At 43.4% G+C, this 113,641-nt stretch carries 114 protein-coding genes, 2 rRNA genes and 1 pseudogene; 69 read left to right on the top strand and 48 right to left on the bottom strand.

The genetic code is table 11. The features are described from left to right. Both FTU42_RS11410 and rrf read left to right on the top strand, forming a co-directional pair. A 23S ribosomal RNA gene (locus FTU42_RS11410) occupies positions 1-242 on the top strand; the annotation flags it as partial. Positions 243-456: 214 nt separating this feature from the next. Continuing rightward, positions 457-571 (top strand): 5S ribosomal RNA (gene rrf / locus FTU42_RS11405). 292 nt (positions 572-863) lie between these two features. Here rrf and FTU42_RS11400 read toward each other — a convergent pair. From FTU42_RS11400 to rplM, 5 genes are all read right to left on the bottom strand, one after another. Beyond that, the gene (locus FTU42_RS11400) at positions 864-1,511 is read right to left on the bottom strand and encodes a hypothetical protein (RefSeq protein WP_005169443.1); all 648 of its coding nucleotides are present in this window, start codon (positions 1,509-1,511) and stop codon (positions 864-866) included. Between the two features lie 19 nt (positions 1,512-1,530). Further along, a complete protein-coding gene (locus FTU42_RS11395) occupies positions 1,531-1,959 on the bottom strand; it encodes a ClpXP protease specificity-enhancing factor (RefSeq protein ID WP_005098047.1) in 429 nt (142 codons plus the stop codon). 9 nt (positions 1,960-1,968) lie between these two features. Then, positions 1,969-2,622: a glutathione S-transferase N-terminal domain-containing protein gene (locus FTU42_RS11390; protein ID WP_005098044.1), complete on the bottom strand. Its 654-nt coding sequence runs from the start codon at positions 2,620-2,622 to the stop codon at positions 1,969-1,971. Positions 2,623-2,959: 337 nt separating this feature from the next. After that, a complete protein-coding gene (gene rpsI, locus FTU42_RS11385; RefSeq protein WP_005007735.1) occupies positions 2,960-3,346 on the bottom strand; it encodes a 30S ribosomal protein S9 in 387 nt (128 codons plus the stop codon). Between the two features lie 13 nt (positions 3,347-3,359). Continuing rightward, positions 3,360-3,788 (bottom strand): 50S ribosomal protein L13, encoded by a 429-nt coding sequence (gene rplM, locus FTU42_RS11380; protein WP_004281682.1) that lies wholly within the window; start codon positions 3,786-3,788, stop codon positions 3,360-3,362. Between the two features lie 305 nt (positions 3,789-4,093). On the opposite strand from rplM, the gene pdxA reads away from it, so the two are divergent. Genes pdxA through FTU42_RS11365 form a run of 3 tightly spaced genes read left to right on the top strand, consistent with a single transcriptional unit; the run spans position 4,094 to position 6,760 of the window. Continuing rightward, positions 4,094-5,062 carry a 4-hydroxythreonine-4-phosphate dehydrogenase PdxA gene (pdxA, locus tag FTU42_RS11375; protein WP_180083418.1) on the top strand — a complete coding sequence of 323 codons (969 nt, stop codon included), beginning with the start codon at positions 4,094-4,096 and terminating at the stop codon, positions 5,060-5,062. A gap of 33 nt (positions 5,063-5,095) precedes the next feature. Continuing rightward, on the top strand, positions 5,096-5,908 hold the full coding sequence (gene rsmA / locus FTU42_RS11370; RefSeq protein ID WP_180083417.1) for a 16S rRNA (adenine(1518)-N(6)/adenine(1519)-N(6))-dimethyltransferase RsmA: 813 nt from the start codon (positions 5,096-5,098) through the stop codon (positions 5,906-5,908). Positions 5,909-5,914: 6 nt separating this feature from the next. Beyond that, positions 5,915-6,760 (top strand): symmetrical bis(5'-nucleosyl)-tetraphosphatase, encoded by an 846-nt coding sequence (locus tag FTU42_RS11365; protein WP_100329185.1) that lies wholly within the window; start codon positions 5,915-5,917, stop codon positions 6,758-6,760. Between the two features lie 52 nt (positions 6,761-6,812). Here the strand turns inward: FTU42_RS11365 and FTU42_RS11360 are convergent, their stop codons facing one another. From FTU42_RS11360 to FTU42_RS14925, 8 genes are all read right to left on the bottom strand, one after another. After that, positions 6,813-7,259 (bottom strand): DUF2147 domain-containing protein, encoded by a 447-nt coding sequence (locus FTU42_RS11360; RefSeq protein ID WP_005098035.1) that lies wholly within the window; start codon positions 7,257-7,259, stop codon positions 6,813-6,815. A 148-nt stretch (positions 7,260-7,407) separates the two neighbouring features. After that, on the bottom strand, positions 7,408-7,857 hold the full coding sequence (locus tag FTU42_RS11355) for a DUF2147 domain-containing protein (RefSeq protein WP_180083416.1): 450 nt from the start codon (positions 7,855-7,857) through the stop codon (positions 7,408-7,410). 61 nt (positions 7,858-7,918) lie between these two features. After that, the gene (locus tag FTU42_RS11350; protein WP_005098031.1) at positions 7,919-8,368 is read right to left on the bottom strand and encodes a DUF2147 domain-containing protein; all 450 of its coding nucleotides are present in this window, start codon (positions 8,366-8,368) and stop codon (positions 7,919-7,921) included. A 183-nt stretch (positions 8,369-8,551) separates the two neighbouring features. Then, the gene (locus FTU42_RS11345) at positions 8,552-8,998 is read right to left on the bottom strand and encodes a DUF2147 domain-containing protein (RefSeq protein WP_005098029.1); all 447 of its coding nucleotides are present in this window, start codon (positions 8,996-8,998) and stop codon (positions 8,552-8,554) included. Between the two features lie 86 nt (positions 8,999-9,084). Next, positions 9,085-9,759, bottom strand: coding sequence for an LrgB family protein (locus FTU42_RS11340; protein WP_005098028.1), 675 nt, complete (start codon positions 9,757-9,759; stop codon positions 9,085-9,087). 9 nt (positions 9,760-9,768) lie between these two features. Next, complete coding sequence (locus FTU42_RS11335; protein WP_005098027.1) at positions 9,769-10,140, bottom strand: hypothetical protein; 372 nt, start codon at positions 10,138-10,140, stop codon at positions 9,769-9,771. A gap of 35 nt (positions 10,141-10,175) precedes the next feature. Next, positions 10,176-11,516 carry a ribosome rescue GTPase HflX gene (gene hflX / locus FTU42_RS11330; protein WP_180083415.1) on the bottom strand — a complete coding sequence of 447 codons (1,341 nt, stop codon included), beginning with the start codon at positions 11,514-11,516 and terminating at the stop codon, positions 10,176-10,178. Between the two features lie 77 nt (positions 11,517-11,593). Then, positions 11,594-11,725: a hypothetical protein gene (locus FTU42_RS14925; protein WP_257225582.1), complete on the bottom strand. Its 132-nt coding sequence runs from the start codon at positions 11,723-11,725 to the stop codon at positions 11,594-11,596. A gap of 189 nt (positions 11,726-11,914) precedes the next feature. On the opposite strand from FTU42_RS14925, the gene FTU42_RS11325 reads away from it, so the two are divergent. Continuing rightward, positions 11,915-12,721 carry a 1-acyl-sn-glycerol-3-phosphate acyltransferase gene (locus tag FTU42_RS11325; RefSeq protein WP_005098020.1) on the top strand — a complete coding sequence of 269 codons (807 nt, stop codon included), beginning with the start codon at positions 11,915-11,917 and terminating at the stop codon, positions 12,719-12,721. A gap of 294 nt (positions 12,722-13,015) precedes the next feature. Here the strand turns inward: FTU42_RS11325 and FTU42_RS11320 are convergent, their stop codons facing one another. Continuing rightward, positions 13,016-14,650 carry a phospholipase D family protein gene (locus FTU42_RS11320; protein ID WP_100535391.1) on the bottom strand — a complete coding sequence of 545 codons (1,635 nt, stop codon included), beginning with the start codon at positions 14,648-14,650 and terminating at the stop codon, positions 13,016-13,018. A 101-nt stretch (positions 14,651-14,751) separates the two neighbouring features. On the opposite strand from FTU42_RS11320, the gene FTU42_RS11315 reads away from it, so the two are divergent. Next, positions 14,752-15,762 (top strand): metallophosphoesterase, encoded by a 1,011-nt coding sequence (locus FTU42_RS11315; RefSeq protein WP_074383501.1) that lies wholly within the window; start codon positions 14,752-14,754, stop codon positions 15,760-15,762. Between the two features lie 24 nt (positions 15,763-15,786). Here FTU42_RS11315 and FTU42_RS11310 read toward each other — a convergent pair whose 3' ends face one another. From FTU42_RS11310 to FTU42_RS11300, 3 genes are all read right to left on the bottom strand, one after another. After that, a complete protein-coding gene (locus FTU42_RS11310; RefSeq protein WP_100357973.1) occupies positions 15,787-16,188 on the bottom strand; it encodes a hypothetical protein in 402 nt (133 codons plus the stop codon). A 130-nt stretch (positions 16,189-16,318) separates the two neighbouring features. Beyond that, positions 16,319-17,626: an MFS transporter gene (locus FTU42_RS11305; protein ID WP_074383499.1), complete on the bottom strand. Its 1,308-nt coding sequence runs from the start codon at positions 17,624-17,626 to the stop codon at positions 16,319-16,321. Between the two features lie 142 nt (positions 17,627-17,768). Next, a complete protein-coding gene (locus tag FTU42_RS11300; protein ID WP_180083414.1) occupies positions 17,769-18,413 on the bottom strand; it encodes a hemolysin III family protein in 645 nt (214 codons plus the stop codon). A 103-nt stretch (positions 18,414-18,516) separates the two neighbouring features. On the opposite strand from FTU42_RS11300, the gene FTU42_RS11295 reads away from it, so the two are divergent. Both FTU42_RS11295 and FTU42_RS11290 read left to right on the top strand, forming a co-directional pair. Further along, complete coding sequence (locus tag FTU42_RS11295) at positions 18,517-19,740, top strand: SAM-dependent methyltransferase (RefSeq protein WP_100357972.1); 1,224 nt, start codon at positions 18,517-18,519, stop codon at positions 19,738-19,740. After that, entirely contained in the window at positions 19,734-20,165 is a 432-nt protein-coding gene (locus FTU42_RS11290; protein WP_100354772.1) for a GNAT family N-acetyltransferase, read from the top strand. Before FTU42_RS11295 ends, FTU42_RS11290 begins: the two co-directional genes overlap by 7 nt. Positions 20,166-20,236: 71 nt before the next feature. Here FTU42_RS11290 and FTU42_RS11285 read toward each other — a convergent pair whose 3' ends face one another. The 4 genes from FTU42_RS11285 to FTU42_RS11270 form a co-directional block, all read right to left on the bottom strand. Beyond that, the gene (locus FTU42_RS11285) at positions 20,237-20,578 is read right to left on the bottom strand and encodes a hypothetical protein (RefSeq protein WP_034608399.1); all 342 of its coding nucleotides are present in this window, start codon (positions 20,576-20,578) and stop codon (positions 20,237-20,239) included. A gap of 160 nt (positions 20,579-20,738) precedes the next feature. Next, positions 20,739-22,874, bottom strand: a complete 2,136-nt coding sequence (locus FTU42_RS11280; protein ID WP_180083413.1) for a 3-hydroxyacyl-CoA dehydrogenase NAD-binding domain-containing protein — start codon at positions 22,872-22,874, stop codon at positions 20,739-20,741. 296 nt (positions 22,875-23,170) lie between these two features. Then, positions 23,171-24,376: an acetyl-CoA C-acetyltransferase gene (locus FTU42_RS11275; RefSeq protein ID WP_100354774.1), complete on the bottom strand. Its 1,206-nt coding sequence runs from the start codon at positions 24,374-24,376 to the stop codon at positions 23,171-23,173. 170 nt (positions 24,377-24,546) lie between these two features. Continuing rightward, on the bottom strand, positions 24,547-25,557 hold the full coding sequence (locus tag FTU42_RS11270) for an AraC family transcriptional regulator (protein WP_005098008.1): 1,011 nt from the start codon (positions 25,555-25,557) through the stop codon (positions 24,547-24,549). A 213-nt stretch (positions 25,558-25,770) separates the two neighbouring features. On the opposite strand from FTU42_RS11270, the gene FTU42_RS11265 reads away from it, so the two are divergent. The 4 genes from FTU42_RS11265 to FTU42_RS11250 all read left to right on the top strand — a co-directional run bounded on the left by FTU42_RS11265 (position 25,771) and on the right by FTU42_RS11250 (position 30,544). Continuing rightward, positions 25,771-26,892, top strand: a complete 1,122-nt coding sequence (locus tag FTU42_RS11265; RefSeq protein ID WP_180078658.1) for a CaiB/BaiF CoA-transferase family protein — start codon at positions 25,771-25,773, stop codon at positions 26,890-26,892. A 256-nt stretch (positions 26,893-27,148) separates the two neighbouring features. Further along, positions 27,149-28,792: a nitrite/sulfite reductase gene (locus tag FTU42_RS11260; RefSeq protein WP_005098006.1), complete on the top strand. Its 1,644-nt coding sequence runs from the start codon at positions 27,149-27,151 to the stop codon at positions 28,790-28,792. Continuing rightward, positions 28,785-29,270, top strand: coding sequence for a DUF934 domain-containing protein (locus FTU42_RS11255; protein ID WP_005098005.1), 486 nt, complete (start codon positions 28,785-28,787; stop codon positions 29,268-29,270). Before FTU42_RS11260 ends, FTU42_RS11255 begins: the two co-directional genes overlap by 8 nt. A 287-nt stretch (positions 29,271-29,557) precedes the next feature. Next, positions 29,558-30,544 carry a diaminopimelate dehydrogenase gene (locus tag FTU42_RS11250; RefSeq protein WP_005098004.1) on the top strand — a complete coding sequence of 329 codons (987 nt, stop codon included), beginning with the start codon at positions 29,558-29,560 and terminating at the stop codon, positions 30,542-30,544. A gap of 174 nt (positions 30,545-30,718) precedes the next feature. On the opposite strand, the gene FTU42_RS11245 is transcribed toward FTU42_RS11250, so the two are convergent. Then, on the bottom strand, positions 30,719-31,894 hold the full coding sequence (locus FTU42_RS11245; RefSeq protein WP_180083412.1) for an acetyl-CoA C-acyltransferase: 1,176 nt from the start codon (positions 31,892-31,894) through the stop codon (positions 30,719-30,721). A gap of 110 nt (positions 31,895-32,004) precedes the next feature. After that, positions 32,005-32,526 carry a GspH/FimT family pseudopilin gene (locus FTU42_RS11240; RefSeq protein ID WP_100535382.1) on the bottom strand — a complete coding sequence of 174 codons (522 nt, stop codon included), beginning with the start codon at positions 32,524-32,526 and terminating at the stop codon, positions 32,005-32,007. A gap of 375 nt (positions 32,527-32,901) precedes the next feature. Between FTU42_RS11240 and omp38 the strand changes: the two genes are divergently transcribed. After that, complete coding sequence (gene omp38 / locus FTU42_RS11235; protein ID WP_180083411.1) at positions 32,902-33,966, top strand: outer membrane protein Omp38; 1,065 nt, start codon at positions 32,902-32,904, stop codon at positions 33,964-33,966. A 100-nt stretch (positions 33,967-34,066) separates the two neighbouring features. Beyond that, entirely contained in the window at positions 34,067-34,600 is a 534-nt protein-coding gene (locus tag FTU42_RS11230) for a peptidase C39 (RefSeq protein WP_180083410.1), read from the top strand. A gap of 52 nt (positions 34,601-34,652) precedes the next feature. Here the strand turns inward: FTU42_RS11230 and FTU42_RS11225 are convergent, their stop codons facing one another. The 3 genes from FTU42_RS11225 to FTU42_RS11215 form a co-directional block, all read right to left on the bottom strand. Next, positions 34,653-36,116, bottom strand: a complete 1,464-nt coding sequence (locus FTU42_RS11225; RefSeq protein WP_180083409.1) for an amino acid permease — start codon at positions 36,114-36,116, stop codon at positions 34,653-34,655. After that, positions 36,116-37,150 (bottom strand): methyltransferase, encoded by a 1,035-nt coding sequence (locus FTU42_RS11220; RefSeq protein ID WP_180083408.1) that lies wholly within the window; start codon positions 37,148-37,150, stop codon positions 36,116-36,118. The genes FTU42_RS11225 and FTU42_RS11220 overlap by 1 nt, the downstream gene beginning before the upstream one ends. A 66-nt stretch (positions 37,151-37,216) precedes the next feature. Beyond that, entirely contained in the window at positions 37,217-38,587 is a 1,371-nt protein-coding gene (locus FTU42_RS11215; RefSeq protein ID WP_005097996.1) for a uracil-xanthine permease family protein, read from the bottom strand. A gap of 174 nt (positions 38,588-38,761) precedes the next feature. On the opposite strand from FTU42_RS11215, the gene typA reads away from it, so the two are divergent. Both typA and mscL read left to right on the top strand, forming a co-directional pair. Next, a complete protein-coding gene (typA, locus tag FTU42_RS11210) occupies positions 38,762-40,600 on the top strand; it encodes a translational GTPase TypA (protein WP_005097994.1) in 1,839 nt (612 codons plus the stop codon). 182 nt (positions 40,601-40,782) lie between these two features. Further along, positions 40,783-41,223: a large conductance mechanosensitive channel protein MscL gene (gene mscL / locus FTU42_RS11205; RefSeq protein WP_005097993.1), complete on the top strand. Its 441-nt coding sequence runs from the start codon at positions 40,783-40,785 to the stop codon at positions 41,221-41,223. Positions 41,224-41,323: 100 nt separating this feature from the next. Here the strand turns inward: mscL and FTU42_RS11200 are convergent, their stop codons facing one another. Both FTU42_RS11200 and mutM read right to left on the bottom strand, forming a co-directional pair. Next, the gene (locus tag FTU42_RS11200; RefSeq protein ID WP_004281718.1) at positions 41,324-41,608 is read right to left on the bottom strand and encodes a peptidylprolyl isomerase; all 285 of its coding nucleotides are present in this window, start codon (positions 41,606-41,608) and stop codon (positions 41,324-41,326) included. Beyond that, positions 41,605-42,465: a bifunctional DNA-formamidopyrimidine glycosylase/DNA-(apurinic or apyrimidinic site) lyase gene (gene mutM, locus FTU42_RS11195; protein ID WP_159516689.1), complete on the bottom strand. Its 861-nt coding sequence runs from the start codon at positions 42,463-42,465 to the stop codon at positions 41,605-41,607. The genes FTU42_RS11200 and mutM overlap by 4 nt, the downstream gene beginning before the upstream one ends. Positions 42,466-42,862: 397 nt before the next feature. Here mutM and FTU42_RS11190 point away from each other — a divergent pair, with 397 nt between their 5' ends. From FTU42_RS11190 to FTU42_RS11180, 3 genes are all read left to right on the top strand, one after another. Beyond that, positions 42,863-44,128 (top strand): carbohydrate porin, encoded by a 1,266-nt coding sequence (locus tag FTU42_RS11190; RefSeq protein ID WP_180083407.1) that lies wholly within the window; start codon positions 42,863-42,865, stop codon positions 44,126-44,128. Positions 44,129-44,221: 93 nt separating this feature from the next. Next, on the top strand, positions 44,222-45,331 hold the full coding sequence (locus FTU42_RS11185; RefSeq protein WP_159516691.1) for an NADH:flavin oxidoreductase/NADH oxidase: 1,110 nt from the start codon (positions 44,222-44,224) through the stop codon (positions 45,329-45,331). A gap of 62 nt (positions 45,332-45,393) precedes the next feature. After that, complete coding sequence (locus FTU42_RS11180) at positions 45,394-46,320, top strand: AEC family transporter (RefSeq protein ID WP_005097988.1); 927 nt, start codon at positions 45,394-45,396, stop codon at positions 46,318-46,320. Position 46,321: 1 nt separating this feature from the next. Here FTU42_RS11180 and FTU42_RS11175 read toward each other — a convergent pair whose 3' ends face one another. Together FTU42_RS11175 and FTU42_RS11170 are read right to left on the bottom strand one after the other, a co-directional pair. Continuing rightward, on the bottom strand, positions 46,322-46,564 hold the full coding sequence (locus FTU42_RS11175) for a hypothetical protein (RefSeq protein WP_100535377.1): 243 nt from the start codon (positions 46,562-46,564) through the stop codon (positions 46,322-46,324). 15 nt (positions 46,565-46,579) lie between these two features. Next, positions 46,580-47,377 carry a tetratricopeptide repeat protein gene (locus FTU42_RS11170; protein ID WP_005097985.1) on the bottom strand — a complete coding sequence of 266 codons (798 nt, stop codon included), beginning with the start codon at positions 47,375-47,377 and terminating at the stop codon, positions 46,580-46,582. Between the two features lie 427 nt (positions 47,378-47,804). Here FTU42_RS11170 and FTU42_RS11165 point away from each other — a divergent pair, with 427 nt between their 5' ends. Then, positions 47,805-48,050 (top strand): hypothetical protein, encoded by a 246-nt coding sequence (locus FTU42_RS11165; protein WP_074383483.1) that lies wholly within the window; start codon positions 47,805-47,807, stop codon positions 48,048-48,050. A 52-nt stretch (positions 48,051-48,102) separates the two neighbouring features. Here the strand turns inward: FTU42_RS11165 and FTU42_RS11160 are convergent, their stop codons facing one another. Further along, the gene (locus FTU42_RS11160) at positions 48,103-48,828 is read right to left on the bottom strand and encodes a folate-binding protein YgfZ (protein WP_100357960.1); all 726 of its coding nucleotides are present in this window, start codon (positions 48,826-48,828) and stop codon (positions 48,103-48,105) included. Positions 48,829-48,944: 116 nt separating this feature from the next. Continuing rightward, entirely contained in the window at positions 48,945-51,062 is a 2,118-nt protein-coding gene (locus FTU42_RS11155; protein WP_180083406.1) for a multicopper oxidase family protein, read from the bottom strand. 785 nt (positions 51,063-51,847) lie between these two features. Here FTU42_RS11155 and acnD point away from each other — a divergent pair. The 17 genes from acnD (at position 51,848) to FTU42_RS11070 (ending at position 66,364) form a co-directional block, all read left to right on the top strand. Next, positions 51,848-54,466: a Fe/S-dependent 2-methylisocitrate dehydratase AcnD gene (acnD, locus tag FTU42_RS11150; RefSeq protein ID WP_180083405.1), complete on the top strand. Its 2,619-nt coding sequence runs from the start codon at positions 51,848-51,850 to the stop codon at positions 54,464-54,466. Positions 54,467-54,604: 138 nt separating this feature from the next. Next, positions 54,605-56,158 (top strand): DUF4365 domain-containing protein, encoded by a 1,554-nt coding sequence (locus tag FTU42_RS11145; RefSeq protein WP_180083404.1) that lies wholly within the window; start codon positions 54,605-54,607, stop codon positions 56,156-56,158. 215 nt (positions 56,159-56,373) lie between these two features. Next, complete coding sequence (locus FTU42_RS11140) at positions 56,374-56,517, top strand: zinc ribbon-containing protein (RefSeq protein WP_004645925.1); 144 nt, start codon at positions 56,374-56,376, stop codon at positions 56,515-56,517. A gap of 308 nt (positions 56,518-56,825) precedes the next feature. Further along, positions 56,826-57,167, top strand: coding sequence for a hypothetical protein (locus FTU42_RS11135; protein WP_034608928.1), 342 nt, complete (start codon positions 56,826-56,828; stop codon positions 57,165-57,167). Positions 57,168-57,317: 150 nt separating this feature from the next. Then, positions 57,318-57,539 carry a hypothetical protein gene (locus FTU42_RS11130; RefSeq protein ID WP_005097977.1) on the top strand — a complete coding sequence of 74 codons (222 nt, stop codon included), beginning with the start codon at positions 57,318-57,320 and terminating at the stop codon, positions 57,537-57,539. A gap of 113 nt (positions 57,540-57,652) precedes the next feature. Then, positions 57,653-57,916, top strand: coding sequence for a hypothetical protein (locus FTU42_RS11125; protein ID WP_180083403.1), 264 nt, complete (start codon positions 57,653-57,655; stop codon positions 57,914-57,916). 532 nt (positions 57,917-58,448) lie between these two features. Beyond that, positions 58,449-58,697, top strand: coding sequence for a DUF6868 family protein (locus FTU42_RS11120; RefSeq protein ID WP_180083402.1), 249 nt, complete (start codon positions 58,449-58,451; stop codon positions 58,695-58,697). A gap of 97 nt (positions 58,698-58,794) precedes the next feature. After that, positions 58,795-59,508 (top strand): SIMPL domain-containing protein, encoded by a 714-nt coding sequence (locus FTU42_RS11115; RefSeq protein WP_005169559.1) that lies wholly within the window; start codon positions 58,795-58,797, stop codon positions 59,506-59,508. Positions 59,509-59,591: 83 nt separating this feature from the next. Continuing rightward, on the top strand, positions 59,592-60,257 hold the full coding sequence (locus FTU42_RS11110) for a pseudouridine synthase (RefSeq protein WP_005169561.1): 666 nt from the start codon (positions 59,592-59,594) through the stop codon (positions 60,255-60,257). A gap of 585 nt (positions 60,258-60,842) precedes the next feature. Next, a complete protein-coding gene (locus FTU42_RS11105) occupies positions 60,843-61,775 on the top strand; it encodes a DUF4041 domain-containing protein (protein ID WP_180083401.1) in 933 nt (310 codons plus the stop codon). Between the two features lie 259 nt (positions 61,776-62,034). Next, positions 62,035-62,424 carry a ribonuclease E inhibitor RraB gene (locus FTU42_RS11100; RefSeq protein ID WP_005097967.1) on the top strand — a complete coding sequence of 130 codons (390 nt, stop codon included), beginning with the start codon at positions 62,035-62,037 and terminating at the stop codon, positions 62,422-62,424. A gap of 235 nt (positions 62,425-62,659) precedes the next feature. Next, entirely contained in the window at positions 62,660-63,106 is a 447-nt protein-coding gene (locus FTU42_RS11095; RefSeq protein WP_005169565.1) for an SRPBCC domain-containing protein, read from the top strand. Between the two features lie 122 nt (positions 63,107-63,228). After that, complete coding sequence (locus FTU42_RS11090; RefSeq protein WP_180083400.1) at positions 63,229-63,567, top strand: zinc ribbon domain-containing protein YjdM; 339 nt, start codon at positions 63,229-63,231, stop codon at positions 63,565-63,567. A gap of 124 nt (positions 63,568-63,691) precedes the next feature. Beyond that, positions 63,692-64,057, top strand: a complete 366-nt coding sequence (locus FTU42_RS11085) for a 5-carboxymethyl-2-hydroxymuconate Delta-isomerase (protein WP_159516157.1) — start codon at positions 63,692-63,694, stop codon at positions 64,055-64,057. A 428-nt stretch (positions 64,058-64,485) separates the two neighbouring features. After that, entirely contained in the window at positions 64,486-64,926 is a 441-nt protein-coding gene (locus FTU42_RS11080) for a nuclear transport factor 2 family protein (RefSeq protein ID WP_180083399.1), read from the top strand. Positions 64,927-64,976: 50 nt separating this feature from the next. Further along, positions 64,977-65,186, top strand: a complete 210-nt coding sequence (locus FTU42_RS11075) for a hypothetical protein (protein WP_227523645.1) — start codon at positions 64,977-64,979, stop codon at positions 65,184-65,186. A gap of 122 nt (positions 65,187-65,308) precedes the next feature. Next, positions 65,309-66,364, top strand: a complete 1,056-nt coding sequence (locus tag FTU42_RS11070) for a DUF1176 domain-containing protein (protein WP_180083398.1) — start codon at positions 65,309-65,311, stop codon at positions 66,362-66,364. Between the two features lie 75 nt (positions 66,365-66,439). Here FTU42_RS11070 and FTU42_RS11065 read toward each other — a convergent pair whose 3' ends face one another. Further along, the gene (locus FTU42_RS11065) at positions 66,440-67,207 is read right to left on the bottom strand and encodes a hydroxymethylpyrimidine/phosphomethylpyrimidine kinase (protein ID WP_074383471.1); all 768 of its coding nucleotides are present in this window, start codon (positions 67,205-67,207) and stop codon (positions 66,440-66,442) included. A 98-nt stretch (positions 67,208-67,305) separates the two neighbouring features. Between FTU42_RS11065 and FTU42_RS11060 the strand changes: the two genes are divergently transcribed. Further along, positions 67,306-67,953, top strand: a complete 648-nt coding sequence (locus FTU42_RS11060; protein WP_100329157.1) for an HAD-IA family hydrolase — start codon at positions 67,306-67,308, stop codon at positions 67,951-67,953. A 193-nt stretch (positions 67,954-68,146) separates the two neighbouring features. On the opposite strand, the gene FTU42_RS11055 is transcribed toward FTU42_RS11060, so the two are convergent. Both FTU42_RS11055 and FTU42_RS11050 read right to left on the bottom strand, forming a co-directional pair. Then, positions 68,147-68,563 (bottom strand): hypothetical protein, encoded by a 417-nt coding sequence (locus tag FTU42_RS11055; protein ID WP_257225579.1) that lies wholly within the window; start codon positions 68,561-68,563, stop codon positions 68,147-68,149. Between the two features lie 51 nt (positions 68,564-68,614). Beyond that, entirely contained in the window at positions 68,615-69,223 is a 609-nt protein-coding gene (locus FTU42_RS11050; RefSeq protein WP_074383468.1) for a DUF805 domain-containing protein, read from the bottom strand. A gap of 451 nt (positions 69,224-69,674) precedes the next feature. Here FTU42_RS11050 and FTU42_RS11045 point away from each other — a divergent pair, with 451 nt between their 5' ends. Next, positions 69,675-71,786, top strand: coding sequence for a TonB-dependent receptor (locus tag FTU42_RS11045; protein WP_180083397.1), 2,112 nt, complete (start codon positions 69,675-69,677; stop codon positions 71,784-71,786). A 114-nt stretch (positions 71,787-71,900) separates the two neighbouring features. Here the strand turns inward: FTU42_RS11045 and FTU42_RS11040 are convergent, their stop codons facing one another. From FTU42_RS11040 to FTU42_RS11030, 3 genes are all read right to left on the bottom strand, one after another. Next, entirely contained in the window at positions 71,901-73,184 is a 1,284-nt protein-coding gene (locus FTU42_RS11040; RefSeq protein ID WP_004645882.1) for a ribonucleotide-diphosphate reductase subunit beta, read from the bottom strand. Positions 73,185-73,861: 677 nt separating this feature from the next. Continuing rightward, positions 73,862-73,990 carry a hypothetical protein gene (locus tag FTU42_RS14920; protein ID WP_257225578.1) on the bottom strand — a complete coding sequence of 43 codons (129 nt, stop codon included), beginning with the start codon at positions 73,988-73,990 and terminating at the stop codon, positions 73,862-73,864. A 144-nt stretch (positions 73,991-74,134) separates the two neighbouring features. Next, positions 74,135-76,972, bottom strand: a complete 2,838-nt coding sequence (locus tag FTU42_RS11030) for a ribonucleoside-diphosphate reductase subunit alpha (RefSeq protein ID WP_180083395.1) — start codon at positions 76,970-76,972, stop codon at positions 74,135-74,137. Between the two features lie 566 nt (positions 76,973-77,538). Here FTU42_RS11030 and bfmR point away from each other — a divergent pair. Both bfmR and bfmS read left to right on the top strand, forming a co-directional pair. Then, complete coding sequence (bfmR, locus tag FTU42_RS11025; RefSeq protein ID WP_005097931.1) at positions 77,539-78,255, top strand: response regulator transcription factor BfmR; 717 nt, start codon at positions 77,539-77,541, stop codon at positions 78,253-78,255. A gap of 42 nt (positions 78,256-78,297) precedes the next feature. Then, the gene (bfmS, locus tag FTU42_RS11020) at positions 78,298-79,965 is read left to right on the top strand and encodes a sensor histidine kinase BfmS (RefSeq protein WP_005097929.1); all 1,668 of its coding nucleotides are present in this window, start codon (positions 78,298-78,300) and stop codon (positions 79,963-79,965) included. Positions 79,966-80,036: 71 nt separating this feature from the next. Here bfmS and FTU42_RS11015 read toward each other — a convergent pair whose 3' ends face one another. Beyond that, entirely contained in the window at positions 80,037-80,393 is a 357-nt protein-coding gene (locus FTU42_RS11015; RefSeq protein WP_180083394.1) for a hypothetical protein, read from the bottom strand. Between the two features lie 572 nt (positions 80,394-80,965). Between FTU42_RS11015 and ndhC the strand changes: the two genes are divergently transcribed. The 17 genes from ndhC to FTU42_RS10930 all read left to right on the top strand — a co-directional run bounded on the left by ndhC (position 80,966) and on the right by FTU42_RS10930 (position 98,663). After that, positions 80,966-81,511 carry an NADH-quinone oxidoreductase subunit A gene (ndhC, locus tag FTU42_RS11010; RefSeq protein ID WP_005097926.1) on the top strand — a complete coding sequence of 182 codons (546 nt, stop codon included), beginning with the start codon at positions 80,966-80,968 and terminating at the stop codon, positions 81,509-81,511. 6 nt (positions 81,512-81,517) lie between these two features. Continuing rightward, positions 81,518-82,198, top strand: a complete 681-nt coding sequence (locus tag FTU42_RS11005; RefSeq protein ID WP_005097925.1) for an NADH-quinone oxidoreductase subunit B family protein — start codon at positions 81,518-81,520, stop codon at positions 82,196-82,198. A gap of 90 nt (positions 82,199-82,288) precedes the next feature. Next, positions 82,289-84,076 carry an NADH-quinone oxidoreductase subunit C/D gene (gene nuoC / locus FTU42_RS11000; protein ID WP_005097924.1) on the top strand — a complete coding sequence of 596 codons (1,788 nt, stop codon included), beginning with the start codon at positions 82,289-82,291 and terminating at the stop codon, positions 84,074-84,076. Positions 84,077-84,090: 14 nt separating this feature from the next. Then, entirely contained in the window at positions 84,091-84,600 is a 510-nt protein-coding gene (nuoE, locus tag FTU42_RS10995) for an NADH-quinone oxidoreductase subunit NuoE (protein ID WP_004280775.1), read from the top strand. After that, a complete protein-coding gene (gene nuoF, locus FTU42_RS10990) occupies positions 84,597-85,928 on the top strand; it encodes an NADH-quinone oxidoreductase subunit NuoF (protein ID WP_074383464.1) in 1,332 nt (443 codons plus the stop codon). Before nuoE ends, nuoF begins: the two co-directional genes overlap by 4 nt. An 11-nt stretch (positions 85,929-85,939) precedes the next feature. Further along, on the top strand, positions 85,940-88,618 hold the full coding sequence (nuoG, locus tag FTU42_RS10985) for an NADH-quinone oxidoreductase subunit NuoG (protein WP_180083393.1): 2,679 nt from the start codon (positions 85,940-85,942) through the stop codon (positions 88,616-88,618). 3 nt (positions 88,619-88,621) lie between these two features. Then, positions 88,622-89,629 carry an NADH-quinone oxidoreductase subunit NuoH gene (gene nuoH / locus FTU42_RS10980; protein ID WP_005097920.1) on the top strand — a complete coding sequence of 336 codons (1,008 nt, stop codon included), beginning with the start codon at positions 88,622-88,624 and terminating at the stop codon, positions 89,627-89,629. Between the two features lie 16 nt (positions 89,630-89,645). Beyond that, positions 89,646-90,188, top strand: coding sequence for an NADH-quinone oxidoreductase subunit NuoI (gene nuoI, locus FTU42_RS10975; RefSeq protein WP_005097919.1), 543 nt, complete (start codon positions 89,646-89,648; stop codon positions 90,186-90,188). Then, positions 90,188-90,706 (top strand): NADH-quinone oxidoreductase subunit J, encoded by a 519-nt coding sequence (gene nuoJ / locus FTU42_RS10970; protein ID WP_171063341.1) that lies wholly within the window; start codon positions 90,188-90,190, stop codon positions 90,704-90,706. The genes nuoI and nuoJ overlap by 1 nt, the downstream gene beginning before the upstream one ends. Continuing rightward, entirely contained in the window at positions 90,706-91,014 is a 309-nt protein-coding gene (gene nuoK / locus FTU42_RS10965) for an NADH-quinone oxidoreductase subunit NuoK (RefSeq protein WP_004280769.1), read from the top strand. Before nuoJ ends, nuoK begins: the two co-directional genes overlap by 1 nt. Further along, positions 91,011-92,906 carry an NADH-quinone oxidoreductase subunit L gene (gene nuoL, locus FTU42_RS10960; protein WP_005097915.1) on the top strand — a complete coding sequence of 632 codons (1,896 nt, stop codon included), beginning with the start codon at positions 91,011-91,013 and terminating at the stop codon, positions 92,904-92,906. Before nuoK ends, nuoL begins: the two co-directional genes overlap by 4 nt. Position 92,907: 1 nt before the next feature. After that, complete coding sequence (gene nuoM / locus FTU42_RS10955) at positions 92,908-94,521, top strand: NADH-quinone oxidoreductase subunit M (protein WP_100329150.1); 1,614 nt, start codon at positions 92,908-92,910, stop codon at positions 94,519-94,521. A gap of 3 nt (positions 94,522-94,524) precedes the next feature. After that, positions 94,525-96,069, top strand: a complete 1,545-nt coding sequence (gene nuoN / locus FTU42_RS10950; protein WP_074383461.1) for an NADH-quinone oxidoreductase subunit NuoN — start codon at positions 94,525-94,527, stop codon at positions 96,067-96,069. Between the two features lie 123 nt (positions 96,070-96,192). After that, positions 96,193-96,828: a uracil phosphoribosyltransferase gene (gene upp, locus FTU42_RS10945; RefSeq protein ID WP_005097912.1), complete on the top strand. Its 636-nt coding sequence runs from the start codon at positions 96,193-96,195 to the stop codon at positions 96,826-96,828. An 84-nt stretch (positions 96,829-96,912) separates the two neighbouring features. Further along, positions 96,913-97,206, top strand: a complete 294-nt coding sequence (locus tag FTU42_RS10940) for a cold shock domain-containing protein (RefSeq protein WP_005097911.1) — start codon at positions 96,913-96,915, stop codon at positions 97,204-97,206. 202 nt (positions 97,207-97,408) lie between these two features. Further along, positions 97,409-97,768: a hypothetical protein gene (locus FTU42_RS10935; RefSeq protein WP_005097909.1), complete on the top strand. Its 360-nt coding sequence runs from the start codon at positions 97,409-97,411 to the stop codon at positions 97,766-97,768. Positions 97,769-97,940: 172 nt separating this feature from the next. Next, the gene (locus FTU42_RS10930; RefSeq protein WP_180049552.1) at positions 97,941-98,663 is read left to right on the top strand and encodes a cold shock domain-containing protein; all 723 of its coding nucleotides are present in this window, start codon (positions 97,941-97,943) and stop codon (positions 98,661-98,663) included. Positions 98,664-98,711: 48 nt separating this feature from the next. On the opposite strand, the gene gigC is transcribed toward FTU42_RS10930, so the two are convergent. Beyond that, the gene (gene gigC / locus FTU42_RS10925) at positions 98,712-99,590 is read right to left on the bottom strand and encodes a LysR family transcriptional regulator GigC (protein ID WP_005169640.1); all 879 of its coding nucleotides are present in this window, start codon (positions 99,588-99,590) and stop codon (positions 98,712-98,714) included. Between the two features lie 85 nt (positions 99,591-99,675). Here gigC and FTU42_RS10920 point away from each other — a divergent pair, with 85 nt between their 5' ends. Further along, a complete protein-coding gene (locus FTU42_RS10920; RefSeq protein ID WP_005169641.1) occupies positions 99,676-100,437 on the top strand; it encodes a ferredoxin--NADP reductase in 762 nt (253 codons plus the stop codon). A 71-nt stretch (positions 100,438-100,508) separates the two neighbouring features. Here FTU42_RS10920 and FTU42_RS10915 read toward each other — a convergent pair whose 3' ends face one another. The 5 genes from FTU42_RS10915 to FTU42_RS10895 form a co-directional block, all read right to left on the bottom strand. Further along, complete coding sequence (locus tag FTU42_RS10915) at positions 100,509-101,234, bottom strand: amino acid ABC transporter ATP-binding protein (protein WP_171063342.1); 726 nt, start codon at positions 101,232-101,234, stop codon at positions 100,509-100,511. 14 nt (positions 101,235-101,248) lie between these two features. Beyond that, entirely contained in the window at positions 101,249-101,932 is a 684-nt protein-coding gene (locus tag FTU42_RS10910) for an ABC transporter permease subunit (RefSeq protein ID WP_179999768.1), read from the bottom strand. After that, positions 101,932-102,675 carry an amino acid ABC transporter permease gene (locus FTU42_RS10905; protein WP_005097896.1) on the bottom strand — a complete coding sequence of 248 codons (744 nt, stop codon included), beginning with the start codon at positions 102,673-102,675 and terminating at the stop codon, positions 101,932-101,934. The genes FTU42_RS10910 and FTU42_RS10905 overlap by 1 nt, the downstream gene beginning before the upstream one ends. Positions 102,676-102,734: 59 nt before the next feature. Continuing rightward, positions 102,735-103,667 carry a transporter substrate-binding domain-containing protein gene (locus FTU42_RS10900; protein WP_005097894.1) on the bottom strand — a complete coding sequence of 311 codons (933 nt, stop codon included), beginning with the start codon at positions 103,665-103,667 and terminating at the stop codon, positions 102,735-102,737. 293 nt (positions 103,668-103,960) lie between these two features. After that, positions 103,961-104,383, bottom strand: coding sequence for a hypothetical protein (locus FTU42_RS10895; RefSeq protein ID WP_005097893.1), 423 nt, complete (start codon positions 104,381-104,383; stop codon positions 103,961-103,963). A gap of 567 nt (positions 104,384-104,950) precedes the next feature. Here FTU42_RS10895 and FTU42_RS10890 point away from each other — a divergent pair. The 4 genes from FTU42_RS10890 (at position 104,951) to FTU42_RS10875 (ending at position 107,923) form a co-directional block, all read left to right on the top strand. After that, the gene (locus tag FTU42_RS10890; RefSeq protein WP_005097890.1) at positions 104,951-105,256 is read left to right on the top strand and encodes a hypothetical protein; all 306 of its coding nucleotides are present in this window, start codon (positions 104,951-104,953) and stop codon (positions 105,254-105,256) included. 203 nt (positions 105,257-105,459) lie between these two features. Next, positions 105,460-107,409 carry a mechanosensitive ion channel gene (locus tag FTU42_RS10885; RefSeq protein ID WP_100358012.1) on the top strand — a complete coding sequence of 650 codons (1,950 nt, stop codon included), beginning with the start codon at positions 105,460-105,462 and terminating at the stop codon, positions 107,407-107,409. A gap of 68 nt (positions 107,410-107,477) precedes the next feature. Next, positions 107,478-107,645 carry a hypothetical protein gene (locus tag FTU42_RS10880; RefSeq protein WP_171294128.1) on the top strand — a complete coding sequence of 56 codons (168 nt, stop codon included), beginning with the start codon at positions 107,478-107,480 and terminating at the stop codon, positions 107,643-107,645. A 125-nt stretch (positions 107,646-107,770) separates the two neighbouring features. After that, on the top strand, positions 107,771-107,923 hold the full coding sequence (locus tag FTU42_RS10875; protein WP_005097881.1) for a hypothetical protein: 153 nt from the start codon (positions 107,771-107,773) through the stop codon (positions 107,921-107,923). 29 nt (positions 107,924-107,952) lie between these two features. Here FTU42_RS10875 and FTU42_RS10870 read toward each other — a convergent pair whose 3' ends face one another. After that, positions 107,953-109,152: an NAD(P)/FAD-dependent oxidoreductase gene (locus FTU42_RS10870; protein WP_180083392.1), complete on the bottom strand. Its 1,200-nt coding sequence runs from the start codon at positions 109,150-109,152 to the stop codon at positions 107,953-107,955. Between the two features lie 191 nt (positions 109,153-109,343). On the opposite strand from FTU42_RS10870, the gene FTU42_RS10865 reads away from it, so the two are divergent. Continuing rightward, on the top strand, positions 109,344-109,667 hold the full coding sequence (locus FTU42_RS10865; protein ID WP_180040237.1) for a hypothetical protein: 324 nt from the start codon (positions 109,344-109,346) through the stop codon (positions 109,665-109,667). Here the strand turns inward: FTU42_RS10865 and FTU42_RS10860 are convergent. Next, positions 109,664-110,545, bottom strand: a complete 882-nt coding sequence (locus FTU42_RS10860) for a 1-aminocyclopropane-1-carboxylate deaminase/D-cysteine desulfhydrase (RefSeq protein ID WP_180083391.1) — start codon at positions 110,543-110,545, stop codon at positions 109,664-109,666. The two genes, FTU42_RS10865 and FTU42_RS10860, sit on opposite strands and share 4 nt — an antisense overlap. 178 nt (positions 110,546-110,723) lie before the next feature. On the opposite strand from FTU42_RS10860, the gene FTU42_RS10855 reads away from it, so the two are divergent. Together FTU42_RS10855 and FTU42_RS10850 are read left to right on the top strand one after the other, a co-directional pair. After that, a complete protein-coding gene (locus tag FTU42_RS10855; protein WP_100329142.1) occupies positions 110,724-110,906 on the top strand; it encodes an NF038215 family lipoprotein in 183 nt (60 codons plus the stop codon). A 103-nt stretch (positions 110,907-111,009) separates the two neighbouring features. Continuing rightward, the gene (locus tag FTU42_RS10850; RefSeq protein ID WP_005097872.1) at positions 111,010-111,633 is read left to right on the top strand and encodes a LysE family translocator; all 624 of its coding nucleotides are present in this window, start codon (positions 111,010-111,012) and stop codon (positions 111,631-111,633) included. A 77-nt stretch (positions 111,634-111,710) separates the two neighbouring features. Here FTU42_RS10850 and FTU42_RS10845 read toward each other — a convergent pair whose 3' ends face one another. Next, complete coding sequence (locus tag FTU42_RS10845) at positions 111,711-112,691, bottom strand: MBL fold metallo-hydrolase (protein WP_180083390.1); 981 nt, start codon at positions 112,689-112,691, stop codon at positions 111,711-111,713. Between the two features lie 266 nt (positions 112,692-112,957). Here FTU42_RS10845 and FTU42_RS15030 point away from each other — a divergent pair, with 266 nt between their 5' ends. Beyond that, the gene (locus tag FTU42_RS15030; protein WP_005169658.1) at positions 112,958-113,074 is read left to right on the top strand and encodes a hypothetical protein; all 117 of its coding nucleotides are present in this window, start codon (positions 112,958-112,960) and stop codon (positions 113,072-113,074) included. A 287-nt stretch (positions 113,075-113,361) separates the two neighbouring features. Beyond that, positions 113,362-113,641: pseudogene (locus FTU42_RS10840) on the top strand (transposase); the annotation flags it as partial.

Below are 113,641 nucleotides of genomic sequence, written 5' to 3'. Positions count from 1 at the left end.
GGACCAGAGTGGACGAACCTCTGGTGTACCGGTTGTGACGCCAGTCGCATCGCCGGGTAGCTATGTTCGGAAGGGATAACCGCTGAAAGCATCTAAGCGGGAAGCCTACCTCAAGATAAGATTTCCCCGAGACTTTATGTCTCCTAAAGAGCCGTTGAAGACTACGACGTTGATAGGTTGGATGTGGAAGTGCAGTGATGCATGAAGCTGACCAATACTAATTGCTCGTGAGGCTTGACTATACAACACCCAAACAGTTGTTGTACGAACTTCGAAAGAAGTGAGGATCAATTGATTCGATATTAAGCAAAATAACTTGATTTAGTGATCAAGCTAGTTAAACTAAACAAACTTAATTCAACACAAATATTCTGTTAATAACTCATTTGGAAAAAGCATTGGCATACACTGAAAAGTGACGAAATAAGACCAAGGCAAGTATCCATAAACAGTTGTGCTGGCGACAATAGCAAGAGTGAACCACCTGATCCCTTCCCGAACTCAGAAGTGAAACCTCTTTGCGCTGATGGTAGTGTGGGGTTACCCATGTGAGAGTAAGTCATCGCCAGCTCATTATTCGAAACACCCCCCTGCATAAGCAGGGGGGTGTTTTTTTGTGTGTGGGATTTTTAAGAACTTTTAATAAGCAATATTGAAACTACTAGAGCTTCTCAAACTTATTGAAGTGCTTAAATATATTTATATTTCAAAGCTGATCAAAACTTTCTTAGGAGGGTTGTTCTTATAGGAGTGATAGGAGATCTTGAATCTTGGGTTTGCTCTAAAATAATTGATAGGCCGATCTTATAAATCTTGGCAAATAAAAAAACCAGCAAAATGCTGGTTTTTGATTGCAGTTCATTTTAACCAAATACGCGCATTACGGCTGCGATTAATACCCAAAGAATTGCAATGGCAATGATGGGTTCAACAATCTTTGCCCATGTTGGGGTTTCTACAAGAACGACGTCTTCAACATCTTGATGCTGATGATTCTGGCTTACCATTTGATTAAACTCCTTCATTGATGCCTCCAATGATAGCTCTTCTTGTACAATTGGTTTAGAGCCTTTGAGTTCTGTTAGGTTGTTTGTTGTCCAAACCCAATCATCTGCTTGACCGGATAAATGTTCAATCTGGCCGGTGAGCAGTTCTTGAATGCTGTTAAGATTATGATTGCCGGTATCATGTAACTGTTTTAATTCAGTGAGCTGTAAATGGAAAATTTCCGAGGTGCTTTGTTCTAGTTGAGTTCGATCCAGAGCTGACTGGTTTTCCGAATGGGTGGCCAGATGACGCACGACTTCCAGTATATATAATTCATCAGGATGATTAATTTCGTTATAAATTTTTTGTGGATTGTTGCGCCACTCGGTAATCAGTTTGCCTAAAGTTAAGGCATTAATTTCAGTTATATATTTTCGTCTTTCTTCTTTCGTATGGTCTTTTAGAAGCTCAGGCTTTTGAGTTTCTATCTGTTCAACAAAATATTGTACTAAATCAAAAGCCATTCACTTGCTCCATTATTTTTTAATCTAATAACCTTAAAGTTGGTTTTTTCTTTGGCTGTTCAGGTTTTTCTTCAGTGCTTGATTTTAAAGCATCTTCATCGGTTTGTGTATGTTCATATTCACTTGGATCAAAGAATAAACCTTGGCCGTTTTCACGTGCGTAAATACCGAGTACGGCTGCCATAGGGACATAGATATCACGAGAGACACCACCAAAGCGAGCAGAGAAGCTAATTGCATCATTGCTCATATGTAGCGCATGTACCGCATGAGGCACAATATTCAGCACAATCTGCCCATCTTTAATAAACTGCTCAGGAACCATGGTATTTGGACGTGTCGCATCGACCAGCAAGTAGGGCGTCATATTGTTATCGCAAACCCACTCATAGATTGCGCGTGCCATATAGGGACGAGTAGGGCTAAGGTTGAATTCTTGTTCGGACATGATGTTTCTCTACAGGTTCTTGATTTGTGCTGAATAACGGTTTTTTTCCTGCAATGTCATAGATTTTACAAAGGCAGGACGACTGAAAATTCGCTGGCAATATAAATAAAATGGACGGCATTGCTGCTGCGGTAATTCTATGCCCATCTGTTTCAGGCGGATAAAAATTGGCGCCAACATGCAATCCAGAATACTGAATTGTTCAGACATAAAATAGGGAAAATGCTGGAATAGTGGCATCAATGAGGTCAGGATATCTTGTAACTGCTTCTGTGCCTGGTTTTTGGCTTTTTTATCTAGGGTGTCTGGATGACGTAACATGATATCGGCCAGTTGTAGCCAGTCATTTTCAAAGCGCCAGATGTATTGACGTTGCTCCGCACGCGGCATCGGCGCATCGGCATACAGTTTATTCTGACGATAGCGATCATCTACATATTCAGAAATAATTGAAGTATTGAATAATTTGAGTTCATTTTCGATCAGCATCGGCAACTGATTATAAGGATTGAGACTGGCCAGATCCTCGTCATCTGTATCTACCAGAATCAGGTTGTATTTAATTTGCTTCTCGGCAAGCACATAGCGAATCCAATGGGAACGGAAGTCATCGGCATGACTATATAAGGTAATTCCTTGAAGAGGCGCGCTTTCGACTGACATAAATCCTGATGAAGTTCTAATGAATAGACTAGGATACTAAAATTCAACCTAAAAAGCACCAAGCATCAAAGATCAATCGGCTTGAGCCAAGGTAGATTATAAGAAAAATATCTGGAGAAAAACAGCATGCTTATTAAACCGCTCATCATCCTGCTATTTATTGTTATTGGTGTGGCAAATTATTATCTGAGTAAATCATTTTGGTGCCATGACGGGGGCTGGGGTAAAGATATACATGAACAATAACCGCAAAAATATCCTTCAATATTGATAATGAATACTTATAAAAAAAGCCTTGGAATAATCCAAGGCTTTTTTGTCCGGTTCGGTAAACGAATTAACGTTTAGAGAACTGAGGACGTTTACGAGCTTTACGTAAACCAAGTTTCTTACGTTCAACTTCACGAGCATCACGAGTAACGAAACCAGCTTGACGAAGAGCAGGTTTTAAAGTCTCGTCAGAAGCGATCAATGCACGAGTAATACCGTGACGGATTGCGCCTGCTTGACCACCGATACCACCACCAGCAACAGTGATGTAAAGGTCATATTTCTCAGTTGCTTCAAGCAGCTCAAGAGGTTGGTTAACCACCATACGAGCAGTTTCACGACCGAAATACTGTTCAAGAGTACGGTTGTTAATTACGAGTTTACCAGTACCAGCTGATAGGAAAACACGTGCAGTTGCGGTCTTACGGCGACCTGTACCATAATTAGTAGCCATGTGCTGTTATCCCTTAGATGTCCAAAACTTGTGGCTGTTGAGCAGCGTGTGGATGCTCAGTACCTGCATACACTTTCATTTTCTTGATCATTGCATAACCAAGAGGACCTTTAGGTAACATACCTTTAACAGCTTTTTCTAGAACTGCTTCTGGTTTGTGAGCGATTAACTTTTCAAAGTTAGTCTCACGGATACCACCAGGGAAACCAGTGTGGCGATAGTATTTCTTATCTTGTGACTTTTTACCAGTCACAGTGATTTCTTCAGCATTGATTACAACGATATAATCGCCAGTGTCAACGTGAGGAGTATAAGAAGTCTTGTGCTTACCGCGTAAACGACGAGCGATTTCAGTCGCAAGGCGACCTAAAGTTTTGCCAGAAGCATCAACAACGTACCAGTCGTGTTGAACCTCAGCTGGCTTAGCGCTGAGAGTTTTCATTAAACCACTACCTATTATAGTTGGTTTGGACTATGGAATCTGTCCAAACTAAAGGAGACGCGATTCTAAACGAATACGTGAAGAATCACAAATGAAAATTGAAATTTCAAGCGCTGTATTTTATCTAATCTCCTGAAATAAGGAAAGGCATAAACCTGAATATCTCGCAAAAACGATGACTATATTTGTAACCATCCTTTCAATCGTATCAAAATATTGATTTATAAGGACACTTTGCAATGATCGCTGCAGCCTGGATATGATCGGGTTATAATATTTCTCAGCTTTGCCAAATTGAGAAGATGATGCTGCCTTTATATGTCACTAGCGGGGAACCTGCTGGAATTGGTCCTGATATTTGCCTGAGTCTGGCAGAACGTGTGGATGAACGTCCGATTGTAGTATTGGCCGATCTGAATATGCTGAAAGCCCGTGCAGATCAATTGAAATTGTCTGTGGCGTTGATTGAATATACCGGACAGGACGCATCTTCAAAAAAAGGTCAGCTGTATGTTGAACATGTGCCACTCAATCGGCCTGTGGTATTAGGTGAATTGAACCCGAACAATGCCGCTTATGTATTAGAACAACTGCGACGATCTGCGGACTATGCCATGTCAGCTAAAAGTGTCGGCGTGGCAACTGCACCGGTGCAAAAGTCTGTGATGAATGAAGCTGGCATCCATTTCAGCGGTCATACCGAATATTATCAAGAATTTGCAGGCGTTGAGCGGGTGGTGATGATGCTGGCGACCAAGACTTTACGTGTGGCTTTAGCAACGACGCATCTTCCTTTACGTGCCGTTGCCGATGCGATTAGCAAAGAGCGTTTGCATCAAGTCATCGATATCCTGATTCACGATCTGAAATCCAAATTTAAGATTGAACATCCGCATATTTTGGTTTGCGGTCTCAATCCGCATGCAGGCGAGGGTGGCTATTTGGGCATGGAAGAAATTGAAGTGATTAATCCGGTACTCGAAAGCTACCGTGCTCAAGGCATCAATATGAGTTTAAGCTTGCCCGCAGATACGTTATTTACCCCGGAAAACTTAAAAGATGCCGATGCGGTTCTGGCGATGTATCACGATCAGGGTTTACCTGTGTTAAAATCACAGGGCTTTGGTGAAGCCATTAATATTACCCTCGGCTTACCCTTTATTCGTACATCTGTAGATCATGGCACAGCACTCTCCCTTGCGGGTACGGGACTTGCGAAAAGTTCCAGCCTGCACGTTGCTGTCGATTTAGCCCTCGATCTGGCGCGCCACTGATTATTGTTCATCACTCACGTTGGAAATGTTTTTATGTATCAAATTAATGCCTTAAACCCAAAAGAAGAAGGGCATCAGGCTCGAAAACGATTTGGTCAAAACTTCTTACATGACCAACGTGTCATTGCCAAAATTGTACGCTCAGTCAATCCACGTCCAGGTCAGAACATTCTGGAAATTGGGCCGGGTCTGGCTGCATTGACCTCACCTTTGATTGGTGAATGTGATGCATTGACTGTGGTCGAACTTGACCGTGATTTGGCTGCGGGCCTGCCGGGTCGTGTACCACATCCAGAACGTTTAACCATTATTGAAGCCGATGCACTGCGCTTTGATTATTCAACATTATTTGAAGAAGGCCGTCCGCTGCGCGTGGTTGGTAACTTGCCCTATAATATTTCTACTCCCCTGCTTTTTCATCTTTTGGAATTTGGTGGCAAAGTGCAGGACATGCACTTCATGCTGCAAAAAGAAGTGGTTGATCGGATTACCGCATTACCAAATACTAAGGAATATGGCCGTTTGTCAGTCATGATCCAGTATTTCTGCAAACCGACTTTCCTGTTTGAAGTACCACCGGGATCTTTCAATCCGCCACCAAAAGTAACCTCGGCAGTATTTCGTTTAGAGCCTTATGCAGACAAGCCGATTATGGCCAAAAATGAAAAAGCGCTGGCACGTCTGGTATCTCATGTCTTTACCCAGCGTCGTAAAACCTTGCGCAATAGCTTAAAAGGCATGCTGGTTGAAGATGGTTTTGAAAAAGCGGGTGTTGACCCGATGGCACGTCCAGAAACTCTGACCCTTGAACAGTTTGTTGCACTTTCAGATCAAATGGTGGCTTAAATAACGATGAACCGCACTGTTCGATATAATTATGTAATTGGCGATGTGCAAGGCTGTTTTGAGGCCTTGAAAGCTCTGCTCAAAGAAATCCGCTTCGATGCAGATCAGGACTTTATCTGGTTTGCTGGAGACTTGGTGGCACGAGGTGAAAACTCAATTGCTGCACTGCGGTTTATCAAGAAGCTGGCCGAACAGGGATCGGCTGCAACAGTCTTGGGTAATCATGATTTGACTTTATTGGCCTATGCCCGCGGCATCAAGCCGATTAAAGAAAAAGACAATGTTCGTGATGTGATTGATGCCATCGACAGCGATGACCTGATTGACTGGCTGCGTAAACAGCCGCTGTGTCTATTTCCAAATGAGCAGACTATTCTGACCCATGCAGGGATTCCGAATATCTGGAATGCAGAAAAAACTGCTCAATTGGCACAAGAAGTTGAAGCCATCATTTCTAATGATGACTTCGATGTGCTGGATGATTTTTTGAAAGAGATGTTTGGGAAAGAACCCGCACTGTGGTCAGACCAGCTAAAGGGCCATGAGCGTATTCGCTGTATCGTGAATTATTTGACCCGGATGCGTCTCACTGATGCAGAGGGGCGTCTGGAATACAGCTTTAAAGATGCGCTAGATGATCCAATGCCGGAAGGCTTTAAACCCTGGTTTGAATTTGAGTCATTAGCAGCGCAAAGCCATCAGATTCTGTTTGGTCACTGGGCTGCCTTAAATGGTAAAACTATTTCGGACCGAATTCAAAATGTCGATGGTGGCTGTGTCTGGGGCAATCAACTCATGGCATTCCGTCTGGAAGATCAGCAGATGTTCGCGGTTAATAATCCGGTGATCTAAGTAAATCCAATAAAAAAAGCCACGTGATCACGTGGCTTTTTTAAACTATCTATTAGTCTGCACGTATCCAGGTCTGGTTACGACCAAGTACTGAAACACCTACACTGGCGCGCAGGGTTAAACGTTTGCCAGTGTTGTTTAAACGCATTTTTGCGTCATAAATTTTACCTGCCAAAGGATCAATCACTTTACCTTTTTCATAGTTATTGGTGCCTTTAACATGTTTTAAGCCCTTGATAATTGTCATACCTAAAATGGGCTGATTGGTATAGGGAGCAGGGCAGGCATTACATTTTTCACGTGGTGTATAGCCCGGACGAGGGGTAACTTTCACAATTTTAGCAGAGTAAGTGTCGTTAGGCTCTTGGCTAATTACGATAATCGCTTTGGCAGCTCCCGTTTTATCATCAATTTGTTGCCAAGTTCCAGTAATATCTTCCGCCCAAAGGGTCATGCTAAACCCTGTGGTCAATGCGGCAAGTAATATTTTTTTTAACATAGAGAGTCATTCCAGAGAGTTTTTTGTCATCGCGCCCTCATGTTAGGAATTATGATTAAATAGTCAATAATTATCTGAATACTATAGAGTTAATGTACTAAAAAAAGCTGCCAAGTTGGCAGCTTTTATTAATATTGAGAATTGGATACTAATCCTGACGAATCCAGGTCTGGCTGCGGCCTAAAGCAGAAACGCCGACATAACCACGCAAGGTTAAACGTTTACCATTGGCATTCAGACGTACTCTGGCATCGTAAATTTTACCCGCCAACGGGTCGATCACACGGCCTTTTTCATAGTTATTGGTGCCTTCCACATGTTTTAAGTCAGTCAGTACATCCATGCCCAGAATAGGTTGATTGGTATAGGGAGCAGGACATTTATTACAGGTTTTCTGTGGGGTATAGCCCGGACGTGGCGTAACTTTGATAATTTTTCCGGCAAACGTACCGTTATCATTTTGGCGAATTTCAATCACTGCTTTTGGTGAACCGGTTTTGTCATCAATTTGTTGCCAGGTGCCTGTTAAGTCCTGTGCATACGCAATGCCAGTCATCATGGCAGCGATGAATATTAATCCTAATTTAGATTGTTTCATTATATTTATCCCTTTTTTTATAGATGAAATAAAATATCTCCAACACAAATGTGCTGCTTTATTAATCCTGGCGAATCCAGGTTTGTGTACGGCCGATGGCAGATATCCCAATGTATCCACGTAGAGTCAGTCGTTTCCCATTGGCAGAAATCCGCCCTTTTAAATCATAAATTTTGCCAGTTAAAGGGTCGAGTATTTGACCATGTCCATAGTTATTCTTGCTGGTTGGTTTCAGCCCTTTAATGATCTCTAGTCCTAAAATCGGTTTGTCTGTATATGGGGGTGGGCACTTTATACATTTTTCCCGTGGCGTATAGCCTGGTCGCGGTGTAACTTTGTGAATGTTCCCAGTATAAGAACCATCTGCCTGAGTTTTCATTTCAATCAGTGCTTTAGGTGAGCCGGTTTTATCGTCAATCTGTTGCCAGAAACCCGATAACTCCTGCGCAAATGCCATGGAGCAGGTGACTATAGAGGCTGTAAATACACCTAAAATTGCAATTTTCTGCATACGATATCCTTATGACAACGCATCAAATTCCATTTGATACATATTATGTAAATTCTACTTATTATACTTTCATAATCCATGAGAAAAGCATATGTTCAATATTCATACAACTTAATGTATGAAAATGCAAGCTTCTCTCTGCTAAATTTTAAACTCATCACATTTTATTCAATAGAGTATGAATTAATCCTGTTTAATCCAGGTCTGGCTGCGACCCAGGGCCGAAACGCCTACATAGCCGCGTAAAGTCAGACGTTTACCATTACTGCTTAATTTTGCCTTGGTGCTATACACATTCCCGGATAATGGATCGAGTAGTTTGCCTTGAGCAAAGTTATTATTGCCGGTGTGCTTCAGGCCTGTCAGTACATCCAGTCCAAGAATCGGTTTATTGGTATAAGGTGCAGGACAAGAGACACAATTTTCTTTTGGGGTATAGCCCGGGCGCGGCGTGATTTTGGTAATTTTGGCCGTATAAGTGCCTGTAGCTGTTTCGCGAATTTCCAGGAATGCTTTAGGTGAACCGGTTTTATCATCGATATTACGCCATGTCCCTGACAGATCCGAAGCTAAGGCCAGATGGCTGAAAGAGGTTAAAAGTAAAGCCGAGAATAATTGAACCTTTTTCATATTTCTGTTCCTTGAATAAAATTGTTTTATGTTTGTATATTAGGAACGATTAAAGCACAAAACAAACAATTAAAATGATTCACTAGTCACATTTTTTGCAAATAAAGTATAAAAGTAGGCAGCCAGATGGCAGTAAACACCGCATTGACTGCCATACCGAAAGCGGCATAACGTCCCGCAACACTGCCACGCTGCCAGGCCTGAGCTGTACCAATCGCATGTGCTGCCAATCCTAAGGCCAGTCCGGAAGCACGTTCATCATTGATATGCCGCAGGATAAACGGTGAAAATGCTGCGCCAATCACTCCGGAAAGAATCACAATCAGAATCACCATACTGATTGGAGCATCCAGCAAGGTGGCGATATTAATCGCAATGGGTGTCGTCACCGCCCGAGTCGCGAAAGCCATAATATCTGCGGAAGACATATGCAGCAGATATGCCAGTCCCATTGGCAGGGCGACAGCACTGATACTGGCAAAAACCAAGATACCGATAATCGCTTTTAGTGGTAAGTCATCATAGCGCATTGCAGCCAGTGGAATGGCCAGGGCGACGGTCACATAGCCAAGTAAATGATTGAAGAGCGGATTCACTTGATCCATGTAATTTTGATAAGGAATCCCGAGCACAAATAAAATTGCAAGCACAAAGAACATGCTAAATACGATGACAGGAATTTGCGGGATGATCCGGTTACAGGGTTTGGCAATCAGATAGGCCATCAGCGTGACCGCAAAGCCATATAAAATAGATAACATGCGGTACTCCTATAACCAGCGCTTGGCCATTTTGGCGTAAATCCATAAAGGAATCAGGGTGCTGAAAAACATGATGAACAAAAATGCCGGAATTTTCTGGCCCATATGGACCAGCATCATCAGTGCACCTGCACTGACAGGCAGGAAAGCAAAGGCGCTTTCCTTCATCAGCTTGTTATTGGTGTCTACGAGACGAGCGGGAAGTTTGCCGAAATAGCGCCAGGTAAAAAGGGCAATCAATAAGCTGAGTAACCCTACCAGATTGCCCAATTCAGGATGATCCAGCTGGGTCATGAGCCAGACGGATGCTTCCCGAAAGACAATAATAAGTAACAGGGTGCCGATCCATGCTGGCCAGTCTATTCGTTTTATCCAGTTCATTCGTATGATCAATTATTAAGTTTACTTATCAAGTTTTACTCGATCTTTGACCGGATTTCAAACGCTTCCAGTGGACGTTGAAACTGCTGCGCCTGTTTTCCCAAAATTTCATCTAAAGGTAAATGCGCCTGTTTAATCAGCTGCTCCAGTTTTTGTGCTGCAATCCGAATATGTAAATGCAGCTGACCTTCATCATCATAATGTTCTGACTGGATTACATTTAAACCATAAAGCTGGTTGCGCAGCTTGCCGTAGGCGGGTTTCAGAATCAGGTCAAAGGATTGCAATTGTCCCATCAGGGCTTCATGTACCGCTTTACGCAGCAGGTCGATCCCTTCGCCACTATGTGCTGAAACATAGACACGTTCTGGCTCACCCGGGCGTCGATAAATAATTTTGGCCTCATCGCCGCTACAGTCAATTTTATTGTAAACCTGCAGGATCGGAACATCGGCACCAATTTCTTTCAGGACTTTTTCAACCGCTTCAATCTGCTCCAGCATTTCTGGACTACTTGAATCGATGACATGCAGCAACAGGGTAGCTTCTACGGTTTCTTCCAGGGTCGCCTTAAAGGATTCAACCAGCGAGTGGGAAAGATTGCGAACAAAACCCACCGTATCTGCCAATACCAGATTACCGATGCCATCCCATTCCAGACGTCTTAAAGTCGGGTCCAAGGTGGCAAAAAGCTGATCGGCTGCATAGACATCACTCTTGGCCAGCAGGTTAAACAGGGTCGATTTGCCGGCATTGGTATAACCGACCAAAGACACAGTGGGGACAGCTGCTTTTTGACGGGCAATACGACCTTGCATTCGGGTCTGGCGGACTTTATCAATTTTGACTTTCAGTTGTCCCATGCGAATACGCAGTAAACGACGGTCAGTTTCAAGCAGGGTTTCACCCGGGCCACGCAAGCCAATGCCGCCTTTTTGGCTGTCGAGATTGCCACGGCTGCGAATTAAGCGGGATGATAAATGTTGCAGTTGTGCCAGTTCGACTTGCAGCTTGCCTTCATAGGTACGGGCACGCTGGGCGAAAATATCTAAAATCAGTTCGGTACGATCGACCACACGGCACTTGATGACCTGTTCCAGATTACGGGCCTGGGCCGGTGTCAGGGCATGATCAACAATGACCAGATTGGCGTCCAGTTCTTCTACGCATTCGGCGATTTCTTCTGCTTTGCCTGAACCGATAAAAAATTTGGCATCCGGTTTGACGCGTTGAGCATGAATATGTTCCAGAATTTCGGCATCTGCAGATTGCGCCAGCAGATTAAACTCTTCAGCATCAAGGTCATCCAGCATTTGTACGCTGACACTCACCAGAATGATGCGTTCTTTCCCCCGATGTTGTTCTAAATATTCCACTCAGGCCAATCTCCACTTGAAAGCTTTAGTGTAGTTGAAAAAGAGCGAGGCAGATACTGAATTAGCGCGGCTTTGGTTTAAAGTGCGGTGACAAACAGTTGTGCAAGTGTTACCAGTACAGCGGCATAGATACAGGTACCACCCAAAATATATCTGAGCACTTGTAAAGGCTGAAGCTTTTCATTCGCAGGCTGGGTTTGATCTGGCATGGCAGCGATCCTTTTTGATCCAATATTCCGATGATTTTATTCTAAATTATTCATTAATCCAATTAAAATTGAAGATATAGATCTTATTGGTCGGTTTTTATTATCAATGCATGTTGCGAATGAACAGTATAGAATGAGTTTAATTCGTGGATATTCCCTGTATCTAGCTTAGGATTTAGTGACGTTTTTATGAACCCAACTGTACAAGATCAAACATCTCACCGACATGGCTTGGCAAAATTCTGGCTTTATACGCGAAAAGTAACAGCTTCACTGGCTGTTATCAGTGAAGGGTTCTATTTGGTTTTCCGTCACGGTTTATACAAAAATCCGAACAATCCAACCAATACCCGTTATGTGCAACATTTTTGTCGACAGTTGTGCAAAGTATTCAACATAGAAGTCCAGGTGCACGGTGAAATTCCGCGCGAACCCGCTTTATGGGTGAGTAACCATGTGTCCTGGCTCGATATTGCAGTTTTAGGTTCAGGGGCACGCGTATTTTTTCTGGCCAAAGCAGAAATTGAAAACTGGCCAATTCTGGGTAAATTGGCCAAAGGTGGCGGCACTTTATTTATCAAACGTGGTTCTGGTGATTCGGTGCGTATCCGCGAACAGATTACCGGATTTTTAAAACAGAATATTCCCGTATTATTTTTTCCTGAAGCCACCACTTCAGATGGGCGAGCCATTAAAAAAGTACACGGCCGGATTTTGGGTGCTGCGATTGAGGCACAGCGTCCTGTGCAAATTTGCCTGATTTGTTATGTGAATCAGCAGGGCGACCTCGATGTGGTTGCGCCGTTTATCAATGACATCAGTTTTGCAGCCCATGTCAAAAAAGTACTGGAAATGCCACAAGTGATTGCACATTTAGTGGCTTTACCTGCAATCGCGACTGAGGGGCACACTGTTGAAAGCCTGACCCGTGTGGTACAGCAAACCATGCAGGCTGGCTTGGTGGAGTTGCAATCGCGTGTACTAGAAAAGACTTAATAAAAAACAACTGGATGAGAAATTTAGGCATTTGATATCTATTCTTGGGAATAGACGTGTATAGCCTTATCTTTGCTTTAAACATTTAAATGGCTTTGTGTTGGCGAAACTCTACTTTTGACAGACCAAAAGTAGGCAAAAGTCTTTATTAGCCATACACGACGTCCTGTCGTGATAGATAATATGTGACATCCTTGCCACACTCATATCTCTGAAACTTGGGCAAATCCATGAGAAGAAGGCAGCGTTAAAGAAGAGGCTATTTTAAATAGTTCAACTCAAGCTGTTTGTCACTTACATAAACCCTTCGATCGGCAACCAGGACACCAGTTTGAGCCCAGCTTTTTGGTACCATCTTATTCCGGGTTCTTTGGTGAAGGTTTTAACCTCTCCATTGGCTTTCTTGATTTTCCAGTTAATATTCTGGTTGGCATCCAGCACCAGTTTATAGGCATATTTACTTAAGTTCTGATCCATGGTTTGGTGCACTGCCTGTGCTAAAGAGGGACTATTCAGTAAGACACCAATTTCAGTGTTGAGATAGGCAGAACGTGGATCAAAGTTAAAAGAACCAATAAACACCTGTTTTTGATCGATTGCCATCAGCTTGGCATGCAGGCTGGAGCGGCTCAGACCTTTCAGGCTGACTTTGGCTTTTTTGGAAATTTCCGCTGTATTGGCATTGAGATGATCGGCATCTGGCGCTGCAAGGAACTCATATAGCTGCACATCATTTTCCAATAAATCCTGACGATATTTGGCATAAAAGGCATGTACAACGGCAACATCATTGGCTTTAAACGAATTGGTCAAGACACGGACCTCGATATTTTCATCCGCCAGTTTCTTTAAACGATCTGCGCCAATTTTTTCCGGAACAAAATAGGCAGAGACAATATCAACACTTTGTTCAGGTTTTTCCAGATGTTGTAATAACTGGAAGTTGAGATGTTCTTCGGCTTTGGCCTTGGCCTTGATTTTGCTTGGAGGATCTTTGACCACTTCGGCTTCGACCCAATCCAGTTGAATGTTTTGTTCCAGCCATTGGTCAAATGCTCTGGAACGATTGGCCAGATCCAGATAATTCTGTGTGGCCTGATCCTGACTGTGCTTTTCCAGTTGTTGTTTCAGGCTTGGAAAGCGTAAGCCATGATGGCGCGGATTGACAATCTGTTGCACCGGATAGGCATAATCATCATTCCAGTATTCATCGAAGGAATGAATGATTTCATCCGATGCTGCACCGACCAGCATCACATCGACATCGGAAAACTGATAAATTTCACTGACATTATAATATTGGTTACTCATATTGCGTCCACCAATCAGGGCAATCTGGTTGTCGGCAATAAAACTTTTATTATGCATGCGGCGATTAATACGCTTTAAATCCAGCACCATGTCCATGGCACGATATTTTCGAAAACGGTAGGGATTATACAGTTTAACATCGATATTCTGATGCTGGTTTAAGGCCAGATAAATACCTTCCATTTTCTTGGCATTATTGTCATCCATTAGCAGACGCACTTTTACGCCACGATCTGCCGCCTGAATAATCGCATGCAGGGCAAGGGTGCCAATCCGGTCGTTGTCCCAAATATAATATTGTAGATCCAGACTACGCTCGGCCTTCTTAATCAGCTGGATACGCGCACCCAGTGCTTCGAGTGGGTCATAGAGCACACGATAACCGGTCAGGCCGATGTTCTGTTCACGTAAAGGTTCAACAATTTGCGCCAAACTGGTTTGTGAGGTATCTGTTTCAAATGCCATTTGGCTAGGCTGCTCAGTTTGCTTGGGCAAAGTACTGCATGCAGGAAGACCCAAGATCATGCTACAGCTCAGTAAAATCCCAGCTTTATAGCGATAAATTGATGAAAAGCTGGGAGATTTTGAATGAGCTTGAACGTGGGGAGCAGTGGCCATATAAGTCGAAGAATGAAAAATTAGAATTGAGTATAATTGCCAGCTATGAAAAGATAAATATAAAGCCAGTAATCAGCTTCTCGACTCGACAAGGCAAATCTATGTGGGATACCAGTTCCGTACTTTTTTATTTTTATTTAGGCATGGCCATTCTGGCCATCTGGGCTGTGTACCAGGCATGGTCGAGTCAATCTCGTACCGAGACCATTCATCCATTTAAAGCATTTTGTCATTTGTTGGCTTTTTACCTGTCCTATTTACTGGTTCCACTGGTGTTCTTCAGTATTTATGCCGGATGGAGCGGTTATTATTCCTTGCATGAAGCTGTTTTTGTATTTTTGATCAGCGCCGTCTTGAGTTATGCACGCTTTATCGAGCCGCATTTAATTCAAGTGAAAACGACACAATATCAGATCAATGCGGATAAACGCTTAAAGCAACCCGTCCGGATTGCCCTGATTGCAGATTTACATATCGGTCTGTTTTCTGGTCATGAACGGCAGTTGCGACAAATTGTGCATAAGTTAAATCATGTTCAACCCGATTTGGTGGTGGTGGCCGGGGACTGGACTTATGAGCCGGAAAATAAACTGGCACAAGAACTGGCAGTTTTAAAAGAAATTCATGCCCCAGTCTATTCCGTCAATGGCAATCATGACGAGCAATATCCGGGACCACCGATTCAGGAACTGTTGCGTTATGCACTGCAAGTCAATCAGGTCATGGATATTGAAGGGCAAATTGTCGAATTTGATGAATTTCGGCTCTTGGGTGTGGGCGATCTCTGGGCGGGTAAAGCCGATATGCGCAGTCTGCCAGATTTACCTCAGGACAAGCCTTGGGTCATTTTGTCGCATAATCCCGATACGGTGGATATGATTCCCAAATTGCCGACACGTCCTCTCATGCTGGCTGGACATACCCACGGCGGACAGGTGGAATTGCCTTGGCTGACCGATTATGTCATGAAAAAAGTATCAATTTTGGGGCACAAGAAGGGCATGTACCGTCATGAACATGCAGATGTGTTTGTCACGGTTGGCACCGGTTTGGTCGGCGTACCTTTTCGTTTTAGAGTACCACCCACCATTGATATTATTGAACTGATCTAAATGGAGATATTGTCCTGTTCAGCTTTAACTGATGATCCAGATCAGGATCAATAACAGCACTGCAATGGCTGCCAGAATCCAGATTTTATTTTCAATTTTTCGGGTTGGGACGTCTTCGCGTAATTGTCGTGCGGTGATTTCAGCTTCTGTGGGGGTATTCAGGCTCGGATGGGTCGGAATTTCAAGGGGAGGCGTTACCAGGTCAATCTCACCCGCATCATCACTAAAGCGCGGTCCTGTGCTTTCAGTTTTCATGACCACATCGTGCTCACGGACAATTTCCTCAATCACTTGCAGCGCCTGGATTTCATCCAAGGTCGTGTGCTCGGTGATATAGCGAACGGCCTCTATTTTTTTATCATCTTCCAGCAAAATAATAATATTGACCAACTGTTCCTGGGTTAGGGATTCAATAAGTTCCTGCATTGCCTTGCCTCATTGTCTGGTTGAGTCCATTTGATTGTTGAGCAAATTTAACGAGATAAGTAGCAGAGTTTTGTTGTGAAATCATAAAAAAGCCAGCATCGAATGCTGGCTTTTAAATCAAACTAAGACTTTAAATTTGATTATTTACATCATCATTCTTGGTTTCACGAATCAACAGAAATGCAATCAGTGACAGGATTGATGCTGCGGTTAGGTAATAACCGACTGCAGACAGACCATAAGTTGTTGCCAGTTTGGTGGCAATCAGCGGAGCAAAGGATGCACCAAAGATGCCTGCCAGGTTAAAGGTCAATGCAGAACCGGTATAACGTACTGAAGTCGGGAATATTTCAGACAATACAGTACCGATTGGCCCATAGGTTAAGCCCATGATCGCCAGACCAATACACAAGAACAGGAATACCACCAGCGTGCTGCCAGATTCCAGCATATCTGCAAAGAAAATCCCGAAGATGGCAGAGATAACACAGACTGCAATCGAGGTGGTTTTACGGCCAAATTTCTCGGCCAATACTGCAGAAAGTGGGATAAAGGCAGCAAAACATAGGGTTGCAACCAACTGCAATTGCAGGAATTCTTCACGAGAATAACCTAGCTGTTTAGTACCCCATTGCAATGCAAATACTGTGGTGAGGTAGAACACCACGAAGGTACAGATTGCAGCGATGGTGCCGAGTACCAGCATGCGAGAATGTTTTTTGAAGACTTGAACAAATGGAATGTTCACTTCTTTTTGTTTATCTAGCACCTTTTGGAATGCCGGGGTTTCATGCAGTTTTAAACGAATCCATAAACCGACAATCACCAGCAAGGCACTTGAGATAAATGGAATACGCCAGCCCCAAGCCATAAAGTCAGCCTCAGACATGAAAGCGCCCAACGTCAGGAAAGAACCTGTTGCCAGAATAAAGCCGATTGGAGCACCCAGTTGCGGGAACATGCCATACCAGGCACGTTTACCTTCAGGTGCATTCTCGGTGGCAAGAAGTACTGCACCTGACCATTCACCACCCAGCCCCAAGCCCTGACCTAAACGACAGAGTGCAAGCAAGAGTGGTGCAGCAATCCCGATTTGCGCATAAGTGGGCAAGAGGCCAATCGCAACGGTGGAAATACCCATGGTCAGCAAGGCAGCGACCAATGTGGCTTTTCGCCCGATCCGGTCACCCAAATGACCAAAGAGTGCCGCACCAATCGGGCGGGCAATAAAGGCAATGGCGAAAGTGGCAAGCGACTGAATGGTGGCAGTCATCGGATCTGTACTTGCAGGGAAGAACAGATATGGAAAAATAATGACAGCAGCAGTGGCATAGATATAAAAATCGAAGAACTCGATTGTAGTACCGACCAAGCTCGCGGTTAAAACGCGAAATTTTGAATTTTGTGCTGGCTGAGCAGCAGAATTAGACGACGCCATGGAGAACCTTACACTTACTAAAAATAAAAAAGCTTAGTTTTAAAAGCGTAATCTTTTTAAAAAAGGCGTAATTTTTTAAAAAAACAACTGCAATCTTCTCGCTTTAACTCGCTCAGGGTCACTGAAATGAAAAAGAAGATGATTAAATCACGTAAAGATAGATAGACAGAAAATGTGATCCTGCGCCTATCAATACAAATATGTGCCAGATAGCGTGGGTATATCTTACTCTTTTTAAAGCGTAAAACAATGCACCTACGGTATAAGCCAATCCGCCAATGACCAGAAAGGTCAAAGATTGAGCACTGAGATATTGTTGCATATCATCCATTACCAGTAGCGCCAGCCAGCCCATGACCAGATAAGCCGCCAAAGAAATTTTCTGGAAACGATGAATGAAAACGAACTTGAACAGTGTACCAATGAGGGCGATCACCCAGAGTGCAATCAATAAATACTGGGCTTTGGCTGTTGGAATGGCAATTGACAGGAAAGGCGTATAGGTTCCGGCGATTAAATAATAAATTGCAGTATGATCAACTTTTTTATAAAAATAACGACGGTCTGCTGCGGTGGCCATGTGATAGAGCATGGACGCAGAGAAGAGCAAGATCATGCTCAGCGCATAGACCCAAAGTCCAATCCATTGTCCAGTACTGAGATAAGACCCTTTAATAATCAAAAGAATACCAGCAATTACCGATAGTCCAGCACCCACAGCATGACTGATATAATTAATTCGTTCCTCAGTGTGATCATAATCTGGAACCAGCGGCGCATTCTGCATGATTGTCATTCTTCTTTAAAATATACATTTGTATAGTAATTCAATTTTGCTTTTAGGTTAAGAAGATTTAAACTTGAGGGGCAATTCATTTCAGGTTTTATCTATGTCAACGTTGGCAACTCTCTCAGACCAAGAACAGCAGTTTTTAGATGTATTTCAGCAAGCTGTTGAAAGTGATCAATTTGATCGTCTGATCTTAAGCCAGTATAAAGGTGAACTACAGGATTTAGAGAAAATGACCTTGCGAGTCATTTCATTAAATGGGCAAAAAGTAATGAGCTGTCTGTATCGCCATAAAACTCAGGATGTCACCAAAAACTATCCTTTAGCGGATGCACTGGCACAGGTGACAGTATTATTAGCATGTTGCAAGCAAGCCAATTTAATGACGCTAGATGAAGAGTTACAGCTGAAAAAAAACAAGAAAAAAGCCATGTTGACCCGTACTAAAAACAAAAACTCGACGCTTCAGGCCAAGTCCGCTGAACAGGGCCATGACCGGATTAAACAACGTTATGTTGATCAGGACAGCATCTTTTTACAGCATCTCGGCATTAGCGATCATAACGCGCAGATCATTCCGAGCATGGCGCGTAAATGGAAACAGATTAATAAATTTGTCGAGATTTTTTCGGGTGCATTGGCGCAGCTCAAGCCACAAGTCGAAGGTCTGCGTGTGGTGGATTTTGGCTCCGGTAAAGGCTATCTGACCTGTGCTTTATATGACTATATGCAAAAACATGGTGAGACGCCGTGGGTTACAGGGGTGGAACTGAATCCGAAAATGGTCGAGTTCTGCCAAAAGGTCGCGCAACAATCTGGCTTTGATCAGCTCGACTTTTTTCAGGGCGATGTGCGTACTTATGAACCGAAACGTCTGGATGTAATGATTGCTTTGCATGCCTGTGATGTGGCAACGGATTTTGCGATTCACAGCGGTATTCGCCTGAATGCACAGATGATCATGTGTGCGCCATGTTGCCATAAGGAATTGCGCCCACAGTTACAGGCGCCAAAAGTGCTGAGTCCGATGCTGCAATTTGGTATTCATGCCGGTCAACAGGCAGAAATGCTGACCGATACCATTCGTGCGTTATTGCTGAAAGCCTATGGTTATGAAACCAAAGTTTTTGAGTTTGTGGCACTGGAACATACCAGTAAAAATAAAATGATTCTGGCGACGAAACGCAAAGATTACCAACAACCGGATCAGGAGGTCTTGAAACAGATTCAGGACTTGAAAGAAATGTACGCTATCCAAAAACATTCACTGGAATTGTTATTGAATAATCAGTGGAATCAGCAGGGGATTGGTTCTAAATGCTAAAGGATTCAGAGCTTAAAATTGTTTCGGGTGGTTGGGAGGATTTAGCGAAGCATGCCAAAACCATTCGCGAAGCCGTGTTTATTCAAGAACAGAATATTGCCGCTGAAGAGGAATGGGATGAGCAAGATGCCATTTCCATCCATTTTGTGGTCTATGAAAAGGGTCATGTGATAGCCACTGCAAGATTGCTGGCGAATAACAGTGTAGGTCGTGTTGCAGTATTAAAGTCACATCGTGGTTTGAAGATTGGGCAGCAATTGATGCAGGCCATTATCGATTATGCCAAAGCAGATCATCGAAAAGATTTAAAACTGTCTTCGCAAGTACATGCCATCGGTTTTTATCAGGCATTGGGTTTTAAGGTTCAGGGCGAAGACTATCTGGATTGCGGCATCCCGCATATTGATATGTATTTAAAGCTTTAATTTTTTAGTTATTGAGATACAAAAAAGCGAGGCATTGACCTCGCTTTTTTTACGCCCTTACTGAATCAAGATCAGTGGCCATGCGCTGAGCTATGCTCGGCACTCTCCATGTTGGCATGTTCTTCAGTTGACATATTATGTTCATTCGCTGTTGTATCGGAATGAGCCGTATTGGCAGTCGCACGTGCCTCACGATCTGCTTGAGCCTTCGCAATTGCTTCAGGAGACATGGTCGGTGCATTTTTAAAAGCATGCTGCTGGGTCGTCTGTTTATTTTGCTGGCTTGGCATGTAATCCGGTTCATTCGTCACCGCAAGCCAAAAAATAAACATGAATAATCCACCTAAAATACAGAAGATAATAAGTGCTTTCCAACCCCAAGGGGATTTTTCAGGTGAACTGTGATCAGTCATAGGTCTTACCCACGTGGATATCAAACTTATGTAACTTTATAACATAAATTGATCAAAAAGCAGATCAAAATCTGTCATTAGACGAGTGTATCCACTGATTCAGCCAGATCCGGAAAATAAAAAGAGCAACTCAGTTCCTCTTTTTATTTAGAGCTCAAAATTATTGAATCGGCTGGCCTTCTGCTGCCCGGTCTTTCAGGAGTTGCGGTGCTTTGAAGCGTTCACCATACTTGTTTTCGAGTACCTTGGCACGGGTCAGCGCCTTGGCCAGACCATACTGATTTAAAAATTGCACCGCGCCACCCGTCCAGGCTGCAAAGCCAATGCCAAAAATGGAACCGACATTGGCATCGACCACAGACTCCAGCACGCCTTCTTCCAGACAGCGCACGGTATCCAGTGCCTGCACAAACAGGAAACGATCCATCATTTCCTGTTCAGAAAGATCAACCTCTTTTTTCCAGTGGTTGAGACCCGTCCAGAGCTGCTTTTTACCATTTTCTGGATAATCATAAAAACCTGCACCGGCAGCCTTACCTTTACGGTTAAACTCATGAATCATACTGTGAATGACTTCATCTGCGGGTGATTTGGTGATGGTCTGACCTTGTGCTTCTAAGACTTTGTATCTTTCATTGGCCACATGTTCGGAGAGGGTCAAGGACACTTCATCCTGAATGACCAATGGCCCGACTGGCATACCGGCTTTGAGTGCAGCCATTTCAATCCGCGCCGGATGCACGCCTTCTGCCAGCAGGCGCAAACCTTCTTGAACGAACGTACCAAAGACACGACTGGTAAAGAAGCCACGGCTGTCATTTACCACAATCGGTAATTTGCCAATCTGCTGGACAAAGTCAAAGGCTTTGGCCAGTGTTTCTGCTGAAGTATTTTGCCCCTTGATGATTTCGACCAGCTGCATTTTATCGACCGGACTAAAGAAATGCAGACCGATAAAGTTTTGATCATTTTTTGAAGCCTGGGCTAACTCTATAATAGGCAGGGTCGAAGTATTCGATGCCATCACGCCATGACTGGCAAGATACTGTTCTGCTTCTTGTGTGACTTGAGCTTTCAGTGCGGGATTTTCAAACACCGCTTCAATGATCAGGTCACAACCGGCCAGATCTTGATTGGATGCAGTCGCTTGAATCAGGCTTAAAACCTGATCTCGTTGATCAGCAGATAAACGTCCTTGAGCTACTTTTTTATCCAGCAGTTTCTGGCTATAAGCTTTACCTTTTTCAGCCGCTTCAATCGAAATGTCTTTTAAAATAACCTGAATGCCTTTGCTGGCAGTCACATAAGCAATGCCTGCACCCATCATGCCTGCGCCCAGAATGCCAACTTTAGTGGCTTTCCATTTCGCAACCTTTTGGGGACGGCTGGCACCGGATTTGATCGCATTCAATCCATGCCAAAAAGTAGCGATCATATTTTTAGAAATCTGACCGGTGGCCAGATAAGTAAAGTAACGCGATTCAATGGTCAGCGCCGTATCGACATCGACCTGAGCACCTTCCACCGCTGCCGACATGATTGCTTCAGGTGCAGGATAGCAACCTTTGGTTTTATCACGCAGCATCGCTGGGGCAATCGCCAGCATCTGTGCAACTGCTGGCGTTGAAGGGCTACCACCCGGAATTTTGTAGCCTTTTACATCAAAAGGCTGTTGTGACTTCGGATTGGCTTTGATCCAGACAATGGCTTTGTCTAAGAGTTCATCGGTATTGTCTGCCACATCGTGAATCAGCCCTAAAGATCGGGCTTTCTCTACACCCAACTGTTTGCCTTCCATCAACAAGGGAAAGGCATTTTGCAGGCCGAGCAGGCGCACGCTACGGACAATACCACCACCACCGGGTAGTAAACCCAGTGTGACTTCAGGCAGGCCAAACTTGCTTTTAGGGTCATTCAAGGCAATACGATGATGGGCACACAGAGTAATCTCCCAGCCACCGCCCAGTGCTGTGCCATTTAGTGCAGCCACAACCGGAATGCCGCGGGTTTCGATATAACGCATCTGCGCTTTCATCTCTTCAATCATGTTGAAGAATTCAGTCGCATGTTCAGGTGTAGCTTGAATCAGTTCATCCAGATCGCCACCGGCAAAGAAGGTTTTTTTCGCAGACCGGAAAATGATGCCAGTAATATTTTCATCAGCTTTGAGTTTTTCTACGGTTTCAGCCAAAGCGCTACGAAAATCTGCATTCATGGTATTGGCAGACTGGTTTGGAGAATCAAAGGTCAGAATGACGATATTATCTTCAGTTTTTTGATATTGAATTGCGCTCATAAATTTTTATCCAGATCATAATGGGATGAATTTGGAATTAATATCCTGATTAGATTTTAGAAATTTTCCTTATTCCGGAGCCTTTCCAAATTCATCTAAATTCTTGGTTTAAGCTTCAGTTCGACCTGCCTTACGAAATGTATTTCTCATTTAGCAAAAGTAGGCAAAACCATTGTCATACGCAAAATCTATTAATTTTGTAAAACAATGATCTTGCGCTAAAACCAAAGCAGTGCTTTGGTTTTGCTCAGGTTGCATATGACTAAAACGTGAATCAAACACTTTAAATATTTGAGTTAAACCAATTCAATAATGGTGGCGATGCCCATACCGCCACCGACACACAGTGTGGCTAGTCCACGTTTTTTGCCTTGGCGTTCTAACTCATCCAGTAAAGTTCCCAGAATCATCGCGCCTGTTGCGCCCAATGGATGACCCATAGCGATTGCACCACCATTCACATTCACTTTCGCTGGATCAACATTGAGTTCGCTAATAAATCGCATCACCACCGCAGCAAAAGCTTCATTGACTTCAAACAGGTCAATATCATCAATCGTCAAGCCAGCTTTAGCCAAAGCTTTACGTGCTGCCGGGGCAGGGCCGGTCAGCATAATGGTAGGATCAGCCCCGACCAGCGCCGTTGCCAGTACTTTGGCACGCGGTTTTAAACCTTGTTCTTTGATCGCTTGTTCCGATGCGATGAGAACCACGGCTGCACCATCGACGATTCCGGAAGAATTCCCGGCATGATGCACATGATTCACCGTGCCAACTTCAGGATATTTTTGTAGGGCGATGGCATCAAAGCCCATCTGTCCCATGGTCGCGAAACTAGGATTGAGTTTGCCTAAGCCTTCAGCAGTTGTGGTCGGTTTGATAAATTCGTCTTTGTCCAGAATCACCACACCGGCCTTGTCTTTGACCGGGATAACAGAAGCGTTGAAATAACCATTGGCTTGTGCGGCAGCGGCTTTCTTCTGGGATTGCTCGGCAAACTGGTCTACGTCGGTGCGGCTATAACCGTCAATCGTGGCAATCAAGTCCGCGCCAATACCTTGCGGAATAAAATCACAGGCCATATTGGTTTCAGGATCTAGTGCCCAAGGACCGCCATCGGAACCCATCGCTACGCGGGACATGGATTCGACGCCGCCTGCAACGACCAGATCTTCCCAGCCAGAACGGACTTTTTGTGCAGCCAGATTGACAGCTTCCAGACCGGAAGCACAGAAACGGTTGATTTGTACACCGGCGACATCATTGTCCCAACCCGCTGCGATCGCCGCGGTTTTGGCAATATCGGCGCCTTGATCACCAATCGGTGTGACACAACCCAGCACAATATCATCGACTTTTGATGTATCAAATTGATGACGTGCCTGAAGTTCGTTAAGTAAGCCAGTCAGTAATGAAATGGGTTTGACTTGATGTAAAGATCCATCTTTTTTACCTTTTCCGCGTGGCGTGCGAATGGCGTCGATAATATATGCCTCGCTCATAGCATGTCCCTTTTATTAATTTGCTGAAAATTATTCTAATGACTCGAGTGTAATACTTAAATTTTGAAGTGCAATGACGAGAACGGACCAGATCATTTGACGATTTTTGCCAATAAAAAAAGCCCAGGTCTGGAAGCCTGGGCTGGAGAAGAGGATATCAAGAATTTTAATTAATGATAACCATGCAACTGGCGATATAGACCTGGGGTTACACCGGTCCATTTCTTGAAGGCACGATGGAAGGTACTGGTTTCACTGAAACCGACCTGCTGCGCGACATCTTCGAGGGTTAGATCTGGATTCAATAACAGATGAATCGCGGCATCACGGCGCAAGGCATCTTTCACACCTTGATAGCTTTTACCTTCGGCTGCTAGACGGCGGCGCAAGGTTTGAGGAGATAAATACAGCATTGACGCGACATCATTCAATGTCGGCATTTCTTCGCCAATCTGGCTCTTCAATACATCACGGATTCTTGAGGTCAGCGAGTTGGTATTTTTAAACTTCACTAGGAGCTGAGCAGGCGCAGCTTTTAAGAATTCCTCTAAGGTTTCTTCATTCTGACGGATCGGCAGGTCCAGATAGTCCGCAGCAAAGGTGATTTCGGTACGTGGCATGTCGAACTGCATTACCGGCGCAAAGAACAGGGCATCATATTCATCGGCATGGACTGGACGTGGATAGCTAAAATGCACACGTTCCAGCGGTAAACGACGTTCAATCAGCCAAGATGCCAGACCATGCCAGATCATCAGCATGCTTTCGGTAATAAAATGATCCGGATCCATCGCATTTGGAATGAGGGGCACCAGACGTGCTTCGTGTTTGTCACGTTCCAGGGTCACCGACCAGTCATCACCGAAGAGTTTATAGAACTGCGAGGAAAGTTCCAGTGCATCACCTAAGGTTTTGGCATGAATGATGAGCTGACACATGATGGCAAAAGTGCCTAACCGGCGTTGCTGTTTGTCAAAGCCGACATGCTCGTCCTGGGTCACCATCCATAACATTTTAATAAAGCGGGTATATTGTTCAGGTGAAATACGGGCTTTGGGTTGATGCAGCAGTTCTGCTTCAATTCCGACGTGAGACAATAAAGTATCGACATCCATGCCTAAGCGCTTGACGCCAGATAAGGCTGCATTGACGAAATGGATACTGATCGTATCACGACTCATGTTTAATCCTTCAGTCTCTTTAATGTTCACTAATATTTGACCTAAATGACGAAAAATAATAAAGCAATGGCAATTTACAAGAACACCTTTGCCATTTTCTTACATATTAGATTGCCGAAACTATCAAGGTAAATGGCTGAACATGACATTGTTTTTATGCATTTATGTTTCTATGATGCTGAAAAAAGCAATATAAGTAGAGTAAATACTCCAATGTCATATACCTTAAAAGGATTGAAAATTCTAGACTTTTCTACATTATTACCAGGCCCATTCGCGACATTATATCTGGCTGATCTCGGCGCCGAGGTTGTGCATATTGAATCACCGACCCGCCCGGACCTGTTGCGATTAATGCCCCCCTTTGCCAATGGACAGGCCACTTCACAGAGTTATCTGAACCGAAACAAGCAATCGGTAGCACTGGATTTGAAAGATCCGACCAATATCGAACTGGTCAAATCCAAGGTTGCAGATTATGACATTGTGATTGAGCAATTCCGTCCCGGCGTGATGCAAAGGCTTGGGCTGGACTACTCAACCTTAAGCGAAATTAACCCCAAATTAATTTACTGTTCCATCACTGGCTATGGCCAAACCGGTACTTACAAAGCGAAAGCAGGACATGATATTAACTATCTGGCCTTGTCCGGTATTGCTGGACACAGTGGCCGGATCGAAAGTGGGCCACCTGCTTTAGGCATTCAGGTTGCCGATGTAGCCGGTGGTTCTATGCATGCCGTGATTGCAATTCTGGCGGCAGTGATCGAACGCCAGCGCAGCGGTAAAGGTCAATATATTGATATTTCCATGACCGATTGTGTGGTCACCATGAATAATCTGGCCGCATCCGCCAGTCTGGCTGGCAATCAGCATCAACGACCTGAGTCTGGCTATCTGAATGGCGGGACTTTCTATGACTATTATGCAACACAGGATGGACGTTATCTGTCGATTGGCAGTCTGGAACCTCAATTTATGCAGGGATTGGCACAGGCTTTAGAACTGCCGATTATTCTAGAAAAAGGCAATTCTTTTGCTCCAGAAGATCGTGCTGCGGTGAAACAGGCAATTCAAAATAGAATAAAGTCAAAACCATTAGCGGAATGGCAAACACTATTCGCAGCGCTGGATGTCTGTGTCGAGCCGGTGCTAAAACTTGAAGAAGCTTTGCATTCTGATTTAGCGCAACAGCGAGAATGGCTAGTACAGGTTCCATTAAAACCTGATAGTCAGCAGACCGAAGCACAACTGGCCTGTCCGATTAAATTTTCACGTTCAAAGATACGTTATGATTTTGCCGGTCAGTTTTTGGGTGAGAGTGAAAAATGGTAATATTTTTAATTATTTAAAAGACAAAAAGGGTAAAAGATTGAAATATCACTATATGAAGATAACTGCTAACGATTGATGAATTAAAGCATTATTGCTTTAAAACTACACTAAATGCGCTAAACCGTGATATCAGTGAAACTTTGGCAGGCTTATCAATAAAACAGCTATGAAATATGTATAAAAAGCATTTTATTGATAGGTTTAATCTCGCTATCCTTGCGATCGATATAATAGAAACTACTAGCAGCTGTACGCCATGTATTTATATACTGATTTCGATCAGCAACTGATTAATGAACGTGTTGCACAGTTCCGTGACCAAACGGAACGTTATTTAGCCGGTAAACTCACCGAAGATGAGTATCGTCCGCTTCGTCTGCAAAATGGTCTGTATGTACAGCGTTATGCGCCGATGTTACGTATTGCAGTGCCTTATGGTTTGATGAACTCAAAGCAACTGCGTAAAGTGGCTGATTTGGCTAAAGAATATGACCGTGGTTACGCGCATATTTCGACCCGTCAAAACATCCAGTTTAACTGGCCGGCACTGGAAAACGTGCCAGATATGCTGGCTGAACTGGCGACCGTGCAAATGCATGCGATTCAGACTTCAGGCAACTGTATCCGTAATACCACGACGGATCAGTATGCCGGTGTAGTGGCTGGTGAAATTGCCGATCCACGTCCGACCTGTGAGTTGATCCGTCAATGGTCAACTTTCCATCCGGAATTTGCTTTCTTGCCACGTAAGTTCAAGATTGCAGTCTCTGCGCTTGAAGAAACCGACCGTGCAGCCACTGCATTTCACGATATCGGTGTATATATTGTGCGTAATGAAGCCGGCGAAATGGGCTATAAAATCAAAGTGGGTGGTGGTCTTGGCCGTACTCCAGTGATTGGCAGCTTTATCCGTGAGTTCCTGCCACGTGAAGACTTGATTGCTTATCTTGAAGCAGTGCTTCGTGTGTATAACTTGCATGGTCGTCGCGACAACAAATATAAAGCCCGTATCAAAATTTTGGTCAAAGCTTTAACGCCAGCGGTATTTGCTGAGAAAGTTGAAGCTGAATTTGCGCATACTGTTAAGACTTTGAAAATCGATGCAGACACCTTGGCAAAAATGGATGAAAACTTCACCCCATTTGATTATCAAGATTATGCAGATGAAGATTTTACTGAATTGTTTGCGCAATATCCAAAATTCAAACAGTGGTTCAATATCAATACCAATGCACATAAAGTGAAAGGTTATCGTATTGTGACGATTTCACTGAAACGTGCCGGCATTGCACCGGGTGATGTCAGCACCGAAGAAATGAACCTGATTGCAGACCTTGCCGATCAGTACACTTTCGGTGAATTACGTACCACGCATGAACAAAATATCTCGCTGGTCGATGTGCCGCAAAAAGATTTGTTCGCTGTATGGCAAACTCTTGAACAAAACAACCTGGCACGTGCCCATATCGGTTTCTTGACCGACATCATCTGCTGCCCGGGCGGTGATTTCTGTTCATTGGCCAATGCAAAATCGATTCCGATTTCTGAAGCGATTTCACGCCGTTTTGATGATCTGGATACCATTTACAACTTGGGTAAACTGGACTTGAACATCTCTGGTTGTATGAATGCCTGTGGTCATCACCATGTCGGTAATATCGGGATTTTGGGTGTTGATAAAAAAGGCGCTGAATTCTACCAGATCACGCTTGGCGGTAATGCAGACCATGATGCCTCAATTGGCGACATTCTTGGGCCGTCATTTGCAGCAGATGTAGTGCCGGATATTGTAGAAGAAATTCTTAATACCTATCTTGATCTACGTCAGGATGCTGAAGAGTTTATCGATACTTATCGCCGTGTTGGCATCCAACCATTCAAGGAGCGTGCATATGCTTAATACCGCACTCGCAGTGCTCTCTAAAGATGGCACAGTGACAGAAAATACTTATCAGCTCATCGGTGAAGAGGGTGTTTTACCACAAGGTGATGTGGTCCTGACGGTAGATCAGTTAGATCAACTTCGCCATGTTTCAGGTAAAAAAGCATTGTACTTAACCGTTGATGCTTCACCTGAAAGCAATGAATTTCCGCTAGCTCAATTAGATGCAATCTTTATTGAATTCGCCGGTTTTAATGATGGCCGTGGCTATTCATTTGCAGCACTTTTACGCCGTCAAGGTTTCCAAGGCGAACTTCGTGCCACTGGTGATGTATTCAAAGATGTGTTGAACTACATGAAGCGTTCTGGTTTCGATACTTTCGTGATTAAAGAAGGTAAAGACATTCAGGAGGCGGCTGCCGGTTTAAATGATTTTAAAAATCCGTACCAGGCATCGACCGCGGTGAATCAGGCAAATTATCAAACAGGTGCCTAACCTGAGAGTTAAAAAGCTTGTCTGTAAATAAGTCTATTTTTCTTATAAACAAAAAGCCTGCAATGCAGGCTTTTTGTTTGCTTTAGACGATAGATATGATTGTTTCTATACTATCCTGAATGCTTTAAATTGCTGCGAATTGCTGTAGCATAAGTATCTTTATGCTGAGAGTAACGCGAGCAGAGCGCTAATTTTCGAGTATGCAAAATCAATCAAGAGGGCGATTTTAATGGGATCGTCATCTGATTTATTTTTTTAATTTTTTCATGATGAAGTGACTTGTCTTTATGCAAAATTCTATCCGTATTGGTATTGCTGGTTATGGCAACTTGGGTCGTGGCGTTGAAACCGCCATTCAAAAGAATCCAGATTTACAACTTGTGGGTATTTTTACCCGTCGTGCGCCTGAAACGGTATCTCCTTGTTTCGCAGCAACCCAAGTGTTCCATATGGACTCACTGACAGATTTCCAAGATAAAATTGATGTGCTGATTTTATGTGGCGGTTCAAAAGACGACTTACCGCAACAAGGTCCGATCTTGGCCAGCCAGTTTAATATTGTCGATAGTTTTGACACCCACGCACGTATTCCTGAATATTATGCAGCGGTCGATGCACCTGCAACAGCCAGCAAGAAAACTGCGATGATCTCCATTGGTTGGGATCCAGGCATGTTCTCGATCAATCGCTTATTTGGTGAAGCTTTACTGCCAGACGGTGAAACCTATACTTTCTGGGGCAAAGGCTTAAGCCAGGGTCATTCAGATGCCATTCGTCGTGTAGAAGGTGTGAAAGCAGGGGTGCAATATACCATTCCTTCAACAGAAGCAATTGAGAAAGTACGTAGTGGTGTTCGTCCAGTATTAACGACCAAAGAAAAACATACCCGTGAGTGTTATGTGGTGCTTGCAGAGGGTGCAGATGCAGAAGCAGTGAAGCAAGCGATTGTGACCATGCCGGATTATTTTGCCGACTATGACACGACTGTGAATTTCATTGATGAAGCAACTTTAGCACAAGATCACCAACGTATGCCGCATGGTGGTTTTGTGATTCGTAGTGGAAACACCAGTGATGCACATAAACAAGTGCTTGAGTTTTCATTAAAACTAGAAAGTAATCCAGAATTTACAGCCAGCGTTTTAGTTGCTTATGCACGTGCAACTTATCGTTTAAATCAAATGCAGCAGTATGGTGCAAAAACAGCATTTGATGTGGCACCGGGCTTGTTGTCAATGAAATCACCTGAGCAACTTCGTAAAGAAATTCTTTAAGTCTTATCATTTAAAGTACAGCTTTGAATATTTGACGATAAAAAGCCTCCAATTGGAGGCTTTTTGATTTCTAAAATTCCCCCTCCTTTATTAAAGGATGAGGAACGATGTTCCGCAAGAGGGGAGGATTTCTAAAATCCCTCTAAATCTCTCTTTTAAAAGGGAGACTTTTAATTAAAGCAACTCAATCGCCACAGCAGTCGCTTCACCGCCACCGATACAAAGTGCAGCAATACCACGTTTACCACCGGTACGTTTCAGCGCATGAATCAAAGTCAGGATAATACGTGAACCGGTTGAACCGACAGGATGGCCGAGAGCACATGCACCACCATTGATGTTAACTTTTTCAGGGGCTAGCTTGAACTCATCCATTGGACACATGGTCACCATGGCAAAGGCTTCATTGATTTCCCAAAGGTCGACATCAGAAGCGGCCCATCCGGTTTTATCCAGTACTTTCTGGATTGCACCGACTGGAGCAATGGTAAATTCGGAAGGGTGCTGCGAGTTAGATGCATAGGCAATAACTTTTGCCAGAGGATTTAAACCTTTTGCTGCTGCATGATCCGCTGAGCTAATCACCAGAGCTGATGCACCATCAGAAATTGAGCTGGCATTGGCAGCGGTAATGGTGCCGTCTTTGGCAAAGGCTGGACGCAGGGTTGGAATTTTATCAATATTGGCATTGAAGGGTTGTTCATCTTTATCAACAACCACATCACCTTTACGTGTTTTTACCGTAACTGCTACGATTTCATCAGAAAAATAGCCTTCATTCACAGCAGTTTGTGCACGTTTCAATGAGCGAATGGCGAAATCATCCATCTGTTCGCGAGTATAGCCTTTGGTATTTGCCATATCTTGGGCAAATGAACCCATCAAACGACCAGTCTCGGCATCTTCAAGACCATCAAGGAACATATGGTCTTTGATTTCACCATGCCCCATACGGAACCCGCCACGTGCCTTAGGCAGCACATAAGGTGCATTGGTCATTGATTCCATCCCCCCTGCCACCACAATATTTGCAGAGCCGGCTTTAATCATATCGGCTGCTTGCATCACTGCTTTCATGCCAGAACCACATAGCTTATTAATGGTTACTGCCCCAGTCGAATCCGGAAGACCTGCCTGACGCATCGCTTGACGTGCAGGTCCCTGTTTTAAACCTGCAGGAAGAACACAACCCATAATGACTTCTTCAATATCTGCTGCTTGTAAGCCTGCGCGAGCAATCGCTTCTTTTATTGAAGCGGCACCAAGTTCAGGAGCAGTTACACTGGCAAGGCTGCCTTGAAAGCCACCCATGGCTGTACGTGCACCATTGACAATCACGATGTCGGTCATTGTTATATCTCCGTATGAGTTTTAATCAATTTTTCAAACATAAGCAGTATATTGAAAAAAACTCAGGATTGAAGCGCTAATCGCAGTCAATCATAAACTGCATAGTTCTGTTAGCAAGAAGGGAGACTTTCTACCCGGATATGCCCCATTTTACTCAGTACAATACGCTGCTGGCTGGAAAGTTGAGCAGAACAATAATAGAAACTACCATTCGAACCAATCGGAAGGGCGGTATGTGCCTGATAAGTGACACTTGGTGAACTTAATGCGCCTCGCCAACTCAGGTTGCCATATTTAAGATTTAGAGCATCAATGTGTAAAATTTGTTCGCCTGCATCGACTTGCCGGTTTTTATTTTTATCAATAAAGACCAGTATATTTTTATTCCATTGATTGGGGTGACAGCTGAGTGAATCCTGACTGGGACAGATGACAATATTCTGGTGAAACACGGCAGCCTGACTACGTGCATAACGGTTAACCGCAGATAATTTGATAGGAATCTGTTTGGCTTCCTGTCTGGACTGATATTCATGAAAGTAAGGCAGGGCAATACTGGCCAAAATTGCAAGCACTGCAACACAGATAATCAATTCAACAATAGTGAACGCTCTTGTTATTTTTCTATACATAGAGTTACCTGATTTATATATTATTTTTATAGGAAACATGTTATTAATTATGCGTTTTTTATGCTTTGTTGAGCGTGTAATTTAGCTGTTACTCAAAATTCAAGAAAGCTATTAAAAAATAATTGGCAATCACAATAGGTCATTCAGAATAAAAAATTGAGTAAAAAATTACTGAATTACAACGGAAATTGTAAGTAATTTTGTCAATAATTTACTTGATTAAATTAATCAAGCACTTGGAAAAATAATAAAGTGTTTGTATGATGCCATGTGAATAGCTTAAGAATAAAACTGGGGTAATAAAAAGCCTATCTCAGGATGGCCTATTACGGGCTTGAGCTTGAACAACAATTGTTATCTCTGGAGGATAAATCCATGAAAATGAGTCGTATTGCTTTAGCTATGCTTGTAGCTGCACCTTTTGCTGCTGCAAATGCAGGCGTAACTGTTACTCCGTTGATGTTAGGTTATACATTCCAAGACACCCAGCACAACAATAACGGTAATGATGGTGAGTTAACAACTTCTGGTCAAATGGAAGATGATTTATTTGTAGGTGCTGCTATTGGTGTAGAACTTACTCCTTGGTTAGGTTTTGAAGCTGAATATAGCCAAGTAAAAGGCGATATGACAGATCTACCTGGTGCTGAATACAAAGGTCAGAATATTGCAGGTAACTTCTATGCAACTTCTGATGTATTCACTGGCAACTATGACAGCAAAGTAAAGCCATACATGCTTTTAGGTGCGGGTCACTACAAATATGAATTTGATGGTGCTGATGAAGTTCAATTAGGTCGTGTTGGTCGTGGTTTTGAAGAAGAAGGTACGCTAGGTAACGCGGGTATCGGTGCATTCTGGCACATCAACGATGCATTGGCACTACGTACTGAAGCTCGCGGTACTTACCACTTTGACGAAAAATTCTGGAACTATACAGCGCTTGCTGGTCTTAACGTAGTTCTAGGTGGCCGTCTGAAACCAGCTGCTCCAGTAGTAGAAGTTGCTCCAGTTGAGCCTGTAACTCCGGTTGCTCCAGCTCCACAAGAGTTGACTGAAGACCTGAACATGGAACTTCGTGTGTTCTTTGATACCAACAAATCAAACATCAAAGATCAATACAAACCAGAAATCGCGAAAGTTGCTGAGAAGTTAGTTGAATATCCAAACGCTACTGCTCGCATCGAAGGTCACACTGATAACACTGGTCCACGTGCACTAAACGAACGTTTATCTCTGGCTCGTGCTAACTCTGTTAAATCTTCACTTGTGAACGAATACAACGTAGATGCATCTCGTTTGTCTACTCAAGGTTTCGCTTGGGATCAACCGATTGCTGACAACAACACTAAAGAAGGTCGTGCTATGAACCGTCGTGTATTCGCGACGATCACTGGTAGCCGTACTGTACTAGTTGAAGGTCAACAACAAGCTCAATAATTAATTATTGAATTGTTAAAAAAGCGGCTCCTATGAGCCGCTTTTTTTATATCTGAATTTTGACTACACTGAGTCATTAAAGATGTAATTGAGTGATAACATGGGTGTTGAAATTCCTGAAGATTTACAAAATCTGGAAGCCAATAGCGGAATTTTCTCGATCTGGATGATTTTCCATCATTATGGAATTGACCTGCATATTCCGGACTTGGTTCAGCTCTGTCGTCACAATCCGGAAATGGGAGCCTCAACTATTGGCCTTGCAGTGGCTTTGCAGACGCTGGGACTGGATGTTGCTTTTTTTAGCGAATATGATGCAGATAAACAGCCAGTCGAGCTTGATTTTTATCAACAAGCACAGACACTTAAAATACCTGTTGAAGAGCGTGTGATCTCTTATGCAGAAATCCAGCAGCAGGTGGAAGCAGGCCGTTTCGTGATTGTTTTCTACGATACCTTAGAAGGGGTCGGTAATCATTCATTGATCTATGCAATAGATGAACATGAGATCAGTTTCTTTGACAGTTTTGATACGATGCCGGCAGATGTATTCGAGCAGCAGCGTCAGGCAGAGGGGATCTGTCAGCAAGTGATTGTGATCGATGACCGTAATTTTGTCATGCGGCATAACTAATCTAAGAAATTAAAAAATCAGCCTGTAGGCTGATTTTTTAATTTATGGTGGTTTATTCCTGATCAAGTTTCATAGGTTGTACATCCATCTCTTGATAAGACACCAGTTTGGATTTTTTCTTCCATTTGTATCCGAACCAGATTGCCAAGAACAATGGAATACTGATATAGGTCGAGAGAACCCCCATCCATTGACCTGCCAGAACATCCTGATAGTTTTGACCAAGGACGACAATCGCACAGAGAATAAAAGCAAACCAAGGAGCAAAGGGGAAGAACTTGGCGCGATAAGCCAGATCTTCCAGTTTGTAGCCTTGAGCCAAGTAACCTTTGCGGAAGCGATAGTGTGAAATCGCAATCCCGAGCCAGACAATAAAGCCGCACATGCCCGACATATTGAGTAGCCAGTTAAAGACTTCCTGTTCACCGAAGAGGGTGGTCAGGAAACACAGTGCTGCGATTGCAGTGGTGGCATACAGGGCATTCATCGGTACACCACGTGGATCCAGACGGCCAAACAGTTTTGGCGCACTACCTTTACGTGCCATATCAAATAGCATGCGCGTAGAGGAATACATGCCTGAGTTACCCGCAGACAGAATGGCTGTCAAAATCACCGCATTCATAATGCTCGCAGCAAAGGCAAAGCCGGCCTTTTCATAGAGCAGGGTAAAAGGAGAAAGCGCAATATTGTCGGTCGCAGCCGCCTGTAATAAGCGTGGGTCATTGTAGGCAATCAATGTGCCGATAATGAAAATACACACGATATAAAATAACAGGATACGCCAGAAAATCTGCTTGATTGCCACCGGAATGGTTTTCTTTGGATCTTTCGATTCGCCCGCAGCCACCCCGACCATTTCGGTTCCCTGAAAGGAGAATCCGGCAATCATCGCCACGCCAATTAAGGCTTGGAAACCACCGACAAAAGGTGCGTCACCAATACTCCAGTTGGCAAATGCTTCTGCGCCTGGGGTCAGCATAATCTTCACGATCATCCAGATACCGATAATGATAAAGGCAATAATCGCGACAACTTTCACCAGAGAGAAGAAGAATTCAGATTCACCAAAGCCTTTAACTGTCAGGGCATTAATCCCAAAAATAATAGCCAGGAAAATTGCACTCCAATAAACACCAGGAATATCGGGAAACCAGAATTTCATGATGAACTGAACGGCAACCAGCTCAAAAGCTACGGTAATGGCCCAGTTGTACCAGTAGTTCCAGCCCAAGGCGAAACCAAAACCGCCCTCGACATATTTAGTGCCATAAGTGAAAAATGCACCCGAGGTAGGATTATGCGTGGCGAGTTCGCCCAAACTGGTCATCAAGAAATAAATCATGACACCAATCAGCGCATAAGCAAGTAGTGCTCCGCCTGGCCCGGCATTGGCAATGGTCGCACCCGAGGCCAGGAATAGACCTGTACCGATGGATCCGCCAATGGCGATCATATTCAGATGACGAGCACCCAGCTTACGCTGCAGCTGCATCGTATTTTGCGTTTCGCTCATCATGATTCCTTAATATTTTTTTGTGTGCTAGCGAACAGCACTTTAAAGCCTTGTTGATCCGCTTTCACTGTGCAGCGACCAAAGTTTTGTTCAATCAGGGTCGGGTAGTTTAAGAAACGGTTGGCCACGATCCAAAGCTCGCCACCTGATTTTAAATGACGACGCGAAGTTTTACACAAGGTTTCGCTGGCCGTGTAATCGGTCTCGATTCCCATATGAAAAGGCGGATTACTGACAATGGCATGCAAGAACAAGGGTGCATCAGCAATGCCAGTGACCGCTTTAATTTCGATCTGTTCAGGGCTAAGCTGGTTTTCATCAAAGGTCATTTGGGTGGAGGCCAGCGCAAAGGCATCCACATCCATGGCGAAAATCCGGTTTTTCGGATTCAACTTTGCCAGATACGCACTAATCACACCTGCGCCACAACCAAAGTCAGCGATTTTACCCGAGGTAACTTGTGACAAATAAGGTAATAAGGTGGCAGTCCCAATATCTAAACGGTTTTGACTAAACACGCCCGGCAGGGCACAAATATTCAGGTCACCATTCGGGGTCGAGACGCTATAACGCTGTGCCCAGTCTGCAAGTGATTTTTTCTCGACCGTGTGGTCTAGAACCAGTTGCCAAAGCTGGCAATGACGTGCGCTATCCAGTTTGAGGGTTTTACCATAAGGCTGCAACTGTTTGGCTGCACGCTCTATCCCGCCTTTCTTTTCACCAACCAGGAAAATACTGCTGCCCGGTTTAAGTTGTGCTGCCACATTATGCAGTAAATAATTGAGCAGTTCTTTAGACTTGGGTACAAAAATAACCGCCTGATCAAACTCAGCTTCAGGCATCTCTGCGCCAAAGTGGACATCTGCTTGTTGCGACTGGAAATAGTGAAAATCATTAAAATTCCATGTCCAGACAGCGGGATTGATAGAGGCATCGAATTCAGCGAGTAGATCATCTGTCGGTGCATTAATGAGTAAGATGCGACCCGACAAAAAATCATCTTGTCTTAATAAAACTTCGCTTTTAGGATCCATAGGTATCTCTCCAATATAAAGAACACTGCCTAAGTCTGACCTAGACAGTGTTCTTTGGACATGAAATTACTTCTTTGTTTCAGGAAGTACAACATTCAGAATAAGGGCAGCAATACCGCCAGTAGCAACGCCTGAGCTAAAGATATTACGGAATAACTCAGGAAGATGCTCAAGAATTTGTGGAACTTGTGCAACACCTAAACCCAGTGCCAGTGAAATCGCAATAATCAGCAGGGCACGGCGGTCCAGATGTACGCCAGACAGAATATTAATGCCGGAAGCTGCTACTGCACCAAACATCACCATCACTGCACCACCCAGTACCGCTTGCGGAACCGCCTGGATAATCCCGGCAACCGCAGGCAGCAAACCCAGAATGATCAGTAAAGCAGCAATCCAGATGCCGACATAACGGCTCGCTACACCCGTCAACTGAATCACACCGTTATTTTGTGCAAATACCGAACTTGGGAAGGTGTTAAAAATACCGGCAAGGAATGAATTGGCGCCATTGACCAGTACACCGCCTTTAATGCGCTGCATCCATTTTGGCCCATCGACTGGCTGGTTAGAAAGCTTTGAGGTCGCCGTGATATCGCCAATAGCTTCTAAAGAGGTCACCAGATAAATGAATGCCATCGGAATAAACAGGCTCCAGGAGAAGCTTAAACCGAAATGCATTGGAGTTGGAATCTGTACCAGTGGGGCATCTTTTAAGCCGGAAAAATCCAGATGGCCCATAAAGCCGGCCAGAATATAACCACAAACCAGGGCAATCAAAATGGCAGAACTTTTTACCCAGGTAATCCGGATACGGTTCAGGATAATGATCAGCGCCAAGACTGTGCAGGACATGATTAGGTTGTCTGCATTGGCAAAAGTTTTATCGCTCATGGCCTGATAACCACCGCCCATACTGATTAGACCTTCTTTAATTAAGGTTAAACCAATCAGAAGGACGACAATTCCGGTCACCAAAGGGGTAATCAGTTTTTTTATCCAAGGCAGAATCTGGGACACGCCCATTTCAATAAATGCACCTGCAATCACCACACCAAAAATTGCCGCCATGACTGACTCAACTGGCGTACCGGCAGCAACCATGGCTGAACCAATACCAATAATTGGGCCGATAAAGTTAAAGCTGGTTCCCTGAACAATCAACAGACCGGCACCAAAAGGTCCGACTTTTTTAGACTGTAAAAAAGTCGCGATACCCGAGATCACCAGGGACATGGACAAAATCATGTTGGTGTCTTCTTTGGATACCCCCAGTGCCAGACAAATTAGCAAGCCAGGGGTCACGATCGGGACAATAATTGCCAATAAATGTTGGAATGCAGCTAAAAAAGCAATAAATGGTTTTGGACGATCATCCAGACCATATACCAGGTCGAGTTGATCTTTAGGAGGAGGAGATTGATTAAAATCAGACATGTGTCAATGCAAATTAAGGCAGGGTGGCGCTATTCTAATCGAGTTACACGTCTTTACAAAATCAAAAAAAGCCCATCTCCTTAAAAAAAGTTGAGGAGTGTGGTAACAGTGACTATAAAAGTTTTGTATTTTTCTGTATAATTTGCCCTCAAATTACATACGCATTGAATTTACATGTCAGATATTAAAACTCTCCGTAACATCGCCATTATTGCGCACGTCGATCATGGTAAAACCACTCTTGTAGACAAACTTTTGCAACAATCAGGTGCTCTCGGTGATCGCGCGGGTGAGATTGAGCGTGTCATGGATTCTGGCGCTATCGAAAGTGAACGTGGTATTACCATTCTTGCAAAAAACACTGCAATTAAATGGACGGATGCACGTACCAATACTGAATATCGCATTAACATCGTGGACACCCCGGGACACGCCGACTTCGGTGGTGAAGTTGAACGTGTAATGTCGATGGTTGACTGCGTACTTCTTCTTGTCGATTCACAAGAAGGCCCGATGCCACAAACACGTTTCGTAACGCAAAAAGCGTTCGCACGTGGTTTGAAGCCAATCGTAATTATTAACAAAGTTGATAAGCCAAGCGCACGTCCAGACTGGGTGATTGACCAGGTATTCGATTTGTTCGATAACTTAGGTGGTTCTGACGAACAGTTAGACTTCCCGGTCGTTTATGCATCTGGTCTTCGTGGTGTGGCGGGTCCTTCTCCAGAAGAACTTGCTGACGACATGACACCATTGTTCCAAACAATTGTAGACATCGTTGAACCGCCAGCAGTTGACGTTGATGGTCCATTCCAAATGCAAGTGTCTTCACTTGACTATAACAGCTTCGTAGGCGTTATCGGTGTTGGTCGTATTCAACGTGGTTCAGTTAAATTGAACACGCAAGTGACTGTAATCGACAAAGAAGGCAAGACACGTAACGGTCGTATCTTAAAAATCATGGGTTATCATGGTTTAGATCGTGTGGACATCGAAGAAGCCAATGCAGGTGATATCGTTTGCGTAACAGGTATCGATGCATTGAACATTTCTGACACGATTTGTGATCCGAAAGCTGTTGAAGCGCTTCCACCGCTTTCTGTAGATGAACCTACAGTCACAATGACATTCCAGGTAAACAACTCACCGTTTGCTGGTAAAGAAGGTAAATTCGTAACTTCACGTAACATTCGTGAGCGTCTAGATCGCGAATTGATCCACAACGTCGCATTACGTGTTGAAGACACTGACAGTCCTGACCGTTTCAAAGTGTCTGGCCGTGGTGAACTTCACCTTTCAGTTTTAATTGAGAACATGCGCCGTGAAGGCTTCGAGATGGGTGTATCTCGTCCGCAAGTCATCTTGAAAGAAATTGACGGTCAAATGCAAGAACCGTACGAAAACGTGACGTTTGACGTTGAAGAACAGCACCAAGGTTCTGTAATGGAGCAAATGGGCAGCCGTAAAGGCGAGATGACCAATATGGAAGTTGACGGTAAAGGCCGTATCCGTATTGAAGCAACTGTTCCTTCACGTGGCTTGATCGGTTTCCGTTCTGAATTCATGACGATGACTTCAGGTACGGGTATCATGACATCAAGCTTCTCGCATTATGGTCCAATGAAACAAGGCCAAGTTGCGAAACGTCAAAACGGTGTGTTGATCTCTATGGTTCAAGGTACTTGCCTGGGCTATGCATTGTTCACATTACAAGACCGTGGTCGTCTATTCGCTAAGCCTCAGTTAGAAGTTTACGAAGGTATGATTATTGGTATTAACTCACGTTCTGACGACATGACTGTGAACCCGACTAAGGCAAAACAGTTAACCAACGTACGTGCATCTGGTACTGATGAAGCATTAACACTTGTTCCTGCAGTTGAATATACGCTTGAACAAGCGCTTGAATTCATTGAAGATGACGAACTAGTTGAAGTAACACCGAAGTCAATCCGTATCCGTAAGCGTTATTTGACTGAAAACGAACGTAAACGTAACCGTTCAGGTAAATAATCTGTAGATTATTGATCTAAGATTCCTAAAGCCGCAATCTTTTCAAAGGTTGCGGTTTTTTGTATTAAAATTTTAACTAGAACCATAAAACTTATAAAAAACATCACCTTATATGAAAATGAAATCACTTATAATTAATGTATAATTCATCACAAACTTTAAAATGAATTATTGGAGAAAAAATGAGTATTATTCAAGAATTTAAAGAGTTTGCTGTCAAAGGCAATGTGATGGACCTCGCGGTCGGTGTCATTATTGGTGGAGCATTTGGTAAAATTATTGATTCTTTTGTAAAAGATATCATCATGCCAATCGTTAGCTGGATTTTAGGTGGGGATGTTGACTATTCTAACTGGTTCCTGGTACTGGGTGATAATCCTAATAATGTCACTTCTTTGGCAAATGCACAGGCTGAAGGCCTGAATGTATTTGCTTATGGTAACTTCCTAACGATTCTGATTAATTTCCTGTTGTTGGCATGGGTGGTATTCTTACTGGTGAAAATGATGAATAAACTTCGTCGTAAACAGGCAGAAGAAGCACCTGCACCTGAAGCCACCCCTGAAGATATCGAATTATTGCGTGAAATTCGTGATGAATTGAAAAAACGTCCTGAAGCATAAGCGTTCTGACACAAATAAAAAACGGCGCCTCTTGTGCCGTTTTTTTAATACGCCTAAATCCCCCCTTTTGTTAAAGGGAGGTGGGGAGAGATTTATAAGATTAAAAATCCATCCGGAACTTAATTTCTACCAAATGAAAACCAAACTGGCTTTTGACCGGACCATGTAAGACCCGTTCAGCAGCCGTAAACACCAGCTTATCAATGACAGGCACCAGTTGGCCTTTTTTTACTTCGCCCAGTTCTCCGCCACGCTTGGCAGAATTACAGGTTGAATATTGTTTGGCGATTTTATTAAAGTCAGCGCCACTCAAAATCTTCTTTTTAAGCTGCTCGGCAGTTTCTTTATCTTTAACCAGAATATGACGCACAATGGCTGTTTTCATGACTTTTCCCCTCGTACAGTTGCCAGTTTTTTGACAGGGAGTTGCATCTTTTTCAAAGGCTGACATTCTGGACAGAACACAGAAGCACGTTGTCCCAGTTTAATATTTTCAAGCGTGGTCTCACAGTTCACGCACATTTCCCCGGCACGACCATAGGCCAGCAGCGTTTGCTGAAAATAGCCATTTTCCCCCATGGCGTTGGTGTAATCCCGTAATGTCGACCCGCCTAAATCAATGGCCTGTTTTAATATGCGCTTGATTTCCAGCACTAATTTTTCGATCTGTGCCAAGCTTAAAGTCGAGGCGGGTTGTGCTGGATGAATGCCCATATTGAACAGACTTTCGGTTGCATAAATATTGCCGACACCTACCACCACATGGTTATCCATAATCGCAACTTTGGTGCCAACATTTTTATTTTTCAATTTTTCAAATAAATACTGAGAATTAAAATTTTCACTCAGGGGTTCTGGTCCCAGCGTATCAATCAGTTTGCTTTGTGACTGCGCATCCAGCCATAAAATACAGCCAAAACGACGCGGATCATGATAACGCAATTCAATATCATCAAACTGAATAATCAGATGATCATGTTTGCGTAATTCTTCAGTTGTTTCACACAAACGAAAGCTGCCAGACATGCCTAAATGCCAGAGCATGGTGTCGTGCTCAAACTCAGCCAGAATATATTTGGAACGGCGCGACAGGTTGAGTAATTTCTGCCCGACCAGCTTTTGTATATTTTCGGGAATGGGCCAGCGCAAACTTGACTGACGGATTTCAACCCGTTTTACACGTTGTTCTAACAAGGGTAATAAACTGGTTTTGGTGGTTTCTACTTCTGGTAATTCAGGCATAACACATCAGAGGCGAGGGAGATGCAGCTAATATTGGGCGAATTTACGGAGATTACAAGTCTTAATGGGGATGCAACCATTAGAAAATGACTGGGGATTTTATGTTTATTGGAGGTGTAAGAGCTTAAAGAATAAGCTGTTTTTTTGCATGTTTAGACCAAAAATTAAAGAAATAAAAGGAATGAAAAAAACAAATAAATCCTAAGTTTTTGAAAAACATATAAATAATTTAACTATTTTGAAATAAAATTATATTTTTTGTATTAAGGCATAACTAAAAGTTTAATCAATAATAAAAAAATAATAAGAATTTATAGGAAAAGTTATGTAAATTCATGCACCTAATAGCAATTTTAAAAACCTTGCTTGTTTTTCTCTCCGAATGTTTAGGTTTTACATGAAATATTTAGGTTTCGCTTTATTGCCATTAATGGCTGCCATGACAACCGCGCAGGCAGAATCTGCATTTGATCCGCAAGGTCAATATTTACTGGGGGACTGGAATAGTCAACGTACAGAACTGGCTCAGCAAGGAATTAAATTTGAAGCCAATCTGCTAACTGATACAGCCTATCTTGCGGATGGTGGCCGGAATGCAGGCGCAGATCCATTAACTTCTGCCCAGTTATGGTTGGGAACTCAACTGGACCTGGAAAAACTGGCAGGATGGAACGGTGTCACGGTACGTGCTGCAATGAGTGCGCGCCAAGGCCAAAGTACGTCTATCCGTGATTTGCAAGATCCATCAGCGCCACAGATGGCCAATGCACAAGGTACGTTTGGGCGTGGCAATCAGGATAGCCGTCTGAGTGAACTTTCGATTGAAAAGAATTATAAAGAGCAAGGACTGAGTATTAAGGCTGGCCGTTTGGGTCTGGGCATGGACTTTAATGTGATGGCCTGTGACTTTGCCAGTACAGCATTTTGTGCTGCGCAGATGGGTAAATGGCAAGGCAATATCTGGATGAACACGCCAGTATCACAATGGGGTGCGCGTATAAAGCAGCAGCTAAACCCTGAACTTGCAGTACAAGTCGGTGTTTATGAGTTTAATCCGGACAATGGCAATGGTGCTAAAGAAGGTCAAGGCTGGAGTTTGGATACTAAGCATGCCGATGGCGTGACCATTCCAGCAGAAATTGTATGGACACCCAAATCACTCATCAATAACTTGCCGGGTAGCTACCGTGTGGGTGGGATGTACAATACTGCGGATGATCCAATCAATCAAAAAGATATTGTCACTGGCCAAGCTGAAGATCGTACCTTTGCAGGCTGGTTGGCCATCGAACAGCAATTAACTTCAACAGGTCAGGGGCGTCAGGGCCTGCATTCATTTGCCAATTTCACCTGGCATGACCGTGTAACCAATAAAGTCGATCATTCACAACAGCTTGGGGTGAAATATATTGGCCTGCTCGACAGTCAACCGAATGATATTTTGGGTCTGGCAGTTAACCGTGTGCACGTGAATAATCGCTTTGCAGATTCGCGTCCAGCATTCAATGCCGATGCAGAATACAATATCGAACTTAACTATAGCTATAATGCAACAAAGTGGCTGATGCTACGTCCAAACCTGCAATATGTAGTCAATCCAGGGGCAACCAACAACGTAGATAATGCACTGCTACTTGGTTTAACCAGCCGCATCATCTTCTAAAAAGTGATCGTTCACGTTATAACTAAACAGGCTTTTTAAAGCCTGTTTTTTATTGCCCGATCATACTTCACATGAATAAAGAGGGATTGCCACGTGACATTATTATTTCAACCGCTAAAGTTTGGTTCATTATCACTCAGCAATAAAATTATTATTGCACCCATGTGTCAATATTCAGCCACAGATGAGGGTGAAATCACGTATTGGCATGAGCAGCAATGGGCGAATTATGCGCTCTCTGGCGCCGGACTCTGTATTGTCGAGGCGACTGCTGTACAACCAGAAGGTCGTATCAGTTATGCAGACCTGGGATTGTGGAATGATCAGCAAGCTGCCCAGATCAAAGCATTATTGGCCAAAGTTAAATCTATATCGCCAATGCCATTTGCTATCCAGCTTGCACATGCCGGACGTAAAGCCTCTACAGATAAACCATGGGCAGGTAGAGGCCAGTTTAAACCGGATGAGGCACATGGCTGGCAAACTGTTTCTGCCAGTGATCTTCCTTTTCAGGCAGACGAACATCCTCCTAAAGCGCTGAATCAGGCAGAGATTGATCAGGTCATTGCAGACTTTGCAGAAAGTGCCAAACGCGCAGTTGATGCAGGCTTTGACCTGATTGAACTACATGCAGCACATGGTTATCTGTTACATCAGTTTATGTCGCCACTTTCCAATAAGCGTGAGGATAAATATGGTGGTTCACTGGAAAACCGGATTCGCCTGACGCTGGAAGTATTGCAAGCGATGAAGGCAGCAGTTCCGGAAGATTATCCAATCGGAGTGCGTATTTCAGCGAGTGACTGGATGGAGCATGAGGATAGCTGGAATATTGATTCTTCGGTTGAACTCTCTAAAGCCCTCGAAGCGGTGGGCGCAGCTTATATTCATATTTCCAGTGCCGGTTTACATGTCAAACAGAACATTGATGTGAAACCGAACTATCAAGTACCTTTTGCAGATATCATCAAAAAAGCCGTCAATATTCCGGTAATTGCTGTAGGTTTAATTACCGAAGCAGAACAGGCAGAACATATTCTGCAAAAAGGGCAGGCCGATGCCATCGCTATTGCACGCGCGATTCTCTACGATCCACATTGGCCTTGGCATGCAGCTGCGGCACTTGAAGAAAAACTAAAGATTTCACCCCAATATCTTCGCAGTGCCCCGCATGGTCTAAACCATCTGTTTGAGCCTTTTTAACAATCTTTTCTAAGCAGGAAGGTCGTATAATAGTCACTCATTGCAAATGAGGACGCTGCATTATGATTTTTGCGGTCATTGTGCCCATTTTTTTATTGTTGGCACTGGGTTATCTGACTGTAAAAAGTCAAGTGTTAGACAAAGAGCAAGTGGGTACAGTCGGTGCTTTTGTCATTAAAGTGGCGTTGCCTCTGCTGTTTTTCCAGTCTCTCGCCTCTAAAGACCTGCATGAAATCTGGTATTTTGAATACTTTGCGGTGTATAGCAGCGTAACTTTACTGCTCTATGGTAGCGGTTTCTGGATGATGCGCCGTTATTTTCAGAATACGCATTCGCAGAGTGCAGTATTGTCGCTGGGCGCCGCGATGTCGAATACCGGACTGATTGGTACGGCCGTGCTTAGTCTGTTAATCGGGCAGCAGGCCATGACTTATACTTCTCTGGTGGTCATCATTGAAAGTATGTTGCTGATTCCTTTGGTACTGGTCATGGCTGCGCTGGGAACACAGCATCAGGCAAATCTTGGCTCTATTTTTAAAAGTGTGGTGCTGACTTTAGTAACAAACCCCTTATTTATGGGGGTCGTACTGGGTATGGCCTGTGCGATTTTCCAGATTAAAATTCCGCTCTATATCGATCAGGTTTTTGCCTTGATCGGGCAGACAGCATCGCCATTGGCCTTGTTTGCAATTGGTGGCGGTATTGTGGGAATGAGCCTGAAATACGTTAATCTGCAAAGTTTCTATCTGGTGTTTTCTAACAACATTATGATGCCGCTGCTGATGTATCTTGGCCTCAGTCAATTGACCAGTTTAAGTCAGGAAATGGTTCATGCGGGTACTTTGATTGCTGCCTTACCGATGCCAACAATCTTCGGTATGTTGGGACAGGCCTATGGTTTAAATGATCGAGCCTTAACACCACTGCTGATGAGCACCATCGCTGGTTTTATCGTGACCAGCGGCCTAATTGCCTTGTGGTGGGGATAGCTCATTCCAGGATTGATTCTCTCCTTATAAAAAGCCCCATATTGGCATTTTCTTTTTTAAATTCATGATTATATTTTACAGGTAGAAAAGTCAGCCGCAACTGTTTGAGGAATGCGGTGTATTGCACCGCAAGATTAAAAATGATTGTTTTTGCGACAAATTTACCAGTGGATGCTGGCTGACGAGTTTTGCGATGAGAGTATGGCTCCGCAAGATGCCTTTCTTGCGAAGCTCCGCTTCTCATTGGGGCGAAACCAAATTAACTCTTTTTGGCAGGTATTTTTTTCTGCTCCGCCATCATTTTGTCTACTGCTGCCAAAGACTCTTTAGCCTGCGGAATATTTTGCTGTGCCAATGCAGCAAAGATTTTTTTCGCTTCAGGCAAGTTTTGCTGCACGATACTGCCATTGGCAAACATATTGCCGACTGCCATCAGGGCAGGGATATAGCCTTTTTTAGCCAGATCCTGAATACTGCTTAAACCTTGCTGAATCGGTTTTTCATCTTTGTTTTTAAAACCAGAGCTGATGTCATATAAGGCTTTGGCGTGAATCGCTTGCATATTACCTTTTGTGATTAATGGTTGCAGCTTTTGTAGTCCGATTTTATTTGAGGCAGGGGTATTTTCAGCAAATAACAGCACAGCCAGATCTACACTGGCATCATCAAAGTTGGCTGCTGAGGCACGTTCCAGATACTGTTTGGCTTTGCTTAAATCCTGCTTTAGTCCTAATGTACCCGCCGCATAATTTTTGCCCAGTACATAATTGGCCACAGGGTAACCTTTGCTGGCTGCCTGTTCATAAAGCTGGATGGCTTTTTTCTCGTCTTTGGCAGTGCCCTGGCCGGTCTGGGTTAAATAGCCTAAGTTATATATGGCTTGGGCATTTCCCTGACTAGCCAATTGATTTAAAGCGTCATAGGCGCCTTTGAAATTATTGGCTTTCACCATGGCTTCAATTTTTACAAACTGGGGGTCAGCCTGATCTTTTACAGTATTTGCCAGAGTGAATTGCGCAGAAACTGCAAGAACAGTAGCGAGTATTAACTTTTTCATGGTTCCTATAACCTTATTATTGCTGGCACCTAAGTCCTTGGTGCGGTTTTAATCATTTTCACTTACATCATAAAAGGATTTTGTGCTTTGTAAATATACAATTTGTCATTAGAGTTCTTTCATAAATCATTTTTTAATTATTATAAATGAAATTCTATCTTCTTGTCGGAGACTTGCGCAGCATGCTCCTCCTCCCGAAGGGAGAAGGAGCGTTCAACCTCTATTTAAATATGAATAAAATTATCATTTCTTGAGTTATGAAAGGGATTTAATCAAAATAAATCATCAAAGCAGGATATACCGATTTAACCAGATCACTGATCTGGATAACTTTCCTATCAATCATTCAGATATTGAAAGGATTACTTTGCTTAAAGGAACTTCTCTGGTTAAATCTCGGTTTAAATCAGCCTCCCAGGATTGAGCCATGTTTGTCAAAACGATTAAACGCCACTATGACAGAATTAACGTAGATGACACGATTGCGGATGAAGACAAGATTGACGCACTGCTGATGAAGCTCGGTGCAGAATTTTTGATTAGTCAGGAAGACCGGGTCTACACCTTTCAAAAAGGTGAATTAACCACAAAATTTGATGCCAAACATGCTCGTGCTTATCACTTCAAAGATTATGTGGTGAAAGATATGAATAAGCTGTTTCATGGTTTCTAAAACAAAAAAAGCCAAGAGTTAACTCTTGGCTTTTTTAGGGCCTAAACCGGAATTATTGCGGACGTGCTACATCACCGCTCAAAGCTTCAGGAAGTTTCAGAACCTCTAGACCCAACTCGGCCAATGCGTCAGGTTTGGCTACGACCAAGGCTTTATAGCCATCCTTCAGACTGATGCTATTCACGACTTCAACATTGTTGTTGAGCTGAGTGCCGACTACAGGTGCTTCACCCGTCGCTTGAATCAGATGCAGCCAATGTTTTGGCTTGGCTTTAAACCATAAGCGTGCAATGACTTCCTGACCTAAGTAACAACCTTTGTCATAGTGAATGCTTTCACGTTGATGTAAGCGCAATTCCTGTGGTTGAAACAGGGTCGCAGTGGCCGCCTGAATCCAGGCCTGACCTGATTCAATGGCTTGCTGCTCCCAGGTCGCCACATCGGTTTCAGTCGCAACAAAGTCAGTATGAATATCATTGATCACAGGATAAACCGCACCGACCAGTTCCAGTTTCATTTTTGAAAAGGCACCAAATTTTTTAATATGATTCGCCAGTTCAGTGGCCTGATCGTCAGTACTTACAATTTCAAAGCTTTCCGGACTGAGCTTTTTAAGCCATAAGCCAAATTGAATACGGCCTTTCAAGCTACAGATCGCGGTATAACGTGTCTGGTTTTCAGCCAATGTTTCAGTATTCAAAGTCACCTGACCTTGAAGGAATTTTTGTGCATCAACACCATTCAGACTAAACAATGTAAAAGCAGGAGACGTTGCCATGATAAGCCCCAGTTTGAATACTATAAATCAATGCAGTTATTGTGCAGCAAGCATCAAATAGAGGCAAACAAAAAAGCCGACAATCTAAATCATCGGCTTTTATGGAATGATAATATTTAGTGGTGATGGCTAGCCGGCAATGGCGAATCACAAGGGAATTTACCGCCACAAATCCGAACATATTCCATCATGCCCTGATCTTCATGATCGAGAATATGACAATGCTGTACAAAATCACCTTCAAATTTCTTGTAATGGCTGCGGACAATTACCTGATACCCCTGTTTAACAAAGATTGTATCTTTAAACTGTCCTTTTAAGCCGCGGTATTGAATATCTTCCAGATTAGGATTTGGATCTACTGCCAGCGGAATATCGCTGACATCCTTACCCGTTGGATCCAGCACTTTTACAATCTGGAAGGGGTTCACATGGATATGATAAGGATGATTCAGGTTATTACTGCTAAGAATCCATTCATCAATTTGCCCAAATTCCAGTTTCCGTACATATGCACCTTCTACTGCATCCGCGCCGGTAAAGAGGTCACCAAAACTATAGATTCCCTCAATATCACTGTAACGGTAGCCAAACTTACCATTTGGACCAAAGCTGGCATCGAAGGTTGAGCGTTGTGGTGGACGGTTTTTTAAGCGATTTTCAATTTCAGTGGTCATCAGCGATGGATGGTCGATAAAGGCAGAAAGCTTTAACTGTGAGAGCTGGGTCTGAATTTCTTTGTTTAAGCCAATTTTCTGTGCCTGAGCTTGTAAAAACTGGGCTGGCGTTTGCGCTTTTAATTTACTCGCTTTGACATTCACCCATCCCAGTAGTTGGGCATTTAACGTATTACCCGGAGCGAGTTGAGGGGTAATTTGTCCGGATGTAGGGATGGCATTGATTTCATCATCAATGTTCAAGTTGGTGTCAAAAATACAGTATCTATTCGTGCTTGGGAAGGCGACCATCGCATCGTGACGGTAACCGGGTTGAAATATCGAGATTCTACGTGTCTGCACATGATCCATGGTTAAACCATCCTGAGCAATGGTATAGACCGGCAAGCTGGTGAGCTGATCAAAATCTGCTTTTTTGTCTTCTTCCTGAAATTCAGAACAAGCTTTAATGGTTTGTTCAGCGGTAAATTTTTGTGATTTTGGCAGTTCCTTAATAATAAGACCAAGGGTGTCGCGAACACCACCATGAATCATACGCCAGCGCTTAAACTGGTTTTGCTCAACTTGAATCTCGCCATGTACTTTGCCATTAATCGAGGTGTAATAATGATTTGCTCCCCATGAATTAAAGGCATTCAGGCCTTGATAATCTTCCAGCGTACCGACTTCACCAGCATCACAATTATTGAGATTGGTCGTGCCTGCCGGGTGAGTGCATCGATACTGAATTTGCTGAAACAGGAGGATATTTTCATTAGAATAGCTGTTCTTGCCTTTATCTTTCCACAGAATATCCATGTCTCCCGTCGATGTGATTTTGCCATTCCTGACTTGAGGAATACGGCTGCCTTCTACGATTAATGGGCCAGCCATGCCGCTAGAGACCTGAATAGCCGTTGAACCATGTAGATGAGCGTGATACCAGTAAGTACCCGCAGGATGATTCGGTTCCATTTTGAATTGATAGTCAAACTTTTCCTGTGGTTTGAACTTCAGGAAAACATTGTCACTATTGCCTTGCGGGCTGACCCAGAGGCCATGAGTGTGCAGATTGGTGGTATTAAAACAATGCGGGTCATTCGCATCGAGAATATGTTCTGGGCAGGTTGCTGTGGACTCCGTGGGCAGTTGGTTATTCAAATGCACAGAAAAGGTTTCTCCCTGTTTGACCCGAATCTGTGGCCCAACCAGCCGGTCTTCGACATATTCACCTGCTTTTTTCTTATTAAATAAACTGGGCTTGGTCACATAGCCACGGAGCACCAGTTGATCCCATGTTCCTTTTCTGGGGTTATACAACTTATCCATTTTATACGCGATGATCAGTTCGTATTTGCCTTTGGCATTTTTCTGTAGCAATGGCGGATTACTGATCAGAGAATCCGGTGCTGTTGGAGCAGGTGGTGGCTGAGTCGGGTTGTTTGGGTTACTTGGATTTGACGGATTATTTGGATTTGAAGGGTTATAAGGATTAGGAGGGTTTTTAGCTCCATTCCAGTTTGATGCCAGTACGGCTATGACCGCTGCTATGACACCGATAATCGCAAGCTGTAACATCGTAATCACCTTTATCTACTTTTGTGATGAGTATTGTTGTTGTGAAGTAATTACTGTTTAGATTTACTTAATTGAGAGAAAAACTGTTATCACCAAATTAGGGGGAGGCAGATAAACGGTATGTCTAAAGTATTTTTTCTTTGGTGTTGAATGTGCTAATTTTTATGTAAATCTTTAATTATTCGATAATATTTATACATATTAAAATAGTTGTAAAATTTGTAAGAAAGTCTTACGAAAATTATGGAATTGAATCAGGACACAGCTTTTAAATGGTTCTATCGCTGAAATACGATGATTTTCGGAATTATTGTATAAGGATGTTTTGAAGATATGCTTAATATCCAGTTTTTATCAACAAGCCGCTTGCATATAAAGACCTAAATGTAAGAGAAGAGACTTATTTGGCTTTTAATAGTTGGCTTTTAATCGGTTATAGGGTCTATTCGCTGCTTAAAATACAGCTCATAAAAGTTGCATGAATATGAAATAAAGCCTGTTTATTGCGCCTATATGTTGATTATTTTTTATGCTGTTGTGAGTGTCTCATACTAAAGAATGAGATGAATTTTCTACGATTTTTCAAAAAAATAGAAGTTTAGAGCCAAAATTCTAAAGGCCAGATAACAAATTTATTAAAATAGACCGATTTCTATAATTAAACTATTGAAAATTATAAGATTTGGGAAATGGACTTTCGGCAGCGTACAATGCCTTTATTAAAAAACAAGTCATCAATAAATTTTGATGTGCAAAAAAGAGTAATAAACGAGGGCAGGCAAGCTATGAACAACAACTACCGTAAACCGCTGCAATCCACCCAGCTGGAATATTATGACGTGCGTCAGGCCGTAGAAGATATTCAGCCAGGCGCATATGCCAAACTTCCTTATACCTCCAAAGTGCTTGCTGAGCAGCTGGTTCGTCGTTGTGATCCTGCCATTTTAGAACAGTCTTTGCGCCAGCTGATTGAGCGTAAACAGGAACATGATTTTCCATGGTATCCGGCACGTGTGGTCTGTCACGATATCTTGGGACAAACAGCTTTGGTCGATCTTGCCGGCTTACGTGATGCAATTGCAGAACAGGGCGGTGACCCGGCTAAAGTCAATCCAGTGGTACCGACCCAGCTGATTGTCGATCATTCACTGGCGGTTGAGTTTGGTGGTTTTGATCCGGATGCTTTTGAGAAAAACCGCGCGATTGAAGACCGTCGTAATGAAGACCGTTTTCATTTTATTGAATGGACCAAAACCGCGTTTGAAAATGTCGATGTGATTCCTGCCGGTAATGGCATCATGCACCAGATCAACCTGGAGAAAATGTCTCCGGTGATTCAAAACCGTGACGGTCTGGCATTCCCGGACACCTGTGTCGGTACAGATTCGCATACGCCTCATACAGATGCATTGGGCGTGATCTCGATTGGTGTTGGCGGCTTGGAAGCGGAAAATGTGATGCTGGGCCGTGCATCTTGGATGCGTCTGCCAGATATTATTGGGGTGGAGTTTGTTGGTCAGCGTCAGCCGGGCATTACCGCAACCGATATTGTGCTCGCACTGACAGAATTCCTGCGTAAAGAACGTGTGGTCGGGGCATACTTAGAATTCTTCGGTGAAGGTGCCGACAGCATGTCAGTGGGTGATCGTGCCACGATTTCCAACATGACTCCGGAATACGGTGCAACCGCTGCGATGTTCTATATCGATCAGAACACCATTGATTATCTGACTTTGACCGGTCGTGAAGCAGAGCAAGTCAAACTGGTTGAAACTTATGCCAAAGAGATTGGTCTGTGGGCATCGGATATGACTCAGGCAGAATATCCACGTGTATTGCGTTTTGATCTTTCAACAGTAACCCGTAACATTGCTGGCCCATCCAATCCACATGCTCGTGTCTCGACATCTGACTTAAAAGAAAAAGGCATTGCAGGTAATCTAGAAGCTGCACGTGCGCAAGAGGCTGAAGGTTTAATGCCGGATGGCGCGGTGATTATCGCGGCGATTACCTCATGTACCAATACCTCAAACCCGCGAAATACCGTGGCGGCAGGTTTGCTGGCACGTAAAGCCAATGAACTCGGTTTAGTCCGTAAGCCTTGGGTGAAATCTTCTTTTGCACCGGGTTCTAAAGCAGCAGCGTTGTATTTGGAAGAAGCTGGCGTTTTAAAAGATTTAGAAAAACTGGGCTTTGGTATCGTGGCTTATGCATGTACTACCTGTAACGGCATGTCGGGCGCACTAGATCCAAAAATTCAGCAAGAAATTATTGACCGTGACCTGTATGCCACAGCGGTATTGTCGGGCAACCGTAATTTCGATGGCCGTATCCATCCTTATGCGAAGCAGGCTTTTCTGGCATCTCCACCACTGGTGGTGGCGTATGCGATTGCCGGTACGATTCGTTTTGATATCGAAACGGATTCACTTGGTACAGATAAAGAGGGCAACCCGATTTATCTAAAAGATATCTGGCCATCGGATGAAGAAATTGATGCACTGGTGAAAGAAGCAGTGAAGCCGGAACAGTTCCGTCAAATCTATATTCCGATGTTTGATTTGGGTGTGAATGAAAAGGCAGCAAGCCCGCTATATGACTGGCGTCCGCAAAGTACTTATATCCGCCGTCCGCCGTATTGGGAAGGTGCACTCGCTGCACCGCGTACCTTAGCCAATATGCGTCCACTGGCGATCTTGGGTGATAACATCACCACCGATCATTTGTCACCATCCAATGCGATTGTGCTCGACAGTGCTTCAGGCGAATACCTGAAAAAAATGGGCGTGCCTGAGGAAGACTTTAACTCTTATGCAACGCATCGTGGTGATCACCTGACCACGCAACGTGCAACTTTTGCCAACCCGAAACTGTTTAATGAAATGGTGGTGCGTTCTGATGGCAGCATCAAGCAGGGTTCAAAAGCACGTGTTGAGCCTGAAGGTGAAGTGATGCGGATGTGGGAAGCGATTGAAACTTACATGAACCGTAAACAGCCGTTGATCATTATTGCCGGTAAGGATTATGGTCAGGGTTCGAGTCGTGACTGGGCAGCGAAAGGTGTACGTCTGGCTGGTGTGGAAGCGATTGTAGCGGAAGGTTTTGAGCGTATTCACCGTACCAATTTGGTCGGGATGGGCGTGTTGCCGCTTGAGTTTAAGCCGGGTACAGATCGTAAGACTTTAGGTCTTGATGGTACAGAGTTGTATAGCGTGATTGGTAATATCGCGCCACGTTCGACGTTGACTTTGGTGGTTGAGCGTTCAACCGATGATGGTAAGAACCAGATTATTGAAGTACCTGTGACTTGTCGTCTGGATACTGAAGAAGAAGTACATGTGTATGAAGCGGGTGGGGTATTGCAGCGCTTTGCACAGGATTTCTTGGAGGGGAATGTGGCTTAAGGTAGTTCTTTAAATCCTCCCCTTATAGAATATCTTCCTCACCCTTTCAAAGGCGGGCTAGGGGAGATTAAAGTCATTGAAATTGTTGTAAAAAGCCCCTACTGTTAAGTGGGGTCTTATTATTTATATCGGGGATATATGCGAGATTTAGGACAACTAGGGGAAAGTACTTTTTCAATGTGGTGTGCTCAAGTTGGCTTGGTTGCAAACCCTTCTATGATTGATAAAACTGGTTGGGATTTCTATTTACAATTTCCTATATCTAATAATTTGTCTCCCCAACAACTGCATAAATCTGCATTTGAATGTAAGGTTCAAGTAAAGGCAACAGATAAAAAAGATAGAAAACTTGCAATTACAATTTCTAACTTAAGACAAATGGCTACTTCTACAATGCCAACTTTTTATTGCTTTTTAGAGTTCGATGGACAAAGCCAAGTCCAGAAAGCATTTTTATTATATTTAAACTATGAAATTATTTATTCAATTCTTAAACGGGTTCATGAAATTGAACAAAGTGATAAAGATAATAATTTAAATAAAAGAACAATGACCTTACATTACGATGAAAAAATGGAAATAGAAAAATTAAATGGTCATAGTTTGAAAGCAGATTTATTAAAATATGTAGGAGACGATTATTCAAAATATATAAGAGAAAAATCCAAGTTTTTAGAGAATTGTGGTTTTGAAGAGGGTTATGGAAAAATACAATTTTCTGTTAATGGTGAAGCTGGAATTAGAAACATTATTGATGTTTCTTTGGGATTGGAGGAGGAGTTAGATGTTGAAAATCTAATTAGTATTGAAGAGCGGTTTGGAATTCCTTCAAAAAAATTAGAATTTAAATTATCTAATGCAAAATTACGTATAGGAATGTCTACTCCTAAAAAAGGAAAAGTCAGATTTAAAGAAGATCTTCTATCATCAGGATTGATGTTTGATATTGAGTTTTATACACCTCCATTTAATTTTCATGATTTTCGAAAATATGCAAAATTTAGGATAGTTGGAGATTTTTTTGATATAGCCTGTGAACCATATGTAGGTAAAGCTCATTATACTTTTTCTTTGGGTGATGACCAAAAGCTGAAACTTGGAAAGCTTAAAGATGCTGTTTCATTAATTTGTTTATTAAGTAGGGATAAACAGATAGCTATATTTGAGTTGGAGTTAGAAGGTTTTGAGTTGTTATCATTTACTTTAACCAGTAATTATATTAAACGAGAGTTAACTATTTTTAATGAATTGTTAGAGAAGGCTAGTCAAATTTGTGAATATACTAATGTTTCTGAGGAAGTAAAAGTATCTTTAAAAGACTTATATTATTTTAGAAAAGAAATTGAACAGTTTTATACATTAATAACAAAGTCTGATTTATTAGATATCAAATTGGAAATAGATATGGAACATAAATTGGAATTCTCCAAAGTTGCACATATTTCAGTTGTTATATGTCATTTGGGGACGCATATTATAGGTATGATTTTTACGGTGATAGGCGATTTTAATGAAATTTTAAAGAAAAATAGATTTTCAGTAAAGAATGCTAAAATTGTAGTAGAAAGAGTTTTTTCATTTTCTCCCAAAAATCTTGAAATTATAAAAGAAGCTATTTCAAAGGAAATACACAACAGGATTCAAAAATATGATGGGGAATATGATGTTTTCTATAATTGGGAATTACATTAAGTTTCTATTGAGAATGTAGACGATCATAGTTAAATCATCCATTCGATTAACTACAATCTGAAAATTGGACATCTAACACCTTGTAAGACGTTTAGATTTTCTATGGAAATCATTTATTGCCCAAATGCCATCATCATTTACAAAAATGGACAATAGACATTCATCACCAGAGGGTTATACTAGACGGACCATTTCTAAAACCATGGAGAACAAAGATGGTTACTGCTGGCGAAAAACCCGGAACAGGCTTCTATTTTTGTGTTCAATGCGGACACCGCACCTACTTAGAAATTGGTACTGATCGTTTACCACCGTGTACCAAATGCCAGGGCAATCAATTTAACAATAAGAATGCCTAAGCAAAACAACTCAAACAGTTACCCTCTGTTTTGAATTAAAGCCCTATTACTCGATAGGGCTTTTTGCTGTGGTATCCAAATCTCATACATAGAAATAAAAGATTATTATGAGAAAACAGTTTTATGTCGGGGGAGGAATCTTGGTTTAAAGCAAAAAATTATAATAAATTCAAAAAATTATTTGAACTATTAGTATAAAAGGTATAGGTTGTCTGCTTTAAAAATTAGCTAACCACTTAAAATTAAGGTTAGATATTTCCGGGGGGGAAACAATGAAAAAATTTACAGCTTTAGTAATAGGAAGTGTGATGTTATTTACTTCAGGCTGTGCGACGATGTTTAATGGTTCAACACAAACTGTGAATATCCGTAGTAACGATGAACTGGCTAAGCTATATGTCAATGAAGAATATATGGGTCAGCGTAATACTGTCTATACCTTCAAAAAGAAAGAAAACTATGTGATTAAGGCAGAGAAGCAAGGCTGTCAAACCAACACCGTTATTCCACAGAAAACATTTGATCCAACAACTTTATTAGGTATTTTCCTGGATTGGGGACTTATTTCTATTCTGGTTGTAGATGGCGCTGCTACTGGCGCATGGCAAAAATTTAGCCAGACAAGCTATGTCGTTGATCCTAATTGCTAATTAATTCAATTAGATTGAAAAAAATATCCCATCATTGAGTGGGATATTTTTTTGTAAATTTACATCTTTTTTGAACCTTGATTTTGATTGAAAATTAACCAAATCATCTCCATATAAAAGCCTAGATTCACCGTATTTAAGGCTGCCGAATTGCAACATTATCTTGATCTTAATCACGACTCAGGTGTTGCCAATTACGAGATTGGTAACGAATTTATTCGCGTGCAATTTAAGAAAACCTCGAAAGTTTATACCTACAGTTATAGCAGTGCCGGTGATCAGCATGTGGAAAACATGAAACAGCTCGCCCGATATGGCGATGGCCTGAACGCCTATATCAACCAACATACCCGTCAGCTTTTTGTACACTAAAACTGGTCTGCTTCTTGCTTCAATCAAAGTCCTAGAAGGCAAATATTTAATAACAGCGAAATATCTGCCTTGAAATCGTGCATGTGCACATATTGGAAAGAGGGCAAACACATATGGAAATCAGAGAGTACGCACCAGAATCAGGAAAATTAAGCAAGAAAGCCCACTTTTATTCCGCATGGCCATTAATTCTGATCCTGTTTGGGGGCGCAATTGGCTTGCTCTACGGCGTGATGGCATATTTACTGAATCTGAAAATCTATAGCTCTGAACTGACGAGACTCAATAAAGTTCTGGCCAATCTGCTGTGCGGGATGTCGGCGATCAGTATCTGGTGGTTTAGCGCACAATGGATTCAGGCTGCTTTATTTCAATAAATAGTCATCATGTCTTGAAGATAAATTGCAATAAAGGCCATTTTTATAGAATAAAAAAGCGTAAAAAATGAAGAATAGAATTTATTTCCCTAAATTTGGTTTAATAATGAAATAAATTTTCAAAAAATCTAAAAATTAAAAAAACATAGGAAATTAATCCCGTCCATCTTTGCCTAATATAGCTCTCAAGGGTGTGATGGGATCGGAAAGAGTAGCATGCTGTGAGCGGCGCAAAACGCGAGTGCAGTACGAACCCAAAAGGTCTCGATCCGGCTTAGGACGCTATAGACCACAAGTTTATAGGCTATAAGATCAAGTCTTACAAAGATTGATAGTTGAAGTAAACCATTAGATGTTTTCCCAACACCCTAAAAAATTCTCCAGCAATGCAAATATGATAAATCATTAAAATAACAATAAATCAAAAGCTTAAACCAAGATTCAATTCAAGCATGATACAAATCAGCCCTTCATTTTCCCAGATCAAATCTGTTATTTTTAAAGCATCAGTTGCGCCCAGTGGAGAATTGTGATGAATCTCGATATTTGGTGTCGTTTTCTGCTATTTTCCTTGATCATCAATTATGCCATTCTCATCCTCTGGTTCACGGTTTTTGTATTTGCCCGAAACTGGATGAAACAATTGCATGGAAAATGGTTCCGGCTATCTGAAGCCAGCTTCGATGTGATTCATTATTCAGGTATGGCGTTGTATAAAATTGGGATTTTGCTGTTTAACTTGGTGCCTTTAATTGCAATCTATTTAATCAAGCAAAGTTAAGCGCTATGCTGAACTGAATATTTCAATGACAGAAAAATAGCTTCGGATCAGTAGGGTATATAAAAACTAAAACAGGATTTTAAAGGAGTTGAAACAGATGAATCAATTTAAACCGGCACTGATCTTGGGTGTCCTGATTGCTTTGGGGATGATAATTTCAGGATGGATTCTGGGCAATAGCGCCTTAAAAATCAAACAGTATGAACGTATTGTGTCGGTCAAAGGTTTGTCGGAACGCGAAGTCAAAGCTGATGTAGCAGTCTGGCCGATCCGTTTTAACGCAGGCAGTCAGGATCTGGCCCAGTTGTACGATACCATGCAAAACAATACCCAGGAAATTCAGACCTTTCTAAAAAATGAAGGTTTTAGTGCCGAAGAGATCACCAGTGCTTCACCGAGTATTACCGATAAATACGCCCAGCAATACGGCGGTGATGCCAATGTCGCACTGCGCTATACTGCCAGTCAGACCATTACCGTCTATACCCACAACATCGATGCAGTACGCAAGGCACAAAGCCGTCTGGTGGCTTTGGGTAGAAAAGGCATTGCCTTTGCTGGAGATGATTCCGGACAAAGAACCGAATATTTATTTACCAAGCTGAATGACATTAAGCCGGCGATGATTGAACAAGCTACTGAAAATGCCCGCAGTGTGGCAGAAAAATTTGCCGCAGATTCAAAAAGCAGTCTGGGAAAAATCAAGTCCGCCAATCAGGGTATGTTTAGTATTGAAGATCGCGACAGCAATACCCCCTATTTGAAGAAAGTCCGTGTAGTTTCGACGGTGGATTATTATCTGGCAGATTAATTTATCTGGCTATGCGCGGTGATTGACAGGTTAAATACAGCTTGTTATTTTGCGCGCATTGTTCCAGATGCTGTATTCCTAAAATGCCCATCAACCCCGACTTTGTCTATTGCCCACCGCAAGAACCGTTGCATATTGTTTATGAAGATGATGATCTGGTGGTGATTGAAAAGCCGGCCGGATTATTGTCGGTTCCCGGGCGTTTAGCTGAACATCATGACAGTGCTTATTTGCGGGTTCTGGACCAGTATCCGCAGGCTAAAATCACCCATCGTCTGGATATGGCCACTTCAGGTATTTTGATGTTTGCCAAACACCGTGATGCAGAAGTGGCGGTGAGTAAAATGTTTCAGGCACGTACCGTGCATAAAAATTATGTCGCACTGGTACAAGGCAAACTTGAAGGTCAGGGCAGCGTCGAAGTGCCTTTGATGACCGACTGGGAAAACCGTCCGCGTCAGATGGTGCATTATGAACTGGGCAAAACTGCCAAAACCTTATATCAGGCAATAGAATATTTGCCCCAGCAAGACATTAGTCGGGTTTTACTCACGCCCATCACAGGCCGTTCTCATCAGTTGCGAGTACATATGCTGTATCTGGGTCATCCCATTACTGGCGATAAAATCTATCATCCAGAACCACAGCGCAGTCCTTTAAATCGTATGGCTTTGCATGCCAATTATCTGGCTTTTAGCCAGCCGCTGAGTGGTGTTCCGGTTGAGATTGAAGTCGTAGTTCCGTTTTGATGTGGATTATAAAAACGATGGTATCCGGTCAAATTAGTTCTATTTTTACAGTCATTCAAAATGGTATTTGCCATTTAAAATCGGCTACCTGAATTAAAAATTGTGAGAATTTATTTCAGTCAATGCTCTGAAAATTAATGGTTTTTCATGTTTTTTATTTGAAATCTAATACTTATGCATTGCCCAATCTTCTGTCGATGTAGAACATACCGGTGAATGCTGGCTGCATATCTTGATGATGAGTTTAGGAATTTTTATTGTCTTTATCTGCTTTTATAAGTTTGATATCTTTATTTCTATTGGTTTTTTTAATTTTACTGTCATTAATTTTAAACTTTTAAATTATATCCTTTGATATAAAAAATACCGTTAGCTGTTTCAGGATCGTTTTGATTTAAGCTGCAAATCAATTCATGATGTATGACTTGCACATAAAAAATTATAGAAAAATAAAATGAATGAACGACTTAGTGGCGATTAATGGCTTTGATTATCTGGTCAAAGTGATGCAAAATTAACCAGTACTTTATAATAAATTTTTAATTTGATGTTTTAGGGCAATGCCCGGGGTTAAAGGACAGAACAATGCTCAGTATGGCTTTTTTCGTTCTCGCGAGTATTTTATTATGTGCCTTGCTCTGGAGCTTGAAGATCCAGACTTCATTACGCAGCAATATCCAGTTTTTACAGGAAAATCTGGATCATTCACGCAGCAGACTGGCAGATTATGACGCTCAAGTCGATGAACTGAATTATGACGTGACCCAACTGCGGGTACAGCATGGCAGTTTAACGACTGAGCTGAATAAATATAAAAAATATCAGGATATCTGTGATATCGAACAATATATTATCAACCGGACTTTGCAGGCCGAAAATTTTGTTGAAGTGACCAAACTGGATGCTTCGATCATGATTGATGATCTCAAGGCTTATATTGAAAGCGTGAAAGACTATCTCGCCCAGTTTCAAGCGAAAGCCTTAGTCGAAGTTGAACAGCAGGCCAGAAAAAGTTTAGCGGGTTATTATCAACAGGCCAAGCAACAGCAGCACTTAGAGGACGTAGTGAATGCCCTGGAACATAAAATCCAGGCCAAGCATTACGGTTTATGTCTGCCAGTACCGCAACTTTTACAACAGCTGATCGCAGGATATAGTGAAACGGATGCGGCTCGGCATCTGCTCGATGTACGTGAAAAAATTCAGCAGGCCATAGCAACACAGCAGATCGCCAGTTGTAATTATATCGATGACAGCCGCCGTAGAAGTATCATTGAAATCTTTAGTTTGGCCTTTAATAGCAAGGCAGATTTATATCTTGCTCAATTAAACAGAGAAAATTTGGGACAGATGTTGCAAGCCTTAAGGGATGATTATGTCCTGCTGAATTATACCGGACAGCAACTGAGTCAGGCCACGATTCAGTCATCCTATCTGGATTTACGTTTAGAGGAATTAAAGTTTGCTGCGCTGGTTGTGCACATGAAGCAAGAAGGCCGGCATCCAGAGACCGTATAGTTTTGATAGGCATCAAGCGCACTAAGTCTTGATGGTAGCTGATAACGAATAGGGTTTTAGCGAAAGATCGATATTCCCGGACGTGATAGGCTGTAAATATTTAAGAAATACCCATTTGACAGATAATTTTTATATTTATAAAAATCATATGTTTATTTATGGTTAAAAGATAATATTTTTTGTCCGGATCTCGATAATTGTCTAAAAATCAGCTAATCTTAGATGCAGAATAAAACAGCATCATAATAAGGATACTTCTATGTCACGTGATTACAATCAATTCCCTGACGATGAAAATGGCAATGTACTGTGGCAAATGCATCAGGATGGCGACGACCTGCAAGAAGCACATGAAATCGAATTTTCGCTGGTGTTTAGTGATGAAGAGCAGGCAGATCGTTGTGCCTTGTATCTCTTAAAGGAAGAACAAAAAATCAGCCTGTTTCAGGATGAAGAAAGCGCGACCCTGGAATGGATTATCACGATTTATGTCTATATGGAACCAACCTACGAGGATATTGTGGATCTGGAACAGTGGTTCAGCAAAATCGCTGCAGAATTTCAGGGTGAATATGATGGTTGGGGCTGCATGGCCTATGTCTATGATGATGAGCTGGATGAAGAAGAAAGCAGTCTACGTAATAGCTGATTGTGCCTGTATTTAAATAAAAAAAACCCCGGTGCTGCCGGGTTTTTTTATCCTTTATATTTAGTTATATCGGAATGTCAGGACTTTAATACAGATACATAGTCATTATATATACCAGATTGAGGATTGCGTAAAATCAGTTCTATGGATGCTCAGCTTGGTCTGGTCAGTCTATACAAGAGAAGGGCAATATCCCTCAATAAAAATACATAATAACAATAAGGGACTAGGCAAAATGAGTTACACCCTAAAAATGCATCGAGTGTTTAGTGCACCTCCGGAGCGGGTGTATCGTGCTTTTGTTCACCCGGATGCCCTGGCAAAATGGTTGGCACCACATGGTTTTATTGCCAAGGTAGAACATGCGGAAGTCAAACCCGGCGGCAGCTATAAAACCACCTTTACCAATTTTTCCACTGGTACCCAGCACCATTTTCATGGGATTTATCATGAGGTGATTCCCAATCAGTTACTGCGTTATACCGATCAGTTTTCGACACCAGATCTGCAAGGTGAAATAGAAGTCACTGTGATCTTTGAAAAGGTTTCAGTCGGTACAGGCCTGCATATTATTCAGGTCGGCTATCCCGATTTAGTGCCGCCTGCGGTATGTCACTTAAGTTGGCAGGAATCATTCCAGCTACTTTCCTTGCTGGTGAATCCGCATATCCCGGATAATTAATGCTTGATGATTATGAGCTGGCCTTCAACGAAACTCCTGTTCAAAAGCGCATCTCTGCAAAGATGCTATACTGTGATCTTATTTGTTTCATTTATTTAATTTTTCTCTTTTTCGAGGTTCTTATGGGTCTGCCAAACTGTCCAAAATGCCAATCTGAATATACCTATGCAGATGGCGATCTACTGATCTGCCCTGAATGTGCACATGAGTGGAAAGAAGGCGAAATTACTGAAGAACAAGTGATCATTAAGGATGCTCATGGCAATGTGCTGGCGGACGGCGATAGCGTGACGGTGATTAAAGACCTGAAAATCAAAGGTTCATCTTCAGTGGTGAAAGTGGGTGCCAAAGTCAAAAGTATCCGCCTATTGCCGGATGCTGCCGATGGTCATGATATCGATTGTAAAATCGAGGGAATGGGCCCGATGAAGCTAAAATCTGAATATGTAAAGAAAGCTTAAATCTGGCATCAGACTAGAATTTTAACTGGACATGAGACGGTGGATAAATCGTCTCATTGCTAAAATTCAGCGTTTATTTTTTATGTAGTCCCAATCCTCACGTTTTTGATCCGAGATCACTCGTATGCCACATCTGCATCTGGAATATTCTGACAATCTTCAACATCTGCTCCAGACTCAGCCGCTCTTGCTGGCCATGCATCAGGCATTGTTCAATGCAGGCTATGTCAGCGATCCCGATGATTTAAAAAGTCGTGCGATTATGCAGCAGGATTATGTCATTGGACTGAGTCCACGGACAGATCAGGCCTATGCACATGCCAAAGTCTCACTATTGAGTGGACGTAGTGTCGAAGTGCGTCAGGCGATTTCTGCATTGGTGCTTGAGGTGATGCAGCAATCTATTGCTCCACAGCCCGAATTAAAAATTCAGCTCTGTGTCGAAATTATTGAAATGCCAAAGCAGACCTATCGTAAAGCCATTATCTGAATGATGGTTTTTATCTGTTGATATGACATGGATCAAATGCCTTAAAACTTTATCAATGCCATACGAAATTTATAAACAGATCGACTTGGTTTGTAATGGTCAGCTATCTTATTCAGATCTAAAATTATTTCTATTTTTAAATGACGCTTTATGTCATTTACAGGCATGCAATAAAAGTTCTAAAGTAACTTTTAATCGCTGCTGATTTTTGAATCATCCAATCTAGAAACGGCATATTCATCCTGATTGAAATAAAAATAATTTAAAAAAATAATCTTCAGGTGAGCTGAACCGAATCAGGCAGTGGGGAGAGCAAAGCGAGAATAACGCTTTAGCATAGGCAAAATAATAAGAACAAAAGATCAGAAATCCGGTGAGTTGATTGAATCCCGATTTCAGGTCTGACTTGTCCGGTTGAGGAAAATTTGATGCAGGTTTTTGGGGATAAACAATTGGCTCAGGAAGTCATGGCATTTCTTCAGGAATGGGATAATGCCGTAGCCAGACTTGAAATTCAGGATATTGTTCAGTTATGCCGACCGGAGATTCGTCTGGTCGATGTCAGTACTGAAATAAAAGGCATAGATGCCTATCAGGCGCTCTGGCTGCAATATCGGCCTTTTATACCTGAAGGAATCCGGATAGAGCGTCAAGATATCAATATTCATGTGAGCACTGATTTAGCCTTGGTCGATGGCTATGTTCGGGTGAATTATGCGGTAATTGAGCCGATTTTCCAGTTGGGCTGGTGCCGGGTCAGTATGTGTCTCAGCAAGCAGCAGGGACGATGGCAATTGTTGCATCAACATACCTCAGTACCGGTACAACTCGAAACCCGTAAGATGCGCAGGATCAAAAGCGTCAGTTAAGTCATAAGCTCAAAAAATTAAGTGCAATATCTTGGTAAATGATTACAGGCATGCTTTATCAGGACACCATTCAGCAAAAACTGAATATACTCAAAGACTATCGTCAGGGAGCCGGGATGTGGGACGGTGCAATTCAGACCTTTGACAGGCTAGAAAATTCGATCGATACCCCGAAGCAGGAAGCGAGGAATCCAAATGTGCAGAATGTCAAAGTGGTCGGCTGGAACCTTCGAGTGAAGAAGCCGCACTGGATTAGCTGAATACAATTCTGAATCCACTGGCCATGATCGGGATTGTGTTTTTGTTCATGGTGCTGATTTTGCTGAATGGTAAAGAGATGCAGTCAGCCACCTCGGCAAGCATTTTAAATAAGGACTAAATGATGAAACAACAATGGAGATACAGCATCAAAATAATGAGTGTCGCATTTGGTCTGGCCAGTATCAGCTCATTAAGTCTTGCTGCTATTCAGGGGCTGCATTTTTCACATAAAGATTGGGAAATGGCCTGCGACAATACCGGTACCTGCCGCGCTTCTGGTTATCAGTCGGATCAGGAGATTAATCGACCAGTTTCAGTTTTATTGATGCGCGCAGCAGAAACGACCAGTGCGGTACAAGCAAAAGTCCAAATTTTACCCCTGCAAGCTGCAACATCGACAGCTCAGCTTCAGTTACAAATCGCGGGCAAGCCCTATGGTGTTATTCGTTTAGATCAGCAAGGGATAGGTCAACTGAGTCGTGCACAAACACAAGCCTTATTAAAAGCAGTTCAAGGCACGGATCCAGTGATATTTAAGAATGCACAATCACGCTGGACTTTGTCGACAGCCGGAGCCAGTGCCGTTTTGCTGAAGATGGATGAATTTCAGCGCCGCCTCTCTACGCCCTCAGCCTTGATCAAGCCTGGAAAAAAATCCAGTCAAGCGGTGCTTAAAGCCGCAGCGATCCCGCAAATTATGATACCCAAATATCAGTCAGGCAAGATCACTCACGCGAAACTGAATACGGCGGCGGGTCAGCAGATGATTCGGAAACTGCAAGCGAGCACTAACGAAGATCAATGCGATTTGCTGTTTAGCCAACATTTTATGCCGGATGATGTCATGACGATTTATCCCATCAATGCTCAAAATCAGCTGATTCAGATCCCTTGCTGGCGTGGAGCCTATAATATGGGCAGCGGTTTTTGGCTGATAGATCAAAACAAGCAACCGAGACAACTGGTGACCACCTCCGGAGAAACCTTTAGCCAAGGCCAGATATTTTCCGGGCATAAAGTACGTGGTTTGGGTGATTGTCTGAGTCAGGACGAATGGGCATGGGATGGTAAAACATTTGTCAAAAGTTTCAGTAGCCTGACCGTACAATGCAAGGGCTTTGCTGGCGGTGCCTGGGATTTGCCGACCTATGTAAGCACAGTCATTCCCCTTAAATAGTCATATCCTGCATAAAAATAAACGCTATAAAAAAGCCTGAATCATTCAGGCTTTTGAATTTAAAAAAATATCATCTTAAAAGCGTTTTGGAATTCTCTGACCATTCGGAACAGGGATGTCGGCAATTTTTAATACCCCAAACAACCAGGTCTCTGCATGCTGTACCGCCGTTTTGAGTTGATCACCCATGGCCAGACGCCCGGCGATGAAGCTGGCCAGTGAACAACCCGAACCATGATATTCACCCTCCAGACGTGGACAGCGGGTCTCATTAATCAACTCGCCCGCGATATACAGACTGTTCTGAATATAATCCGGCGTATCTTCATGACCGCCTTTAACCAGAACTGCTTGTGCACCCATATCAAATAGTTTTTGAGTGGCCAGCTGCAGGTCTTCTTCACCTGTTAAAGCACGCAGTTCAACCGTATTCGGAGTTAGAAGGGTAGCCAATGGAATCAGTTGGGTAAATGCTTTGACCAGTGTCGCCTGATTGCCCAATGAACCGCCACTATTTGCCACCAGAACCGGATCGAGCACATATAGATAGTCCGGATGTGCAGTCAAAAACTCCGCCAGTGCTGCGATATTCTCTGTGGTGCCTAACATGCCAGATTTAATACAGCGAATTGGCAGGTCATTCACCACGGCATTGGCCTGAGCCAGCAGCAGCTCTTTAGATGTCGCTTCAAAACCAAAAACCTGCTGTGAATTTTGAATGGTGAGGGCTGTGCAGGCAATTGCTGCATGTGCACCACTTTGACCAATGGCTTCAATATCTGCCTGAAGACCGGCTCCACCTGAAGGGTCTAAACCGGAAAAGCAAAGTACGGTAGGGCGCAAAATGATGTCCTTCATTCACTAAAATTACATTAGTATAGGCAAATTTGAATGAACTCTCGATATTAATTTATATCGGTGCTGATGAGAGGGGATGGGCTGTGATTAAGAATATTTTAATTGATCTGGATGGGACATTAACTGATCCTAAAGTGGGGATCACCACGTCTGCGCGTTACGGTCTGGAAAAGGTGGGTCATCCGATTAGCGATGAGATCAATATCGACTGGATTATCGGTCCTCCCTTAAAAGCCTCGCTGGCCAAACTTTTAAATATCGAGACCGATCATATTCTGGCTGAGCAGGCGTTGATGGCTTATCGCGAACGTTTTGCAGTGAAAGGCCTATATGAAAATCACGTTTTCGAGGGTGTGGCAGAAACGTTGGCAGAACTGAAACGCCGTGGTTATCGTTTGTTTGTCGCTACGGCAAAACCGACGGTTTATGCCAAACAGATTTTAGAGCATTTTGATCTGGCTCAGTATTTTACTGAAATTTATGGCAGCGAACTCAATGGTGACAGAACCAATAAAGGTGAGCTGATTCAGTATATTTTAGAACAGCAACATTTAAAGGCCGAAGGCTGCATCATGGTCGGTGACCGTGAATACGATATTTTTGGCGCACGTCATAATGGCATTGACTCGATTGCAGTGAGCTATGGCTATGGCAGTCAGCAAGAGTTAGCGCTGGCACAACCCAAATATCAAATAGACCACTTTGACCAGTTGCTCAATTATTTTAAGTGAAGATGAAACAGTCTTATGAACGGTCGTGATGGTTCTGAGGCAGAAAGCAGCTAGGTCATACTGAGCTGCTGAGATTAAAAAATCCCGCACAGTGCGGGATTTTTTAATTTGGGCTAAAAGAATTAAAGCGTCAAAAACCAGGTTGATGCCAACACCACCATAATAATGATCACCAGCAAAATTTTGATGATCGTCATCTGATGTTGGGGGGGGCTCGGTCTTTGGTCAAGGCATTTCCGGCATGGTCAAACAGGATGACATTTTGTGCCTTACTTTCATAACCCAGTTCCAGTAATGCCCGCTTTTCAAGTTCGGTTAAACCATCTTCAGGAACATCCATAATTTGCAGCAGCGCAATAGAACCAAATAGCATCTTCATGGCCGATGAGGGTAAAAGTTGCTTCAGTGTTCCTGAGGCGGCATCAAAGTCCGCAATAATGCTCCGAGGATGGGCATAAGGCACATCGGGTAGCAGGGTATGTATAATCGTGCCATCCATATTCATCAGCTGCATTTTATCTTTGTAGATTTGCACCCATACAGCATCTGGAAATTTCACTAATTGATCTTGCAGCATTGAGAAGGTCTGATTTTGTTGATATTTACTCATTAAATAAGCGATAAACAAATCCCGCATCAAGACGGGATTTGTAAGATTCAGTTATTTTGCTGGAGCACCATATTCATTATTTTGTTGCTTGGTTTCAGTTGCCCACCACCAGATCAGCACCAGAATACCAATCACGGTCAGCATCAGTAATTGCCACCAGCCAGAGCGTCCTACATCATGCAAACGACGAGCGCCAACGGCCAGGCTTGGGACAAGAAGTGCCAGATTAAGCAGGCCATTGAGCAGTGGTTGAGTGCCTAAGACTTGATCAATGACCTCCGCAATAATGCCTAAAATTACACAAAACAGCATAAAGAACCAAAATTCTTTACGGCGTGCGCGGCCAGAAAAGTTTGCATAGTTGGTCAGACATTTTACAAACCAGTCAATGCTGCTGTAATTTTCCTCGGCCTGATCCAGATTGGAGTATTTACCCAGCTGACTGGAAATCTTTTCTCCCATATAAATAGAATTGCCTGAGGCCAGATACACCTCAGAGGCTTCACCTGTGCTGTTGCCAATAAAATCGACCCGATCGCCACGCGAAGGTGGACGCTCACTACGCCAGTCCGCGCCATTAAAGCTATAGCGCTGATTATCATCCCCCGAGATAAAACCGGTATTGTGTTGAATAGAAAAATCAAGGATTGAACCTTTCATGCTTGTTCTCGTCTATTAAGCTGGATTATTGTTTTAAAGTGATGCAATTTATTCGCCGAACCATTTTAGATTGATGCAGTCGCCAACATAAAGCCCGAAGCATCGGTTTTTGATGATTCATTTTTATTCAGATAACAGATTCTGGCAAAGTCTGCTAGAAATGCTGTTGATTTGTTTCATAAAGTCATCATTAGCTTTATAAAGCAATAGAATGTCAAAGAAACCATTTATGTTGGACAATATTGCATAAATTCAAAGAGCATTTTGATCCATGACTTCAATATTTAAACCACATTATTCAGCATTTTAAAATTAAAATTTCTGTATTGATTTTATAAAGATAACTCGAATCCACTGAACATAGACGATCCAGCTGACTGAATAGAATAAATAGATATGTTCCAGCCAGACCTATTTTTCTGAGTCATCCTGTGATCAGGAAGCGAATATGATGCAGCATCGACTTCAACATCTGCCGATAAAAACCACCTTATCCGCTTTAATCGCCTGTATCAGCCAGACGCTATACGCACAGAATGCGGTGACAGAAGTACAAAAACTTGCGCCCATTATTGTGCAGGCGACCCGTACCGACCGGGAGCAGTTGACCACGCCTGCATCAGTGTATTATCTCAATCAAGAACAAAATCAGGGCATGAATGTGAACCTGTCGGAAACTTTAAAAGGCATTCCCGGTTTACAACTCAATAATCGGGAAAACTATGCACAAGACCTACAAATTTCGATACGTGGCTTTGGTGCGCGTTCCAGTTTTGGCGTGCGTGGGGTGCGTTTATATGTGGATGGAATTCCAGCCAGCATGCCGGATGGACAGGGGCAAAGCTCGAATATTGATTTAAATAGTCTGGATCATATCGAAGTATTGAGTGGTGCCTTTTCCTCACTGTATGGTAACTCTTCAGGCGGAACGATTTTAACCACCACGCGAGAGGGGCAAGGTGCTGACTCGATTGAGCTGGGGTATTCTGCCGGCAGTCAACATAAAGGCCAGACCAAGCTGGTTGTGCAAGGGGGTTCAGAACATGCCAATGAGCCGGGTTATATCATCAGCTCATCCTATTTTGATACTGGAGGTTTCCGGGAGCATAGCGGCGCGCATAAAGTTCTAAGCAATGCCAAGCTGACCTGGGAGCTGGATGATGGTTCTAAAATCAACTGGATCAATAACTATGTGAAAATTGCTGCCGATGACCCGGGTGGTTTAACTCGCGAACAGTGGCAGGCCAACCCGAAACAGGTCGCTGCGAATGTCCGTTTATATCATGCACGTAAAGATATCGAACAGTTGCAAACGGGTTTAACTTGGACTAAGCCGATCAATGATCAGCATGAACTCTATGGGATGGCCTATTGGGGACAGCGTGAAGTCACGCAATATCAGTCGATTCCCCGTACAGCACAAGCTGGAATCAATCATGCAGGTGGTGTAATTGACTTCGACCGGAATTTTTATGGTGCGGATCTGCGCTGGACGGGTAGGGAGATTGTTCCTGATCTTCAACTGATTGCAGGTCTCGCTGTGGATGCCATGAGTGAAGAACGCAAAGGCTATCAAAACTTTTTAGGTGATCGCTTGGGGGTTAAAGGCGAACTGCGCCGAGATGAAGACAATCGCTTGTGGAATCTTGATCCTTATTTACAAGCATCCTATGCATTCTTGCCAAACGGGACATTCGATGCTGGTTTGCGTTATAGCAATGTGCATTTTAAATCTAAAGATAAATTCCTGTCCAATGGCGATAATTCCGGTAAAACCGATTATCAAAAGTTATTGCCCTCTTTAGCTTTAAGCTGGCAGCCCTTACCCGAATTGATGGCCTATGCCAGTTATGCGCAAGGTTTTGAAACGCCAACCTTTACCGAAATGTCCTATCCTGCAAATACTGCCGAAAACCGTAGCTTTAGTTTAAAGGCAGCAGAAAGTGAAACTTATGAAATTGGCTTAAAGTCCGCTAATCGCTTCGGTGACTTTACTGTAGCCGCTTTCCAGACCCAAACTGAAAATGACATTGTCTCTGCCGGTAGTGATGGTGGACGTTCAACCTTCCGTAATGCCGATAAAACCTTCAGAAAAGGGGTGGAACTTTCCTGGAACAAACAGCTGTGGCGTGACCTAACCACACAAGTCAGTTATAGCTATATTGATGCGACTTTTGATGCAGATATTCCTGCGATTGGGGCAATTGCTGCGATTGCAGAAGGGAACTATATTCCAGGGATTGCTAAAAATCAGGCATTTTTATGTCTGGGTTGGAAGCCTGATCAGGGGCTACAGGCAGGACTCGACCTTCGTTATAGCGACAAAATGTATGTGAATGATTTAAATTCTGATGCTGCTCCAAGTTATGTCGTGACTGCAGCGAATGTTGGTTATCACTGGAAAATGCAGGATTGGGCGGTGAATACTTTTGCACGTGTCGATAATGTGTTTGATACAGATTATTCAGGTTCAGTAATCGTGAATGAAAGCAATGGCCGTTTTTTTGAACCGGCAGAAGGGCGAAATTGGAGTGCGGGGTTGAGTGTGACGAAGGAGTTTTAATGCAAACAATGAAAAGAAGAGGATGAATGATCATTAAATTCAGTCGATAAAAAAACCGCCACGAATGGCGGTTTTTTTATTCATAATACTTTATATATTATGTGATATTTCCAATTACCAGCTTAACGCACCGCCAGTCTGATAGTCCGTAACACGTGTTTCGAAGAAATTCTTCTCTTTACGCAAGTCCATCATTTCTGACATCCACTGGAACGGGTTGTTCACACCAGCGAACTGTTCAGGCAAGCCTAACTGCGCCAGACGACGGTTAGCAATGAACTTCAGGTATTCTTCCATCATGCCAGCATTCATGCCAAGTACACCGCGTGGCATGGTGTCACGAGCATATTCGATTTCCAGCATCGTACCTTCAAGAATCATCTGGATGATTTCTTCCTGGAATTCAGTGGTCCATAAACCTGGGTTTTCGATCTTGATCTGGTTAATCATATCAATACCGAAGTTCAGGTGCATGGATTCATCACGCAAAATGTACTGGAATTGCTCGGCAACACCATTCATCTTGTTACGCCGGCCCATCGACAGGATCTGGCTGAAACCGCAGTAGAAGAAAATCCCTTCAAGTACACAGTAGAATGCGATCAGGTTGCGCAGCAGGATTTGATCATTTTCAGGTGTACCGGTTTTGAAAGTAGGATCACTTAAAGACTGGGTATATTTCAGACCCCACGCTGCTTTACGTGCCACTGACGGAACTTCGCGGTACATGTTGAAGACTTCGCCTTCATCCATACCGAGCGATTCGATACAATACTGGTAAGCGTGTGTATGAATCGCTTCTTCAAATGCCTGACGCAAGATGTATTGACGGCATTCAGGGTTGGTAATGTGACGGTAAATCGCCAATACCAGGTTGTTTGCAACCAGTGAATCGGCAGTCGAGAAAAAACCGAGTGAACGCATGACAATGGTACGTTCATCTTCAGTCAGGCCGTTTTCAGATTTCCAAAGTGCGATGTCATGGTTCATGTTGACTTCTTGCGGCATCCAGTGGTTTGCACATCCATCAAGATACTTCTGCCAAGCCCATTCGTATTTGAATGGTACCAGCTGGTTCAAGTCGGCACGACAGTTGATCATCGCCTTGTCGTCAACCTGTACACGCTGTGCACCCATTTCAAGCTCTTCCAGACCTGGAGCAACATCAAGTTGTTCTAGGGAAGCAGATGCTCTTGCCAGCGAATCGGTTGGATTTGATCCTCGGTTTTGAGTGGCTCTAAGGGGTTGTGCAGCTGCCACATCCGGCGATGCGTTGCCTGCATCAGATACCATCTGTGAATTAGTCGCTTTTTGCGGCTCGACGGGCGCAGGCTGCTGTTCAGGAGCAGCCGGTTTTTGCGAATCATCTTCGAAATCGTCCCAACTTAGGATAGACATGGGATTCTCCTTAAGTATAAAAAGGTGAACCCCATTTGAAATAGAGACAAGATTATAAACCTGTCTCTGTTTCAAAACCATTTCATATATTAATGAAATGGGCGGGGGTTCCTATTCCTTTAAAATGTTTAACAAATTTTGGTCAATTGGAAAAACAGCTAGTCTGTCTCTCTGATCGACACAATGCCTAAAATCTTTCATGATTTCATCACTCGATTTTGTTGTATGTAGCAACCAAATCGATTTCTGTAATCTTTCATGCTCATATTTTCCAAGAGCTTGATAAATCTTGGAATAGTTTGAGCGTGGTTTATTGTGTAGATCGTAACTTAAACACATGTAGTGCATTGAAAACTCCTTTAACTTTGGATAAGTAAGACTGTAAATTGCATTGCATTTTTAAAGCTCCTAAAAACAATGTTTTAGATTAAAAATGAGAATTAACAGTTGACTCAAAACTCAAAGTGAACGAAGATTTCGTTACTTTCTTTGCTGAAAGTTATCAGTCAACCGTGTTCTCGGTTATCTGAGATTGATGGAGGGGATACTGCAATATCCCCAACATTTTTCTCAAATCTTTTCTAAATTTCTAATTACTTTTTATCTTTCGTAACCTTCAATCTAGATTTGATTTTGTATTGCTACATAATCAAAAGAAGTAATTCGTCTAAAGAAAACTACTTATTTTGTTTACGCTGCTGGCGAACTTTGAGCCAGAAATAAGCAATTGGTAAATAAAAAGTAATGCCAAAGGAAATCAGCAATGCCGCAAGTCCTAACATGTAGTTGTGGGTCATATGGGGCATTGAGGTTTCCTTATTTGTATTAAATTCTAAATCCTCCCCAAACCCCTCCTTTAATAAAGGAGGGGGCTTCCATCCACCTATTTTGATTTCTGGAAGTTCCCCTTTGTAAAAGGGGGATTTAGGGGGATTCTAGAAACTCGCCAATTACTGACAAGCCTCACAATCAGGGTTGTCAATCGAACATGCCATTGGCACTGGTGCTGCTTGCGCAAAACCATCTTCCTCTGCAGGAACTTCAGATTTTTTCGCTTCAACCACCGGAGCAACTGCCGCAGCAGGAGCAGCAACGGTGGTTGCTTTAACCGCATTCAAGGCGCCAGTATTAATAGTCGATTTTTCAGCAGAAGTTGCACCCAATGCACGTAGGTAATAAGTCGTCTTAAGACCACGTAACCAAGCCATTTTGTAAGTGATGTCCAGTTTTTTACCATTTGCACCAGCGATGTAAAGGTTCAGAGATTGAGCCTGATCGATCCATTTTTGACGGCGTGATGCAGCATCTACGATCCAACGTGTATCTACTTCAAATGCAGTCGCGAAGATGGCTTTAAGCTCTTCAGGAATACGGGAAATCTTCTGTACAGAGCCTTCGAAATGTTTCAGGTCGTTGACCATTACTGCATCCCAAAGGTCACGTTCTTTCAACGCACGTACCAGGTACGGGTTAATCACGGTGAACTCGCCAGACAGATTCGATTTCACATACAAGTTCTGGAAAGTAGGCTCAATGGATTGAGACACGCCACAAATGTTAGAAATCGTTGCAGTCGGAGCAATTGCCATCACGTTTGAGTTACGCATACCGTCTTTTTGAACTTTGGCACGTAAAGTGTCCCAATCCAAACGTTGAGTGCGGTCTACTTCGAACATACGTTCAGGACGTGTTTTCGCAACCAGATCCAGTGAGTCGATTGGTAAAATACCCTGATCCCACAATGAACCTTTAAATGTCTCATAGGTACCACGTTCAACAGCAAGGTCACTTGACGTTGAAATCGCGTAGTACGAAATCACTTCCATTGATTCATCAGCAAACTCAACCGCCGCGTCAGAACCATAGGCCAGATTCATTTCGTATAAAGCATCCTGGAAGCCCATGATACCCATACCGACTGGACGATGTTTCAGGTTTGAATTACGTGCTTGTGGAACAGCGTAGTAGTTGATGTCAATCACGTTGTCGAGCATACGCACAGCCGTTTTTACTGTACGTGCCAGTTTTTCGCGATCCAGTACACCGCCTTGCACGTGTTGAACCAGGTTGATCGAACCTAAGTTACATACCGCGATTTCTTCTTTGCTGGTGTTCAACGTAATTTCGGTACACAAGTTAGAAGAATGCACTACACCAACGTGTTGCTGTGGTGAACGTAAGTTACATACGTCTTTGAAGGTGATCCATGGGTGACCAGTTTCAAACAACATCGACAGCATTTTGCGCCACAAATCTTTTGCACGGATTTTCTTGTGCAGCATGTTTGTTTCTTTGGCAATACCTTCGTAGTAAGCATAACGCTCAGCGAATTCTGCACCGGTCAAATCATGTAGATCTGGGGTTTCAGAAGGTGTGAACAATGTCCATTCCGCATCTTCAAATACACGTTGCATGAACAGGTCAGGAACCCAGTTCGCTGTGTTCATGTCGTGGGTACGACGACGGTCATCACCGGTGTTTTTACGAAGTTCCAGGAATTCTTCAATGTCCAGGTGCCAGGTTTCAAGATATGCACAAACTGCACCTTTACGCTTGCCACCTTGGTTGACCGCAACAGCCGTATCGTTCGCGACTTTAAGGAATGGAACTACACCTTGCGACTTACCATTGGTGCCTTTGATGTAAGAGTTTAAAGCACGCACTGGTGTCCAGTCGTTACCCAAACCGCCTGCCCATTTAGACAGCATGGCGTTATCACGTATTGCGCCATAAATATCATACAGGTCATCATCAATGGTGGTTAAGTAGCAGCTCGACAATTGTGGACGAAGCGTACCTGAGTTAAACAGGGTAGGCGTCGATGCCATATAGTCGAAGCTAGACAACAAGTTATAGAACTCGATGGCACGTTCTTCACGGTTTTCTTCATTGAGCGACAAGCCCATAGATACACGCATAAAGAACAATTGCGGCAATTCGAAACGTACGCCATCGGAATGGATGAAGTAGCGGTCAAATAAAGTCTGTAGACCTAGGTAGGTAAACTGGTTTGAGCGTTCTGGTTGAATCGCCGCTGCCAGTTTCGCCAGATCAAAGTTAAGCAGTTCTGGTGAAATAAGCTCAAGCTCAATTCCTTTTTTCAGGAAAGTTTCAAGTGCTTCACCTTCATGCGTATCCGTAGGCAGACCCAGGAATTTCAAACCAGTCGCCACCAGATCATCACGCAACAAACGTGCGGTCACATAGGTGTAGTTCGGCTCTTGCTCGATCCGGGTACGGGTCGCCATCATCATGGTGGTGGAGATGTCAGACTCTTTTACACCGTTGTACAGGTTTTTCACGGTCTCATCGACAATGGCTTGTACATCAATTCCTTCAAGGCCTTCTGCTGCTTTAGTAACATGCGCAGTTAAAGCACTTAAATCAAGTGGCTTAAGTTGGCCTTCAGCATCGGTAATTTGCAGGGTCGGGTGATGGTGTGCACCTAACTGTTTACGTGCTTCAGAACGTTGTTCACGGTAAATGACATAAGAGCGTGCAACTTTCTGTTCGCCCGTACGCATTAGCGCAAGTTCAACTTGGTCTTGAATTTCTTCGATATGAATCGTTCCGCCAGAAGGTAAACGGCGTTTAAAGGTATTTAGTACCATTTCCGTCAGTTGCTCGATACGATCATGGATCCGGCTCGAGTCAGCGCTTTGCTGGCCTTCAACCGCCAAAAACGCTTTACCAATTGCGACAGAAATTTTTTCTGCATCAAAAGCGGCAACATCACCGGTGCGTTTAATCACCTGAAGTTGACCAGGAGTTGAAGTGATTACGCTCATGTTAGCATAGCTCCATTGTCATCTATTTTTATGTTTATGGACCGTTTGAACTGGGCAAGTTTCATGCACAGTGTTTGAGGAATAAACACAAGACCTAGTGGTTTTAAAATTAATTGAACACAAGATACGGGAAAATTTAGGGTAGATCAATATTGACATTTAGCTAAATATTTTTCTTAAGTTTTGCTTTAATCCTTGTAAAAATATCGCTATTTTTATTGATTTTTGTATAAGCCTTATCAGGCAAGGCATAGCATAACAAAGTCCCGAGAAAGTGCTTATAGATAACATTGTGGATAACTAAAAAGTGCTGAATCAAGCAGTCATATTTTGTTCATGTAATAGTTGTGTAAATCACAAATCAGATCTAAATCACTGTTTCAAGCATAGTTGCCCAAAAAATGCACGATAAAATATTACAAAATGCTATCTTGATGTATCAGTTTGGTGAACGCTATCTTGTTTACAATGTAAACGTGTGTATATTGCAAGCATATTAAAAACGTATCTATTGGATTTCAAAAGGATACGCCTATAGCGTAGATCCACCAAATAAGGGGCAATACATGAGCCAAGAAGAAAAGTTACCCAAGATTTTAATTGTTGAAGATGATGAGCGTCTTGCTCGTTTAACGCAAGAATACCTCATTCGTAATGGACTTGAGGTTGGGGTGGAGCCGGATGGTAACCGTGCCATTCGCCGGATTATCGCTGAGCAGCCAGATATGGTGGTGCTGGATGTGATGTTACCAGGAGCGGATGGTTTGACCATTTGTCGTGAAGTGCGCCCGCATTATCATCAACCGATCTTGATGTTGACTGCGCGTACTGAGGACATGGATCAGGTCTTGGGTCTGGAAATGGGTGCCGATGACTATGTCGCTAAACCGGTACAACCACGTGTATTGCTGGCACGTATTCGTGCATTACTGCGTCGTACGGACAAGGTGCCTGAAGATGAAGTGGCACAGCGTATCGAATTTGATGATCTGGTCATCGACAATGGTGGTCGTTCAGTCACTTTAAATGGTGATCTGGTTGATTTTACCAGTGCGGAATATGACCTGTTGTGGTTGCTTGCATCAAATGCTGGCCGTATTCTTTCCCGCGAAGATATTTTCGAGCGTTTACGTGGCATCGAATATGATGGTCAGGATCGTTCAATCGATGTGCGTATTTCGCGTATCCGTCCAAAAATTGGTGACGATCCAGAGAATCCGAAGCGTATTAAAACCGTGCGTAGTAAAGGTTATCTATTCGTTAAAGAAACTAATGGTATTTAAGCAAATGTACGTTGTTGCTTGAACGAGCGGGATAAACTATAGGTGTTTAAACACAGTATATTTTTGCGTATATACGCAGGACTCGTCATCCTTGTCGTGTTGGTGGCTGTGTTCGGCTATCTGTTGGTACAGATTATCAACTATCAGCGTGCGCAAGAATATCGTGAGTCTCTGACTGATGGTATGGCCTATATCATCAGTGAGGGGGTCGCGCGCCAGCCAAATCTTCAGCAAAAGATGGATTGGGTTTCCGATGCTTCTGATTTGCTGGAATTGCCAATTCACTATGTAGAAGCCAGCAAGGTGGATATCACCCGTGCTGAAGGTCGCCGTATTGCAGATCGTAAAGCCGTGGTGCGCTGGGATGCCAAAACCGGCATTGCCTATATTGTGGTGGGGCTGCGCGATGACCCGAATCATTACCTGTATATAAAGGCCGACAGTATTACCGAGCGCCAGATGAAGGCGCTTCCGGTCTTTATTCTGGATTATCTGGTCTATTATCCGGGTCAGGAAAAAGAATATCTGTCCGCTATTCAGGATCATTTTTCTTATCCGGTATCGATTGAAAACGTACAGAGCTTACCTTTAGATTCCGAGCAGATCGGGCGCTTGCGTCTTGATCACAGTATTATCCTGTATCGGGATAGTGCCTCAATCCGTGGCACCACCATTTCAATTATTTCGCCAATTCCAGGTTCGACCTCACAAGTCTTGGTGATGGGACCGGTGCCATTGTTTAACTGGATGCCATTCCAGTTAGCGACTGGTATTACCTTATTGAGCCTGTTTGTGCTGAGTCTGGGGGTGTATGGTTTGCTGGTGCCAATGCAGCGCAAGTTGCGTGAAGTCAGCTATGCCTTAAACAAAATGAAAACCGGTAATATGTCATTGCGTCTTCCTGTAGAAGGAAGTGACGAAATGGCAACGCTGGCCTCTAGCTTTAACAATATGTCTGATCATATTCAGCGCCTGATTGAAGCCCAACGTGAATTGATGCGTGCGGTGTCGCATGAACTTCGTACACCAGTGGCGCGGATTCGTTTTGGTGTGGAAATGATGGCAGATGAAGATGATTACGATTATCGTCTGCAACAGGTCGAACAGATTGATAAAGATATTGAGGCGCTGAATACCCTGATTGACGAGATCATGACCTATGCCAAGCTAGAACAGGGCATGCCTTCGATCGAGTTTGAAAAGGTCAATCTGTTTGAAGTGCTGAATCAGGTAGCTCTGGAAACTGAAGCATTAAAAACCCAGAAAATCATTGAGCTACATTCAATGCCTGATGTGGTGGTTGAGGCAGAACGCCGTTATCTGCATCGCGTAATTCAGAATCTGGTCGGCAATGCGGTACGTTATTGCGACAATAAGGTGCTGATCAGTGGTGGTCTGGATCAGGATGGTCAGGCTTATGTCTCTGTTGAAGATGATGGCCCGGGAATTCCGGAAGTGGATCGTGCCCGGGTCTTTGAAGCCTTTGCCCGGCTGGATGACAGCCGCACCCGTGCTTCGGGTGGCTATGGTTTGGGTTTATCCATTGTCAGCCGGATTGCGTACTGGTTTGGTGGCAAGATTCATGTGGATCAAAGTCCGAGCTTGGGTGGTGCGCGCTTTATCATGAGCTGGCCTGCACAGCGTTATGTAAAGAAGAGCAAGCGCAAGTTGGCAGAAAAGACTGAGGAAATCAGTGATCATTCAGCTTGATGTTATATAAATGCTTTTGAGTTATAAAAAAAACGATGCCTGAGCATCGTTTTTTTTATTGGGGAAGAATTTTATTCCTGAATGGTGGCATCCGGCTCAATCAATGGTTTGCCTTCTTTTAGGCCATGCAGGGCTTCAGGATTGAAGTCGATCATTAGCTTGGTATTTTTTCCATCAATGCTATAGCGCTGGATCAGCCTCTGATCACCAGATAAAGTTTCGACTTTGTATTCATCGGCAATATTCATGATGCCATCCAGATTAATGCTGGAAGAGGCATGATCCTCTTGAAACAGTGCATGAATATCGCGCAAGTCAAAAGCGACCTGCCTCATATTGGGGTGTTTCTGAACATAATCTTGGATATGTCGCACCAGTAACTGGGCAAATAAAAAATAATTCGGCTTATGCGAGAAGCGTAGAGACATGCAAGGACTCCTTATTGTTACTTTATTAATGTCATTATGTGGCTTAGAAATACAAATAACATATTCTGAATCAGTCTGTTGGGTGTGTTGCAAAAAGATACAATTGCTTGCCTTGAGTGAGGCTGGGCTTAAAGTGCTTTAATCCAAGTTAAAATGTGAAAATCATGTTAAATATCAAATTAAATCAAAAGCTTTATCCGCTGAAAGTTATGGATAGAATAAGTTTTTGTCTGATTTTTCTTTGCTTTGGCCGTGAAAGGGGCTATATCTAAGCCAGAGGCCAAGCAAGAATGATCTGAAATGGATTTATTTTTCAGGAATGCTGTTTATAGAAAAATTAATAGAAAATTAAAACTTAATCCAATAAAACGATTAAATCAGATGTTGAGAGATCAAACGCAAATTAAATGCTGAAATGCCTAAAAAATCATCCCAAAGACTAAGGCTTATAAACTAGCAAGTGAAATCCAAAATCAGGTACAATTGGCGGGATTAATTTTGTGTTTGGTGTATTTGAAGGCCAATACATACATTCTTTGTTAATAAATAGGCCTGCCAGGAGTTATCCCCGCATGAGTGCTATTACTCCATACGAATGGGCAATTATTGCCTTCGTGATCGGCGTTACATTTTTATGCGTCTTTATGCTGACCGTCCCATTACTCCTCGGGGGTAAATCATGGGGCCGTGCCAAGCAGGAGCAGTTTGAGTCAGGTGTTGTTGGTGCAGGTGGGGCTCGTATCCGCTTGTCTGCAAAGTTCTATTTAGTTGCAATTTTCTTCGTGGTGTTTGATTTAGAAGCACTTTATCTATATGCATGGGCGGTTTCTGTTCGTGAAGTAGGTTGGATTGGTTTTGCAACTGCAGCTATCTTTATTTTAGTTTTACTTGTTGGTTTGGTTTACGAATTATCCACAGGCGCACTCAACTGGGCACCTTCAGACAAACGTAAAGCCGCAGGAATTAAAGCTAAGATTGGTTCGCCAAATATGGATCTAGCAGAAATTACGCGCTTTAACTCAATTGAAGAATTGGTAATCGACCCTACAGGTCAAATCCCAGCTCAATCCTCTGGTCGTGTGAAAAGCTCACCGGCTAAATCATCTGATAAGGAGTAAGACGGGATGAAATATACATTAACCCGTGCGAATCCGGATGCTGATCAATATCCACTTCAAGAGCGTATCCTTGTAGAAGATCCGTTACTTGAAGAAGAAGTGAATAAGAATGTATTCATGACTCGTTTAGAGGATGTGGTACATACAGCAGTCAACTGGGGTCGTAAAAACTCAGTTTGGCCGTTTAACTTTGGTACATCATGCTGCTATGTAGAGTATGCGACGACCTTAACCGGTGTGCATGACTTGTCACGTTTTGGTGCCGAGGTGATTCGTGCTTCACCGCGTCAGGCGGATTTAATGATTGTGGCGGGTACCTGCTTTGTGAAAATGGCGCCTGTCATTCAACGTTTGTATGAACAGATGCTTGAACCGAAATGGGTCATTTCAATGGGGGCATGTGCCAACTCAGGTGGGATGTACGACATTTATTCAGTGGTACAAGGTGTGGATAAAATCATCCCGGTCGATGTTTATGTTCCCGGCTGCCCACCACGTCCTGAAGCTTTGATTCAGGCATTAATGCTGTTGCAAGACCAGATTCAACTCGAGCGTCGTCCGCTTTCTGCGGTGATCGGTGATGATCTTAAGCCAGTGTATAAGCCAAAGATGATGCCGGAACGTGACCGTAAGAAAGATCAGCGTGTTGCTGTGAAGAACTTGCGCTCTATGGATGAAATTAAATAATTTAAACGACTGGTCTTTTTTGCTGCACCCGCTATGGGTGTAATTGTCGTTTAGGTTGACTGAATTTGTATTAAATAGGAAGCCAAGCCAATGGCTGAAACTGACATTGCTATGCCAGAATCAACACCAGTTGATTCACGCCCAGCATTTGCCATCATTGAAGAACTCAAAACCAAATTTGGTGAGAACTTCTATGTGCAAACGACTTTCGAGGATTTCCCGACAGTCTGGGTTGAGCGCGCACGTGTACAAGAAGTTTTAATGTTCTTGCGTACAGTATCACGTCCTTACGTGATGTTGTTCGACTTGTCTGCGGTAGATGAGCGTCTGCGTACGCACCGCGACGGTTTACCTGCGTCTGACTTCACAGTGTTCTACCACTTGTTGTCGCTCGAGCGTAATACTGACATTCGTATTAAGGTTGCCTTAGCTGAAAGTGATCTGAATCTTCCGACGGCAACCAACATCTGGCCAAATGCCAACTGGTACGAACGTGAAGCTTACGATATGTTTGGGATCAATTTCGAAGGGCATCCAATGCTCCGTCGTATCTTGTTGCCAACCTATTGGGAAGGTCATCCGCTACGTAAAGAATATTCTGCACGTGCGACTGAATATACCCCGTATTTACAAGACAAGGCCAAGCAGGACTACGAACAGGAACATCTGCGTTTCGTGCCTGAAGATTGGGGTATGAAGCGCGGTAATGCCGATGAAGACTTCATGTTCCTGAACTTGGGGCCTAACCATCCATCTGCGCACGGTGCATTCCGTGTAATTTTGCAGCTGGACGGCGAAGAAGTGAAAGACTGTGTGCCTGATATCGGTTATCACCACCGTGGTGTGGAAAAGATGGCTGAACGTCAAACCTGGCATTCATTCATTCCGTATACAGACCGTGTCGACTACTTGGGTGGTTGTGCACAAAACATGCCTTATGTGATGGGCGTGGAGCAAATGGCGGGCATTACTGTACCGGACCGTGCGCAATGTATCCGCGTGATGATGTCGGAATTGTTCCGTATCAATAACCACTTGTTGTTTATTGGTACTGCAATTCAGGATGCCGGCGGTATGACCCCAGTATTCTATATGTTCGCTGACCGTCAAAAGATTTATGACGCGATTGAAGCGATCACGGGTTACCGTATGCACCCAGCTTGGTTCCGTATTGGCGGTACTGCGCACGACCTTCCAAACAACTGGCAGCACCTCATTCGCGAAATCCTCGACTGGATGCCGAAGCGTATGAATGAATACTACACAGCTGCATTACGCAACTCTGTATTCATGGGTCGTACACAAGGTGTAGCGCAATATGACGCTAAATCTGCATTGGCTTGGGGTGTAACCGGTACTGGTCTTCGTGCAACAGGTATTGACTTTGACGTTCGTAAATATCGTCCGTATAGCGGCTACGAAAATTACGATTTCGAAGTTCCTTTAGAGTACGAAGGCGATGCTTATGCACGTGTCATGGTTCACTTCCGTGAAATCGAAGAATCACTGAAAATCGTCAAGCAATGTCTAGACAACATGCCGTCTGGTGCGTACAAAGCAGACCATCCACTGGCTGTTCCACCACCAAAAGACAAGACATTACAAGATATTGAAACCTTGATTACGCACTTCTTAAGCGTATCTTGGGGTCCTGTAATGCCGGCAGGTGAAGCATCTGTGATGGCGGAAGTGGTGAAAGGTGCGTCGAACTACTACTTGACTTCAGACAAGTCAACCATGAGTTACCGTACCCGTATTCGTACACCAACCTTCACGCATTTACAGCAAATGCCTTCTGTGATTAACGGCAGCCTCATGTCTGACTTAATCATTTATTTAGCGACCATTGACGTCGTAATGGCTGACGTGGATCGCTAAGGGGTAAACGCATTATGATGATTTTGACTGATAAAAAGCCACGTGTGAACGTTGAAGGAATTTTGACTGCGGACGAAATTCACGATATCGAACATCACATGGGGCACTATCCATACCCACGTGCGGCATGTCTGGACGCGCTAAAGTGTGTACAACGCCGTAATGGCTGGGTAGATGATGCGCAAATGAATGCCATCGCGCAAATGCTGAGCATGAGCGTTGCAGATCTGGAAGGTGTGGCAACCTTCTATAACCGTATTTACCGTCAGCCGGTCGGTCGTCACGTAATTTTGTTATGTGATTCGATTGCGTGCTTCTTGATGGGTGCGGAAACTTTGGCAGAAGCATTCCAGCGCGAATTAGGCATTCAGTTTGGTCAAACGACTGCAGATGGTCGTTTTACCTTGCTGCCAATTTGCTGCCTGGGCAACTGTGACAAAGGTCCAACCTTAATGATTGATGAAGACACGCACGGTCTGGTTGAAGTGACTTCGGTGAAACAGCTGTTGGAGAAGTATGTATGAATACTGAACCAAAACCAATTTATGGCGACGGTAACCCGGAAACGCATCCACTCACATGGCGTTTAAGCAAACAAGCGAACGTACGTAATGCAGATGATTACGAAGCGCTCGAAGGTTATGCAGGCTTTAAAAAAGCCCTGTCGATGTCGCCTAAAGATGTATTGGACGTGGTGAAGGCAGCGACTGTTAAAGGTCGTGGTGGCGCAGGCTTCCCGGCAGGCATCAAATGGTCACTAATGGCGCCAAATGACAATTCAGGTCCACGTTACCTGATTTGTAATGCCGATGAGATGGAACCAGGTACCTTCAAAGACCGTTTGTTGATGGAAGATCTTCCACATCAACTGATCGAAGGGATGCTGATCGCGGGTTATACGCTTGAAGCAACCCATGGTTATATCTTTATCCGTGGCGAGTACATCGAAGCGGCTCAGTACTTAAATGAAGCGCTTGAGCAAGTTCGAGCCAAAGGTTACTTAGGGGATAACATCCTGGGTACCGGCTGGAACTTCGAGTTACACGTGCATACCGGTGCAGGTCGTTATATCTGTGGTGAAGAAACTGCATTGATTAACTCGCTTGAAGGCCGTCGTGCCAACCCGCGTACCAAACCGCCATTCCCGCAAGTTGCAGGTGCTTGGGGTCGTCCTACGATTGTCAACAACGTAGAGACCTACAACAACTTACCCGCCATCATGCTGCGTGGCCCTGAATGGTATATCGGCTTGTCTGCGGGCAAATCGAAAGATCCAGGTACCAAAATCTACGGTGCATCAGGTAAAGTGAAATTCCCGGGTCTATGGGAATTGCCTTTTGGTACGACTGCGCGTGAAGTGATTGAAGATCACGCGGGTGGTATGCGTGACGGCCTGAAGCTGAAAGCATGGTTACCGGGTGGTGCATCAACGGACTTCCTGGCGGCAGAGCATATCGATCTTCCGATGGATGCGGAAAGCATCATGAAAGCAGGTTCTCGTTTGGGAACATGTCTGCTCATGGTGGTTGATGAAACCCAATGTATGGTTTCAGCAACACGTAACCTAGAAGAATTCTTTGCACGCGAATCATGTGGTTTCTGTACCCCTTGCCGTGATGGCTTGCCTTGGGCAGTGAAAGCGTTAAAAGCGCTGGAAAATGGCACAGGTAAACAGGAAGATATCGATCACTTACAAGAGTTAACGCGTAAGCTTTGGATCGGTAAGACTTTCTGTGCCCACGCACCGGGTGCAATGGAACCGCTCATGGGCGCACTCAAACATTTCCGTGGCGAATTTGAAGCGAAGGTGGTGAATGCCGCTGCTCAAGTTAGCTCCGTAGAACAAGCTTAAGGAATTCGACTATGGCTACAATTCATGTCGATGGCAAATCGTATGAAGTCAACGGCTCGGAAAACTTGCTACAAGCATGTTTGAGTCTTGGCATTGATATCCCATACTTTTGTTGGCATCCGTCCTTAGGTTCTGTCGGTTCTTGCCGTCAATGTGCCGTGACTCAATACGCGAATCCGGAAGATACCCGTGGTCGTTTGGTCATGTCATGTATGACGCCTGCATCTGACAATACCTACATTTCGATTGAAGACAAAGAAGCAAAAGATTTCCGTGCTTCGATTGTTGAATTCTTGATGACCAACCACCCGCACGACTGTCCGGTCTGTGAAGAGGGTGGTCACTGTCATTTACAAGATATGACCGTAATGACGCAGCATGACCGTCGTCGCTACCGTTTCACCAAACGTACCCATTACAACCAAGAGCTTGGCTCATTCATTTCTCACGAAATGAACCGTTGTATCGCCTGTTACCGTTGTGTGCGTTATTACAAAGACTATGCAGGTGGTACGGACTTCGGCGTGTATGCCAACGCATCACGTGTGTATTTCGGTCGTCCGGAATCAGGCACTTTAGAATCTGAATTCTCGGGTAACCTGACTGAAGTTTGTCCAACAGGTGTATTTACCGATAAAACTCATTCGGCACGTTATAACCGTAAATGGGACATGCAATATGCGCCAAGCGTATGCCAAGGCTGTTCTTCAGGTTGTAACATCTCTCCGGGTGAGCGTTATGGTGAACTTCGCCGTGTCGAAAACCGTTTCAATGGTGAAGTTAACCAATACTTCCTATGCGATAAAGGCCGTTTCGGTACAGGTTATGTGAACCGCGAAGACCGTCCGCGTCAGCCACAATTCCGTAAAGGTGCGACTGTAGAAACTGTTTCAGTAGATGCAGCACTTGATACGATCATTGCAAATATCCAGGACAAAAAAGTTTTGGGGATTGGTTCACCGCGTGCATCACTTGAATCAAACTTCGCGCTGCGTGAGTTGGTGGGTCAAGAGAACTTCTCAACAGGTTTATCTCAAAAAGAGCAAAATCTGGTTGAACTTGCAGCTTCAATCATGCAAACCGAGGGTGTTTACAACCCGAATATGCGTGAAATTGAAAGCTATGATGCAGTTCTGATCTTAGGTGAAGATTTAACCCAAACTGCGCCTCGTATGGCTTTATCTGTTCGCCAAGCTGCGAAAAATAAAGGCAAAGAGATGGCAGCGGAACGTCGTACCCAGGAATGGCTGGCTGAGCCGGTACAACGTATTGCTCAAGATGCGAAATCTCCGATTTACATCCTGGCTGCGACACAAACCCGTTTGTCTGACGTAGCGGAAGGCGAAGTGGTTGCTTCTCCAAACGACATCGCGCGTTTAGGTTTTGCTGTTGCTGCGGGCGTGAAGGGTGAAGTAATTCTCGGTTTAGATGACGATGCGAAAGCATTTGCACAAACGATTGCCGACACCTTAAAAGCTGCGAAAAAACCATTGATCATCTCGGGTACCAGCTTACAAGATGCATCAATCATGGAAGCTGCTGCACAAGTTGCACAAAATCTGGGTAATGCAGGCTTGACCTTGACAGTTCCTGAAGTGAACTCGATGGGTATGGCAATCTTCGGTGGTCAAAGCTTAGAGCAAGCCTTTGCACAAGATTATGATGCAGTGATCGTGGTTGAAAACGATCTGTATCGTCGTCTACCTGCTGCACAAGTGGATGCTGCACTTTCAGGCAAAGACGTGATTGTTTTAGATCACTCTGAAACTGAAACAGTGAAAAAAGCCGACATCGTGCTTTCTGCTGCAAGCTTTGCTGAAGGTGATGGTACGGTGGTATCGCAAGAAGGCCGTGCACAACGTTTCTACCAAGTGTATGACCCGAGCTACTACAATCCTGAATTGGCAATCAAAGAATCTTGGCGCTGGTTACACGCTCTGGAAACAGGCGTGAAAGGCAAAGCGATTTCTTGGACGTTGCTGGATGATGTGATCGAGTCAGTTGCGAAAAATGTACCTGCTTTAGACGGTATTTTGGATGTAGCACCAGATGCGGGCTTCCGTGTCCATGGTCTTAAAGTAGCACGTGAACCACGTCGTTACTCAGGTCGTACTTCGATGCGCGCGCCATTGTCTGTCCATGAGCCAAAACAGCCAGTGGACAAAGACTCTGCATTAACCTTCTCGATGGAAGGTTATGTCGGAACTCAAACACCTTCAGCACTGGTACCATTTGCATGGTCTGCCGGCTGGAACTCGCCGCAAGCCTGGAACAAATTCCAGGACAATGTCGGTGGTCATTTGAAAGGTGGTGATTCAGGCGTTCGTTTATTCGACCGTTTGGCAAAACTTCCGGCACGTACCTTTGTTGCACCGGCACCTGTTTTGGTTAATGCTGAAAGCTTCCGCCTAGTTCCAATGCACCATATTTTTGGTTCAGGTGAATTCACCGTAAAAACACCAGCAATGGAAACACGTATTCCTGAAGCGGTATTTGCAGTGGGTGAGCAGGATGCAGCACGCTTAAATGTTCAAGATGGTCAGACAATCACGGTGAAAGCAGGTGAGACGTCAATCGTTCTTCCAGTTCAAGTGATTGAATATTTACCGACAGGTTATATTGGCTACCCAATCGGTCTGGCACCGACGGTATCTCTTGCAGAGCCTGTTTCAGTCGCGGTAGGAGTGTAATTCATGGAACAAGAATTAATCCGTCAAACGCCGCTGTGGGCTGAAAACTGGCCAATTGCCTATTCAGTCATTCAAGCGATTGTGATCTTGCTGGTTGTAGTACTGATCGCTGCGTTGATGTCTTTTATTGAACGCCGTTTACTCGGCTTGTGGCAAGACCGTTACGGTCCGAACCGTGTCGGTCCGGGCGGTATGTTCCAGATTGTTGCCGACATGCTGAAAATCATGTTCAAGGAAGACTGGACACCAAAATTTGCTGACAAACTGACTTTTCGTATGGCGCCAGCAGTTGCGATGGCAACTGCGGTGCTGTCGTTCATGGTTATTCCTGTTTCACCTTATCTAGGTGTGGCAGACATGAGCATCGGCCTGTTGTTCTTTATGGCAATGGCAGGTATTGCAGTCTATGCAGTACTGTTCGGTGGCTGGTCATCCAACAACAAATACGCCTTACTCGGTGGTTTACGTTCTGCGGCTCAGACCATTTCTTATGAAGTGTTCCTGGGGATCTCGCTGATGGGTGTGGTGGCAATTGCCGGCTCATTCAACATGCGTGAAATCGTTGAAGCACAACGTGATGTCTGGTTCGTGGTGCCTCAGTTCCTTGGCTTCCTGATCTTCGTGGTTGCGGGTGTTGCGGTGACGCATCGTCATCCATTTGACCAACCAGAAGCAGAACAAGAACTGGCTGAAGGTTATCATGTCGAATACGGCGGTATGAAGTGGGGGATGTTCTTCGTTGCGGAATACGTCAACGTAGTACTAATCTCTGCTTTAATCGTGACGTTATTCTTCGGTGGCTGGCTCGCGCCATTCAACCTTGAAATTCCGTTCCTTCCAGCAGCATTCTGGTTCATTATCAAAACAGCATTCTTTGTAATGATGTTCGTGTTGGCACGTGGTTCATTAATGCGTCCACGTTATGACCAGGTAATGAATTTTGGTTGGAAAATTTGCTTGCCATTAGCTCTAGTCAACCTGTTGGTGACTGGTGCCGTGATCTTGTGGTAAGGGCAGGGAGAACAAAATGTTTAAATTTCTAGCTGGATTTGGATCGATTGTTCGTTCGCTTTGGATGGTGTTTAGCCATGTAACGCGTAAACGTGACACGATTTTATATCCAGAAGTGCCGGCCGAAGAAATCGTGCCACCACGTTTCCGTGGTCGTATTGTATTAACGCGTGACCCTGATGGCGAAGAGCGTTGTGTCGCATGTAACCTGTGTGCGGTTGCCTGTCCGGTAGGCTGTATCTCATTACAAAAAGCAGAACGTGAAGATGGTCGCTGGTATCCGGAGTTTTTCCGTATCAACTTCTCACGTTGTATTTTCTGCGGTATGTGTGAAGAAGCCTGTCCAACCACAGCCATTCAAATGACCCCGGATTTCGAACTCGGTGAATATGTTCGTCAAGACCTGGTCTATGAAAAAGAACACTTGCTGATTTCTGGTCCTGGTAAATATCCTGACTATAACTTCTACCGTGTCACCGGTATGGCAGTTGCAGGCAAGGACAAAGGTCAAGCACAGCGTGAAAGTGCACCTGTTGATGTACGGAGTCTATTACCATGATGTGGCCATTTTATTTAATGGCCCTTGTGGCCATTGTCTCTACGGTTCGCGTGGTGACTAACGCGAATCCGGTACATGCTTTATTAAGCCTGATTGTATCCTTGCTTGCTGTTGCAGGCATGTTCATGATCGTTGGTGCGCCGTTCGCGGCTGCCCTCGAAATTATTGTCTATGCTGGCGCGATCATGGTGTTGTTCGTGTTCGTGGTGATGATGCTGAATCTGGGTGAACAAACCGTTGAACAAGAACGTAAATGGTTAACTTCATCGGCGTGGGCTTATCCGGCGCTGATGAGCTTCCTGATCGGTCTGGTACTGGTATGGGTATTAAACTCTGATTACGCACAGCCTTCACTGGTAATGGGTGTGGAAATGGTGGGCCCGAAAGCCGTGGGTCAAGCACTCTTTACGCAGTACTTGTTGTTGGTTGAAGTTGCCGCGATGTTATTGCTTGCTGCATTAGTAGCTGCATTCCATTTGGGTAAACGTGAGCCAGATGCAGAAGAGGAAAAAGAATAATGGGCAACATCCCTTTAGAGCATGGTTTGATCGTTGCATCTATTCTCTTTGCACTGGGTTTTTACGGTGTAATGGTGCGACGCAACCTACTATTTATTTTAATGAGCCTTGAAATCATGATGAACGCTGCTGCTTTGGCGTTCGTCCTGGCGGGCAGTGCATGGGCACAGCCAGATGGTCAGATCATGTTCATCCTGATCCTGACGCTTGCTGCGGCAGAGGCTTGTATTGGTCTCGCGATCGTCCTTCAGTTCTATCATCGCTTCCATCACCTGGATGTGGATGCTGCTAGTGAGATGCGCGGATGAGTTATTTATATCTAACAATTTTATTTCCGCTCATTGGTTTTGTCCTGTTAGCGGCGGGGCGCAACAAGCTTCCTGAAAATGTTGCAGCGATAATTGGTGTCGGTGCAGTTGGTTTATCGGCACTGTTTGCACTGATTGCAGGTCTGGACTTTGTTAACAATGGTAAAGAACTCTATGTTCAGCACCTGTGGACCTGGTTCAATGTCGGTGGTTTTGCACCGGGCATCAGCTTGCAGCTCGACGGTTTGTCTTTACTGATGCTGGGCATGGTGACAGGTGTGGGTTTCTTAATTCACATCTTTGCTTCATGGTACATGCGCGGTGAAGAAGACTTTGCACGTTTCTTCTCTTACTTCAACCTGTTCGTTGCAAGCATGTTGCTTCTCGTGCTTGGCGATAACTTGGCGTTATTGTTCTTAGGTTGGGAAGGTGTAGGTCTGTGTTCATACCTGCTGATTGGTTATTACTACCAGAACCCTGCAAATGGTCTGGCGGCAATCAAGGCGTTTACTGTTACCCGTATCGGTGACGTATTCCTGCTGATTGCCATGTTCCTGATCTTCCAGCAATTCGGTACTTTGAACATTCAGTACATCGTTGAAAATGCAGCGACTGTAATGACGCAAAGTTCTTCGCTGACCATCTGGACAGCATTGTTATTGTTCTTGGGTGCGGCAGGTAAATCTGCACAGATCCCATTACAAACATGGTTGGCCGATGCAATGGCAGGTCCAACACCTGTTTCTGCATTGATCCATGCTGCAACCATGGTAACGGCGGGTGTTTACCTGTGCTGCCGTCTGTTTGCAGTCTTTGAACTTGCGCCAGAAGTGATGGTGTTTATTTCGATCACAGGTGCGGTGACCTTGCTTGTGGCTGGTTTTGCTGCATTGGTTCAGACCGACATCAAACGTATTCTGGCTTACTCAACCATGAGTCAGCTCGGTTATATGTTTATGGCAGTAGGTGCTGAAGCATACCAGGCGGGTCTATTCCACATGCTGACTCACGCATTCTTCAAGGCACTCTTGTTCTTGTCGTCTGGTGCGGTAATTTTGGCTTACCATCACGAACAAAACATCTTCAAGATGGGCGGTTTGTTCTACAAGAACAAATTCCTGTTTGCATGTTTCGCGATTGGTGGCGGTGCCTTGGCAGCGATTCCATTCCTGACCATTGGTTTCTTCTCAAAAGACGCAATTCTTGCTGCAGTCTGGACGCAAAGTCATATTGCTGGTTTACCAGTGTATAACACGCTGTACTGGGTCGGTGTTGCAGGTGCTTTCTTAACCTCGATTTATACATTCCGTCTAATCTGGGTGGTATTCTTCGGCAAAGAAAACACGCCTTATCATGAAATCAAAGGTGCAACTTACTGGGCGCCACTGGCGATTCTTGCTGTCCTTTCGACAGGTCTGGCAATCGTACTGAAAGCACCCGTGATGAGCATTCTAGATGCAGCCCAAATTCCAGCCTTCATTATTCCTGAAGCGCTTGAAGCAGGTGCACATGGTGCTGAATACATCGCCATTGCTGTTGCATTGACGGGTCTTGTGGTCGGTGTGGTGCTGTTCGCTTTTGCTTACAATGCAGTCAAACGTTTTGCTGCCACTTCTGTGGGTGCGGGTCTGGTCAATATCTGCCGTAATGCATTAGGTTTCGACAAGCTTTATGACCTGATTTTCGTCAAGCCATATTTGCTGTTCGCTAAACTGTTCGGTCGTGATCCAATTGATGGCTTATGGCTGGTACTTCCTGCACTGGTCAAAAGTGGTCACAGCTTTACAAGTTCACGTCAAACCGGTTCACTGCGTGAATATGCATCTAGTATGGGGCTCGGTGTCGTTGTCCTACTGATGATCTTGATCGTGATTCAGGTCGTGGGGAAATAAAATGGAAGCTCCAAACAATATTATTTTGCCGGCTCTGATCCTCATTCCGTTCATTGCAGGTTTCATATGCTGGTTGGTCGATAAACTCGACCAACACTTGCCGCGTTATATCGCGCTAATCGGTATGCTGGTGACTTTGGTTTTGACCATCGTCCTTTGGCAGACTGGTACCTATAACTATGAATTAGGCGCTGCGACACCTTCGTGGGCTGCCGAATTCAAACTGCCTTGGATTCAGACCCTTGGCATTAACATTCACTTAGCCGTGGATGGTTTATCACTTCTTATGGTTGGTTTGACTGCACTCCTGGGTGTGCTGGCAGTCGGCTGTTCATGGGGTGAGATTCAAAAGAACGTTGGTTTCTTCCACTTGAACCTTTTATGGTCTTTGGGTGGTGTGATCGGTGTATTCCTGGCGATTGACCTGTTCCTGTTCTTCTTCTTCTGGGAGATGATGCTGGTGCCGATCTACTTCCTGATTGCCCTTTGGGGTCATAAAGGGGCAGAAGGCAAGTCACGTGTTTATGCAGCAAACAAGTTCTTCATTTACACGCAGGTTGCCGGTTTGGTGATGCTGATTGGTATCCTGGGTCTGGTGACTGTAGGCTATACCATGACTGGCGAAATCCGTTTCGATTACAACTATTTATTAGGTGTGGCGAATACGCTTGACGCTCAGGTTCCAGCGCTTGCTTATGCATTCATGATCTGTTTATTCATCGGTTTTGCGGTAAAACTTCCAGTTTTCCCATTACACGGCTGGTTACCAGATGCGCATGCGCAAGCACCAACCGCGGGTTCTGTTGACCTTGCAGGTATCTTGATTAAAACTGCGGCGTACGGTTTATTGCGTTTCGTGATTCCGTTCTTCCCGGCAGCTTCGGCTCAGTTTGCAGATATCGCGATCATTCTGGGTTTAATCGGTATCTTCTACGGTGCCTGGTGTGCTTTCCAGCAAACCGACATGAAACGCTTACTGGCGTACACATCTATTTCCCACATGGGCTTTGTTTTACTTGCGATTTATGCAGGTAACATCCTGACCTTCCAGGGTCTGATGATCATGATGTTGGCACATGGTATTTCCTCTGCTGCACTGTTCATTATGTGTGGTCAGGTATATGAGCGTGTGCATACGCGTGACATGCGTTTGATGGGGGGGATGCGTGGTCAGTTCCCGTATCTTGCATTCTTCCTGATGTTCTTTGTTGCGGCGCTTGTCGGTATTCCAGGTCTGGGTAACTTCATTGGTGAGTTCCTGATCTTGATGGGTGCTTATGCACAATTCCCGGCGTTCACTATTCTTGCGGCAATCAGTCTGGTCTTTGCAGGTCTGTATGGTCTGATCCTGATTCACAAAGCCCTGTTTGGTGTGCCAAACGAAGCGCAAAAACAGCACTATACACATCCGTTAAAAGATCTGAATGCACGTGAAATCGCGTTATTGTTGATCTGCGCGTTTGGTCTACTTTGGCTTGGTCTATACCCACAAAGCTTCCTTGATGTGTCTAACTCAAGCATGGCGTGGTTAGCGAATAGCTACATTCCAGTTCAAGAAGTGGTTGAAGTTGCTGATCAGGTAACGACTCAACTTGAAAATGTGGAGATCCAATAAGCCATGAACTTCACAATGTCTTTTTCTGAGCTTATGCCGCTCGCACCTGTGATGATCGTGTCGTTAACTGCGATCGTCGTGATGTTGCTGACGGCAATCAAGCGTAACCATAATCTTGTTGCGACGACGACTGTTGTTGGTCTGAACTTAGCAGCGTTCTATATCATTTTCGTTCTGTTGGCAGGCACATTTGCACCTGCCAATGTGATGAATCTGTTCATCGTAGATCCATTTACGATGTTGTACCAGTTTGTGATTCTGATTGCTGCACTTGCCTGTAGTACCTTGTCACACGCGTATATCGAAACTTATAAAGATAACCGTGAAGAGCTGTATATCTTGATGTTGATATCCGTCGCGGGTGCAATGTTAATGGTGGCAAGCTCGCACTATGCATCATTCTTTATTAGCCTTGAGTTGATGTCGATTCCTGTATACGGCCTGTTGGCATATACACATCAACGTTCTCAATCGCTTGAAGCAGGTGTGAAATATCTGGTGCTTTCAGCAACTGCGTCTGCAATGCTGCTGATGGGTATGGCCTATATTTATGCCTACACAGGTACTTTAAGTTTCGTTGCTGAACCGGGCAAACTGTTTACTGTATTCAGTCAGCCAGCTGTGATAATTGGTCTGGCCTTAATTGTATTTGCTGTGGCATTTAAATTATCGCTGGCACCATTCCACAAATGGACACCAGACGTCTACGCAGGTGCACCAGCACCAATCGCGACTTTCCTTGCGACTGTGGCAAAAGTGGCGATGATTGGTCTGTTTGTTCGTTATGTTTTGTCTTCAGGTTTAATCCTGGCAGACAGCTTCGTAACGATCATTTCGATTATTGCAGTATTGTCGATTCTTGCAGGTAACTTGCTGGCTGTTCGCCAAGTGAACCTGAAACGTATTCTGGCATACTCTTCAATTGCGCACTTTGGTTATTTGCTGGTTGCCATCGTCAGTTCACGTAATACCGATTTCTTACAGGTTCAAGGTTTTGCGACTTTTGAAAGTGTAAACGTGTATGTGATTACTTATGTATTAACCACGATTGGTGCTTTCGGTGTTGTGACGCTGATGTCGAGTCCGTATAACAATACGGATGAAGCGGGTAGTCTGGCTGAATACCGTGGTCTGTTCTGGCGCCGTCCAGTCCTGACTGCTGTATTAACCGTAATGATGCTGTCTCTTGCAGGTATTCCTTTAACTGCCGGCTTTATCGGTAAGTTCCTGGTGATTAAAACTGCGGTTGCAGGCGAAGCCTGGTTCCTGACTGCAATGGTTATTCTGGGTTCAGGTATTGGTTTGTATTACTACCTGCGCGTGATGGTCGTGCTGTACATGACACCACCTGAAACACCACGTCTAGATGCGGTGAATCATTGGGGTCAAAAAGTCGGCGGTATCATGGTATTACTTGCTGCACTTGCGGTACTTGTGATTGGTGTTTATCCAGATCCAGTGATTGCGATTTCTAAATATGCGTTCTTCGCAATATCACCTGAATTACAGCAATTCATTTTCACTTTGGTTCAAAGTGGTTTTAACTAATATCTGCGAAGATTGACGTTATTACAAAAAAGCCTCCATGATTGGGGGCTTTTTTATTTATACAAATCAATAAAAGCCTTTATAATAGCGGAAATTTATCTTTAACCTTTTAGGTGTTCTCCTGTGGCAATCCATGAAATCCGTCATCCGCTCATCCGACATAAGCTCGGTTTACTCCGTCGTGCAGATATCAGTACCAAAAACTTCCGCGAGTTAGCTCAAGAAGTGACCATGCTTCTGACTTATGAAGCGACTAAAGACCTGCCAATGGTTGAACATGATATTGATGGCTGGAATGGTGCTGTCACAGTTGACCGTATTGCCGGTAAAAAAATCACGGTTGTGCCGATTCTACGTGCCGGTATTGGCATGCTGGATGGTTTCTTAAATCTGATTCCAAGTGCAAAAGTATCTGTACTCGGTTTAGAGCGTGATGAAGAAACCCTGGAAGCCCGTACTTATTATAAAAAACTGGTTCCAGACGTACAAAACCGTATCGCGATGATCATTGATCCGATGTTGGCGACAGGTTCTTCTCTTGTAGCTGCAATTGATGTACTCAAAGCCAGTGGCTGTAAAGACATTCGTGTTATGGTTCTGGTTGCCGCACCGGAAGGTATTAAGCGTGTAGAGGCTGCACATCCTGATGTGATCATGTTCACTGCATCAATCGACAGCGGTTTAAATGAAAATGGTTATATCGTTCCGGGTCTTGGTGATGCTGGCGATAAAATCTTTGGTTCAGTTCAGAAAGACTAATTTTTGAACAGGACGAAAAAAGGGGCTACTACAGCCTCTTTTTTATATAATGTAGATCGGGCATTTTCAGCATAGGACAACAGCATGAAAGATGAATTATATCAGGGCAAAATCAAACAGTACGACCCTGCAAAAGGTTTTGGTTTTATTGGTTCGGCTGAGGGAGATGTGTTCTTCCATATTTCAGACTTTCCTGCGGCAGAAGGCGAGCCAAAACGCAATGAACGCGTGAAATTTAATGTGGTAGAAAATGGCGATAAGTATAAAGCCATTAAGATTGAACGTGTTGAGGATACTTCAAAGAAAGCTAAAAAATCTAAGGTCGCTGCACATAACCAGTCAATTACTTCCGCATTACTATCAAATCTCAAGCGTTAATTAACCGTGAATTTGACTAAATGAAGAGGCATTTTCGCCTCTTTTTTATCTAAAAATTCATGAACTATAGTCTTACATCAGTTTTTGTAACTTAAAGCTTGTACTTCGTTACGCAAACAATAAAACGTCTACCAAAGCGCTACAATCATCTCTATTCCTTCTCACTTAAAATACTATCTGTTGATTTATAGGGATAAATGTCATGTTTAGGAATGGAAAAATTAAAACTTATGATTCCGAACGTGGTACAGGCAGCATTGAGTTAGCAGATGACGCTCAAGAACTAAGTTTTAGGCTACAGGATTTACCTTCACCTGAAATTGATCCTCAAATTGGAGAACTGCTTAAATTTAGAATGATTCCTCATCAGGAAACCATAATATTGGACAATATGGTACGCCTAGATGTCAAAGTACAGGACGAGTTTGTAGCGGAAGTTGTGGCATTACCATCTTTGGCACCCACAATATCTGTTCCGTTAAAGCGTTCAATTCTTTTTAGCCCAACGCTATGGTTGGCACTGGTATCCGCAGTTGGTTTTATAATTTTGGGCGAAGTATAAATTTAAACCAGAAATTTTTAATTTTCTATTTTTAACTCGGTATTTCTCTATTCTTCAATTTAAAAAAGCGCCTATAAGTGCTTTTTTGGTTTTTCTATTAAAGAATTTCATAAAAGCTTTTCGATGTATTTTTTATTACAATTATTAAAAATATCAAAGACAAGAGTGAATTATGTTTCAAGAGGGGAAAATCAAAACCTATCACGAAGCGCGTGGTTTTGGTTTTATTCAAATCGAAGGGGAATCTAAAGATTTATTTTTTCATATTAAAGACTTTCCCAATCAAAATATTCCATTAAAAATTGGGGAAAAATTAAAGTTTTTAATGGTTGAAGATAATGGAAAGTTTAAGGCAGACCATATTATCCGGCTGGATATTAAATCAAAATTGGCTATTAAGCAGAATAATGATTTATATGAAGATCCTGAAGCACATGTTTCTCCACGTTATGAAAAGACAAAATTATCAACTCGATCCAAACTAATCACAATATCGGGATTAATTATTATTGCGATTCTTGTTGGGCTTGTTTATAACAAATACCAAAGCTACCAAGTTCAAAAACAGCAAAAGCTTGAAGGACTGATGGTAGAGCAGCAACGAATTGTCGCTGAGCAGCGAGCAGCGCAAGGTGATCTAGCTATGCAAGGATTATCTGAACAGGGCAGAAAGAACCTCGAAAATCGCGGTACTGAGGTACCAAGCCAAAGTAACCCGGTTAATCTGAAAACTCCAGAAACGGCTTCGCCATCTATATCTCAATTTAAATGCGATGGTCGAGAACACTGTAGTCAGATGGGTTCTTACGAAGAGGCTTTATTTTTTATCCGGAACTGTCCAAATACTAAAATGGATGGTGACGGCGATGGCATCCCGTGTGAAAGCCAATTTTAAGATAGAATAAAAAAGCACCTTAAGGTGCTTTTTGATTGAAAAACAAATTTAAGCTTCACAGAAATTCATAAAGGCTCTCAGGCCTGGCCCCTGATATTTCTGGCGATGTACCAGCATAAACAATGGACGCGTTAGAGACCAGAACGGAGTATTGAGAATCACCAGTTGACCTTTCTCGCGTAAAGGCTCAATCGCAAGTTTGGAAATACAGGACATGCCGATTCCGCCGGCTACGATTTTCAAAATTGCTTCATTATGGCCAAGTGTCAGACGGATATTGGCATCCGGCACATCTTTCAAAATGGCATTATCAAAGACTTCGCGAGTACCTGAACCTTCTTCGCGCAGAATCCACTCTACAGATTTGAAATCTTCCGCGGTCAGCTCACGGTTCAATTGCGCTAAGGGATGATCCGGTGCACAGCACACCGCCAGTTCATCATCGCGCCAATGGATACATTGCAGTTGTGGCAGATGACAGGAGCCTTCGATCAAGGCCAGATCCAGCTGGAACTGATTCACCGCTTCAATCATTTGACGGGTATTACCAACTTGCAGCTGTAAATGCGCTTGAGGCTGAATTTTTAGAAAATCGGCCATCAGGTCAGGAATCAGGTAATCTGAAATGGTCAGGGTTGCACCTAAACGTAAATCGATACTTTGAAGCTCACCTTTCGCAACCTGTTCAAAAGATTCGCATCGACCTAAAATTTCCAGCGCTTGAGGGAGAAGAAAGCGCCCCAAGTCATTGAGCTGTAAACGTTTGCCTAGACGGTCAAATAATGGAGCACCCAGACCATCTTCCAGATCTGCTAAAGCCATACTAGCCGCACTTTGAGTAAGTTTGACGGCATCGCTAGCCTTCGTTACGGTACCCTCTTGTGCCACTGCTACAAAAACAGCCAATTGGCGTAAAGTCATGCGCATGAGTAGAGCCTTAACATTTAAAAAATATTAATAAATTATATTGCCATGCTACCATGAGCACAGTCTTTCATGCCACGTTGAAATCATGTCAATTGAAAAATTTAGCCTAGAAAAAGTTTTATCTGTACACCGCTGGACCAATACATTATTCAGTTTCACCATGACACGCCCGGCACACTTCAAATTCACTGCGGGGCAATTTGCGCGTATTGGCCTGCAAGTGGGAGATGAACTGGTGGTTCGTGCCTATTCGGTGGTGTCATCTCCTTTTGATGAAACTCTGGAGTTTTTTTCGATTGTGGTTCCAGAAGGTAAATTTACCTCCAATTTACAGCACCTTAAAGTAGGGGATGAGCTGTTTCTGGAAAAAATTCCGTATGGTTATCTGACGCTGGCCCGTTATCAGTTGCCCTTGCCCAAAGACTTGTGGTTACTGGGCACTGGAACTGGTCTGGCACCGTTTCTGTGTATGTTGCAAGACTTTGAAACCTGGAGCAAATACGAAAAAATCAATCTGGTATATAGCGTGCGTAGCCGGGCTGAACTCGCTTATGTGGAACGGATTCAGGAAATTGCCGAAACCTTTGGCGAAGGACATAGCGGATTTAAATTTATTCCGATTATTACCCGTGAGCCTGATGCACCTTTGCACGACCGCTTACCGGTGCTGATTGCCAATGGCGAGCTGGAAAAAGCCGCAGGTATGCAGCTCAATCCGCAAACCACCCATGTCATGCTTTGCGGTAACCCGGAAATGGTCGATGATACCAAAGAAGCCTTAAAAGCCCGTGGCCTGATCATGAACCGGCGTGGTGAAGGCAATATTGCAGTCGAGAATTATTGGTAAGTCTGAATTGCTGATTGTCAAAAGCTCATCCTTGGATGAGCTTTTTTATCTGCAAGGTGAATAATGACAGCTTAGTGCAGAATCTTGTTCAGGAATTGCTGGGCACGCTCACCACGCGCTGTATTAAAGAAATCATCTTTACTGCAATCTTCCACAATTTTTCCCTGATCCATAAAGATGACCCGGTTGGCAACCTGTCGGGCAAAGCCCATTTCGTGGGTGACACACATCATGGTCATGCCTTCTTTGGCCAGACCGACCATGACATCGAGCACCTCATTAATCATTTCAGGGTCAAGCGCAGAAGTTGGTTCATCAAATAACATGGCAATCGGATCCATGCTCAGCGCACGAGCAATCGCGACACGTTGCTGTTGTCCGCCAGAAAGTTGTGCCGGGAATTTATTGGCCTGTGCACTTAAGCCGACACGATCCAGATAAGCAAGTCCTTTCTGTTTGGCTTCGGCTTCAGAACGCCCCAATACCTTGATCTGGGCAATGCTCAGATTTTCAGTAATACTGAGATGCGGGAACAATTCAAAATGCTGAAACACCATGCCCACGCGACTTCTTAGTTTATTTAAATTGGTTTTCGGATCATTAATTTTAATTCCATCGACCAGAATACTGCCTTGCTGAACAGGTTCCAGACCATTGACAGTTTTAATCAGGGTTGATTTTCCTGAACCAGAAGGACCACAAACCACCACCACTTCACCTTGCCGAATCTGGGTGGTACAGTCGGTCAGTACCTGAAAATCTTTATACCATTTACTGACATGCTGGAGGTCAATCATGACTTTGGCTTCGTTCATACAGTTAACCTCTGCTGTAATTTTTTAACAATATAGGTGGCGATCATACTGATGGTGAAATAGACCAAACCGGCAAAAAGAATATATTGGGTGAGTAAGCCCATCAGGTCACCACGCACATAATTGGTGCGGAAAAAGTCCAGCAGGCCAATTGCATACACCATGGTGGAATCCTGAAACAAAATAATGGTCTGTTGTAATAATAGCGGTGTCATTTTGCGAAAGGCCTGAGGCAGTACAATCAGGCGCATGGACTGGCCATAGCTCATGCCGAGGGCAGAGGCCGCATCTGTTTGTCCCTTCGGAATAGACTGGATTCCGGCACGGACAATTTCGGAAAAATAGGCGGCTTCAAACAGCATAAAAGCCACAATACTGGACACCAGTGCCGTATCCATGGTCAGATATTTTCCAGTCACCCCAGTATAGATAAAAGGCACAGCGAAGTAGAACCACATCAGTACCAGCAGCAGGGGAATCGAACGGAACAGATTGACATAACCCTTGGCAATCCAGTTCAACACCTTGATTGAAGACAGCCGCATCAATGCCAGTAAGGTGCCAATAGAGACCCCGCCAATGGTGGCAAAAAATAAGACTTTTAAAGTAATACTCAGACCATGCCATAGGGCAGGTGCGGATAATTGTAAATCCTGAAAAAATGCAGTGAACCATTCCATTATTTAGTCCCCGCAATCAGACCGGGCACCTGAAGGCGCTTTTCCAGAAAGTTCATCAAGCCAATCAGGCAGACATTGATCAGGATAAAAATCAGGGTGACATAGGTGTAAATCTCAATGGTATTTTGCGTATATTCGCTGATGGTTTTCATCTGGGAAATGAGTTCCGCAACCCCGACCAGTGAGGCCACCGAGGTGTTCTTGACACAGTTGGTCAGTTCAGAACTTAAGGGGGGTAAGATCATGCGAAAAGACTGCGGTAAAATCACATAGCGATATAATTGTGTGGTGCTAAACCCCACGGCATAGCCGGCATTGATCTGCCCGGGTGGAATGGCTTCAATCCCGGTACGCACCTGCTCACAAACCCGCGCTGCGGTAAACAGTCCCAAACCAATACTGGCTGAAATCAGCGCCGTGGTATTGGCTCCCAGATCATTGATCCACCAGCTTTGAATGCTGTTCGGCAGAAAATTCGGAACCACATAGAACCAGATAAATAACTGGATCAGTAAAGGCACATTCCGAAAAATGGTGACATAAGCGCTACCAATCGCCCGGGCCGTTGGGCTGGGCAAGGTGCGCATGATGCCCAGCAGGCTACCCAAGAGCATGGCAATCGACCAAGCTACAATCGCAATGACCGCTAACCAGCCGAGGCCAGTCATGATCCAGTTGAGATAGGTGCTATCACCAATCCCGGTCGGTTGTAATAAGACACCCCAATTCCAACTGTAATTCATGATCACTCCAAAATGGGCTTAAACAGATGATGCTTAAGCAGATGAATAAGATTCAGAATCTATTGATCGCGGTCATGCGGGGTGCTGATCAGGGCCTTCAAGTCATCAGACATGGCAAAGTTCAGGTTGATATTTTTCGGTGGAATTGGCGACTGGAACCATTTCTGGTACATGCTATTGATTTCACCGGAGCTATATGTGGCTTTAATCGCGTCATCTACCACCTGCTTAAATTCGGGGTCTCCCTTACGTAACATACAGCCATAGATTTCATTGATGGGCGCTGTACCCACAATGTGCCATTGTTGCGGATTTTTAGCCTTGGATTTTTCTCCCGCCAGTAAAATGTCATCCATCATAAATGCAGCAGCACGGCCACTTTGCAGCATTAAAAAGGATTCTGCATGGTCTTTGGTCGAAATAATTTCACCAAGGCCCAATTCTTTTTCATGCTGACGAATATAGCGTTCCGATGTGGTGCCGGCAGTGGTCACCAGTTTTTTGCCTTTCAGATCGCTAAAATCTTGAATACCAGAATTGGTTGCGGTTAATAGACGGGAACCTACTTGAAAAAAGCCAACAGAGAAATCGACCTGTTGCTGGCGTTCCTTATTATTCGTCGTCGAGCCACATTCCAGATCAACCGTACCGTTGGAGACCAGTGGAATCCGGTTCTGGCTGGTCACCAGGTTGTAGCGGATTTTTAAATCAGGAAGATTCAGCTTTTGTTTGACGGCTTCGACCACTTTTAGTTGCAGGTCATGGGCATAGCCGACCGGCTGATTCGGATTGTCAGCGATATAAGAAAATGGAATCGAGGAGTCACGATAACCTAATACAATCGTGCCGGACTGTTTGATCTTATTGAGTGTGCCAGAAGTATTCTGGCTGCCTTGCTGATTGCTTGGTGCCTGATTATCACTACAGGCACTCAGTCCCAAGGTCAGGGCACTGGCACACAGCAGCGTAGCGAATTGAGTCTTTGCTTTCATCGTGAAACTCCATTTTTCATTTTCAATTATTATGAGTACGCCCGTTTTCAGGCGCTGCTAAGACAATATTCTGATTATTGCTATAAAGTCTAAGTATTCGTTTATATTCATCTTAGTTGATGATTCAAGCATGACTCAAGCTGAATTTATTGCTGAAATGTTACTGAATCAGAAAAGGAAATCTGCGAGATGCTCAAAGGAATGCAAATAAATAAAGAGATTGAACTACAAGCATAAGAAAGAAAAAGTCATAAAAAAACCTCCAAACTGGAGGTTTTTTTATCGGTTCAAGCTTAATGCACAAACATATCCATCGATTCACGAATTTCTTGAATGGCCGTTTCGACATCGGAACTGAGCCAGGTCGGTTCAAAGAATCCAGCGTAATGCTCAAGACGATCCGCAGGGACGACTAAGCGTACCGGACAATCCTCTTCCAATAAACGCCATGGAATAATTGGCACTTCATTGTCAAGCCATGCTGTTACATCTCGGATATCGATAATCATTGCGTTGACACAGTCCGGGAAAGGCATCACGGAAAACTCTTCAGTACGACGACGGAAATACTCCAGGTCTTGCCAGCGCAGTGCAAAACTCGGTTTACTGAATTCGATAATCCCGATCAGATGCTGATCGCGAGTATGATGCAAAGTGCATTGGTGGGTGACATCAGTGTCAAGATCCAACGATACACTTTGTTGACGATACGCCATAGAGCTCGATGAAATAAAAAAATGAGGGACACATTATAGCCCATTTTATAGAAACTGAGCAGTGCTATTGTTTAGCGCAAATTTTAGTGTTGGTTCTGCCCTGAGGTCGCGTACTGAAGCTCTTGAATTTCAAAGGACTGCATACCACTCAGGCAACTCAAGCAAACTGGGATTGGAAAAGAATGGAGAAGCTAAACCTCATTATCAGATTGATTATAAAGCCTTTTTCTTTTCTGATACGCTTTATATCGCTCTATAAGAAGGTTTAAGCGAATAGTGTTGCAATTATTCAAGCGATTAGATGTGTTGATCTGCCAGTAATTTTCTATGTCATTCACATGAGGGGAAAATGAATAGCAGGATAATACTGAGTTAAACCCATTCACCATCAACCAGTAGCGATCAGTGAATTAAAAATGAGCACGATTGCTTAAAGATTATTCTAAATATTATTCATACATATAACTTACATCCCGTCACCATCTCACCATGTTTTGTCACAGAAGCTGTTTTAACTGCTTGTTATGCTAAAAATCTACTTATGAATAACAAAGAGTGAGGATGGTTATGGTCGATGATTTCAATAAAAAACCACCTTTAGATCATCAGACAGCAGTGACGCAAAAAAAGCGTATTCCTGTTTATATCTTGATTTTGGTAGGTATCTTTTTACTGGCATTACTGTTCTATATGTTTGCTGACATGAATCCAGACGCAAATGATGCACCTGCTGGACATCCGAACCCTAATGTGCAACCTGCGACACCAAACAATACGACTCCAGTCGGTGAACCTACAGAAGCTACTGCAACGCTAGGTGATGGAACAGAAGCAACAGCAACTGCGACAGATGATGCACAGGCGGCTCGATAACTCAGACATATATCAAAAGCTCTAGTGAAACCACTGGGGCTTTTTTGCAATATATTGTGATGTTTAAGCTAATGATAGCTAGCTGGCTCAAGTCTAAAAACATCAAATCTGAAGGTGAATCCGAAAGAAGAAGGGGCTGAATGTTTCAAGGATAGGCTCCCGATTTCAGATAAATAGCTTAATAACAAAGAGGGTAAAACAACATGAATGATTATATGAGAAGTCCGCGTGGCGGCTTCGACGCCATGTATTATTGGGATCAGTTTCATCCCATTCTGAGTGCAATTGCCATATTAGTCATTGGTTGGATCATTGCATTACTGGTTTCGGCAGCAGTCAAGAAAGTCTTGCAAAAACTTGGAACCAATACACACTTAAATACGGCGACAGGCCATCGCTCTAATATCGAAAGTATTATTGCCCGGGTGGTGTTCTGGATTATTCTGATTATTGCCGTAATTGGTTCACTGAATGTACTCAACCTGACCAGTATCAGTGGTCCTTTCAGTAATATGATTCAGCAATTCCTGTTATTTATCCCGCAGTTACTAGGTGCAATTGCAGTCGGATTCATAGGGTGGATTGTCGCCAACCTGGTGAAAATAGGGCTACAAAAGCTACTTGACCGAACCCAACTAGACGAAAAACTCAGTGCTGAAGTGGGTGTCAGTCCCATTAGTCAGAACATCAGTGAAATTGCTTACTGGTTAATTTTATTACTGTTCTTGCCAATCGTACTGTCTATTCTGGGACTCAACGGTCTGTTGTTACCAGTTCAGAATATGCTGACTGATGTCGTAAGCTACTTACCAAATATCTTTATTGCTGCAGTGATCATTTTTGTCGGTTATATTCTGGCAAAAATTGTTCGCGGTATTGTTGAAGGCCTATTAAACAGTCTGAATGTACAACAACAAGCTGAAAAAGTAGGTATTTTCAAAAATTCCAATGTGGCACAGGTGATTGGTTCATTCATCTTCGCTGTCGTGATCATTACTGCATTGATTATTGCTTTTGAAGCATTGGGTGTCGAAGCGATTTCTCAGCCTGCCACGGCGATGCTGTATGAAATCATGAATGCCATTCCGAATATTATTGCTGCTGCCTTAATTCTGATTCTGGCTTATGTGGTCTCTAAACTGGTCGCACGTCTGGTGGTTGAAGTGGTATCGGGTACAGGTGTTGATGAAATTCCTGCCAAACTGGATGTACAGCGTTTTTTAGGCACCACTAAACTTTCGAGTGTGGTCGGTTATCTGATCGTATTGTTCACCATGTTATTTGCAGTGTCCGAAGCAGCAGACCGTCTCGGCTTTGAACAGGTGAGCGGCCTGATTGCGATGTTTATTTACTTCGGCGCCAACATCTTGCTCGGTGCCGTGATTCTGGTGATCGGTTTCTGGCTGGCAAATATTGTCGCGAACATCGTACAACGCGGTGAATATAACAGCTCACGCTGGTTAGCGAATCTGGTGCGTGTCCTGATTATGGGCTTGGTCGTTGCCATGGGTCTACGTGCCATGGGTATTGCCGACTCGATTGTGAACCTGGCATTTGGTTTAACGCTGGGTGCTGTCGCAGTAGCATTTGCTCTGGCTTTTGGTCTGGGTGGTCGTCAGCCTGCGGAGCGAGTTTTAACAGATCTGATTGATAAAGCAAAACGCGAAGCCAAAGAACCGAATCCAGTCAAAGATCAAGCTGAAAACAGCATATTTTCAGGATTAGGTGCTCAGAGTACTTCAAGTACAACGGACATGGCAGGCACGACAGGTGCAGCGATGGGGATGGGTTCTACAGATACATCAATGGGACAATACTCCGACCGTTCACAAAACATGACCGGTACTGCTGATTCTTCAACCACTACGCCAGGAGCAGGTATTGTGCCAAATCAAGATTCAGACGCAGAGGGTACTACGCCAATGAGTACGGACTTATCGCATACCACACCGGCAATCCTCACCACTGCACCGCAGGATGATGAATCATTGGGTATTGATCCGGTCAATCCGGATGCGGATCAAGCCGTACCTGATTCAGTAAAAGTCGATCCGACTCATCCGCCAGTCAATAATCCATTTGGTTCAACCGGAGAAAAAGAACCAAATGTCGATATTGATCGTTCCACTCAGAAAAAAGATGACCTGAAATAACCTGTCATTTTTAACCAAAATCGGCCACGCTCATGTGGTCGATTTTTTTCAGTCACGAGGAAAAATAAATGAATAGCAAGAAACCCAACAAAGTTCTGGCTCCTTTGGTTATCGCGGGAATTACCCTTGGCTTTTTTACCGCTGCCTATCGATTTATTTTTGTGAAGAGCAAACAGGACGAGCAGTCAGAGCGAGCGCTGGATAGGAAAATACCTGATACAGACGAATTTAACTGAAAGAATTCTGCTGAATAACAAACAATAGAATTTGGCCTTTAAGAAATATATAATATTCAGGTGAATACTAAAATGATTTTGGTATTCTTCTTGCATTAAAAATATAAAAAAGGGAGATCAACATCATGTGGCAAACACTATCATATACATTCAAGAACACTTCAGCAGATGAAGCACCGCCATATTTGCGAGAAGCCACTCGAAAAATGCAGCTGACGATTGACCGTTTAGGAAATACGACCAATCTCAAGCTGTTTAAGACAGATTATCTGGAATGAACTAAATATCAGTCTTGATGATCTATTGATTAAACATATTCCGATGCGGCATGCGCGGATGACCATGCCCATTGGAAATTATAGCCGCCCAAATGCCCGGTAACATCCAGCACCTCACCAATAAAATACAGGCCTTTCTGCTTTTGACTTTCCATGGTTTTTGAAGAAACCTCGCTGGTATCCACACCGCCCAAAGTCACTTCCGCAGTACGGTAGCCTTCTGTTCCGGATGGTTTCACTTCAAAACCATGCAGCCGTGTCGCAATCTGCTCCAGTTTATCATCACTGATATTACCAATTACGGTTTCTGCGACCTCAGCCCAGATCAGGCTCTGTAATTCAGCCACGACACTTTTCGGTAAAAATTCATTGACTAAGGTGCGTAATAACACTTTGGGCTGGCTTTGTTTTTTGCTTTTAAAGAAATCCAGTAAATCTGCACTTGGTAAGAAATCGACCTTAAAACTCTGACCAACATTCCAGTAATTGGACAATTGCAGGGAGCTTGGGCCACTTAAACCGCGATGGGTAAATAGCAGCGCTTCGGTAAAACTGTTGAGCTCATTGGAAAGGGTCGCTTCTACGGCATTCCCGCTTAAACGAGTCGTCACTTCCTTAAATCCATCAGAGAAAGTGAAGGGCACCAAACCGGCACGGGTCGGATAAACATGATGTCCAAACTGTTTTGCGATTTCATAGCCAATGCCTGAACCACCCAGCGTCGGGATGGACAAGCCACCTGATGCCACTACTACAGATTCAACCTCAAGATATCCAAGTGATGTAGCGACTTGAAAGCCTTGATCATCGACCGGATTGACTGCCTTTACTTCGCAGCTGGTTTTAAGATCGACCAGACCGGTCTTGTCACATTCTGCCAATAGCATTGACAGAATATCTTTTGCACCATTGAGGGTAAACAGTTGTCCATGTTTGCGCTCTTCATAAGCAATACCATATTCACAGACCAGGCCAATAAAGTCCCAATTGCTATAACGCGTTAATGCTGAAATGACGAAATGTGGATTATGCGAAATATAATGGCTTGGTTCGACCTCCAGATTGGTAAAATTACATTTACCGCCGCCAGACATCAGGATTTTTTTGCCAACTTTATTGGCTTTTTCCACCACTACGACTTTACGCCCACGTTGTGCAGCCATATACGCCGTCATTAAACCTGAAGCACCGGCACCTATGACGAGAACATCGTATTGCTTGGAAGACATAAAACACTCGAGGGAGAACAAAAGGAAAGCATTATAGACAATTTTATTTCCGCTTTCTCTATTCCTGAACAATCAACAGGCTGATTGCCGATTCGTATTAGAGTTTAAACATAAAATATTTGTAAGTCGGCTTAAAATCATGCATAGTTTTTGTACAGTTTTACAAAAATCACAATAATAAGGCAGGGCTTATGGCAACGTCAGAGGATCTAAAACAATACAACCTGATCAGTTATATTTTTTATATTCTGGGGTTTTTTCTGGGTGTGACCCCATTTATAGCCATTATCATGAACTATATTAAACGTGATGAAATGCGCGGCACCTGGCTGGAAAGTCATGTGGACTGGCAGATTAAAACCTTCTGGGTCAGTTTGCTGGGTTATATTGTTGGTGGCTTATTAACTATGATCTTGATCGGATTTCTAATCATCTTTCTGGTCTTTATCTGGCATATCTACCGCTTGGTCAAAGGGATGATTGCGCTGAATAATAATCAACCGATTCAGGCTTAAGCAATTGTAGAAGTAGTATCAATGTTACGGCCTTGCAACCCGCCGCTATGAATCACCAGCAGTCTAGATCCTGCTGGGAAATAATCTTTTTCAATCAAATCAAAGATGCCCATCAACATTTTAGCGGTATAGACCTGCTCTAGTGGAATTGCAAATTCGGTTTCAAAATCCCGAATAAACTGTATGAGGGCTGTGCTGGTTTTGGCATAGCCGCCACAGCAATAATCATCCAGAATAGTCCAGTTGGTTTTGCTAGTTAGTTGCGCGACTTCATCTTTTAAAAATGAGCCTTGCAGCGCTGAAAATCCTAAAACCTGCTGATGCGCCTGACTGGCTTCGATCAGACCGGTGATGGTTCCACCAGTGCCTACTGCGCAGCAAACCACATCAAATTGAGTATCTTGCGGGCTCAAAATTTCCTGACAGCCCTGAATGGCCAAAGCGTTGGTTCCACCTTCAGGAATGAGATAATGCTCAGGAAATTGTTGTGCGATTTCGGCCAGATACTCAGGCTGTTGCTTGCGACGATAGTGTTCACGACTGACAAAATGTAGCTGCATCCCCAACTGCCGTGCGGTGGCTAAAGTCGGATTGAGTGGCCGATGGGCCAGCTCCTCACCCCGAATAATCCCCACACTCTGAAAACCAAACTGCTGTGCGGCAAATGCAGTGGCCGCAATATGATTGGAATACGCACCACCAAAGCTGAGAATCTGCCGATAACCCTGTCTTTGTGCTTCCAGAAAATTGTATTTCAGTTTAAAAAACTTGTTGCCTGAAATTTGCGGATGTACCAGATCCAGACGACGTATTGTTAAAATAATATCGTGAAAATTAATCTGTTGATCGGGAATATTTTGGGCAATCTCTGCAAACATAAAAATTAACACAGTCAGTTATTCGGCCATTATAGCGAAAGCAGTAAAGATCAGGGATTGAGAATAAGTCATTTTCAGGCATGAGATAAAAATTGACGCAGAATGTCACAAATATTCTGCTGATTATTTAAGCAGGGATGCTAATCTAAATACAGGAAACCCTGAGGAGGGTAGAATAATGAAAATATTGTCCTATGCTGTTTTGGTCGGCGTACTGCTCAGTTTGTCGGGCTGTGATGATGCGATGAATAAACCTAAAACAGAGAACCGTACCATGATTATTGGTGGTGTACCGGTACATGATCAGGATTACCAACTGTTAGACACGCAATTCATTGCTCAGGATCAGTTAAAACAGTAGGCCATTACAGTAACTAAAATTCCTGACCAATACTGAAATTTTTAAAGCAAATGATTCGGTTTTTGCTTAAAATAATCCTTCAATTTTTAAGTCAGGTTATCTCGTGGAATCATTCTGGATTTTAGGCTCAATTGCTGTTGCCCTGATGTTAGGTGCAATGAGTCCCGGGCCGACTTCTATTTATGTGGCAAAAAATTCAATTGCGATTTCACGTAAACATGGTTTATTTACTGCACTGGGGACTGGTCTAGGTGCAGCAATTTTCGGTTTGCTGGCAGTACTGGGTTTGCAGGCATTTTTGCTGGCTGTGCCGTCGGCTTATCTGGCCTTAAAAATTTGTGGGGGGCTATATTTACTTTGGCTGGCTTTTAAAATTATTAAGCATGCCAAAGATCCGATTGAGGCAGATTCGAGCATTACCAAACAGATGTCTTTACGTCGCGCTTTTACCACAGGTTTAATCACGCAGTTGTCGAATCCAAAAATTGCGATTGTGCTGGCCAGTATTTTTACCGCCTTATTACCAAAAGAAATTCCGAACTATTTCTATTTTGCTTTGCCCATTTTATGTTTTTTTATTGATGCTGGCTGGTGCTCACTCGTGGCTGTCGCACTTTCTGCTGAAAAGCCACGCCGTGTGTATTTAAAGTTTAAGGCATTGTTTGACCGTGCAGCAGGTGCGGTGATGACCGTGCTCGGATTAAAACTTATTTTCGGGATGAAATAGTTTCAACAGTTGAAGTCCTCATCCTTGGAAAGTGATCATTCTTGCTAGCTTTCCAAGGGATGGCTGATCATTTGAAATTAATCTTTAAAATGCAAGGGAATCCATTGATAGCTTTTAGCATCTTTAGAATAGACATGCCCAATTCCCGGAAATGGTAAATGTGGTGCTGCCACTGTCTGGCCATTCTTCGCATATTCCGCAAAATGCTTTAAGCGGGTTTCAACCGCTTTTTTCGGATCGATATCAAAATCTATAGCTGTCTGTGGACGATCAAACTGAATGGTATGGGAATGTACAATATCCCCAATAAATATCATCTCCTGACCCTTGGATTTTAAGCTAAAACCAAAATGCCCCGGTGTATGCCCAGTTGAACTGATCACATCAAAACCATTGATTTTATCGCTAGCCTTAAAGGTCTTTAACTGACCTTTGGCCTGATAAGGTGCGATGGCTTTCTTGATTTTATCGACTGTACCCAAAAAACCGGCCTGTTTTGCTTTTGGTAATTTTTCTACACTTTTAGGATTCATCCAGAAATCCAGTTCGGCTCGCGATACATAAATATTCGCATTGGCAAAATTGGCAATGCCGTTATTACTGATGCCGCAAACATGATCAGGATGTAAATGCGTTAATAAGATCGTATTGACTTGCTCAGGCTTTTGTCCAGATGCCTGTAAATTTGAATAAATAGACCCAAAGTTTGGCCCATTACAGCTAGAAGCACCGCTATCCACCAAGACCAGTTCTTTGCCTGTATTTACCAGGAAAGCATTGACGGAGGTCTGGATGCCTTTGCTTTGGTCAACATAATATTTTTTTAAAATCTGATTCACTTCTGCTTCAGGAATATCCTTAAACAAGGCTTTGGCTAAATAATTGGTGCCATCCAGCAGGGCAGTAATCTGGTAATCTCCAAAGCTGTATTGATAATATCCGGGAACCTGTTTTTGTTGTTCTAAAGTGGAAGGCGTTTGTGCGTGTGTTGGGGAAATACCTGCCAATGAACCTAAAGCAAGGAGTGATCCGACAAGATAAGAGCTGAGGTATTTCATGGCTATTCTTATGTAATTAAAGTCAACTCTATGTATTAGCATGGATGCCAGCAAAAAAGAATATCAATATATTTACCATTTTAAAATAGAAATGCCGATTTGGTATCTGTACTAAAAATTCAATCTAAATCTGTATATTGATTTTTTGAAAGTAAAGAATGTGTTTTTTGTAAAAATATTATTATAAATAAAATGCTTAGATGTATTTCACTTTTTATTAAAAGCTCGTTAACATAGGGTATTACGAACAAGCTTTGGATGTCGCTATGAGTTTTTGGAAAAGAAAAAACAATGCCAGCTTTGTATTCTTCATCATTACCTTATATGCGCTGATTGGTTTTGGACTGGGTTATTTCATTTGGGAGTTTGTGTTGCAAGGCTAAGTGACCCAGTAATAAAAAGCCTCTAGAGATAGAGGCTTTTTTGATGGATTATTTCGAAGAAAATAGATAATTACTTAATGAGAGCATTGTATGAGCGAACCAGAGTACTCAGGAAAACCTTTAGCTTATTTAGATCAAAATATTCTAGACTTATTTAGGGCGTGTCCTCATTTGAAAAATTGGTTTTAAATACTTAAAATCCTCCTTTAAGCTCTTTTGATTTCTATATTTTTTCAATGGCACGTACTCTTCTCACCGATGATATCTAGCAGCAAATTCAAGATACTATGCGATTACACGGTTGTTACTGTTCAAAGAATAGTAGAAATATCATGGAAGCGATCTTATGGAAACTGCGTACAGGCGCCACATGGCGTGATATTCCCCAAGAATTTTGTCCTTGGCAAACTGCTTACAATCGCTTTAATCGTTGGGCAAGCAAGGGATTGTGGGATAAATTTTTTTTAGATTACGAGGCATCTTGGATCAAGAATGGGTATTCATTGACGGAAGCTACATACGCGTGCATCAACATGCAAGTGGAGCTCGGCATGGTTTCGAAAGAGC

The sequence above is a fragment of the Acinetobacter sp. YH12102 genome (assembly GCF_013419125.1).
Lineage (GTDB): Bacteria > Pseudomonadota > Gammaproteobacteria > Pseudomonadales > Moraxellaceae > Acinetobacter > Acinetobacter pseudolwoffii.
This window is presented reverse-complemented; position numbering and strand designations above follow the sequence as displayed.

Bases quoted from the DNA above. Each gene is read 5' to 3' on its own strand.
- FTU42_RS11400 (WP_005169443.1), bottom strand. From the start codon at position 1,511: ATGGCTTTTGATTTAGTACAATATTTTGTTGAACAGATAGAAACTCAA.
- FTU42_RS11395 (WP_005098047.1), bottom strand. From the start codon at position 1,959: ATGTCCGAACAAGAATTCAACCTTAGCCCTACTCGTCCCTATATGGCA.
- FTU42_RS11390 (WP_005098044.1), bottom strand. From the start codon at position 2,622: ATGTCAGTCGAAAGCGCGCCTCTTCAAGGAATTACCTTATATAGTCAT.
- rpsI (WP_005007735.1), bottom strand. From the start codon at position 3,346: ATGGCTACTAATTATGGTACAGGTCGCCGTAAGACCGCAACTGCACGT.
- rplM (WP_004281682.1), bottom strand. From the start codon at position 3,788: ATGAAAACTCTCAGCGCTAAGCCAGCTGAGGTTCAACACGACTGGTAC.
- pdxA (WP_180083418.1), top strand. From the start codon at position 4,094: ATGCTGCCTTTATATGTCACTAGCGGGGAACCTGCTGGAATTGGTCCT.
- rsmA (WP_180083417.1), top strand. From the start codon at position 5,096: ATGTATCAAATTAATGCCTTAAACCCAAAAGAAGAAGGGCATCAGGCT.
- FTU42_RS11365 (WP_100329185.1), top strand. From the start codon at position 5,915: ATGAACCGCACTGTTCGATATAATTATGTAATTGGCGATGTGCAAGGC.
- FTU42_RS11360 (WP_005098035.1), bottom strand. From the start codon at position 7,259: ATGTTAAAAAAAATATTACTTGCCGCATTGACCACAGGGTTTAGCATG.
- FTU42_RS11355 (WP_180083416.1), bottom strand. From the start codon at position 7,857: ATGAAACAATCTAAATTAGGATTAATATTCATCGCTGCCATGATGACT.
- FTU42_RS11350 (WP_005098031.1), bottom strand. From the start codon at position 8,368: ATGCAGAAAATTGCAATTTTAGGTGTATTTACAGCCTCTATAGTCACC.
- FTU42_RS11345 (WP_005098029.1), bottom strand. From the start codon at position 8,998: ATGAAAAAGGTTCAATTATTCTCGGCTTTACTTTTAACCTCTTTCAGC.
- FTU42_RS11340 (WP_005098028.1), bottom strand. From the start codon at position 9,759: ATGTTATCTATTTTATATGGCTTTGCGGTCACGCTGATGGCCTATCTG.
- FTU42_RS11335 (WP_005098027.1), bottom strand. From the start codon at position 10,140: ATGAACTGGATAAAACGAATAGACTGGCCAGCATGGATCGGCACCCTG.
- FTU42_RS14925 (WP_257225582.1), bottom strand. From the start codon at position 11,725: ATGCCAGATCAAACCCAGCCTGCGAATGAAAAGCTTCAGCCTTTACAA.
- FTU42_RS11325 (WP_005098020.1), top strand. From the start codon at position 11,915: ATGAACCCAACTGTACAAGATCAAACATCTCACCGACATGGCTTGGCA.
- FTU42_RS11320 (WP_100535391.1), bottom strand. From the start codon at position 14,650: ATGGCCACTGCTCCCCACGTTCAAGCTCATTCAAAATCTCCCAGCTTT.
- FTU42_RS11315 (WP_074383501.1), top strand. From the start codon at position 14,752: ATGTGGGATACCAGTTCCGTACTTTTTTATTTTTATTTAGGCATGGCC.
- FTU42_RS11310 (WP_100357973.1), bottom strand. From the start codon at position 16,188: ATGCAGGAACTTATTGAATCCCTAACCCAGGAACAGTTGGTCAATATT.
- FTU42_RS11305 (WP_074383499.1), bottom strand. From the start codon at position 17,626: ATGGCGTCGTCTAATTCTGCTGCTCAGCCAGCACAAAATTCAAAATTT.
- FTU42_RS11300 (WP_180083414.1), bottom strand. From the start codon at position 18,413: ATGCAGAATGCGCCGCTGGTTCCAGATTATGATCACACTGAGGAACGA.
- FTU42_RS11295 (WP_100357972.1), top strand. From the start codon at position 18,517: ATGTCAACGTTGGCAACTCTCTCAGACCAAGAACAGCAGTTTTTAGAT.
- FTU42_RS11290 (WP_100354772.1), top strand. From the start codon at position 19,734: ATGCTAAAGGATTCAGAGCTTAAAATTGTTTCGGGTGGTTGGGAGGAT.
- FTU42_RS11285 (WP_034608399.1), bottom strand. From the start codon at position 20,578: ATGACTGATCACAGTTCACCTGAAAAATCCCCTTGGGGTTGGAAAGCA.
- FTU42_RS11280 (WP_180083413.1), bottom strand. From the start codon at position 22,874: ATGAGCGCAATTCAATATCAAAAAACTGAAGATAATATCGTCATTCTG.
- FTU42_RS11275 (WP_100354774.1), bottom strand. From the start codon at position 24,376: ATGAGCGAGGCATATATTATCGACGCCATTCGCACGCCACGCGGAAAA.
- FTU42_RS11270 (WP_005098008.1), bottom strand. From the start codon at position 25,557: ATGAGTCGTGATACGATCAGTATCCATTTCGTCAATGCAGCCTTATCT.
- FTU42_RS11265 (WP_180078658.1), top strand. From the start codon at position 25,771: ATGTCATATACCTTAAAAGGATTGAAAATTCTAGACTTTTCTACATTA.
- FTU42_RS11260 (WP_005098006.1), top strand. From the start codon at position 27,149: ATGTATTTATATACTGATTTCGATCAGCAACTGATTAATGAACGTGTT.
- FTU42_RS11255 (WP_005098005.1), top strand. From the start codon at position 28,785: ATGCTTAATACCGCACTCGCAGTGCTCTCTAAAGATGGCACAGTGACA.
- FTU42_RS11250 (WP_005098004.1), top strand. From the start codon at position 29,558: ATGCAAAATTCTATCCGTATTGGTATTGCTGGTTATGGCAACTTGGGT.
- FTU42_RS11245 (WP_180083412.1), bottom strand. From the start codon at position 31,894: ATGACCGACATCGTGATTGTCAATGGTGCACGTACAGCCATGGGTGGC.
- FTU42_RS11240 (WP_100535382.1), bottom strand. From the start codon at position 32,526: ATGTATAGAAAAATAACAAGAGCGTTCACTATTGTTGAATTGATTATC.
- omp38 (WP_180083411.1), top strand. From the start codon at position 32,902: ATGAAAATGAGTCGTATTGCTTTAGCTATGCTTGTAGCTGCACCTTTT.
- FTU42_RS11230 (WP_180083410.1), top strand. From the start codon at position 34,067: ATGGGTGTTGAAATTCCTGAAGATTTACAAAATCTGGAAGCCAATAGC.
- FTU42_RS11225 (WP_180083409.1), bottom strand. From the start codon at position 36,116: ATGAGCGAAACGCAAAATACGATGCAGCTGCAGCGTAAGCTGGGTGCT.
- FTU42_RS11220 (WP_180083408.1), bottom strand. From the start codon at position 37,150: ATGGATCCTAAAAGCGAAGTTTTATTAAGACAAGATGATTTTTTGTCG.
- FTU42_RS11215 (WP_005097996.1), bottom strand. From the start codon at position 38,587: ATGTCTGATTTTAATCAATCTCCTCCTCCTAAAGATCAACTCGACCTG.
- typA (WP_005097994.1), top strand. From the start codon at position 38,762: ATGTCAGATATTAAAACTCTCCGTAACATCGCCATTATTGCGCACGTC.
- mscL (WP_005097993.1), top strand. From the start codon at position 40,783: ATGAGTATTATTCAAGAATTTAAAGAGTTTGCTGTCAAAGGCAATGTG.
- FTU42_RS11200 (WP_004281718.1), bottom strand. From the start codon at position 41,608: ATGAAAACAGCCATTGTGCGTCATATTCTGGTTAAAGATAAAGAAACT.
- mutM (WP_159516689.1), bottom strand. From the start codon at position 42,465: ATGCCTGAATTACCAGAAGTAGAAACCACCAAAACCAGTTTATTACCC.
- FTU42_RS11190 (WP_180083407.1), top strand. From the start codon at position 42,863: ATGAAATATTTAGGTTTCGCTTTATTGCCATTAATGGCTGCCATGACA.
- FTU42_RS11180 (WP_005097988.1), top strand. From the start codon at position 45,394: ATGATTTTTGCGGTCATTGTGCCCATTTTTTTATTGTTGGCACTGGGT.
- FTU42_RS11175 (WP_100535377.1), bottom strand. From the start codon at position 46,564: ATGAGAAGCGGAGCTTCGCAAGAAAGGCATCTTGCGGAGCCATACTCT.
- FTU42_RS11170 (WP_005097985.1), bottom strand. From the start codon at position 47,377: ATGAAAAAGTTAATACTCGCTACTGTTCTTGCAGTTTCTGCGCAATTC.
- FTU42_RS11165 (WP_074383483.1), top strand. From the start codon at position 47,805: ATGTTTGTCAAAACGATTAAACGCCACTATGACAGAATTAACGTAGAT.
- FTU42_RS11160 (WP_100357960.1), bottom strand. From the start codon at position 48,828: ATGGCAACGTCTCCTGCTTTTACATTGTTTAGTCTGAATGGTGTTGAT.
- FTU42_RS11155 (WP_180083406.1), bottom strand. From the start codon at position 51,062: ATGTTACAGCTTGCGATTATCGGTGTCATAGCAGCGGTCATAGCCGTA.
- acnD (WP_180083405.1), top strand. From the start codon at position 51,848: ATGAACAACAACTACCGTAAACCGCTGCAATCCACCCAGCTGGAATAT.
- FTU42_RS11145 (WP_180083404.1), top strand. From the start codon at position 54,605: ATGCGAGATTTAGGACAACTAGGGGAAAGTACTTTTTCAATGTGGTGT.
- FTU42_RS11140 (WP_004645925.1), top strand. From the start codon at position 56,374: ATGGTTACTGCTGGCGAAAAACCCGGAACAGGCTTCTATTTTTGTGTT.
- FTU42_RS11135 (WP_034608928.1), top strand. From the start codon at position 56,826: ATGTTATTTACTTCAGGCTGTGCGACGATGTTTAATGGTTCAACACAA.
- FTU42_RS11125 (WP_180083403.1), top strand. From the start codon at position 57,653: ATGGAAATCAGAGAGTACGCACCAGAATCAGGAAAATTAAGCAAGAAA.
- FTU42_RS11120 (WP_180083402.1), top strand. From the start codon at position 58,449: ATGAATCTCGATATTTGGTGTCGTTTTCTGCTATTTTCCTTGATCATC.
- FTU42_RS11115 (WP_005169559.1), top strand. From the start codon at position 58,795: ATGAATCAATTTAAACCGGCACTGATCTTGGGTGTCCTGATTGCTTTG.
- FTU42_RS11110 (WP_005169561.1), top strand. From the start codon at position 59,592: ATGCCCATCAACCCCGACTTTGTCTATTGCCCACCGCAAGAACCGTTG.
- FTU42_RS11105 (WP_180083401.1), top strand. From the start codon at position 60,843: ATGCTCAGTATGGCTTTTTTCGTTCTCGCGAGTATTTTATTATGTGCC.
- FTU42_RS11100 (WP_005097967.1), top strand. From the start codon at position 62,035: ATGTCACGTGATTACAATCAATTCCCTGACGATGAAAATGGCAATGTA.
- FTU42_RS11095 (WP_005169565.1), top strand. From the start codon at position 62,660: ATGAGTTACACCCTAAAAATGCATCGAGTGTTTAGTGCACCTCCGGAG.
- FTU42_RS11090 (WP_180083400.1), top strand. From the start codon at position 63,229: ATGGGTCTGCCAAACTGTCCAAAATGCCAATCTGAATATACCTATGCA.
- FTU42_RS11085 (WP_159516157.1), top strand. From the start codon at position 63,692: ATGCCACATCTGCATCTGGAATATTCTGACAATCTTCAACATCTGCTC.
- FTU42_RS11080 (WP_180083399.1), top strand. From the start codon at position 64,486: ATGCAGGTTTTTGGGGATAAACAATTGGCTCAGGAAGTCATGGCATTT.
- FTU42_RS11075 (WP_227523645.1), top strand. From the start codon at position 64,977: ATGCTTTATCAGGACACCATTCAGCAAAAACTGAATATACTCAAAGAC.
- FTU42_RS11070 (WP_180083398.1), top strand. From the start codon at position 65,309: ATGAAACAACAATGGAGATACAGCATCAAAATAATGAGTGTCGCATTT.
- FTU42_RS11055 (WP_257225579.1), bottom strand. From the start codon at position 68,563: ATGAGTAAATATCAACAAAATCAGACCTTCTCAATGCTGCAAGATCAA.
- FTU42_RS11050 (WP_074383468.1), bottom strand. From the start codon at position 69,223: ATGAAAGGTTCAATCCTTGATTTTTCTATTCAACACAATACCGGTTTT.
- FTU42_RS11045 (WP_180083397.1), top strand. From the start codon at position 69,675: ATGCAGCATCGACTTCAACATCTGCCGATAAAAACCACCTTATCCGCT.
- FTU42_RS11040 (WP_004645882.1), bottom strand. From the start codon at position 73,184: ATGTCTATCCTAAGTTGGGACGATTTCGAAGATGATTCGCAAAAACCG.
- FTU42_RS14920 (WP_257225578.1), bottom strand. From the start codon at position 73,990: ATGCCCCATATGACCCACAACTACATGTTAGGACTTGCGGCATTGCTG.
- FTU42_RS11030 (WP_180083395.1), bottom strand. From the start codon at position 76,972: ATGAGCGTAATCACTTCAACTCCTGGTCAACTTCAGGTGATTAAACGC.
- bfmR (WP_005097931.1), top strand. From the start codon at position 77,539: ATGAGCCAAGAAGAAAAGTTACCCAAGATTTTAATTGTTGAAGATGAT.
- FTU42_RS11015 (WP_180083394.1), bottom strand. From the start codon at position 80,393: ATGTCTCTACGCTTCTCGCATAAGCCGAATTATTTTTTATTTGCCCAG.
- ndhC (WP_005097926.1), top strand. From the start codon at position 80,966: ATGAGTGCTATTACTCCATACGAATGGGCAATTATTGCCTTCGTGATC.
- FTU42_RS11005 (WP_005097925.1), top strand. From the start codon at position 81,518: ATGAAATATACATTAACCCGTGCGAATCCGGATGCTGATCAATATCCA.
- nuoC (WP_005097924.1), top strand. From the start codon at position 82,289: ATGGCTGAAACTGACATTGCTATGCCAGAATCAACACCAGTTGATTCA.
- nuoE (WP_004280775.1), top strand. From the start codon at position 84,091: ATGATGATTTTGACTGATAAAAAGCCACGTGTGAACGTTGAAGGAATT.
- nuoF (WP_074383464.1), top strand. From the start codon at position 84,597: ATGAATACTGAACCAAAACCAATTTATGGCGACGGTAACCCGGAAACG.
- nuoG (WP_180083393.1), top strand. From the start codon at position 85,940: ATGGCTACAATTCATGTCGATGGCAAATCGTATGAAGTCAACGGCTCG.
- nuoH (WP_005097920.1), top strand. From the start codon at position 88,622: ATGGAACAAGAATTAATCCGTCAAACGCCGCTGTGGGCTGAAAACTGG.
- nuoI (WP_005097919.1), top strand. From the start codon at position 89,646: ATGTTTAAATTTCTAGCTGGATTTGGATCGATTGTTCGTTCGCTTTGG.
- nuoJ (WP_171063341.1), top strand. From the start codon at position 90,188: ATGTGGCCATTTTATTTAATGGCCCTTGTGGCCATTGTCTCTACGGTT.
- nuoK (WP_004280769.1), top strand. From the start codon at position 90,706: ATGGGCAACATCCCTTTAGAGCATGGTTTGATCGTTGCATCTATTCTC.
- nuoL (WP_005097915.1), top strand. From the start codon at position 91,011: ATGAGTTATTTATATCTAACAATTTTATTTCCGCTCATTGGTTTTGTC.
- nuoM (WP_100329150.1), top strand. From the start codon at position 92,908: ATGGAAGCTCCAAACAATATTATTTTGCCGGCTCTGATCCTCATTCCG.
- nuoN (WP_074383461.1), top strand. From the start codon at position 94,525: ATGAACTTCACAATGTCTTTTTCTGAGCTTATGCCGCTCGCACCTGTG.
- FTU42_RS10940 (WP_005097911.1), top strand. From the start codon at position 96,913: ATGAAAGATGAATTATATCAGGGCAAAATCAAACAGTACGACCCTGCA.
- FTU42_RS10935 (WP_005097909.1), top strand. From the start codon at position 97,409: ATGTTTAGGAATGGAAAAATTAAAACTTATGATTCCGAACGTGGTACA.
- FTU42_RS10930 (WP_180049552.1), top strand. From the start codon at position 97,941: ATGTTTCAAGAGGGGAAAATCAAAACCTATCACGAAGCGCGTGGTTTT.
- gigC (WP_005169640.1), bottom strand. From the start codon at position 99,590: ATGCGCATGACTTTACGCCAATTGGCTGTTTTTGTAGCAGTGGCACAA.
- FTU42_RS10920 (WP_005169641.1), top strand. From the start codon at position 99,676: ATGTCAATTGAAAAATTTAGCCTAGAAAAAGTTTTATCTGTACACCGC.
- FTU42_RS10915 (WP_171063342.1), bottom strand. From the start codon at position 101,234: ATGATTGACCTCCAGCATGTCAGTAAATGGTATAAAGATTTTCAGGTA.
- FTU42_RS10910 (WP_179999768.1), bottom strand. From the start codon at position 101,932: ATGGAATGGTTCACTGCATTTTTTCAGGATTTACAATTATCCGCACCT.
- FTU42_RS10905 (WP_005097896.1), bottom strand. From the start codon at position 102,675: ATGAATTACAGTTGGAATTGGGGTGTCTTATTACAACCGACCGGGATT.
- FTU42_RS10900 (WP_005097894.1), bottom strand. From the start codon at position 103,667: ATGAAAGCAAAGACTCAATTCGCTACGCTGCTGTGTGCCAGTGCCCTG.
- FTU42_RS10895 (WP_005097893.1), bottom strand. From the start codon at position 104,383: ATGGCGTATCGTCAACAAAGTGTATCGTTGGATCTTGACACTGATGTC.
- FTU42_RS10890 (WP_005097890.1), top strand. From the start codon at position 104,951: ATGGTCGATGATTTCAATAAAAAACCACCTTTAGATCATCAGACAGCA.
- FTU42_RS10885 (WP_100358012.1), top strand. From the start codon at position 105,460: ATGAATGATTATATGAGAAGTCCGCGTGGCGGCTTCGACGCCATGTAT.
- FTU42_RS10880 (WP_171294128.1), top strand. From the start codon at position 107,478: ATGAATAGCAAGAAACCCAACAAAGTTCTGGCTCCTTTGGTTATCGCG.
- FTU42_RS10875 (WP_005097881.1), top strand. From the start codon at position 107,771: ATGTGGCAAACACTATCATATACATTCAAGAACACTTCAGCAGATGAA.
- FTU42_RS10870 (WP_180083392.1), bottom strand. From the start codon at position 109,152: ATGTCTTCCAAGCAATACGATGTTCTCGTCATAGGTGCCGGTGCTTCA.
- FTU42_RS10865 (WP_180040237.1), top strand. From the start codon at position 109,344: ATGGCAACGTCAGAGGATCTAAAACAATACAACCTGATCAGTTATATT.
- FTU42_RS10860 (WP_180083391.1), bottom strand. From the start codon at position 110,545: ATGTTTGCAGAGATTGCCCAAAATATTCCCGATCAACAGATTAATTTT.
- FTU42_RS10855 (WP_100329142.1), top strand. From the start codon at position 110,724: ATGAAAATATTGTCCTATGCTGTTTTGGTCGGCGTACTGCTCAGTTTG.
- FTU42_RS10845 (WP_180083390.1), bottom strand. From the start codon at position 112,691: ATGAAATACCTCAGCTCTTATCTTGTCGGATCACTCCTTGCTTTAGGT.
- FTU42_RS15030 (WP_005169658.1), top strand. From the start codon at position 112,958: ATGAGTTTTTGGAAAAGAAAAAACAATGCCAGCTTTGTATTCTTCATC.